Source organism: Aureimonas sp. Leaf324 (assembly GCF_001423245.1).
In the GTDB taxonomy this organism is placed as follows: domain Bacteria; phylum Pseudomonadota; class Alphaproteobacteria; order Rhizobiales; family Rhizobiaceae; genus Aureimonas.
The window spans coordinates 1-99,386 of sequence record NZ_LMOH01000005.1 but is presented as its reverse complement, the minus strand read 5'-3'; the positions used below and the strand labels follow the sequence as shown (position 1 = coordinate 99,386).

Here is a 99,386-nt window from a genome sequence, read left to right as displayed (position 1 = left end):
GATGGCGGACGCGGCACGCGAGCAGGCGGTGGCGCTTCGCGAGGTGTCGGTGGCGGCCGACCAGATGGACAAGGTCACGCAGCAGAACGCTGCGATGGTCGAGGAAACGACGGCGGCGGCGCAGGCGCTGTCGGGCGAGACGGAGGGGCTGGCGGGTCTGGTGTCGGGCTTTGCGACGGGGGCGGGGCACCGTGCGACGGCAGCGCCGACCGCCGCGCCCGCACGCATCGCGGCCGCCCATGCCGCAGCGCCCCGGCGCGCGGCAGCGGCCCCGATGCGGCCGATTCAGCCCGCCCCGTCCCGTCCGGTCGCGCAGATGCGCACGGCGGGCCACGGCGGTGCGGCGCCGAAAGCTGCCGCCGTCGAAGAGGGCTGGGAGGAGTTCTGAGCGATCCCGCCGGAGCGACGATCGGACTGACCCTTCTGCCGCCGCGTTTCCGAGAGGGGGCGCGGCGGTCTTGCGTTGGATGGGCGCGGCGCGTCGACCCCTTGGATCAGGGATGGCCTTTGCCGCCGTGCGCGCCGACCGCCGTGCCGGTCGAGAAGCTGGTGCCGTCCTCGGCCAGCGCCCCGTAGAGCGGCGCGAGTTCGGCCGGCTGTCCGGCGCGCCCGAGCGGCGTTTCAGGATCCGCCGCTCCTCTCGGCGACGAGGGGCGCCGCGACCGCGCCGAGGAGATCGCCGAGCATCGCGGGAGCCAACTCGATCTGGAGGCCCCGCCGGCCTCCGTTGACGAACACCCGGTCGTGCCGGAGCGACTGCTCCTCGATCACCACCGGGACCCGCCGCTTCTGGCCGAACGGGCTGATGCCCCCGACGACGTAGCCCGTCATCCGCTCGGCATCGCCCGGCGGCATCATCTGCGCCGCCTTGCCCGCCATCGCGGCCGCCAGACGCTTCATCGAGACTTCGCGGTCGGACGGCACCACGACGCAGACCGGCTTGCCGTCGACCGTCGCCATCAGCGTCTTCAGCAGGCGCTCGGGCGGCACGCCGAGCGCGTCCGCCGCCTGCAGGCCGATGTGCTGCGCCTTGGGGTCGTAGGCGTACTCGCGCGTGGTGAAGCTCGCCCCGGCCGCCTTCAGCGCCTGCGTCGCTCTCGTCGAACTCGACATGGACGGTCCTCCTGTTCGGTGCCGCAGGTCGCGGATGCCGCGGCCCGAAGCCGGGACGGTGCGCCAGATCCTCGACCCGGACCCAGTTCGAGGGTTGGCGCCCGGCTTCTCCCGCTAGCCATCGCCATGGCGGAGCGCAACCGCGGAACGCCCCACGGCCGGTCCGCCCGTCGGCCGCGGCCGGCCGCCGTCATGACGCTCGAAGGTTCGACAGGTCGAAAACCAGGGATCTGCCGAGACCATCGTGCGGCCTTGCGATCCGGCGCTCGAGCTCGTTCACGGCGCCGCTCGTTCGAGCCGGGGTGCCCAAGGACGGGGTCGGGGCAGGTCGCTCAGTGCGAACCTGCGCCCGACCGAGCCCGAGGCATCGTCGCGAACCGTCCGGACGTGCCGGCGACCGGCGGTCGGCCGATCCTGGACGTGCCGACCGTGCCTGTGTCAGACGACGGATCCCGAGGATCGCGGCGGTCGCCAGGCAGTCGGGCCAGTGAAGGATGCCCGGATGCGCATGATCGGTCTCATCGGCGGCATGAGCTGGGAAAGCTCGGCCGAATACTACCGGATCCTGAACCAGGGCGTCCGGGATCGCGTGGGGCCGACGGCGTCGGCCCGCTGCCTCCTCTGGTCGTTCGACTTCTCCGAGATCGAACGCCTGCAGCATGCGGGCGACTGGCCGGGGCTCGGCCAGCGAATGGTCGAGGCGGCGCAGAGGCTCGAGGCGGCAGGAGCTGACCTCCTTCTGATCTGCACCAATACGATGCACCGCCTGGCGCCAGCGGTCGAAGCCGCCGTCGGGATCCCGCTTCTCCAAATCGCCGACCCGACCGGCCGCAGCATCCGGGCCGCCGGCCTGTCGCGGGTGGGTCTGCTCGGCACCGCCTTCACGATGGAGCACGAGTTCTACAAGGGACGGCTGGCGGACCGGCACGGGCTCGACGTTCTCGTGCCCGACGACGGCGACCGCGCCGCCGTCCATCGCATCATCTACGAGGAGCTCGTGGCGGGGCGGGTGCTGCCGCCGTCACGCGAGGTCTATCGGGCCGTGATCGGCGATCTCGTGGCGCGCGGCGCCGAGGCGATCATCCTCGGATGCACCGAGATCATGCTGCTGATCGGTCCCGACGACAGTCCCGTGCCGGTCTTCGACACGACGACGCTTCACGCCGAGGCCGCCGTCGCCGCAGCCCTCGGCGACTGAGGTCTGCCCGGGCATCGTCCCGTCCCTCGGACCGCGGACCTTCGCATGTCGCCGGTCTCGCCGACGCCGTGCCGCAGCCGCAGGGGCCTCGGATGCGGCGCCGGTCGAGGACCGCGCGGACAGTTTTCCCGTCTCATGCGTCTCGTCGTGCCCGCAGGTCGGGCCGGACCTCGGGGGCACGAGCGAAGGGTTCACAACCCGTCCGGCAACCACTTGCGGCGGGTCCAGAAGGCGAGCGCGCCGACGAGAAGGAGCGCGCCCGCCGCGCCGACGAGAAGGCGATGGTTCGAGCGGAGCGTGCCGAAGACACTCTCGATGGCGTTGCCGAACCAGTAGCCGGCCGAGACGAAGACGAGGGCTTAGGTCGCGGCGGCCGCGGCGTTGATCAGGACGAACCGCGCGGTGGAAAGCTGCGTCGTGCCGATCGCGATCGGGCTCACCGTCCGGAAGCCGTAGACGAACCGGAAGCCGAACGTGAAGAGGACCGGCCGTCGCTCGAACGCCGTCAGCGCCTTGGCGAAGAACGGGCGGGCGCTGATGTGCCGCACGAGGCGGGAGCCACGGAAGTAACGCCCGCAGGCGAACCAGATCTGGTCGGCGACGAAGGAGCCGAGCGCCACGGCCAGGACGACGGGCCAGAAGCCGAGCGTTCCCGCATGCGCGATGACGCCGGCGAGGATCGCGACGGTCTCGCCCTCGAGGCCGGCTCCGAGAAAGATGGCAGGCAGGCCGTACTCGGCAATCAGGGTCTCGATCGGACTGGTCCTCGGCGCGGTGCGAACGTCATGGCCGGTTCCCCGCCGCTGAGGCCCCCGGCGCATCGATGCCGCCGTCTCGGCGCCCGCGCCCGGCGATCGATGCCCACGACCATATAGGCGAGGGACATCGAAAAGGAGGCCGGATGCGTGCCGGTCGGGACGGCGCGGTCATCGGGGGCGAAGGGCTGGAGCCGACGTGCCGGGGCCGATGGCGAGACGACCGTCAGGCCGACGGGGCACGATCCGGCCGGTGCCCGTTGTCGTGCCTGACCCCGCTCCGGGACCAGCGAATCCCGCCGCGTCGTGGCCATCCCTCCGCGAGCGGCGCCGCGCGGTCCCGCGCCTGCAGGGCGAGGCTCCCGATCGGCTCCGGGCCGGCTCGCCCGACAGCCTGCCCGGTCCCGTCCCGCCGCCGCGCACGGTGCATCATCGCGGCCAACATTGTGAACGGCGGTGGGCTGGCCAAACCCCGCCTGGAACCGTATGTCGCCCTTGCGATTCCCATCGAAGGTGTCACGCCGTCCGGCGGCCCGGCTTGTCGCCGCCCGTGAAGCGTTCGTTTCGATTTCCATGTCCGTTCCATCGTCCAGCATCGACTTCGCCGTTGCCGCGCCCGTCCGGCGCAACTTCCGCACCATCGCCCTCATCGTCGCCAGCGCCATGTTCATGGAGCAGCTCGACGCCACGATCCTCGCGACCGCCCTGCCGACGATGGCGCGCGATTTCGGCGTCGGCGCGCCGTCGATGAGCATCGCACTGACGTCATACCTGATCAGCCTCGCCGTCTTCATTCCTGTCAGCGGGGCGGTGGCCGATCGCTGGGGCTCGCGCACCGTGTTCCGGGCCGCCATCGGCGTCTTCGTCGTCGGCTCTATCCTCTGCGCGCTGGCGCCCTCGCTCGGCTTCCTCGTCGCCGCACGTCTTCTTCAGGGGCTCGGAGGCGCGATGATGATGCCGGTCGGGCGGCTCGTGCTCCTGCGCTCGGTGGAGCGGCGCGATCTCGTCTCGGCCATGTCGTGGCTGCTCGTGCCCGCCCTCATCGGTCCGATCCTCGGCCCGCCGGTCGGCGGCTTCATCGTCACCTATGCGGACTGGCGCTGGATCTTCTACATCAACGTGCCGGTCGGTCTCCTCGGGATGGTGCTCGTCAGCCTCTTCATCGACGAGACCAAGGGCGAGCGCGCCGGGCCGTTCGACGGCGTCGGCATGGTCCTTTCGGGCGTCTCGCTCGGCTCGCTCCTCTTTGGCTTCGAGACCGCGAGCCGCGAGGGCGAGGGGATGCTGGCGCTCACGCTCGTCGCGGTCGGCCTCGTGACGGGCGCGGTGTACCTCGGTCATGCCCGGCGTCATGCCGCGCCGATCCTCGATCCCGCGCTGATGCGCGTGCCGTCCTTCGGCACCTCGGTGATCGCGGGATCGCTGACCCGGATCACGCAAGGCGCGCAGCCCTTCCTCCTGCCGCTGATGATGCAGCTCGGCTTCGGGCTTTCGGCGGCGACGAGCGGCCTCGTCACGATCGCCACCGCGATCGGCTCCCTGATGATGAAGGCGCTGGCGCCCCGGCTGCTGCGTCGCTTCGGCTTTCGGCAGGCGCTGGTCGTCAACGGCATCCTCGCTGCGCTCCTCTACGGCCTCTGCGCCTTCTTCCGCCCGGACTGGCCGCTGCCCGTCATCTTCGGCGTCCTCGCCTGCTGCGGGTTCTCGATGTCGTTCCAGTTCACCGCCTACAATACGGTGGCCTACGACCGGATCTCGCCGGCGCAGATGAGTTCGGCGACGAGCTTCTACACGACGTTCCAGCAGCTGATGCTGTCGCTCGGCATCTGCGTGGCGGCCCTCTCGTTGCACGGCTCGATGAGCGTGCAGGGGCACGCCGCGCCGGAGCTCTCCGACTTCTCGCTCGCCTTCGCGGTGGTGGTCGCGGTCTCGCTTCTGGCGACGATCTGGAACCTGCGCTTTGCCGCCGACGCCGGCCGCGAGATCAGCGGCCACGGCCGTGTGGTCGATGGCGTCAAACGACCCGCTGCCGCGGCGAGCGAGGCGCTCGAGCACATCCGATAATCGCAGGCCACCCGGCCGGTCAGCCGCGACGGATCTCGGCCGCGACGTTGCGGAGTTCCTGGAGGAGGATCGCGGCGGCGGGGGAGGGCGTGTCGCCGGCGCGCATCGTGATGCCGACGGGGCCTTGCGTGCGCGACGTGTCCACGCTGAGCCGATCGAGGACGCCGCGCTGGAGGTCTTCGAGGACGACGCCCTCGGAAATCAGCCAGATCGCGTCGGTTGCGAGGATATAGGCGCGCGAGAAGGCGAGCGACACGGTCTCGACCACGCGGGGCGGCGCCGGAAGGTTCGCGGCGGCAAAGAGCCGGTCGACGGTCGGGCGGATCACCGAGCCCGGCGGCGGCAGGAGCACATCGAAGGGCAGCACCGTCTCGGGCCGCAGCGTGCGTCCGGCGAGCGGATGCCCGGCACGCACGGCGAAGACGATCAGTTCCGAATAGAGATGTTCGAAGACGAGGCCCGTCATCGTCTCCGGCTCGCCCATGCGCCCGATGACGATGTCGAGCGCACCCTCGCGCAGCTGCGCCGTGAGATAGGCCGTCGGGCCGGTGACGATGCGCGGTCTGGCGCCGAGATCGTGGGCGAGATAGCGGCGGATCGCCGCCGGCAGGAGCCGGGCGGAGACGGTGGGAAGCGCCCCGATGCGAACGGGCAGTGCGCTCGGCGAGGTCGCGTCGCCGACCTCCTCCAGCCCCCGGCGCAGGGCCGAGAGACTGGTTTCGGCATGGCGCAGGAATATCTCGCCATAGGGTGAGAGCAGGGGCTTGCCCCGCTCTCGCGCGAGCAACGGGGCGCCGAGGATCGCCTCCAGTTCCTTGATCGCCTTCGAGACAGCCGGCTGCGTGATCGCCAGCTCGTCCGCCGCACGCCCGACGCTGCCCTGCCGCGCCACGGCGACGAAGGTTCGAAGATGGCGCAGACGCAGGGCGGACGACAGCATCGGCATAACCTCGCAGTTATCATCGAGGCACCAATCCTCATTTCACATGACGGTTCAAGTGGCCTAAACCCGAGGACGGGAGGACGGGCGCATGGCATTCGTAACCGCGAACGGCATCGAGATGCATTACCGCGTCGAAGGACGGACGGGCGTGCCGCGCCTCGTCTTCCTCAATTCGCTGGGCTCGGACCTGCGGATCTGGGCCGAGGTCGTCGAACATCTGCACGACCGCTTCGAGATCCTTCTGGTCGACAAGCGCGGCCACGGTCTCAGCGAGGCGACGCCCGCGCCGTACTCCATCCCGATTCTCGCCGACGACCTGACGGCGCTTCTGGATGCGCTTGGCTGGGCGAGAGTTTCCGTCGTCGGCCTGTCGATCGGCGGCCTCATCGCCCAGCACGTCGCGATCCATGCGCCGGAGCGTGTCGAAAGCCTCGTCCTGATGGACACGGCCGCCCGGATCGGCGACGCGCCGGCGTGGAACGAGCGCATCGCCACGGTGACGGACGCCGGCGTCGCAGCCATTAGCGAGGCCGTCGCCGCCCGCTGGTTCTCCGACGGGTTCGCCGCCGCGCATCCCGCCCGCTTCGCCGCTTGGCGCGCCATGCTGGAGGGCACGCCATGCGAGGGCTATGCGGGTGCCTGCGCGGCCGTGCGCGACGCGGACTATCGCGGCGATGCGGCGCGCATCGGGGCGCCCGTCCTCGCGCTCGCCGGCGATGCCGACAAGGCGACCCCGCCCGATCTCGTGAAGGCGACGGCCGACCTCATTCCCGGTGCGCGCTTCGCGCTCGTTGTGGGCGCGGGTCACCTGCCGTGCCTCGAGAGGCCGGCGGAGGTCGCCGCGCTGATCGCGGGGCATGTCACGCAAAGCGGCGAAGCCGCGAGCCGGTTCGACGCCGGGATGGCGGTGCGCCGCGAGGTGCTCGGCGGCGCCCATGTCGAGCGCGCCACGCAAGCGATCACGCCCTTCGACGCGCCGTTCCAGCGCTTCATCACCGAAGGGGCCTGGGGTTCGGTCTGGTCGCGCCCGCATTTCACGCGGCGCGAACGCTCGATCGTCACCATCGCGCTTCTGGCCGCGCTCGGCCAGGACGAGGAATTCGGCCTCCACGTGCGCGCCACCGCCAACACCGGCGCGTCCGGCGAGGACATCACCGAGGCACTGATGCACGTCGCGGTCTACGCCGGCGTGCCGGCGGCCAACCACGCCATCAAGATCGCCAAGACGATCCTGGCCGAGCGGGAGGACACGGTTCGATGAGCGGTTCCTATTTCCAGCGCGACCGCGACTGGCACCCGCCGGCCCTGACGCCGTCCTACAAGACCTCGATCCTGCGCTCGCCCCGGCAGGCGCTCCTGTCGCTGCCGACCAGCCACTCGGAGGAGACCGGGCCGGTGTTCGGCCACGACATCCTCGGCCCGCTCGACAACGACCTGATCCGCAACTTCGCCAAGGACGGCGCCGAGGCGATCGGCCAGCGGATCGTGGTCTATGGCCGGGTGCTGGACGAGGCCGGGCGCCCCGTGCGCGGCGCCCTCCTCGAGGTCTGGCAGGCCAATGCCGGCGGGCGCTACCGCCACAAGAAGGAGAGCTATCTCGCCGCGCTCGACCCGAACTTCGGCGGATGCGGCCGGGCGATCACCGACGAGGAGGGCCGCTACTCGTTCCGAACGGTGAAGCCGGGCGCCTACCCCTGGCCGAACGGCGTCAACGACTGGCGTCCCGCCCACATCCACTTCTCGGTCTTCGGCCACGCCTTCGCGCAGCGCCTCATCACCCAGATGTATTTCGAGGGCGACCCGATGATCTGGCAGTGCCCGATCGTGCGGACCATTCCGGACGCGGCTGCCATCGAACAACTCGTCGCGGCTCTCGACCGCCACGCCACGATCCCGATGGACAGCCTCGCCTACAAGTTCGACATCGTGCTGCGCGGACGCCGCTCGACGATGTTCGAGAACCGCATGGAGGGCAACTGATGGTCCAGCGGCTCGACTACCTGAAAGAGAGCCCGTCGCAGACCGCCGGGCCCTATGTCCATATCGGCACCAATCCGAACTGGGTGGAGATCACGGGTGTCTGGCGGGACGACCTCGGGCTCGTGCTCGCCGGCCCCGAGACGAAGGGCGAGCGGGTGATCCTGGAAGGCCGCGTCCTCGACGGAGCGGGCAATCCCGTGCGCGATGCGCTGATCGAGATCTGGCAGGCGGACGCCGACGGGCTCCACAACGCGCCGGCCGAGACGCGCGGCGCCGCGGATCCCGCCTTTGCCGGCTGGGGCCGTCAGCCCGTGTCGGAGGCGGACGGCACGTTCCGCTTCGAGACGATCCGCCCGGGGCGGGTGCCCTGGCCGGACGGTCGGCTCCAGGCGCCGCACGTCACGGTCTGGATCGTCGCGCGCGGCATCAACCTCGGCCTGCACACGCGGCTCTACTTCGGAGACGAGCAGCAAGCCAACGCGGCCGACCCCCTCCTCAACCGCATTCCCGAGCCCGCGCGGCGCGCGACGCTGGTCGCGCCCCGCACGAGCCGCGACGGGCTTCCCGTCTTCACCTTCGACATCCGCCTCCAGGGCGAGGCCGAAACCGTCTTTCTGGATATGTGACGCACGATGGACAAGACCCTTCCCAATCTGGCCGAGGCCGTGTCCGGCATCGCGGACGGCGCGGTGGTGATGATCGGCGGTTTCGGTGGCTCCGGCGCGCCGATCGAGCTGATCCATGCGCTGATCGACCGGTTCCTCGCCACGGGCTCGCCGAAGAACCTGACGGTGGTCAACAACAATGCCGGCAACGGCCATGTCGGGCTGGCGGCGCTCATCGAGCAAGGCATGGTCGCCAAGCTCATCTGCTCCTTCCCGCGCTCGGCCGACCCCCGCGTCTTTACCGAGCGGTATCTCGCCGGCCAGATCGAGCTGGAGCTCGTGCCGCAGGGCACGCTCGCCGAGCGCATCCGGGCCGGGGGAGCGGGCATTCCGGCCTTCTACACGCCGACGAGCTACGGCACGGATCTGGCTTTGGGAAAGCCCGTCGAGGCGTTCGACGGCCGCCCTTACGTGCGCGAGCTGTGGCTGAAGGCGGATGTCGCCCTCATCAAGGCGCATCGCGGCGACCGTCTCGGCAACCTCGTGTTCAACAAGGCGGCGCGCAACTTCAATCCGCTGATGGCGATGGCCGCCGCGATGACGATCGCGCAGGTCAGCGAGATCGTCGAACCCGGCACGATCGATCCCGAGAGCGTCGTGACGCCCGGCATCTTCGTGCAGGGCGTGGTCGAGGTTGCCGACCCCGCGCAGGAAGAAGACCTCAACCGCTCGAACGCGGTCTACCCGGAGCGGGCCGCATGAGCGCCAAGCTTTCCTCCACCCAGATCGCCTGGCGCGCCGCGCAGGACATCGCCGACGGGGCCTACGTGAATCTCGGCATCGGCTTCCCGGAGATGGTGGCGAAGTTCCAGCCGCCCGGCCGCGAGGCGATCTTCCACACCGAAAACGGCATCCTCGGCTTCGGCGAGGCGCCGAAGGCCGGCAAGGAGGACTGGGATCTCATCAACGCCGGCAAGAAGGCCGTGACCCTTAAGCCTGGCACCGCCTTCTTCCACCATGCGGACTCCTTCGCCATGGTACGCGGCGGGCACTTGGACGTCGCGATCCTCGGCGCCTACGAGGTGGCCGAGACGGGGGACCTTGCCAACTGGTCGACGGGGCCGAAGGGCGTGCCGGCCGTCGGTGGGGCGATGGACCTCGTGCATGGTGCCAAACGCGTCGCGGTCATCACCGAGCACGTGACCAAGGACGGCAAGCCGAAGCTCGTGAAGCGCTGCTCGCTGCCGCTGACGGGCGTCGGGTGCGTCACCCGCGTCTACACGAGCCTTGCCGTCATCGACATCGAGGGCGGGCGCTTCGTGCTGCGCGAGAAGTTGCCGTCGCTCTCGGTCGACGAACTCCAGGCGATGACGGGCGCCGAGCTCGTGGTGCCGGACACCGTCGCCGATCTTTCCGTCCCGGAGCTTTGAGCATGAGCGACGCCTTCATCTGCGCCTATGTCCGCACCCCGATCGGCCGCTTCGGCGGGGCGTTGTCGTCCGTGCGGGCCGACGATCTCGGCGCCGTGCCCCTCAGAGCGCTGATGGAGCGCTATCCGTCCGTCGACTTTGCCGCCATCGACGAGGTGATCTTCGGCTGCGCCAATCAGGCGGGCGAGGACAACCGCAACGTCGCGCGCATGTCGCTGCTGCTCGCGGGCTTGCCGGAGACCGTGCCCGGCACGACGATGAACCGTCTTTGCGGCTCCGGCATGGACGCGGTGATCACGGCCGCGCGCGCCATCAAGGCGGGCGAGGCGGAGCTGATGATCGCGGGCGGCGTGGAATCCATGTCCCGCGCGCCCTTCGTCATGCCGAAGGCGGAAACGGCCTTCTCGCGCCACGCGGAAATCCACGACACCACGATCGGCTGGCGCTTCGTCAATCCGTTGATGAAGCAGCAATACGGCGTCGATTCCATGCCCGAGACCGGCGAGAACGTTGCCGAGGACTTTCACGTGTCGCGCGAGGACCAGGACGCCTTTGCGGTCCGCTCGCAGAACAAGGCGGCCGCGGCGCAAGGCAACGGGCGTCTGGCCCGCGAGATCGTCCCCGTCACGATCCCCCAGCGAAAGGGCGATCCGACGGTGGTGGACACCGACGAGCATCCGCGCGCGACGACGATCGAAGCGCTGGCGAAGCTCCCGACCCCGTTCCGCAAGGGCGGCACGGTGACGGCGGGCAACGCGTCGGGCGTCAACGACGGGGCGGCGGCGCTGATCGTGGCATCGGAGGCGGCGGCGAAGCGCCATGGCCTCACCCCCATCGCCCGTATTCTCGGTGGTGCGACGGCGGGCGTGGCGCCTCGCATCATGGGCTTCGGTCCCGCACCAGCCTCGAAGAAGCTGATGGCGCGGCTCGGCCTCTCCCAGACCGATTTCGACGTGATCGAACTGAACGAGGCCTTTGCCTCCCAGGGACTCGCGACGCTGCGCGATCTCGGGATCGCCGACGACGACGCGCGGGTGAATCCGAACGGCGGGGCGATCGCGCTCGGCCATCCGCTCGGCATGTCGGGCGCGCGCATTGCCGGCACCGCGGCGCTGGAGCTGCAGCTCACCGGCGGCCGGCGGGCGCTCGCCACCATGTGCATCGGCGTCGGTCAGGGCATCGCCGTGGCACTGGAACGGGTCTGACCGCTTGGCGCCCCTCCTCGATGCCCTGACCGGCGACCCCGAGATCGCCGCCTTGTTCTTGCCGGACGCCGAGATCGCGGCCCTCCTGCGGGTGGAGGCGGCGCTCGCGCGGGCGCAGGGTGCGCTCGGCGCGATCGAGCCGGCCGACGCGGCGCGCATCGAGGCGGCGGTGGCAGACTTCGAGCCGGACGAGCCGGCGCTGCGGCAGGGCCTCGCGCGCGACGGCGTCGTCGTCCCCGAGCTCGTGCGACAGCTGCGGGAAGCGGCCGGCGAGGCTGGCCCCCATGTCCACGTCGGGGCGACCAGCCAGGACATCATCGATACCGGCCTGATGCTGCGCCTCCGCACCGTCCTCGCGGTTCTCGCGACCCGATTGGACGCGGTGCTCGCCGAGATCGCGCGGCTCGACGCGGAGGAGGGCGGGCGGACCCTGATGGCGCAGACGCGGATGCAGGCCGCGCTCCCCTTCACCGCCGCCGACAAGCTGGCGACCTGGGCGCGCCCGCTGCAAGCGCACCGCGAGCGCCTGCGCGACCTCGCCCACGCCCTTCCGATCCAGCTTGGCGGCCCCGTCGGCAACGGCGCGAGCTTCGGCGCCTCGTATGAGCGCCTGCGCGCGGACATCGCGCGGCACCTCGATCTCCGCGACGCCGCCCCCTGGCACTCCGACCGCACGCCGATCCTCGACGTCGCCCAAGGGCTGGCGCTCGTGACGGGCACGCTCGGCAAGATCGGCCAGGATCTGGCGCTTCTCGCGCAGAACGAGGTCGGGGCGGTGAAGCTGTCCGGGGGCGGGGGCTCGTCGGCCATGGCGCACAAGCAGAACCCGGTCGGCGCCGAGGTGCTCGTCGCGCTCGCCCGGTTCAATGCGGGGCTTCTCGGCACGCTGTCCCAGTCCATGGTCCACGAGAACGAGCGCTCGGGCGCCGCCTGGACCTTGGAATGGCTGGTGCTGCCGCAGATGGCCGAGGCCACCGGCCGCGCCCTGACCGGGGCCGCCGACCTCCTGCGCGGCGCGCGCTTCGCGGACTGAACCCGCCGCGCTCGACCAGGGCCGCGCGTCAGATCGCCGGCAGGCCCGCCGGCTTCAACCGGGCCTGCGTCGCCAGCCGGATCGGAGCGTTCGCCGCCCCGAGCCCGCGATAGCCGCGGCGCTCGACGATCTCGATGAAGAAGCCGCCTTCCAGCGCGCCGAGATAGACCTGGAAATACTCGCCCGCCTCGTCGCGGTCGTAGAGAATGCCGTTCTCGCGCATGGCGTCGAGAACCTGCGGCTCCAGATCGAACTTGGCGTCGAGATCGTCGTGATAGTTCCGCGGGATGGGCAGGAGGGAGACGCGGTTCGCCCGCAGCGCCCCGACGGTGCGGAAGATGTCCGCGGTCCGGAAGGCGACGTGCTGGACGCCCGGCCCGACGAACTGCGACACGAAGCGCGACGACTGCGTGCGGTTCGACTGCGAACCGTTGAGGACGATCCGAAGGCTCGCGTCCTCGTTCTCCAGCACCTGGCTGAGGACGAGCCCGCCAGGGTCCGGCACCTCCAGCGGGGGCAGGGGGCGGAGGTCGAAGATCGACCGGTAGAAGAGGGTCCAGGACAGGATGTCCTCGTAGCGCGCGGTCTGGGCGATGTGGTCGACCGTCTCGAGCCCCGCGCCCGGATGGTCGTGCCAGCCGGGCCCGAGGTCGAAGTCCACCTCCCATTGCCGGCCGAGGGCGTCGTCCTGCGGAACGAGGTAGAGGAGGCTGCCGCCGAGACCCCGGAGCGCCGGCAGTTCCAACTCTCCCGGCCCGACGGGCTGGCGGAAGGTCGTCGCGATCAACCCTTCGGCGCGCCTCAGCGCGGCATCCGCATCCTCCATCCGAAGGCCGAGCGCGGCGACGTTGGTGCCGTGGACGATGTAGGAGGAGTGAGCGAAGCCTTCGGTATCGGTGTTGACGGCAACGCGCAGATCCCCTTGCACGAAGAGCTCGACGTCCTTGGAGCGATGCCGGCCGGCATGGCGGAAGCCGATCGACGTCAGGAGCTGCGACAGCGCGACGGCCGAGGCGTTGTCGGTCGCGAACTCGATGAAGGACACGCCGCGGGTGCGCGCGGGCGGCGGCAGCGGGTTCGGTTCGGACGGTCCCTTGACCGCGCGCCCTTCGGCCTTCAGCCGGTCCATCATGTAGATCAGCGAGCGGCGACCATCGACAGCCGTCTGGCGCGCCGAGCCGGCGCGGAACTGGTCGTTGAAGATCTCGAGCGAGTAGTAGCCGTCGTAGCCCGTCGCCTCGACGGCGGCCATGAAGTCGGCGACGGGCAGTTCCCCCTGGCCGGGCATGTTGCGGTAGTGCCGGCTCCACGAGAGGAGGTCGAGATCGAGCTTCGGCGCGTCGGCCATCTGGACGATGAAGATCTTGTCGCGCGGGATCGAGCGGATCGAGGCCGGATCGATGCCACGCGACAGGGTGTGGAAGCTGTCGAGGATCAGGCCGACCTCGTTGTGGTCCGCCCGGCGCACGATTTCCCACGCATCGCGATGGTCGTTGACGAAGCGGCCCCAGGCCAGCGCCTCGTAGCCGATGCGCACGCCGTGTTCGCTCGCGATGTCGCCGAGCGCACGAAGGTCCTCGGCCGCCCGGTCGATGCCGCCCTGCGCCAGCGGCGAGACGTTGGAGCAGATCAGGATGAGGTCGGCGCCGAGCTCGTTCATCGTCTCGAACTTGCGCCGCGCCCGCTCGAAGGCCCGTCCGCGTTGGGGCTCGGGCAGGCCCTCGAAGTCCCGGAAGGGCTGGAACAGCGAGATCTCGAGGCCGGCGTCGCGCACCATCTGCCCGACGTCGCGCGGTCCCTGGTCGAAGGCGAGGAAGTCGTTCTCGAAGATCTCGACCGCGCCGAAGCCCGCCTGCGAGATGGCGGCGAGCTTTTCCGACAGGTCGCCGGACAGGGAGACGGTGGCGATCGAGGTCTTCATCGGGATGGCCCTTGAACGGGGACGGGCGCGCCCGTCGCTGGCGCGTCGTGGCTGTGCCTAGTGGTGGAGAATCTCGCCGAGGAAGGCGCGGGCGCGCTCGTGGCGCGGGGCCTGGAAGAAGGCCTCCGGTGTGTTCTCTTCGATGATCTCGCCGTCCGCCATGAAGATCACGCGATCGGCGACCTGCCGGGCGAAACCCATCTCGTGTGTGACGCAGATCATGGTCATGCCGTCGCGCGCGAGGCCCACCATCGTGTCGAGGACTTCCTTGACCATCTCCGGATCGAGCGCCGAGGTCGGCTCGTCGAAGAGCATGGCGATCGGCTCCATGCAGAGCGCGCGGGCGATGGCCACGCGCTGCTGCTGGCCGCCGGACAGCTGGGCGGGATACTTGTCCGCCTGGTTGCCGATGCGGACCCGCTCGAGGAAGCGGCGGGCGGTGGCCTCCGCTTCCTCGCGCTTCACGCCGCGCACGCGCATCGGTGCCAGCATGCAGTTCTCCAGAACCGTCATGTGCGGGAAGAGGTTGAACTGCTGGAACACCATGCCGACCTCGCGGCGCACGATGTCGATCGACTTCTGCCCGTCGCTGAGCTCGGTGCCGTCCACCACGATCCGGCCCGACTTGATCGGCTCCAGGTGGTTGATGCAGCGGATCAGCGTCGACTTGCCGGAGCCCGAGGGCCCGCAGAGGACGATCTTCTCGCCGCGTTGCACCGTCAGGTTCACGTTCTTCAGGGCGTGGAAGGAGCCGTAGTACTTCTCCACGTTGTCCATGCGGATCAGGATGTCGGCGCTGGTGGCGGTCATCGTTGGCTCCCGGGCCCTGCGGGAGCCCGTCCGGGCGCCCGCGCGAGGGTTGCGTTACTGGCTGACGGTGAAGCTGACGCCGTCGATCGTCGCCGGCAGGTCGGTGGTGGGCACCTGAAGCCACTCGGCATGGGAGGCATTGTAGCCCTCGCTGCCGATGTAGCTCTTCAGGAAGCCGTTGAGCGCCGTGTTCCAGTCGCTTTCGCCGAGACGCGTGGCGACGCCCTGATAGAGCTGGCCGATCTTGAACTTGTTCTCGTAGGTGCCGGCCGAGGCCTTCTCCAGACGCTGGATATAGAACTGGTTGGACCCGACGGCCTGGACCTGGCCCGACAGGAGGGCCTGGATGTTGGCCGCGTCGTCGTCGAAGCGGCGGATGTCGGCCGACGGCGCCTCCTTGGTGAGGATCGTGTCCATCGGCGCCGAGCGCGGCACGCCGACGCTGACGCCCGAAAGCGCCGCCGCATCGGGCAGGTCGGCCGTCTTGGCGGCGGTCACGTAGAGCGTGTTGGCGGCATAAGGGGGGCTGAACTGCACGGATTTGGCGCGCTCGGCGGTGATGCCGACCGAGGCGATCAGCATGTCCACCCGGTTGGCGGTGAGCGCCGGGATGCGGTTGGCGACGGCGAGCGGCACGAACTCGGCTTCGAGCCCCAGGCTTTTGGCAAAGGCGCGGCCGACCGCGGCGTCGAAGCCCTGCGCCTCGCCCGTCGTCGAGAGGCAGCCCCAGGGGCAGTTGTCGGCCTGGATGCCGATGCGCACCTTGCCGGCCGCCTTCGCCTCGTCGAGCGTCATGGCGCCGGCGGGCAGGGCGGCCCCGATCAGGGCGATGGCGGCGACGGCAAGGCCGAGCGTGCGGGTGATCGGACGGTTCATCGGGTTCCTCCTCCTTTGTTGGTCTTGTGTCAGCGTGCGGCCTGCGCGAGCCGGCGTTCCATGCGGCTGCCCCAGAGCGACAGGGGCCAGCACAGCAGGAAGTAGAAGATGCCGACGATCCCGAAGACCAGAAGCGGCTGGAAGGTCTGGTTGGAGACGATCTGCCCGGCGCGCGACAGTTCGATGAAGCCGACGATCGCGGCGAGCGACGTGCCCTTGAGAAGCTGCACCAGAAAGCCGATCGTGGCGGGCAGCGACAGGCGGAAGGCCTGCGGCATGATGATGTCGCGCATCAGGCTCGGATATTTCAGGCCGAGCGCATGGGCCGCCTCGCTCTGGCCGAGCGGCACGGCCTCGATCGCGCCGCGCCAGATCTCGCCGAGAAACGCCGAGGCATGCGCCGTCAGCGCCACGGCGACCGCAAGCCAGGGGTCGACGTCGAGGCCGAAAAGCGGCAGGCCGAAGAACACGACGAAGAGCTGCATCAGGAGCGGGGTGCCCTGGAACACCACGATCCAGGCCTTGGCCGGCCAGCGGAGGAGGCGGCGCCGGGAGACGCGGGCGAGCGCCACGACGAGGCCGAAAAGGATGCCGCCGACGAAGCCGAAGCCGGTGAGGATCAGCGTCCAGCCGAGGCCGCGCATGAGGAAGTAGAGTTCCGGAAGGCCGACATTGCTCGTTCCCATGCCCCGGCCTCACTTCGTCGGATAGTTGAAGGACAGGCGCGCGATGGCCGCCAGCGCGGTCATCAGCAGCCAGGACAGGACGAGGTAGATGCCCGTGATCGTGAAGTAGACCTCGAAGGACCGGAACGTGTCGCCGTCGATGCGCTGGGCGACGCTGGTCAGCTCGAAAGCCGAGATCGAGGTCGCGATCGAGGTCATCAGGGTCAGGAGCACGAACTGGCTGGCGAGCGAGGGGAAGATCGCGCGAAGGGCCGGCTTCAGGATGATGAGCCGGAAGATGTCGGCGCGCGTCAGGCCGAGCGCGAAGCCCGCCTCGCTCTGGCCCTTGGGAATGCTCTCGACGCCGCCGCGGATGATCTCGATCGCGTAGGCGCCGCCGTTGAGGCCGAGCGCGAGGATCGCCGTCGTCGTCGGGTCGAGGCGCACGCCGGCGAGCGGCAGCGCGAAGAAGATGAAGAAGATCTGCACCAGGAACGGCGTGTTGCGCACCAGTTCCACGAAGGCGATCACCAGCGCGGCTCCGATCCGCGAGTCGGATCGCCGGACGGCGACGCCCGCGACCCCGATGATCATCGCGAGGATCATGCCGCAGAGCGCCAGCCACAGGGTGCCGAGCGTACCCCAGGCAAGCTCCGGCCAACGCGCCAGGATGGCGCCGAAGTCGAGTTCGACGTTCAAGCCAGTCCTCCCATCCAGCCGTTTCCCGACCTCTCCCGGACGGCCTTTTCTTTAGCCATCGCAAGCGGCGGTCGAGCCGTCAAATACCGATTTCGCGAGTGGCGGAACATGATGTTAATCTGCCCGCCGTTCGGGACGGGAGAACGTGCGTGACCAAGCCCCTCACGCTGCGCCAGATCGAGGTGATCCGCGCCGTCATGGTCGCGGGAACGATCCAGGGCGCCGCCAAGCTCATGGGCGTCTCGGCGCCCGGCGTCAGCCGGCTCCTGAAGTACACGGAGGACACGGTCGGCATCCGGCTGTTCGAGCGCAAGGGCGGCGTGTTCCTGCCGGCCTCCGAGGCGCGGATGATCTTCGCCGTGGTGGAGCAGGTCCACCGAGAGGTCGGCAACCTCAACGAGGCCGTGGCGATGCTGCGCCGGGGCGACGGCTCGGTCCTCAGCTTCGCCTCGGCCCCGTCGATCGCGCAGTTCATCGCCGCGCGCGTGATCCGCTCGCTGCGCCAGAGTTTTCCGCATCTCGGCATCGACCTCAACGTCCTGAAGATCGAGGAGACGGCCGACTACCTCTTGCTGGAGCGCGGCGAATTCGTCGTCATGAGTTCGCCGAGCACCAATCCCGCTCTCGTCTCGCGCCCATTGGCAAAAGGGCGCCTCGTGGTGATCGTGCCGGAGGGGCACCCCCTGGCCGGCCGGGAGGCCATCTCGATCCACGAACTCGCCCGCGAGGCGGTGATCGGCGTCGATCCGCAGGATCCCTACGGCGCGGTGCTGTCGCGCCCCTTCGTCGACGCCGGTTTGACCCCGCAATTCTCGATGCGCGGCCGCTTCGCCCAGACCGTCGTGTCGCTGGTGCGCCACGGTCTCGGGGTCGCTCTCATCGACGAGTTCTCCGTGGCCGAGGTCTACATGCCCGGCCTCGTGCAGCGCCCGCTCGTCGAGCCGAGCACCATCGTGCCCTATGTCCTGATGAAGCGCGGGCGGGTCCTGTCGAGCTTTGCCGAGGATGCGATCGAGCGCTTCCGGGCCGAACTGGTCGCGGCTTCGGGCGTGGCCGCCTCGTGAGGGGTGCGCAGTCACCGGACGACGGCCGATCTGCCGGCGCCCGCGAACCACGCCTCCAGCGCGGCCTCAGCGTGCGGCCTGCCGAGCGGGAGGGCCAGCGCCTGGGGAATGCGCAGGACGTCGTCGTCCATCAGGCGTACCTTCGGGTTGTCGCGCGCGAAAGCCTGCAGCGTCGAGCGGATGCCCGCCACGAAATGGCAGTCGCGGCCGAGCATGGCCGCGCGCGCCGCCTTCGGGCTGTCGAAGGCGACGAGTTCGCCATGCGTGAACGCCTGTTCGAGATGCGCCGTGTAGGCCGCGCCCCTGACCACCGCGATCCGAACGCCTTCGGCGTCTGCATCCCCGCAGCGCGCGATCGACGCGGGGCCGAGCGTCGCCAGCGTCGCATCCACGGTGGCGAAGGCCGGCAGGAAATGAATCCGGTCGAGACGCGAGGGCTCGACGGCGAGGATCGCGGCGTCCCAGGCCGCCATATCATTGAGGATCGCACCGCCCGACGCGAAGGGCACGATCTCGACCGCGATGCGCCAGTCGGCCTCGAGCCGGCGGGCGAGATCGATCGCCTTGCCCTCGAAGGCGCCGGGACTGCGCTCCGACGCCATCTCGGCATTGGCGACGTTCACGGCGAGCCGCAGCCGGCCCTCGCCCATGAGTTCGCGCCGCGCCGCTTCGGACAGGCCCGGCTCGCTCACGCCGCGAACTCGCGGGCGAGGGCCTCCGTCTGCCGGGCGAGGAGGCCGATATCGACGCCGACCGCCGTGAAGCTCGTGCCGAGCGCGATGCAGCGCTTGGCGAAGGTCTTGTCGGGCGTCAGGATGCCGGCCGGCTTGCCGACGGCGCGGATGCGGGCGATCGCGTCCTCCACGGCCGCGACGACGTCCGCGTGTCCGGCCTGGCCGACATGGCCGAGGCTGGCGGCGAGATCCGCGGGCCCGATGAAGACGCCGTCGACGCCCTCGACGGCGGCGATCTCCTCGAGCCGATCCAGCGCCTCGCGCGTCTCGACCTGCACGAGGAGGCAGAGCTCGCGCTCGGCGTCTCGCGCATAGTCGGGCACCCGTCCGAAGCGGGTGGCGCGCGTGAGGGCGGAGACGCCGCGGATGCCGCGCGGCGGATAGCGCATCGCCGCCACCGCCGCGCGGGCCTCGTCGGCCGACTGCACGTAGGGAATCAGCAGCGTCTGCGCCCCGATGTCGAGAAAGCGCTTGATGAGAACGGGATCGTTCACCGCAGGTCGCACGACGGGCGACACGTCGTAGGCGCCAAGCGCCTGAAGCTGCGGCAGGACGGTGAGGACGTCGCCCGGCGAATGCTCGGTGTCGAGGAGGATCCAGTCGAAGCCGGCGCCGGCGAGCGCCTCCGTCACGAAGGCGTCGGGGATCGCCGACCAGAGGCCGATCTGCGACCGGCCCTCCGCGAGCCCGGCCTTGAAGGCGTTGCGGGGCAGCGTGAACGGGGTCATGTGAAAGACACGCCGATCGCGCCGCACGGGCCGTAGTCGGCGTGGATCACGTCGCCGGGCGCGATGTCCACCGGCCGCGTGAACGATCCGCCGAGCACGATCTGGCCCTTCTTCAGGCCCGCGCCGACCGCGGCCAGCTTGTTGACGAGCCAGGCGATGCCGGCCGCCGGATGGCCCATGATCGCGGCCGAGACGCCCGATTCCTCGATGATGCCGTTCTTCGACAAGGTCGCGCCGATCCAGCGCACGTCGACGTCGAAGGGGCGGAACACCCGGCCGCCGACGACGATCGCCCCGAAGGCGGCGTTGTCGGCGATCGTGTCGGTGATCGCGCGCGGCACCTCGGTGCGATAGTCGATGATCTCGAGCGCCGGCACGACATATTCGGTCGCCCGCATCACGTCGTGGATGCGCGTGCCCGGCCCCTCGAGGTCCTCGCCCATGACGAAGGCGAGTTCGACCTCGAGACGCGGCTTGATGAAGCGGGTCGCTGGGATCTGCGCGCCGTCGTTGAAGAGCGCGTCGTCGAGGATGCGGCCGTAGTCGGGCTCGGTCATCTTCGAGGCCATCTGCATGGCGCGCGAGGTCAGGCCGATCTTGTGGCCGGCCAGCCGCGCGCCGCGTGCGATGCGCTCGTCGGCCCACAGGTCCTGGATGCGGTAGGCGTCCTCGATCTCCATCTCTGGATAGGTGCGGCTCAGCTGCACCACGGGGATGCGGGTCTCCTCGGCGCGCAGGATGGAGGCGGCGGCCTCGCGGCGTTGGTCGTCGGTCAGCATCGTCTGGTCCTCAACTGATGGGCGGGCGCGGCAGCACGGCCTCGCCGGGTTCCATGACGTAGGTGTAGTCGAGCTGCACCCAGGGGCCTGCGAGATCGGGGCGGTCGGGATGGGGCTCGGCGTGCTCCACGAAGTCGCCGGTCAGCGCCCTGGTGACGCCGAACTGCACGTCGCTGTCGATCCACGGGCAGGACGGGTCGAAGACCTGGCTGATCAGCGTCTTGTAGCCCGGCTTGAAGATCAGCGCGTGGAGATGCGCGGGGCGATAGGGGTGGCGGTCCTGCGCCTTGAGAAGCCGTCCCACCACGCCGTCGGTCGGGATGGGATAGCCGACCATGCGCACCGACCAGAACGAGAAGCCGCCGTCCCGGTCGGTGGTGAACTTGCCGCGCAGGTTCATTTCGGCCTGCTCGGGATCCTGGTTCTCGTAGAGGCCGACCGGCGAGGCGTGCCAGACGTCGACCTCGGCGCCGGCGATCGGGCGGCCCTCGGCGTCCTCGACGCGGGCGGTGACGAAGAGCGGCGTGCCCGGCGTGTCCGAGCGGATGATCGAGCCGCCGTTCGGCACGCGCGGCGAGTTGAGCCGCCAGAAGGGGCCGAGCAAGGACTGCGAGGTCTCGGTCTGGCCGCCGTCCCCGTTGTTGAGGAGGCAGACCAGCGTCGAGACGCCGAGCGAACCCGACATGAGGACGAACTCGTTGTGCGTGTCGCTGGCGAGCGCGCCGATCTCGTTGAGGATGGCGGTCGCCTCGCGGAACTCGGGCTCCGTCAGGCGGACGTCGCGAACGAACGCGTGGAGATGGGCGACGAGGGACGTCAGGATCTCCCGCAGCCGCGGGTCCTGCGTGCGCGCCATGACGCGAAGAACCGCGGGCGTGACGTCCTCTTCGGTGCGAATGAGCATGACCGGGCCTCCATCCCTTGCCTGCAGGACTGAAGGATCATCGATTATTCGTCAAGCCCCACAGGTTAGCGACGATACACTGGAAGATGATGATGGACGACGAGGCGTTGGGAACTCGACCTGCAATGCAAGGGTTCGGATTGCGTTCGGTTTCCTCTTACGCACGACCGACCGCTCGACCAAGGTTCCTGCCGTCATGCCGTTGACAAGAATAATCGTTTTTCGTAGCCATCGTCGATAGCGTTTAGGCCCAGGACGGGATGTTGGCGACTTTGTCGATCGATCGGGAAGACGGCGTGGGCCAGGCCGCCGGGGACGGGCGGACCCAGGCGGCCGTTCGCCCGCTCGAGGACGACGGCAAGAACACGATCGCCAGCCAGCTCGTGCACCGGCTGCGCGAGGCCATCGTCTCCGGCCAGCTCGAGGCGGGCGCCAAGATCAACCTCGACCGCGCGCGCCAGAACTTCAACGTCAGCCTCAGCCCGTTGCGCGAGGCACTGGCGCGTCTTATCGCCGACGGCCTCGTCGAGTTCGAGGACAATCGCGGCTACCGGGTGACCGCGCTGTCGCTCGCCAATCTCGAGGAGATCACCAGCCTTCGCGTCGAGATGGAGACCTTCGCGCTGCGCGAGGCGATGCGGGTCGGCGACGTGGAATGGGAGGGCAACGTCATGCGCTCGCTGCATCGCCTCAACCGGGCCGAGCGCGATCCCGCGCGACCCGAAACGCTCGAGAACTGGGAGGCCGCCCATCGCGACTTCCATCTCACCCTCATCTCGGGGTGCCGGATGCCGCTCCTTCTCAACTTCTGCGGCATTCTCTTGAATCTCAACGACCGCTACCGCCGGGCCTTCCTGACGCGCACTTCGGGCGACCGGAACGTGGCGGCCGAGCACAGCGAGATCGGACAGGGAGCGGTCGCGCGGGATGTCGACTACGCCTGCGCCAAGCTCGGCGACCATATCCGGCGCACGGGCGCCAATCTCGTGCGCCATCTGGCGGAAAAGGGGATCGCATGACCGGTCCGGCTGTCCCGCTCGGCGTCGCGCATTTCTCGGCGATCTCCCTGGCCCCGGTCGATTTCGTCCGGGCCGCCGCCGCCGCCGGTTTTCAGCGGGTGGGCCTGCGCCTCCATCCGGCCTTTCCCGGCGCGCCGTTCTACGAACTCCCCACGGGAAGCCCGGCCGCGCGCGACGTGCGCGCCGCCCTCGACGACCACGGCGTCGCGCTGCACGACATCGAGTTCGTGGTCCTCTCGCCCGACTTTCGGCCGGACACCCTGACCGCGATGCTCGAAGGCGCGGCGGCGCTGGGCGCCCGGCGCCTCAGCGTGTGCGGCGACGACCCGGAGGAGGGTCGTCTCATCCAGACGTTCGGGGCGTTGTGCGATCTGTGCGCTGGGGTCGGCATGAGCGTCGATCTGGAGAACATGGGCTGGCGGTCCGTCGCGACGTTCGACGCCGCCCTGCGCGTCGTCGAGGCGTCGGGCCGCGCGAATGCCGGCGTTCTCGTCGATGCTCTGCATCTCTTCCGCAACGGGGGCCGGGCGGAGGACGTGGCGAGGGCGCCCGTGGGCCGCATCGCCGCGCTGCAGCTCTGCGACGTGCAAGGGGCGGCGCCGACGCAGGCCGACGCCATGGTCGCCGAGGCGCGCGGCGGGCGCTTCGCGCCGGGCGAGGGCGAACTGCCGCTCGCCGATCTCGTCGCCGCCGCGCCTGCGGACGCCGCGATCTCCGTCGAGGTTCCGATTGCCGATGGTCGGGACGTTGCCGATCATCTCGCGAATCTGGCACGCTGCGCCAGACGGGTGGTGGACGGGAATCGCGAACCCTAGACATCGCACATCGCGCGCAAGCCGGCCGGGAGGGCGGGGCTTGCGGAACGTCATCGCCGCCGCTGCGCGGCGACCCCATCGACAACACAAGGGAGGATACACAATGATCGGAATTCTTGCAGGCGGACGCGCGCTCGCGCGCCGGGCCGCCGTGGCGACGCTGGCCCTGGCCGCCGTGTTCGGTGCCGTCGATGCCCATGCGGCGTCGCTGGAAGAGGCCAAGGCGCGCGGGCGCATCATCGTCGGCATCCAGGGCGACAACCAGCCTTGGGGCTTCGTCAACTCCAGCGGCCAGCAGGACGGCTTCGACGCCGACATCGCCCGGCTCTTCGCCAAGGAGCTCGGCGTCGAGGTGGAGTTCACCCCGCTCGCCGTCTCCAACCGCATCCCGGCGCTGACGACCGGCAAGGTCGACGTCCTCTTCGCCACGATGGCGATGACCGAGGAGCGGGCGAAGGCGATCCAGTATTCCAAGCCCTATGCCGGCAACGTCATCTCGCTCTACGGCCCGAAGGACAAGACCATCGCCAAGGCCGAGGACGCGACGGGCATCTCCATCGGCGTGCCGCGCTCCAGCGCGCAGGACAAGGCCGCCACCGACATGATGGGCACGGTCGCGACCATCCGGCGCTTCGACGACGACGCGGCCTCGATCCAGGCGCTCCTGTCGGGGCAGGTCGATGCGGTCGGCGGCAACCAGTTCTATCTGCAGCGTCTCGACGCCGCCGCCCCCGGCAAGTACGAGCGCAAGATCGACTTCCTGACCGTCTACAACGGCGCGGGCACCCGCCAGGGCGAGAAGGACTGGAACGAGGCGATCAACGCCTTCATCGACAAGATCAAGGCCAACGGCGAGCACGCCGCGGTCTACGCCAAGTGGATGAAGGTTCCGGTTCCGGAGTTCCCGGCTTCGATTCCGAACATCCCGTTCACGGTGCAGTAACCGGCGATCGAGCGAGGGCGGGCGTCGGCGACGCCCGCCCGTTCGCTTCCCTGAAAGCCCCGGGCGCTTTTCGCCCGGCGACACCCTTCCAAGCCACGAGGACGCCAGCATGATCACCGAGGGTGACACCCACGAGACCGTCCGGGTCGGCCTCATCGGCTCCGACATCCAGCTCTCGAAGTCGCCGGCTCTTCACGAGACCGAAGGGCGCGCGCTCGGGCTGGACTATCGCTACACCCTCTTCGACACGCGGCGCGCGCCCCACGACGCGATGAGCCTTCCCGACCTTCTCGCGCATGCCGAAGGGCAGGGCTTTGCCGGCGTCAACATCACCCATCCCTACAAGCAGGCCGTGCTGCCGCACCTGACGAGCCTGTCCGACGACGCGGCGATGCTCGGCGCGGTCAACACCGTGGTGTTCCGCGACGGGACCCGCACCGGCCACAACACCGACTGGTTCGGCTTCTTCCAGAGTTTTCGCGCGGGGCTTCCCGATGTCGCGCTCGGATCGGCGGTTCTTCTGGGGGCGGGCGGTGCGGGCGTCGCCGTCGCCCATGCGGCGCTGAAGCTCGGGATCGGCCGGCTCTTCGTTTTCGATCAGGACGAAACGCGCGCTCGCACCCTCGCCGAGGCCCTGAACGGGCGGTTCGGTGCCGGGCGTGCCGAGGCGATCCGCGACGTCGGCGCGGTGCTCGCCACGGCGGACGGCCTGATCCATGCCACCCCGACGGGCATGCCCGCCCATCCCGGCCTGCCGATCGAGCCGGAGTGGCTGGACGGCAGGCACTGGGTCGCCGACATCGTCTACATGCCGCTCGTCACCGAGCTCCTGGCGCTGGCCGAGCGACGGGGATGCCGGACGCTGCCCGGCGGCGGCATGACCGTGCATCAGGCGGCGGCCGCCTTCGAGCTCTTCTGCGGCCGGACGCCCGATGCCGCCCGCATGACCCGCCATTTCGCGGACCTGTGCCGCGCCGCCTGAGGGCCCGCCGCATCCCGCCCCATCGAGACATCCCGGAAAGTCGCGCGATGAGCCTGATCTTCGTCCTCAACGGACCCAATCTCAATCTTCTGGGCAAGCGGCAGCCCCACATCTACGGCACCGAGACGCTCGCCGACATCGAGCGCGACTGCCGCGCGCTGGCGGCCGAGCTCGGACACGAGATCCGCTTCCACCAGTCCAACCGCGAATACGAGATCATCGACTGGATCCACGAGGCGCGGGAAGCCGCGGCCGGCATCGTCATCAACCCGGCCGCCTTCACGCATACCTCGGTCGCGATCCTCGACGCGCTCAACACGTTCGAGCCGCCGGTGATCGAGGTCCACATCTCGAACGTGCACAAGCGCGAGGCCTTCCGCCACCATTCCTACGTGTCCTTGCGGGCGGACGGCGTGATCGCGGGGCTGGGAACGCAGGGCTATCAACTGGCGATCCGCCGCATCGCGGTGCTCCACGCGGCCGCTCCCCCAGCATGACCGGGTCGCAGGCCCGGCCGGTGCGTCTTGCCGTCATGGGGGCAGGGCTGATCGGCCGCCGCCACATCCAGCATGTCCGCGCCGAGCCCGGCACCGAGCTCGTGGCCGTCGTGGACCCGACGGAGGCCGGGCGCGTGGTGGCGGCGGAGAACGGCGTGCCGTGGCATGCGAGCTTCCGCGACATGCTGGCGACGGAGCGTGCCGACGGCGTGATCGTCGCGACGCCGAACCAGGTCCATGTCGAGAACGGCCTCGAAGCGGTGGCGGCCGGCATTCCCGTCCTGGTGGAAAAGCCGATCGCCGACGATCTCGCGGCGGGCGAGCGGCTCGTCGCCGCGGCGGAACAGGCCGGCGTTCCGCTCCTCGTCGGTCATCACCGCCGCCATAACCCGATCATGCGGGCGGCGCGCGAGATCGTCGCCTCCGGCCGCCTCGGCCGGATCGTGGCGGTCAATGCCCTGTTCTGGCTCTACAAGCCCGACGACTATTTCGACCTGTCCTGGCGGCGGGAGGAAGGGGCGGGGCCGGTCTTCCTCAACCTCATCCACGACGTCGACAACCTGCGATACCTCCTCGGCGAGGTCGTCGCGGTGCAGGCCGTCGAGTCCAACGCGGTGCGCGCGAACGCGGTCGAGGAAACGTCCGCGATCATCCTGGAGTTCGCCTGCGGGGCGCTCGCGACCGTGTCGGTCTGCGATACGGTGGTGGCGCCCTGGAGCTGGGAGATGACCACCGGCGAGAACCCCGCCTATCCCGTTGCCGACGAGGCCTGTTATCTCCTCGCCGGCACCGCGGGCTCCCTGTCGCTCCCCAAGCTCGAAGTCTGGTTCAACGACCAGAAGCCCGGCTGGTGGGAGCCTCTCCATCGAACCCGGACCGGTGTCGCGACACAGGACCCGCTGGCCCTGCAGATCCGCCATTTCGCCGCGGTGATCCGGGGGCTGGAACGGCCGCTGGTCGACGGTCGCGAAGGGCTGCGCACGCTCGAGGTCGTCACCGCCATCAAGCGGGCGGCCCGGAGCGGACAGCGCGTCAGCCTGCCGATCGCTTGAGGCGTATACGCTGCCAAGGTTCGGCGGCCTCAGCGGTTCTGGCGGGCGGGAGGACATCCGCCCGGCGTCGGGTCATTCGCGGGGTCGCGAACCGCCGCCCTGTCGCCCGCGGAAGCGGACATCGCGGTGTCGTGCAAGCGACGATCTCGGCGAGCCCCGTTCCGAACGTCCAGCCGTGCCGCTCGAGTGCAATCCGCGATCGGTCCTCGGCGCGGGCGATCGCAGCCACGACGTCGACTGGTTCTGCGATGCGGCGGTGACGAAAGGGATCGGGCCCCGCACTCCGGGATACGGGCCCCGTTAGGCCGCCCGTGCGCCGCGACAAGCGCCGCGCCATCCGACGCGATCGCATCGCGATCCCGTTCGGGCGCCTGAAGGGCCGGCGACGAGGCGACACGGCATGAGATCGGTGCCGGCCACCGGCCTCTCCGCCATCAGGCCGGCAGCCAACCTCCCGTTCTGGCTCCGAGCCGGCGATCTCCAGCCGAGGCGACCGGGTTGTCGCCCGGCGAGACTAACCGAGGCTCCCGGCTTCCCTCAGGCCTCCTGCAAGGCCGCGAAATCGGCGGCCCGGGCGTAGGATTTCTGCGTGCCGCGCCGGGTGACGGAATCGGCGGCATAGGCTGCGGCTTTCCGCAGCGCGTCGAACACCGGCTCGCCGGAAGCGTGGAAGTGGGCGAAGGCGCCGATGAAGGCGTCGCCGGCGCCCGTCGTGTCCACTGGCGTCACGCTCACCGGCTCGATGCGACGAGTTTGCGCGGCCTCGACGAGAAGGGCCCCGCGCGACCCCATCGTCACGATCACGGTTCCGACCCCCTTGGCGATCAGGCTTCTGGCGGCGGCCTCGGCCTGCGTCTCGTCCGTCACCGGCATGCCGGAGAGGATCGCAAGCTCCGTCTCGTTGGGGGCGAGGAAGCTGACGGCGGCGATCTTCGACACGTCGAGATCGGCGGCCGCGGGTGCGGGATTGAGAAGCGTCTTCACGCCGTTCGCCTGTCCCCACGCGACCGTGTGGTAGACGGTCTCGGGCGCAACCTCCATCTGCATCAGGATCAGGTCGCAGCCCTTCAGGGCCTCGGCGGCGGCATCCACGTCGCCCGGCGACAGGTGTGCGTTGGCCCCCTGTACGATCAGGATGGAGTTCTCGCCGGACGGCTCGACGAAGATCGGCGCGACGCCCGACGACACGCCCGGAACGCGCGTCACATGAGCGGTGTCGATGCCGTTCGCCTCGAAGTTGCGGATCGTGGCATCGGCGAAGGCGTCGTCGCCGACCTTCGTCACCATGACGACCTGCGATCCAAGCCGGGCCGCTGCCACGGCCTGGTTCGCCCCCTTGCCGCCGTGTCCCATCTCGAAGCTCGGCGCCTCCAGCGTCTCGCCGGGGGCCGGCATCCGCGTGACGTAGGTCACGAGGTCCATCATGTTGGAGCCGACGACGGCGATCTTGTGTGACATCGGGGTCTCCTCAGCGCCAGGGTGCGAAATGGACGAGTTCGGCCGACGCCTCGACGGCGTCGAGATGGCCGAGCCGCACGGTGAAGGATGCGGCCTCGCCACCGGCCAGCCGGCGGACGTTGCCCTTGGCCTGCTCGGCGATGTAGCCCTCGGGCTCGCAGGTCGAGGGAAGGGCGAAGCCCGCCACCGACTGGTCGCCGCCCTTCAGGATCCAGCGCACCGTCTTCGGCAGCTCGGAGGGCTTGTAGCGCATGAAGAAGGCATCGCCGTCCTGCCTGAGGAGCATGGCGCGTGTCCGGCCTTGCGCATCCGTCGCAAGGTTCTCGATGTAGAAGACCTGCTCGGGATCGTAGCGGTCGCCGGCATCGAGGACCCGCGAGCGCGAAGGATCGGCCGCCAGCTCGTCGATGAACGCGAGATAGTCGGCATTCGGCCGCACGTGGCGGGGCACGGCGCTGCGCACACGCGTCGCCTCCCGGTCGAAGGGGGCCTCCTGGAGGATCTCCGCTCCTTGCGCGTAGGCGAAGTTGGCGTGGCACATGTACATGAGGTCCATCGGCGACGCCGACAGGTTCTCGACATGCATGGCCATGTCGAAGAGGGCCTGGCCCGCGCGCAGCGTCACGCTCGGCCGGGCGACGTAGTGCGACCCGAAGCCCATGAGATACTCGTAGGCGCCGGTGACGCGCAGGAACGCCCCTTCCGCGTCCTCGCCGGCCTCGATCCCCGCCGCATCCATCGGCGCGCAGGGCATCTCGCCATGCGGCGCATGGTCGTCGTCCGGACCCGGCACCCCGTTGCGCAGGAGGCCCGAGTGGAAGGCGAAGCAGCCATAGGTCTCGACGATGGTCCTGGCCCGGCGCGGGGCGGCGAACATGCTCGACATTGCGAGATCCACGCCGTCGAAGCGAGCCGACCAGATCATCTGCCCGAGATAGGGGAGGACGACGAGGTCGCCCCGCGCATTCGACAGGCGGATCGCCTCGATGCCGGTCGGGTATCGGAAAAGGCTGGCGGTCAGCTCGCCGTGCTCGACGCAGGGGCGCTCGAGCTCGCCGAAGGCCTCGGGGCGAAGATGGAAGAGGGTCATCGCGTGCGGTTCCGATAGGCGTTCATCGCGATCACGAGGAGCAGGAACGCGCCCCAGATGAAATCGATGAGATGGTTGGAGAAGCGCATCATCTGGAAGCCGGAGGCGAGCAGCATCAGCGCGATGACCGCGATGGAGACGCCCGCCACCGTGCCGCGCCCCCCGGCCGGGTTGGTGCCGCCGAGCACCGCGATCAGGACCGCCTGCAGAAGGTAGGATGTGCCGTAGTCGGATTTCGCCGCGTTGGTGCGCCCCGACAGCATGATCCCGGCGATCGAGGCGAGAACGCCCGTCGTCATGTAGGAATAGAGGATCATCCGGTCGCGCTTGAGGCCGGCGAAGACGGCCGCGCGCGGGTTGGTGCCGATCAGCATGAGGTTGAGGCCGAAGGGCGTGCGCGTCAGGACGAGGGCGATCGTGACGGCCACCAGCAGGAACAGGACGAGGGGCGCGGCGAGGCCGAGGATCTTGCCGTTGCCGATGAGCCCCCAGTAGGCGGGAAAACCGGTGATGGCGGGACCGCCCGTCAGCACCACGCAGAACCCGGTGAAGATCTGCCCGGTGCCGAGCGTCGCCAGGATGGGCGTGATGCGGGCCTTGGCGATCAGAAGGCCGTTGAGGAAGCCCGCCACGAGCCCGACCACGAGCGCGAGGACGACGCCCGTCCCGACGCGCAGGATCTCCGAGAGGCCGCTCGCACCCGCTTCCGCCGGCATGTATCGCGAGAAATACACCCCCGCCAGGATCCCCGAGAGATTGGCGATGCCGATCACCGACAGGTCGATGCCACCCGTCAGCATCGCCAGCATCATGGCGATGGCGAGGATGCCGAGTTCGGGGAAGACGAAGCTGATCGATTCGAAGTTGTAGTAGCGCAGGAACTTGTTCGGCTCCAGGAACGACATCAGCGCGAAGATCAGCGCGGTGACGACGAGGAGCTGCAGGATGTTGTTGTCGCGCGAGACGAGGCGGCGGAAATCGAAGGACTGGTTCATCGGATCGCCCCTCAGTTGAGCTTCTTGCGGTCGCGCCAGGCCGTCAAGGCGGTCGCCGCCACGATCACGGCGCCCACCACGACGCCCTGCCATGTGTTGTCGACGCGCAGGATGATCAGGCTGTTCTTGATCAGCACCAGCATGAAGACGCCCAACAGGGTGCCGAGCACCGAACCGCGCCCGCCGAAGATGGACGCGCCGCCGAGAACGACCGCCGCGATGACGTCGAGCTCGAAGCCGACGAAGTCGCGCGGATTGGCGAGCCAGATCATCGACGCATGAAGGAGGCCGGCAAAGCCGGCGAGAGCCCCGGCAAGACCGTAGACGACGTAGACGATGCGGCGGTTGTCGAAGCCGACGCGCTTGGCCGATTCCGGGTCGCCGCCATAGGCGAAGAGGCCGCGCCCGAGCATCGTGCGGGTCAGGAACAGCCAGACCACCACGGCGAGGCCGAGATAGACGAAGATCATGGCCGTCAGCTGGCTTCCGCCGATCCCGACCGTGGTCCGGCCGAAGGCGATCAGCGACTGGGGCATCCGGTCGATGTTGATGATCGAGGTGCCCACGAGCCCGAGAAGCAGCCCGCGCACCACGGACGCGGTGCCGAGCGTCACGATCAGCGGGATCATGCGGAACGTGTGGATGAAGGCGGCGTTCACGAGGCCGCAGACGAGGCCGATCAGGGTCGCGCCGACGAACGGCAGCACCACGCCCTGATAGCCGAGATGGTTCATCGCGATCACGGTGAGATACATGCCGGCCGCGGCGAAGGCGGGGAACGACACGTCGATGCCGCCCGAGATCATCACCATGAGCACGCTGAGCGCCATGATGCCGATGACGACGTTGGCGCGCAGGAGATTGAACAGGTTGTCGAGCTGCCAGAAGGCCGGGTTGACCAGGCCGATCAGCACCATCGCGGCGATGAGGATGGCCGCGACCGCCGTCTCGGATCGCTTGAGGAGGGGGGTCAGCGACGTCATCAGCGGAGGCCCTTTAGGCGCGCGTGGATCTCATCCTCCTCGATCGCGGCAGCGTCGAGATCCTCGACGATCCGGCCGCGATGCATCATCAGGATGCGATTGCAGTTTCCGACGAGCTCGGGCACGTCGTCCGAGATCATCAGGATGGCGAGCCCCGTCGTCACGGCGAGTTCGCGCAGGCGGCGGTGGATCTCGGCCTTGGAGCCCACGTCGACGCCGACCGTCGGGCCGTTGAGGATCAGCACCTTCGGGTCGGTCAGAAGCCAGCGACCGATCACGACGCGCTGCTGGTTGCCGCCCGAGAGCTGGCCGACGGGCTTTTCGATGTCGGGCGTGGCGATGCGCATGGCCGCGACCGTGTCGCCCGCCATTCCCGCCACGCGCCGCCGGTCGACGAAGAACGAGCGTGTCGCCCGGTCGATGACGCTGGAGACGATGTTGCGGGCGATGGACTGGCTCATGAAGAGCCCTTCGGACAGCCGGTCCTCCGGCACGTAGGCGACACCGGCGGCAATGGCGTCCTGGACGCTCGCAAGGCGGCGCTCCGTCCCGTCGATCAGGATGGAGCCGCCGTGATTGGGCTTCATGCCGAAGAGCGCGAGCGCCAGTTCGGTGCGGCCGGAGCCCAGAAGGCCCGACAGGCCGACGATCTCGCCGGCGCGCAGGGACAGGTTGACATTCTCGACCAGCGACCCGACGCTCAAGGACCGGGTCTCCAGCCGCGGCGAAAGCGCCCGATCGCCCGTCCAGGCATAGCGCTGGACGCCGATGTCCTGGCCGGTCATCTCGCGGGTAATGCGCGGCTCGTCGAACTCGGCCGTCGGTCCCTCCGCCACCTTGCGCCCGTTGCGGAAGACCACGATCCGCTCGGAGATGCTGAGCATCTCGCTCATCTTGTGGCTGACGAAGAGGATCGCGATGCCGCGGGACTGGATGTCGCGGACCAGCTGAAACAGGCGATCGACCTCGCGGCCGGTCAGGGCCGTCGTCGGCTCGTCCATGATGAGCAGACGGACGTCGGACATGAGGGCACGAGCGATGGCGACGAGCTGGCGGTCGGCGGTCGAAAGACTGCCGACCTCGGCTTCCAGATCGATCTCGACGCCCAGCCGGGCGAGCGCTTCGGCTCCAAGGCGCCGCATCTCGCTCCGATCGGCGAGCGCGCGCCTTTCGCTCAGAAACTTGTTCAGCGACAGGTTCTCGGCCACCGTGAGGTTCGGGAAGAGCGAGAAGTCCTGGTAGATGACCTGCACGCCGCGGGCGATGGCCTCGCGCGGCGTCAGGGTGCGAACCGGCACGGCGTCGATGCGGATCTCGCCTTCGTCCGGCTGGTAGACACCCGAGATGATCTTGATCAGCGTCGACTTGCCGGAGCCGTTTTCGCCCGCGAGGCAGACGATCTCGGCCGGCTGGATCCGGAAGTCGATCGCGTCGAGCGCCTTCATGCCGGGAAAGCGCTTGGTCACGGATCGAAGGTCGATCAAAGGTTCGGCCATGGCTCTTCGTTCGAAACGGTCGGCCGCGATCCGCCGGTCAGAACCGGGCGATCCGTCGACGGGTCGGGGAGGGAGGGCGTGCTGCACGCCTCGGACGCCGCAGGGCGCCGGGAAGAAACGGCGACGGCCGGCACGGAGGGCGACACAGCGCGCCGCCCTCCGTGCCGCATCGGTCAGAAGTTGTAGTCGGCCATGTTGGCGGCCGTCACGCCGACCCAGCCCTGTCCGTAGAGCAGGTTCGCAGCGGCCCCGGCCGGCGTCGTCAGGTTGTCGTAGCCCGTCAGGCCGAGGTTGAGGCCGGCCTTGATCTCGTCCTTCTTGCCGGAAAGCGCCATGGCCGCGATCGTGTTCATGGCGTAGCCGGCAACGGCCGGGTCCCAGAACTGGATGTACTGGATGTCGCCATCCTTGAGGTACTGGCCCGCGACCGAGGGCAGGCCGGTGCCTGCGAAGAAGAGCTTGTCCTTCAAGCCGCGCTCGGCGATCAGGCGGCCGGCGCCCGCCGACGTCGGCATCGGACCACCCAGGATGCCCTTGAGGTCGGGGTAGGTGGTCAGGGTCTGGGAGAGCTTGGTGTAGTCGGTGTTGGCGTCGTCGTAGGTCTCGAGGCGTCCGGTGGCCTCGGACATCTTCGGGAAGTGTTCCTTCTGGTAGGCGACCGCCCCGTCGATCCACTCGTTCTGCGACTGCGAGGTGAGGCTGCCCACCGTGGTGATGTACTGGCCCTCGCCGTTCATGCTCTTGCCGAGCACTTCCATCAGCTTGGCGCCGTAGGCCTTGTTGTCGAACGCCTCGAGCACGTAGTCGGCGTTCTTGATGTTGGAGGCCTCGTGGGCCACCACGATGATGCCCCGCTCTCTCGCCTTCTGGAGCACGGGCTCGACAGCCTCGACTGAGAAGGGAACGATGCAGATGGCGTCGACGCCCTGCGCGATCAGGTTCTCGACGATCTGGACCTGCGCCGCGGCGTCGGCCTGGCTCGGCCCCACCTGGAAGGCGTCGTGACCGGTGTCCTTGGCGAACTGCTCGACGCCGGCGCGCATCCGGTCGAACCAGGCGATGCCGTCGACCTTGACGACCGTCGCGATGGTGAATTCCTTGCCCGCCTTTTCGGCCGAGATGTCGGTGCGCGCCTTCGACGTGTCGACGACGCCCTGTGCCAGCGCGGGCACGGCGGCCAGCGACAGGCCCATGGCCAGGGATGCGATCAGTGCCTTCATCGTTTCCTCCTCCAGTGGTGGCGCGGTGATGACCCGCGCGGATGGTCAGTAGCCGCCAGCGGCGGCCGTATCCTTTGCGGCGCCGACGATGGCGACGCTGGCGCTCGCGCCGATGCGGTTCGCGCCCGCCGCGACCATGGCGCGCGCCGCCTCGGCCGTGCGGATGCCGCCGGACGCCTTGACGCCGATGCCCAGCCCGACCGTCTGCCGCATGAGCGCCACGACGTCGGGGCTCGCGCCGCCGGTCGAGAAACCGGTCGAGGTCTTGACGAAATCCGCGCCGACCTCGGCCGCGATCCGGCAGGCCGCCACGATCTGCGCCTCGTCGAGAAGGCAGGTCTCGAGGATCACCTTCAGGACGCGGCCCGCCGACGCCTCGCGCACGACTGCCATGTCGGCCCGCACGCGGTCGAGGTCGCCCTCGCGCAGCGCGCCGATGTCGAGCACCATGTCGAGTTCGTCGGCGCCCTGGGCGACGAGCCATTGCGCCTCCGCCGCCTTCGCCCCGGCGCCGCTCGCGCCGAGCGGGAAGCCGAGCACGGCACAGGTCTTCACCGGCGTGCCCTTCAGGCGCGCGGCGACGAAGGCGACGTGGGCGCCGTTGACGCAGACCGACGCGAACCCGTTCGCCACCGCTTCGTCGCAGTGGCGCGCAACCTCGGCACGCGAGGCCTCGGGCTTCAGCACCGTATGATCGATCAGCCCGGCCAGGTCGCCGGTCGCCGCCGCGTCGTTCTGCATGAAACCTCCCAAAATTTGTGAGTATCGTCACAAAATTATGAGGTATGTCTTTCATGCGTGAGTTGACGCGTCAAGCGCGTCGATCATGTTCCCACGAGGTTCGGATCCTCGGCCCCCAAAAACGGGAAGGGCATGGCGTCAAAGCAGGAACTGCGTCTGGCAAGACTGGAAGAGAGGCTGCGTGCCGATGGCGTGCTGCATCTGCGGCAGGCCGCCGCGCTCCTCGACGTGTCGGAAATGACGGTCCGGCGTGATCTGGCCCGCGCGCCCGAGACGTTCCACTATCTCGGCGGCTACATCCTGCCCGCGCAGGGCGAGCGGATCGGCCCCTATCGGCTGGAGCTGGAAAGCGACGAGCATGCCGAGGCCAAGGACGCCGCCAGCCGCCGGGCGGCGGCGCTCGTTCAGGCGGGCGACACGATCTTCGTGGACTGCGGCACGACCACGGTGCACCTTGCCGACCATCTGCCGGCGGACTCACCGCTGACCGTCGTGTGTTACGCGCTCAATACCGCCCAGCGGCTGGCCGTGCGGCCCAATGTCCGGATGATCCTTCTCGGCGGCCTGTTCCACACCTCGGCCCAGACCTTCTCGGGGGAAGAGGCGCTGCGGACGATCGAGCACCTGCGCATCAACCACGCGTTCCTGTCGGCCGGCGGCGTTCATGCGACGCATGGGGTCACCTGTTCGAACTTCAGCGAGGTTCCCATCAAGCAGGCGGCGATGAAGCGGGCGCTGCGCCGCACCCTGGTGGTGGACGCGACCAAGATCGGTCAGGTCCGGCCCGCCTATTTCGCGTCGATCGACCAGTTCGATGAGGTGGTCACGCAGACGGGCGTCACGCTGGCGACGGGATAGGACGGCGAGGGCGCGGGGTGGCTCTCCGCAGGCGGTCCGACATGGCCTCGGCAACCTCGCGCCCACGACGGACTGCGTGAGGGGGGGGTGAACCCTGGTATCGGTCCCGACGGTTCGAAGCGGCAGCGCGGTACGCCTTCGTCTCGAAGCTCGCGCCCGAGGACCGTTGCCATCTCAACGGCATGGCGACCGACGAGACCGGCACGCCGCGCTTCGTGACCGCCGCCGTGAACGGTGCGACGCTGGTGCTGACCGACGGCGACGCGCTGGATACGGTCAACCTAGCCGCTCGCCTCGGCCTTCGCCGTGGACGCTGGCGGAGCGGCGGCGACGGTCGCAAGCGACGCGGTGTCCGGCATCATTGTCACGCTGACGCAGGCCGCGCCCGTCGCCAACGGCGCGAGCGTGACGGTCAGCGACCTCGACCCGAACCCCGCCCGCGACGATGCGTCCGGCGTCATCCCGGACGCCGCCGGCAACGATGCGGACCTCTTCTTCGGTCAGGCGGTCACCAACACCACGGGCGCCGAGACCCCGCCCTCTGGCAGCGGCGGTGGAACGCCGGCACCGGTGCCGGGGCCGACGCTTGGCACGGACGGCCCCGACACGCTGGTCGGCGGAGCCGGTCCGGATACGCTGCAAGGGGGGCCGGCAGCGACACGCTGTTGGGCCGGGAGGGTTCCGATCTCCTGATCGGCACCCAGGGGGCGGACAGCCTCTTCGGGAACCAGGGCAACGACACGCTCTACGGCGGCAAGGACGACGACGCCGTCTATGGCGGCAAGGACAACGAGACCGACGGTATCCGGTCCTTCGTGGCCGCGCGGGGTGGCCGGGCCAACATCTCGCCGCGTTCGACGCGCAAAGGGCGCCTTCGCCGCAAGCCGCTGGGTCCATCGTCAGCGCAACCTCGCGGGGTGCTCCTGCGACCGCTTCAAGCCGATGCGAGGGCTCGCCCCGCGCAACGATCGACGGCGCGGCAACGTCCGCACCGCCACCGGGCTCGCCGCCGTCCGTATCCGGCTCGACCGGCAGAGAGCCCGTCGCCAAGGCCAATCAGGCGCCGCAACGGTGACCTTTAACGATCCATCAATCCCACTTGCACGGACAAGTGTGCGTGATACCGTGACGTGTGCCCGGACCGACCCGACGCAGAGCGGGAGGCCGGCGGCGCAAGCGGGAGGGTTCACATCATGAACAGGCGTTCGTTCCTGTTGTCGTCGGCTGCCCTGGGCGTGGTCGCCCTTTCGGCCGGAAGAAGCTGGGCGCAAGCCGCGCCCCTGACCATTCTCGGCTCCGTGCCGAGCCTCAGCTTTCCGTTCTTCGTCCACATGCTGAACCAGATCAAGGCGCAGGCGCAGGAGATCGGCGGCATCACGCTGATCGAAAGCGACGGCCAGAACTCGGCGCCCAAGCAGACGGGCGACGTCGAGGCCGCGGTGGTCCAGAAGGTCGATGCCATCGTCATCTCGCCGCTCGACGTCAACTCGCTGGCGCCCGCCGTCGAGCAGGCCGTGCAGGCCGGCATCCCGGTGGTCACGATCGACCGGCGCGTCGACGGCGTGGATGGCATCCTCGCCCATGTCGGCGCCGACAACGCCAAGGGCGGCGAGGCGCAGGCCAACGCCATCATCGCTGCCAAGCCCGACGGCGCCAAGATCTTCCACCTGCAGGGACAGCCGGGCGCCGGCCCCGCGATCGACCGCAACAAGGGCGTCCATGCCATTCTCGACGGCAAGGACAAGTATCAGATCGTCTTCGAGCAGACCGCCAATTTCGCGAGGGCCGAGGCCCTGTCGGTGACGGAAGCCGGCCTCACCGCCCACGGCAAGCCGGACGTCATCGTCTGCGCCAACGACGACATGGCGCTCGGCGCGATGGAAGCCTGCGAGGCGGCGGGCCACACCGACGTCCTGATCTACGGCTTCGACGCGCTGCCCGAAGCGCTGGCGGCGGTGCGCGACGGTAAGCTGGCCGGCACGGTGGAGCAGTTTCCGGGCGAGCAGTCCCGCACCGCGGTTCGCATCGCGGTGGATTTCGCCCGCAACAAGACGAAGCCGGCGCAATCCCAGGTTCTCCTGACGCCGATCGTGATCGGCAAGGACAATCTCGACAAGTCCGAGCGTTTGAGCGAGGCCGGCTGAGGGAAGGCTTCAGCATCGGCCGGGCGCCCCCTTGGCGCCGGCCGGTGCTGGGCCGCATGCCGATGCTCGCGCCCTCCGTCACCATCCCGGCCGCGCCGGCGGCCATTCCGCTGCTCGAGATGCAGGGCATCTCGAAGGACTTCTCGGGCGTGCGCGCGCTCGACGACGTCTCGTTGCGCCTGCACGCCGGCGAGATCCTCGGCCTGATGGGCGAGAACGGCGCCGGCAAGTCGACGCTTCTGAAGATCCTGTCCGGCGTCCAGCCGCCCTCGCGCGGCGAAATCCGCCTCGATGGCCGCCCGGTCGCCTTCGCCAATCCGGACGAGGCGATGCGGGCCGGCATCGTGACGATCTACCAGGAACTGTCGCTGATCCCGACCCTGTCGGTGGCCGAGAACATCTTCGTCGGCCGGGCGCCGGTGAACCGCTGGAAGTTCGTCGACTGGCGCGCCATGCGCGAGGCCGCGTCGGAGGCGATCGCTCGGGTCGGCCTGCGTCTCGACGTGCGCACGCCCGTCTCGGCGCTGTCGGTAGCCGAGCAGCAGATGGTGGAGATCGCGCGCGCGCTTTCGCTTCGCTCGCGCGTCATCGTGATGGACGAGCCGACCTCCGCCCTTTCGGAAGCCGAAGTCAGCCGCCTCCTCGGCATCATGCGCCAGCTCCGCTCGGCCGGGGTGTCCATCATGTTCGTCACCCATCGTCTGGAGGAAGCCTCCGAGGTGTGCGACCGCATGACCGTTCTGCGCGACGGCCGGCTGGCCGGCGAGCTGGAGCGCGGGACGGGTCCCATCCCGGTCCCGGCGGTGATCGAACGGATGGTCGGGCGTGCCGCCTCCGAGCTCTATGCCCGGCCCGCGGAGCGGGCGAAGGCCGGCGAGGTGCGCCTGTCGGTGCGCGGATTGACCACGCACCGCAATCCCGAGGCTCCGCACGCGATCGTCCTGAAAGGCGTCGATCTCGATCTCCGGGCCGGCGAGATCCTGGGGATCGCGGGTCTCGTCGGGTCGGGGCGCACGGAACTGGCGCGGGCGATCTTCGGCGCCGACCGGCGTGCGGGCGGCGAGATCCGCCTCGACGGCCGGCCGATCGCCCCCGCCGCGCCGTCCGACGCCATCGCGCTCGGGATCGGCCTCGTGCCGGAGGATCGCAAGCACCAGGCGATCTTCCCGGCGCTCGGCATCCAGCCGAACTTCTCCGTCGCGTCGCTGAAGGCCTATGCCGGCGCGCTGGGCTTCATGGCCGAAGGGCGCGAGCGCCGCGATCTCGCCGACTACAGGAAGATGCTGAACATCCGCATGGCCGGCCCGGATCAGCTGATCGCCGGGCTTTCCGGCGGCAACCAGCAGAAGGTGATCCTCGCCCGCTGGCTGGCGCGCGATCCGAAGGTCCTGATCGTCGACGAGCCGACGCGCGGCGTCGACGTCGGAGCCAAGGCCGAGGTCCACCAGATCCTGGTGGGGCTGGCGGCGCGCGGCATCGCCGTTCTCGTGATTTCATCCGAACTGCCGGAAATCCTGGCGGTGAGCGATCGCATCGTGACCATGCGCGAGGGCCGCATCACCGGCGAGATGCCGGCGGCGCAGGCCAGCGAAGAATCCCTCATGGCGCTGATGGCGCTCGGAACCCGGACGGAGCCCCGCCCATGACCGCAGTCAACGAGGCGGCGACACGCCCGCGGGTCAACCTCTTCCGCGTGCTCAAGACCTTCGGACCGCTTCTCTTCCTCCTGGTGCTGATGGCAGTCTTCGCACTCGTCAACCCGAACTTCCTGAACCCCACCAATCTCTTCAACGTCCTGCGCCAGATCTCGATCACCGGCCTGATCGCGCTCGGCATGACCTTCGTCATCCTGACGGCCGGCATCGATCTGTCTGTGGGCTCGCTGGTGGCGCTGTCGGGCATGGTCGCGGCCATCGTCTTCAAGGGCGGAGCGGCCAACACCCTGTCGCTCGGGGGGGCGGCGGCGGGCGGCTACGGCTGGTTCGCCGCGCTCCTTGCGGCCTTGGCCGTCGGCACGCTCTGCGGCGCGATCCAGGGCCTCGCCATCACCCGGCTGAAGGTGCCGCCCTTCGTGGTGACGCTCGGGGGGCTGACGATCTTCCGCGGGCTGACGCTGACGCTTTCGAACGGCGGCCCGATCTCGGGCTTCGACGCGTCCATGCGCTGGTTCGGTGCCGGGCTGGTCGGTCCGGTGCCGGTGCCCGTCATCATCTTCGCGGTGGCCGCGATCCTGTGCCATGTCGTCCTGCGCTACACGCGCTACGGACGGGCGGTCTATGCGGTGGGCGGCAACGCGGAAGCCGCGCGCCTGTCCGGTCTGAAGGTCGATGCGATCCTCGTCTCGGTCTACCTCATCGTCGGCTTCTTCTGCGGGCTGGCGGCCTTCGTCCTCTCGGCGCGCCTCAACTCGGCGGAGGCCGTGGCGGGCATCGGCTATGAGCTGACGGTGATATCGGCCGTCGTCATCGGGGGCACCAGCCTCTTCGGCGGCGTCGGCACCGTCGGCGGCACGGTCATCGGCGCGGCTCTGATCGGCGTTCTCGTCAACGGCCTCGTGCTCAACAACGTCTCGTCCTACACGCAGCAGGTGGTGATCGGCCTGATCCTGATCCTGGCGGTCGCCTTCGACCGCTGGCTCAAGGCGCGGGCCCGATAGGGCGGCGGTTCGGCCGGCTGGACCTCTCCTCCGACGAGTTTTCCGCGTTCGGTCGCTTCGACCGCCGTCTCGAGCGCACTGCGCGGCAGGGGGAGGGAAGCAACGCTACCACGAAGAGCGCCGGAAACGTGTCGGGCCTCGTGCCGGCGGCGGCCACCGTGCCGACCGTGGTGCGCGCCTCGCAGACCTTCTCGCGACGCTGGCCGGCCGATCCCACGAGAGGGTCGCGTTCGTCGCGACGAGGCCGGTGAAGAACCGCAGTGCGATCGGGCTGCCGATCTTGAGCGTCCGCCCCGTCGCCCATTTTCGCGTCGATGCCGCTGTCGGTGGCTGCCCGTCGGACAGGAGGATGCAGACGCGGGCAGGAGCCCGCCACCCGATGGCGGCGAGCCCCGACGGGCTACTGAGCCTCGATCATGGTCATGACGAGCTTGTCGTCGACGCGGACGGGGCCGTCCTCCTTGGCGCCCAGCGTGTACTCGAACACACCCTTCTTGGTCCCGCCGTCCTCCGCGTGAACCATCAGCATCAACATGTCGCCGGATTTGACGTCTTCCGTCAGGATCGCCGCGACGTCGTTGGTGGTCCCGGCCCGGATCGGGGCATGCCCGACGACCGGGCCCGGCTTCATCGCGGCGTCGGTGCGATGGACGACGAGCCAGCCGTTCTTCGCGGCCATGACGGCGTCGGCGCTGACGATGCCGTTCGAAACATCCTGATCCGATGCCTTGACGCCTTGCATGGCCTGCTGGGCAAAGGCGGACGATGCCGCCATGCACAGGGCTCCCGCGACGAGGATCGTGCTCTTCTTCATGTCCCACTCCCGTGTTCGTTTTTCCAAACACGAAAGGTACGGTGGGACGCCGGCATCGGATGGGGCGATCACCGCCATGTGACCGACGGAGATGCGGCGTGAAGGTCACGTCCGTCCGCTTTCGCGGTCGATGATGGATGGCTTACGCTGACTGTCCGGAGGCGGATGTCGCCGGCTGGGCCTTCGCGGCGGCCGCGACCTTCGAGTGTTCTCTCATCGTCCGCGCGGCGCGGATCGGATGACGCAGCTGCCGCCAAAGGTCGATGGACCCTTGGCGGCAGCTCTCGCGCCGGGCAGATGGCCGGATGTCGACGGCTGGCGCGCTCGCTGGATTACCCGAACGTGGATCGGGTGCCCGGCGTGTCGTTGACCCCGTCGAGGTCGGGGGCGTGGCCGTAGCTCATGTTCTTCATCTGCTGGATGACGCGGGCCATCTCCTCGTCCGGCAGGACCGGTGGCTCGCCGAGGACGCGCGCCTGGACGTAGAGGCGCGACAGGGTCTCGACCTCGATCGCCAGCGCCAGCGCGCTCGCCATCGTGCGCCCGAGCGCGATCTGCCCGTGCTGGCCGAGAAGGCAGGCCAAGCGGTCCTCGAGCGCTTCCAGCGCGGCGTCCGACAGGGCCTGCGTGCCGAAGGTGGCATAGCGCGAGCAGCGGATCGTCGTGCCGCCGGCGACCGCCGTCATGTAGTGGAAGCTCGGGATCTCGTGGTGATGGACGGCGAGCGTCGTGGCGTAGACGGAATGGCAGTGAAGAACGCAGTCGACGTCGGGCCGGGCGGCGAGGATGTCGCGGTGGAAGCGCCACTCCGACGACGGGCGCCGGGGGCCCTCGTAGGTGCCGTCGAACGACATCTGCACGAGGTCTTCCGGCTGCATCCGGTCGTAGGGCAGGGAGGTCGGGGTGACGAGGAAGCCCCCCTCGTTGCGCACGGACAGGTTGCCCGCGGTTCCCTGGTTGATGCCGCTCTCGTTCATGCGGCGGCAGGTCGCGACCATCTCCTCGCGCAAGGCGTCGTCGGTTCGCAGGGTCATGAGGCTCGGGCTCCGGGATGGGTCAGGTCGCGCCAGTGCGACCAATAGGGGAGAAGGTCGGGAAGGCCGTACACGTCCGGTGCTTCCGCCGCCAGCGGGGCGAGGCCGCGACGGGCTTCATGTGTTGCCAGAAGCGCGGCGCCCGTTGCGGTGCCGTGCGGATCCCGGTCCACGAGCACGCGGACCGTCGGGTTCAGCGCCGCCATGATCGCGCCGAACAGGGGATCGCGCACCAGTCCGCCGTCGAGAACGACTGTTCGTGATGCCGGCAGGGCCTGAAGGCACTGGCTGGCGAGAAGGGCCGCATAAAGGAGGGCGAGGGTGAAGCGAACGGACGGATCGCCGGCGAGCGGCCCGTGGATGCGACCGCGGCGCGAGGTGCCCGGAAACAGGCCGTCGTCGGCTCCGAAGGAGGGCAGGACGACGGTCCGGCTGGCGACACAGCGCCTCAGCGCTTCGAGGGTCGCCGGTCCGTCCGCGCCGTCGGCGACGGCCGCGAACTCGCGCCCGCCCATCGTCAGGATGCCCGGAACCGGGCGGCCGAAGACGTCGGCGTTGCAGGACAGTCCGGGGGTTTCGGTGTCGAGGTCGACGCCGGTGCGGTCGGTGAGGGCCACGATCCACGTGCCGGTCGAGATCACGGTGAGGTCGGACAGGCCGGCGGCCTGGTAGCGATAGAAGTTGGCCGAGGAATCGTGGATGCCGCACACGACGCGGGTTCCGGGCGGCAGGCCGCAGCGTCGCGCGAGCTCGGGCTTCAGCGTGCCGAGCGTCTCGAAGGCGGGGCGCATCGGCGGCAGGAGGTGCTCCCAGCCGCGCCGGGCGACGAGCGGTGTCGGCCGCCCGTCGGCGCCCGACCAGAGGTGCGACTGCGCCGCAAGGCTCGTGACTTCGCTGGCCGCGACGCCACAGAGGCGGAAGGCCCAGTATTGCGGGAGGGCCAGGAAGGCCGTCGCCCGGGCGAAGGCGTCCGGCCAGCCGCGCTCCAGCCACAGCATCTGGCGCGCCAGATGCGCCGAGCCGAGCATCACCGCGCTGCCCCGGTCGCGGAACGAGCCTGCCATGCCGGCGTAGTCCGCCGTGATATCGGGCGGCGGGTCCTGCTCGTAGTCGATCATCGGCATTGCGGCCACGTCCGGTCCGACGAGGACGCCGCCCGAGCCGTGCGAACAGGCGACGATCGCCTCGATCGGGTGGCGCCGGCCGAGATCGGCGAGCCCGTCGAGCAGCCAGCCTTCCAGCGCATCGAGATCGTGATGGCGATAGGGCGGACCGTCCTGGACGCGGTTCGGCGCGGAAAGCTCCTCCAGGATGGTGCCGCTCCCGGTCGCGGCGAAGAGCTTGACGTTGGTCTTGCCGATGTCGAAGACGGCGACCACGCTCATGGGCGCTTCTCCCGGTGCGGTCGCAGCATCGAGACGAAGAGCGAGAGATGCGGGCGCAGCGTCTGCGCCACCACCACGACGATCAGGGTGCCGCCCCAGATCGCGAGCGTCAGGTAGTTCGACAGCCCGAACTGGTTGAAGCCCGACGAGATCACCTGAAGGATCGCCAGCGCCACCATCAGGCCGCCCACCGTGCCGAAGCCGCCGAACGGATCGACGCCGCCGAGCACGGCGGCGAGGATCGTCACCAGAAGATAGGACTGCGCGTAGTCGGCGCTCGCCGAATTGAAGATCACGAGCATCACCAGCGCGGCCATGAAGCAGACGAGGCTGGAGAGGGTGTAGACGCCGACGAGGACGCGCTTGGTGTCGATCGCCGAATAGCGCGCGGCCTCGAGGTTGGAGCCGATCATGTGGCAGGCGATGCCGAAGGCGGTCTTCTTCAGGACGAGCCCGACGAGGATCGCGACCAGCACCAGGAGGACGAAGACGAGCGGAATGCCTAAAAAGCTCGAATTGCCGAGGCGCGAGACGAGCTCGGGCACGCCGGACAGCGCCATGCCGCGCGTCAGGTAGATGCTGACGCCGTCGATCAGCGACTTGGTGCCGAGGGTGACGAGGATCGGGTGGACGCCGGTATAGGCGACGAGGAGGCCCGTCAGGAGGCCGATCACGAGGCAGAGGAGAAGCCCGGCGGCGAAGGCGAGCGCTGCCCCTGCCAGCACTGCCCCGGTCCCCGCATCGGGGGCGATCGCGTTCTGCATCACGAACACAATCAGGAGCGCGCACTGGTTGGTGGTCGCGATGATCGCCAGGTTCAGCCCGCCGGTGATGAGCGGCACGATCATCGCCAGCGACAGAAGCCCCAGAAGCGGCATCTGGAACATGAACGACTGCAGCGTCCCGACGCTCGCAAAGCCCGGAACCGCAAGCGAGAAGAGGACGAGAAGCGCGGCGAGGAGCCCGACGAGCCCGAGATGCGCATGGGGAACGGCCGTGCGCAGCCGTGCCATGAAGTCCGCCAGGGGGCCGGCCTCGCCGATCGGATGGGGCTTGTCGGTCTCAAGCATGGGCGGCCTCGCCGAGCGTGCGGTGGCGCCGGCCCCGCCGTGACGACAGGACGGTGAGCGAGGTCGAGGCGAGGATCGTCAAGCCGATCACGATCTGGAAGAAGTACGAGGAGACGCCGAGAAGGTTGAGACCGTTCTGCAGGATGGCGAGGAGCACGATGCCGAGAAGGACGCCCGGCACGGTGCCGATGCCGCCCGTCAGGCTGGCGCCGCCGAGGACGGCGGCCGAGAGAACCGCAAGCTCCGTGTTGACCATGGCGTTGGGCACGCTTTCGCCGACGCGATGCGCCTGCAGCATGCCGGCCAGGGCCGCGAGGAAGCCGAGGAAACCGTAGGCGACGAAGTGGAGGCGGCCGATCGAGATGCCGATGCGCCGCGCCGCTTCCGGGTTGCCGCCCATCGCGTAGAGCTGGCGGCCGACCGACATGCGCGTCATCAGCGCACAGGTCCCGAGGCTCACCACGATCATCGCCACGATCGGCAGCGTGACGCGCACGAGGTCGCCGCTGGCGAGTTCGGTCTCGTAGACGGTGATGCGCGTCGTCCACCATTCCGGCAGGTCGTAGATCGAGCGACCGCCCGAGAAGTACATGAGGAGCGAGAAGGTGACGCTCATCATCGCGATCGTCGCGATGATCGAGGGGATGCGCACGAAGTGGATCAGCGCCGCGTTCAGTCCGCCGAGCGCCGTGCCGACGGCAAGGCCGGCCGCGATCACCAGGGGAGCGGGAAGGCCGAGCCGAGCCGCCAGGAGCGCGGCGACATACTGCGACACGGACGCGGTGGCCGCGAACGAGATGTCGATGCCGCCCGAGACGAGCACCACGAAGAGGCCCATCGCCATGATCGCCTGCACCGAATAGGTCTCGAGCAGGTCGATGACGTTGGGCAGCGTCAGGAAGCCCGGCGCCGTCGAGCCGAAGAACAGGACGGCGATGACGATCACGCCGAAGAGCCAGGCTTCGGGGCGGCGGCGCAGCCGCGCCAGCGCGGAGGCGTGGGTCGGGGTCGGGTGCGCGGGATCAGGCATAGATGCGCTCCTCCAGTTCGCGCTCGGTGATGCGGCCGGGAACGGCTTCGCCGACGATGCGCCCGGCGCGCATGTGCAGGACGCGGTCGCAGGTGGCGAAGGCCTCGCCGACCTCGTCGGAGATCAGGATGACGCCGACGCCCTCGCGCGCGAGTTCGGCGACGATCTCGTAGATCCCCTGCTTGTTCTTGATGTCGACGCCGACCGTCGGCGAATCGAGGATCAGGACGCTCGGACGCGTCGCCAGCCATTTCGCCAGCACCACGCGCTGCTGGTTGCCGCCCGACAGCGTCTGGACGGGCCGGTCGATGTCGGGAACCTTGATGGCGAGGCGGCGGACCCACTCGCGCGCGAGGTCGCGCCGACGCCGCCGCGCGATCAGGCCGGCGGGGCCGGCCAGCCCCTTCATCACCGCCAGGCCGATATTGTCCTCGATCGACTGCGGCAGGATCACGCCGAGCGAGAGCCGGTCTTCCGAGACATAGGCGATGCCGGCGCGCACCGCGTCGCGGTTGGAGCGTAGCACGAGCGGCTCGCCGTTCAGGCGGATCGTGCCGCCTTCCGCGCGGCTCATGCCGAACAGCGTCAGCGCGAGTTCGGTGCGTCCGGCGCCGAGAAGCCCGACGAGACCCAGGACCTCGCCTCGCCGGAGCGTGAAGCTGACGTCGGCGAACTCGCCGCGGCGCGACAGGCGGTCGACGGTGAGGAGCGGGGGCGCCGCGCTCATGTCGCGCGCGGCGACGCCATGGTCGAGGTCGAGCCCGGTCATCAGATGGGCGATGCGGCGCTGGTCGACCTCGGCGACGGGCCAGGTGCCGACCTTGCGCCCGTCGCGGAACACGGTGACGCGCTCGGCGATCTCGACCACCTCCTCGAGGCGATGCGAGACGAACACGACGGCGATGCCGTCGGCCTTGAGGCGAGCGACGATCGCCAGCAGCCGGTCGACCTCGGCGCGCGTCAGCGAGGCGGTCGGCTCGTCCATGAAGATGAGGCGGGCCCGGGCCGCCAGCCCGCGCGCGATGGCCACGATCTGGCGCTCGGCGACCGGCAGGTCGGAGACGAGGGCGGACGGGTCGAGGTCGAAGTCGAGGCGCTTCAGGACCTCGTCGGCGATGCGGCGCATGTGCGCGCGTCGGACGGGCTTCAGCGCGCCGTCGAGATGGCTCTCCACCGCGATGTTCTCGGCGACGCTGAGGTTGGGAAACAGCGACAGGTCCTGGAAGATGACCTGGATGCCGAGCGCCTTGGCGCGCGCGGGCGTCAGCGGCAGGACGCTCTCGCCCTCGATCTCGATCGAGCCCTCGGTCGGCGGATGGACGCCGGCCACGGTCTTGATCAGCGTCGACTTCCCGCAGCCGTTCTCGCCGACGAGGCAATGGACCTCGCCCGCGCGCACATCCCAGTCGATGCCCTCCAGCGCGCGCACGCCGCCGAAGCGCTTGGACAGGCCGCGCAGCCTGAGAAATGGAACGTCCTGCGTCATCGGCCGCCTCCCGTCGCCCGAATGGAAAGGGCCGGCGGCCACCGAAGGCCGCCGGCTGAGGCTCACAGTCCGAGCGCGACGAGGCGGTCGATGTTGGCCTTGTCGAGGGATTCGAGCTTCTGGGCCTGGATCAGCTTCTTGTCGGAATAGACGCGCACGGGGCCGACCCCGACGAGCTCCATGTTGTCGGTCGGCTCCTTGCCGGCCGCCAGCATCGAGGACAGCTGCGCGAAGACCTCGCCCGCCGTCAGCGGGTTCCAGATGTAGCCGCCGCGGATCACGCCGGACTTCACGTATTTGGCGCCCTGTCCCGGCGAGAAGCCGCCGACGAGGGCGACCGTCTTGGCCTTGCCGCGGTCGTCGAGGACGCGCGCGGCGCCGATCGGTCCCTGGCTGCCGAAGGTCAGGATGCCCTTGAGGTCGGGATTGGCGCGCAGCTGGTCCTGCGTGGTCTTCAGGCTTTCGTCGAGGCTCTCGGCGACGCCGAAGCGGTCGCCGACCATCTGCATCTTCGGATACTTCTCCTTCTGATAGGCGATCGCGGCATCGGCCCAGGCGTTGTGCAGCGGCACGGTCAGGGAGCCGACATAGACGATGTACTTGCCCTCCTCGCCCATCTCCTTGGCGAGGAGATCCATGTGGGCCTGGCCGTAGGCCTCGGTCGTCGTCAGCTCGAAGTCCCAGTCCTTTTCCTTCTGGTCCGGACCCTCGTGCGCCAGCACCTTGATGCCCGCCGCGCGGGCGCGGCCGAGCACCGGCTCGAGCGCGGCGGAATCGTTGGGCACGATGCCGATGACATTCACCTTGCGGGCGATCAGGTCCTCGATGGCGCGGACCTGCTGGGCGGCATCGGCCTGGGTCGGGCCGACCATCCAAGCGTTGACCTTGTACTCCCCGGCGCCCTTCTTGATCCCTTCCTCCATCGCGTTGAACCAGGGGATGCCCCCGATCTTCACGACGATTCCCGCCTGCGGCTCGGCACTCTGGGCGAGGGCCGCCGGGGCGGTGAGCGAGAGGGCCAGAAGGCCTCCCAGAGCCGCGAGAGCGCGGCGACGCGACATCAGCATCGTTTCATCCTCCCTTTGTTATGCCTGGCCCGCCCGGGCGTTGCGCCGGTGCGGGACCCGCAGCGTCGAGCCGCGGATCGTGACGGCGCATTCGAGGCGCCTTGTTTCTTCCGGGGCCTCCCGACCCTCCATGCGAGCGTGAAGCAGCGTCCAGGCCGCGACGGCCATGTCCTCGACCGGCTGGCGCACGGCGGTGACGGCGGGCGAGACGAGCCGCATCCATTCCATCTCGTCGAACGAGGCGAACGCGACGTCGTCGGGAACGCGCAGGCCCATCTCGGCCAAGAGCTTGTAGGCGAGGAGCGAGGTCATGTGATCGAGCGCGAAGAGCGCGTCGGGACGGCTCGCCTCCAGCCGCGCCCGGAGGCGCGCGACCGCCTCGCCCGCGTCGAAGCCGACTTCCAGCATCTCGGCGCGCATCGGGCCGGCCTGCGCCGAGAACCCGTCCCAGCGCTCGCGCACGTTGCTGATGGCAAGGCTCGTGCCGGCGACGAGGCAGCTTCGTCGCCCGCCACCCGCCAGATGTGCCGCCATCGCGCCCGACGCCGGTCCGTTGTCGACCGCCACGAGGTCGAAACGCCGGTCGTCGGGGATGCGGTCGGCGACGACCGTCGGGACCGAAAAGCCCGTCGGCAGTCGCGTTGTCAGGGCGCCGTCGCAGGGGATGACGATCAGCCCGGCCGGCCGCCAGGCGCGGATATTGGCGAGGCGGTCGGCCTCCTCGCCGGGATCGTTGCGCGCCGAGACCACCACGAGGTCGTAGCCCCCTTCGCGCGCCTCGTGCTCCAGCGTCGAGACGAAGGCCGCGAACATCGGGTTGGTGAGGTCCGGCACGACGACCGCGGCGAGCGCGGCCTTGCCCGAGCGCAGCCGCGAGGCGGCGATGTCGGTGACGTAGCCGAGCTCCTCGATCGCGACGCGGACACGATCGGCGAAACCGGGCGAGACGCTGCTCTTGCCGTTGATGACGTTCGAGACCGTCGCGATCGACACGCCGGCGCGCTCGGCCACCATCCGAATGGACGGCGACTGCAGTCGTGACATGACGCCCTCCCTCTGTGTTGGGTCGAATATTATGTGAGACAAACAATAAAACGTTTCATCAGAGGCTAGACAGCGGATTTGTCTCTGTCAATCATGGGGAATGTCGAGCAGCACTGCGATCTTGCTGCAACGCAAAAGTATATTGCAGGCGCGCCAAAGCGGCGCGGCGGGGGAGAGTGGGATGAACAAGCTCGGTGTGCATGCGTTGGTCTGGGAAGCGGGATGGAGCCACGAGGAGTGCGCGCGGGCGATCGGCAAGACCGCCGAGGTCGGCTACGACTTCATCGAGGCGCCGGCGCTCGATCCCAGCCTGATCGACGCCGAGTTCACGCGTCGCGAGCTGGAGAAGGCCGGCATCGGCATCGCCTTTTCGCTCGGCCTCGACTTCGACAGCGACATTTCGTCGGGAGACCCGGAAAAGCGCGCGCGGGGCCAGCAGAAGCTCGAGGACGCCATTCGCGTGTGCCGCGACTGCGGCGGCACGAGTATCGGCGGCATCCTCTACTCCGCCTTCGGCAAATACTACGAGCCGCCGACGCGCGAGGGCATCCGCCAGTCGGCCGAGACGCTCGCCACCGTGGCCGAGATCGCCGCCCGCAGCGACATCACCCTCTCGCTCGAAGTGGTGAACCGCTACGAGACCAACATCTGCAACACGGCGGCGCAGGGCGTCGAGATGGCCAAGCTCGTCGGCGCGCCGAACGTGAAGGTCCATCTCGACGTCTACCACATGAACATCGAGGAATCCGACATCGCCCAGGCGATCGTCGATGCCGGGCCGCACATCGGCTACTTCCACACCGGGGACTCGCATCGCGGCTACATGGGCTCGGGTTCGGTCGACCTGACCTCCGTCTTCCGTGCCCTCGTCCGGGCGAAGTACCAGGGACCGATCACCTTCGAGAGCTTCTCGTCGCGCGTCGTCGGGCAACCGCTGGAGGGCATCCTCGGCGTGTGGCGGAACCTCTGGAACGACGGCCACGATCTCGCATCGCACGCGCTGATGTACACGCGCGCGATGCTGAAGGCCGCCGAGGAGGCCGAGCGGCAGGCGAGCGAGCGCAGCCGGCTTCCGTAAATCCGACAAGGCCGGATCGATGCCGGGCACGCAGTCGGGACGTGCCCGGGATCGTCCCGGTCTTCCCAGATCTTCTGCGCGAAATCGGAGAACAACGGGGCGAACGTGCAGAAGTCAGGACCAGCCCCTTGGGAGAAGAAGCGATGAGAATGTGCAACGGAGGGTGGCCGTCGCTCCTGGCGATCGGCACGACCTGCCTTCTCGCATCTGTCGGCGGGGCCGCGGCTCAGCAGACGACGCTGACGATCGGCACGGTCAACAACCTGGACATGATCCGGATGCAGGGTCTGACGCCGGAGTTCGAGAAGGCGAACCCGGACATCAAGATCACCTGGGTCACGCTGGAGGAGAACATCCTGCGCCAGCGCATCACCACCGATATCGCCACCAGGGGCGGCCAGTTCGACATCATGACGATCGGCAATTACGAGGTGCCGATCTGGTCGCAGAAGGAGTGGCTGGCGCCGCTCGAGAACCTCGGTGCCGACTACGATGTCGACGACCTCCTGCCGCCAATCCGCAATGCCCTGTCGACGAACGGCAAGCTCTACGCCGCACCCTTCTACGGCGAGAGCGTCTTCACCATCTACCGCCGCGACCTGATGGAGAAGGCCGGGCTGACGATGCCGGGGAGGCCGACCTTCGACTTCCTGATGGAGGTCGCCGCCAAGCTCTCCGACACGTCGACCGGCGTCTACGGTATCTGCCTGCGCGGCAAGCCAGGCTGGGGCGAGAACATGGCCTTCATCGGCAACCTCGCCCGCTCCTATGGCGGCAACTATTTCGACGCGAACTGGAAGCCGCAGTTCGATTCCGACCCCTGGAAGAAGGCGGTCGGAAACTACGTCAAGGTCATGCAGGAACACGGACCTCCGGGCGCCGCCGGAAACGGCTTCACCGAGAATCTCGCGCTGTTCGCGCAGGGCAAGTGCGGGCTCTGGGTGGACGCGACAGCCAACGCCTCCTTCGTCTCGAACCCCAAGGAAAGCACGGTCGCCGACAAGGTCGCCTTCACCCAGGCGCCCTGCGGCATCGAGAACTGTCCGAACGGCGGCGCCAACTGGCTCTGGTCGTGGTCGCTGGCCATTCCCGCCTCCTCGCAGAAGAAGGAAGCGGCGGAGAAGTTCATCTCCTGGGCGACCGACAGAAAGTATCAGGAACTCGTCGCCGGCCGCGATGGCTGGAGCAACGTTCCGCCGGGCTCGCGGACGTCGCTCTACGAAAACCCGAAGTACATGGAGGCGGCCCCGTTTGCGGCCGAGACCCTCCGGGCCATGAATGCAGCCGATCCGAGCTCGGGACCGGACAAGCCCTATGTCGGCCTCCAGTTCGCCGCCATTCCCGAGTTTGCGGGCATCGGCACAGCCGTCGGTCAGCAAATCGCGTCGGCTCTCGCCGGGACGCAGACCGTCGAGCAGGCGCTGGCCGCATCGCAGGCGCAGGCCACCCGCGACATGACGCGCGCCGGCTACATCAAGTAGCGGCTGCGGCTCTCCGGCTCCTCGCCGGGGAGCCTTCCCGTCGGACTTCGACGCAGTTCGATCAAGGCCGGGTGATGGCCGGTGTCGGGCGAGGGGAACCGCGGGACCGTCCGCGCGACGTCCGGGAGATGGTCGCAGGAGCACCGAGCGGTAAGGGGGATCTTCCGGCGGAATGGCAGATGTCCGGCCGGGCCTGCCCGCAACCCGACCGTGCGCGTCCGGGCCGACGGCAAGGTCTGTTCGACGCCCTTTCCGGGCGGTTTCCGGCGGTCCGCCGACGGGAGGCGCAGCGATATGGCCGTCGTCCGGCCGACGGCGACGTTCAGCAGGCAAGAGCGGAAGCGCGGCAGGACGTCAGGCGATGCTCTTGACGCGCGCGGCACGCTTCTTCTTCTCGGGGGCCACGATGATCGTGGCGGCCTGGGCCAGACGAAGTGCTCTCAGGCGGGCGGTCTTGTCCTGGGTTGCGGCCTGCTGGGCGGCAATGGTGCGCATCGCCGATCCTTTTTCGGGCCGGGTATCGTGCGGCTGGAAGTGGCGCTCCGCTGCTGCGCGGGATTTGGTCGAGCTGTCCATCAGACGCTCCTGTGCGTGGCCGACGCCTCTGGCATCGGCTGGATATGGAAGAGGCCCCGCTTCCTCGTCGGAATGGGGCCTCGTTCGGTGGGGACGTCGTTCTCGTTCCCGGCAGCCGCCAGTCCATCCGTGGTCGGCAGGCGGAGGAGAGCTTGATCCCGCTCGGATCGAGATGATCCGGAGAACAGGCGATCAGTCGATCGACTGAAGGTTCTCGGCGGCCATCTTGCCGGTCCGACGGTCGGCGACCAGCTCGAAGCTGACCTTGTCGCCTTCCTGAAGGCCACTCATGCCCGAGCGCTCGACGGCGCTGATGTGGACGAAGGCGTCCTTGCTGCCGTCGTCCGGCGCGATGAAGCCAAAACCCTTGTCGTGATTGAAGAATTTCACGGTTCCCGTCGTCATGGGATACCTTTCAGCATAAAGTTCTCGTCGGCCGGCATGCGTTGCCGTCCGTTGCAGATCGAGTGTTCAGAAAGAGCTTGGAAGCAAGGCGCCGCAATCGGCGACGCAGGGCCAAAAGTTCCGGCCGTCTATCGACGTATTAACAGTGGGCTCTTCCGATCGATTGTGCAAGCCCCACCCAGTCGAATCGCCTGTTTCTTGCGAACAGGCCCGCAACCGCTGTTGCGATCATCCGGTCCGACGCTGCGATGGACACGACGACTGCGGGGTCGATGCCGGCTCGGCGGCGAGCATCAGGGCATCATCGCCAGTTGGACCCAATCGTAGTCTCGTCCATTCCAGCGCCGCCACATCTGCCCGCCATCGTCTCGGCTCATCCGACCGTTGGTCAGATGCCGCGGCCGATCGAAGGGGATCGTCTCCCAACGCCATCCTCGACGCATCGCGAGAAACGAGCGCCGGGCGGGGTGAAGGAGGCGCGATAGAAGGAAGGCGATCATGGACAGGCCCCTGGTTGATCCGGCATCGGACGGTCGTCGCACGACCTTGGAATCACCCGGAGCGCTCGATCCCGATCCTGGAGCGGTCCGGTTCGGGCAGCGGGCCATGTCGGGCGCTTCGAAGACGGTCTTCGGGTCGATGCCGGATGCCCGACGCCGGATGTCTGGCATCGAGGGATCCGGCCCTACAAGCGCACCCTGTTCCCGGGAGTCCCGGTCGGCAGAACGTCCCGATGAAGGAGATCTGCGATCAAGGCCGGGATCCGTGTCGTGACGTTCGATCGGACCGGACATGACCGGAGGCGAGGATGCGCCGGGGGCCGCCTCCCATGGCGAGCGGATCGTCGGCATGGCGGAGCCTCGGTCTCTGGTCTGTGATTGGACGGCCTGCCGATCAGGATCGCTCGCGCAGGATCCGTCTATCGCGGCGAAGATGGGCGACAGCACACGGCATTCGCCTCAGTGAGGCGAACGGAACTTGCGCTGCGCACAAACCCGACGGCGACGCCGAGATTGCCGCTTGCGCAGAGCGCCCAGCTCGTGCCCGTCGGGCGACTGCCGTCCATGGGAGACGCTGGAGGTTGGAGGGCGGTCAATGCGCGAGATCCAGTGGGATGGATGCGGGCCGGTTCGCGTCTTCGCGACTGAGGGCAAGGGCCGCCATCGTCCTCCAGCTTTCTTCGGCATCGGCATACTTGCGCCGAACCTCCGCCAGAGACGTGGCCTCGGCCGCCAGGCGACACTCGGCGGCGCGCTCGAGATAGAACTGACTGTTTGACGATTTCATAGGAGTGTCCTTAGGACGGCATGGGGGAACGGATGGCGTCGGCCTTGTCTTCGAGATCCCCGCGACGGCGTCGCAGACGCCCCTCAGTCAGACTTGCGATGGCATCCCGCCTCTGCAGGCTCTAAAATCCCGGAAACCGTTCGACGACGATCCCGAGACGGAGAGCGCGGATGGGCGTGAATCGGACGGGCATGAAGCATTCTGGGGCAGGAGGACAAGGCGAGTCGGCGGTCGGTGCGGTGTAGTGTGATGCGGCCAGGCTGACCCGACGAATGCCGGGCTTGCTTGCAGCACCGGCCTGGAGCGTCTTGCGCTCTACTCGGCGATAGACCTCGGCGTCCGCCTGATCCTTCGGACGCTCCCGTCGATCACGCGCCTTCGTGACGGGTTGCGTCCGGTCATGGATCGTCGTGACATCGAACCGTGTGAGGGAACCGCCAGCGCTGACGATCCTTCATCGCATGACCATGCTTGCGGGCGACGATCTGGGCGCTTTCGCGATCTTGATCACCCGACATGGGAGAGCTTCGCGAGAAGGCACCCCTGGAGGCGAAAGCCCGGTCGAACGTCCCGGCGACTGGTAGTCTTCGACGCTCTACGAATAAGGATAGAGCTATCTCGCCCGATAGCAAACATTATCTTCGTTGGAAGACGATCTAAGGCTTGTCTCCCGCCAGAAGAAGCGCGTTCAACTCGGCGCCCTCCAAGCTGCGCTCGCCCGTGTCGATCGTATACATGAGAGATGTCTTCGACCCCGCCGTCTTCAGGCGGACGAAATCGACCGCTTCATCCAGGCTCGGGAACGATTTGAACTGCATCCTTCCTTTGTGAATCCCGCCGCGGCTGCCCGAGGACCAGAACACGTCGGTGCGTTCGGAAGGGTCCGGGTGGTGCTGCGTTGCGGACGCGCGATCGGTCGGAGGCATGTCGAGATCCTCGCCCCGTGATCGAGGCTCTATCAGGTAAGCTTTCGTGTCGGCGAACGTTCCACGACGTCGGCCACCCCTTGTCTCGACCCCGTCGGGTTTGCCGGAGGCTCCAACTTCTCAAGAGGATGGAGCCAGGGCGAGCCGAACGACGAACAAGTCTTCGCCTGAGGTCCGCGAGGGGGCGGTGCGGCTGGTTCTGGGCCACAAGCCGACCAGCCTTGCCATCGATTTTCATCGGAGCAACCGGTTCCATCGCCGGAACCTCGTCCGCGCGATGCCTTCGAGCCGCCGTCCCGCGCGAAAGCACAAGCCTTCGGATTGTCCATTTCTCGGCGGACAGTTAGAGGTCGGCTCATTCGAAAGCTCAGAACCGCACCTTCCATCATGGCCAAGCCATTCGTCACTGCCTCCGACGTCGCCCGCCGGGCGGGTGTGTCTCGGTCGGCGGTGTCCCGGACGTTCACCGAGGGCGCAAGCGTCTCGAACGAGGTGCGCGAGAAGGTTCTGGCGGCGGCGCAGGCGCTCGGCTACCGGGTCAACCGGCTGGCACAGACGCTCAACAACTCGAGCTCCAACCTCGTGGGGGTCGTGGGCGCCAACCTGTCCTCGCCCTTCATCGCCAAGCAGCTCGACATGCTGAGCCTCGCGCTCCTGCGCCGCGGCCAGCAATGTCTTCTGCTCAACGCCGCCGATGCGCGCAGCGACATCGCCCCGCTCATCGACCTGATCTTCGAATTTCGGGCCCGCGCCATCGTCGTCCTGTCCGGGGAGCCGCCGTCCTCCATCGTCGAGGAGTGCCTCGCCAACGGGGTGAAGCTCATCGTCATCAACCGGCTTCTCGATCGCTCGGACACCGACATGATCCTCAGCGACGATGTCCACGGCAGCACGCTGGTCGCCGAGCGTCTTCTCGCGGGCGGGTGCCGCAAGGCGGCCGTGGTGCGCAGCGGCAGCCGCACGCCGACCCAGACGCGCCGTGCCGAGACCTTCATACGCGTGATGGCCGAGCGGGGCGTCGAGACCGCGGTCTGGGAGGGTTCGGTGACGAGCTACGAGACGGGCGCCGCTGCCGCTCATTCAGTCCTGGCCGACCCTTCGATCGACGGCGTCTTCTGCGTCACCGATCTTCTGGCCCTCGGCTTCCTCGACGCCGCGCGCCACGATCTCGGCCGCCGCGTGCCGGAAGACGTGTCGGTGATCGGCTTCGACGACATTCCGCAGGCATCCTGGGCGAGTTACCGGCTGACGACGGTCGCCCAACCGTTCGAGGCCCTGACGGATGCGGTGCTTGCCGCGCTCGACCACACCGCGGAGCAGGCGACCATCCGCACCATCCCGGTGACCTTGATCGAGCGCGCCACGGCGCGGGTGATGGCCGAAGCCGTTCCAGCCTGAACGGTCACCGCGGCCGCCTTCCTCTCATGCTCAAGGCATCAAGAATAACCCAGCGTTGAAAAGGCTGTTGCCGTCAATGAACACGTGTGCAATTGTGCACACGTGTGCAAGACCGGGGGATGTCATGAAATCCAAAGCGCCGTACTCCGACGATCTCGGCGGCCGCGTCCGGCTCTGCCACGACGTCATCCGCTCGGCCGGCGCGCTGGTGCTCGCCGCCTTCCGCTCCGATGTCGCCGCCTTCTCGATGAAGGGGCCGCAGGACTTCCTGACCGAGACCGATGCCGCATCGGAAGCCCACATCCGCTCCGTGATCGCAGGCGCCTTTCCCGGCGACGGCTTCTTTGGGGAGGAGGGCGGCGGCGAGATCCTCGATCGGGTCTGGGTGGTCGATCCGATCGACGGCACGGCGAACTTCGCCCGGCGCATTCCCCATTTCTGCATCTCGATCGGCTATCTCGAAGGCGGCGTGCCGCGGTTCGGCGCGATCTACAATCCGGCGCTCGACGAGTTGCACTTCGCGCAGGCAGGCGGGGGCGCCACGCGCAACGGCCGGCCGATCGCCTGCGCGTCGACGCGCAGCTTCGAGGCGGCCTCGGTCGAGCTCGGCTGGTCCACGCGCGTTCCCAACGAAGCCTATCTCGCTGTGACGGCGAAGCTTCTGGAGAAGGGGGCGAACGTGCGGCGCGGCGCGTCCGGCGCGCTGGGGCTCGCCTATGTCGCCGACGGACGGTCGGACGGCTATGCCGAGCTGCACATGAACGCCTGGGACTGCGTGCCCGGCCTCCTGATCGTCGCCGAAGCCGGCGGTCGGGTCTGCCCCTATCTCGAACTCGGCTCGCTGCAGGATGGCGGGCCGGTCCTGGCGGCCGCCCCCGGTGTCGCCGAGGCGGTTTCCGCCGCCGCCGGCATTCCGCTGGCTCCGAACCTGCGCATCGGCATGGAGACGGAAGCCGCCTGAGGGCGGCGGCCGGGGCAACGACGCCCCGGCTCGGGAGGAACACGGCTCGTCCACGCCGTCTGGGAGGAAAAGCATGGTCACGGTCGAACATGTCGAGGGGAGGGGGCGTCGCGGCCCCGACGGACGGCACGCACGCCGCGTGGCCCGTTTCTTCACGGCGCCCGAACGCCTGATCGCGCTGGTGCTGGCGGTCGTCCTCGGCCTACTCGTCATCGTGCCGCTGTTCCAGCTGGTGCGCGAGACGGTGACCGTCCAGCCGTACGACGCGGCCTATCTGCCGGGCCGGCAGCCCGGCGAGCTGACTTGGTTTCACTACGAGCGCGTCTTTTCCGGGCGCATGTCCTGGGCGCTCTTCTAAAAGCCCTTCTTCAACTCGCTGATCACCGCCTTCGGCGCCACCGCGATCTGCCTGACGCTCGGCGGGGTCCTCGCATGGGTCGTGGTGCGCACCAACGTGCCGTTCCGCGAGTTCGTCAACACGGCGGTCGTCCTGCCCTACATGCTGCCGTCCTGGGTTATGGCGCTCGCCTGGGTGACCTTCTTCAAGAACGACCGCATCGGCGGCGCGTCCGGCGTCTTCGTCTATCTCTTCGGCGTCCAGCCGCCCGACTGGCTCGCCTTCGGCGCCGTGCCGATCATCATCTGCCTGTCGCTGCACTACTACGTCTACGGCTTCCTCATCATCTCCGGCTCGCTCTCCACCGTGGACAGCCAACTGGAGGAAGCGGGGGCGATCGCCGGCATGTCGCGCTTCCGGCAGTTCGTCTCGATCACCATGCCGCTCGTGCTGCCCGCCGTCGGGTCGGCCGTGGTGATGACCTTCATCCGCGTCATCGGCTCCTTCGGAACGCCCGCGGTGCTCGGCATGCCGATCCGCTACTTCGTGCTGCCGACCCAGATCTACGCCGCCATCGGCTCGCGCAATGTCGGCGACGGCTATCTCCTGGCGCTCGTCCTCGTCGTCATGGCGGTGCTCTTCATCTGGATCAACCAGCGCATGATCGGCGTGCGCAAGAGCTTCGTGACCATGTCCGGCAAGGGCTTCCGTCGGCGCGAGATCGATCTCGGGCGCGCCCGCTGGCTGGTCTTCGGCCTCGTCGTCCTCCTGATGTGCGCGACGGTGGTCCTGCCGCTCGGGCTCCTCGTGCTCCAGTCGCTGTCGCGCACGGCGGGCAACTACGACCTCACCAACCTGACGCTGCACTACTGGATCGGCGAGCGGGGCGGGGTGAACGCGCTTTATGCCGGCGTCTTCCAGAACCCGCAGATCCTGAATGCCGCCTGGAACAGCCTGCGCCTCGCCTTCTTCACCGCGCTCGCCACGGGCGTCCTCGGCTTCCTGATCGGCTATGTCGTAGTGCGCACGCGCGGCACCCTGTCCTCGCGCGCCCTCGAGATGGCGGCCTTCCTGCCGTACATCTTCCCGGCCGTGGCCTTCGGGGCGATCTATATCGGCATGTTCTCCAAGCCCGTCGGCCCGATCCCGGCGCTCTACGGAACCTTCGCGCTGCTGGTCCTGATCGCGGCGGTCAAGAACCTGCCCTACACCTCGCGCACCGGCATCGCCGCCATGCTGCAGATCGACAAGTCTCTGGAGGAGTCGGCGCGCGTCCAGGGCATCGGCTGGTTCGGCCGGATCCGGCGCATCATCGCCCCGCTCGCCGCCTCCGGCCTCGTGTCCGGCATGCTGCTCTCCTTCATCGGTACGATGCGCGAGTTGTCCCTCATCATCCTTCTCGTCACGCCGTCGACGGCCGTGCTCGCCAGCGTGATCTACACCTACCAGACGGACGACGTGCCCCAGCTGATCGGCGCCGCGACGCTCCTGCTCGTCGGCCTCGTGGTCGGCTGCAACCTGTTGTTCCGGCTGGTCTTCAAGAACACGAAGATGGGATTCGCTTGAGGAGGCGGTCTCGAAACAAGGGAGGAAACGACGATGACGCGCCTTCGCATATCACTGGCGACGCTTGCCCTTGCGGTCCTGACCGCATCGCCGGCCCTGGCCCAAGGGGCAGAGTTCGAGGCCTGGCTGAAGAGCGCCGAACTCGGCGCCGACCAGCCGGCGGAGGAGAACTGGGACGAGATCATCCGCAAGGCCAAGGAGGAGGGCGAGGTCACGATCTACTCGTCGTCCTCCGGCGTGAACGCGCTCGCCGAGGATTTCCGCAAATTCTATCCGGAGATCAAGGTCAACGCCTATGACCTCGGCTCGGAGAAGACGATTGAGAAGGTGGTGCGCGAGCACCAGGCCGGCGTCTACGCGGTGGACGTCGTGAACACCGCCGGCACCGCCCAGATGTTCTTCGACATGGTGCCGAACGGTCGGGTGGTGAACTACGTGCCGCGCTACCTCGTGGACAAGATCCCGCAGGAGTTGCGCGAGCCGCTGCTCACCCACGTCGTCGAGGCGACGACCCTCATGTACAATGCCGACACCTACAAGGACGCACCGCCCATCACCAACGTCTGGCAGCTCACCGAGCCGGACTGGAACAAGCGGTTCGCGATGAAGAGCCCGCTCGGCTCGCTGACCTCGCTCGCGCTCCTCACCTCAATCGTCGAGCATGCGGACGACTTCGCCGCGGCCTACGAGAAGCATGCCGGCAAGCCGATCGAGCTGTCGGACGGCAGCGAGAACGCAGGCTACGAGTTCCTGCACCGCCTGCTGCAGAACGACCTCGTGATCTACGATTCCGGCTCGAAGCTGGCGACGGCCTCCGGTCTGAAGGGTCAGTCCAGCCCGCCCATCACCTTCTCCTCGATGCACTACATCGGCAAGAACGCCAGCGACGACTATGCCAACGAGATCCTCACCGACGTCGATCCGGCGGGGGTCTACGCCTATTCCACCTATGTCGGGATCGCCGGCCGCGCGCCGCACCCCAACGCCGCCAAGCTCTTCATCGCCTTCCAGATGGGGCCGAAGGACCTGACGCGCGAGACGAGGCTCGACAAGCCCTATCGCGAGGGCGAGAGCCTCCAGAAGCTCCAGGGACTGGCGAGCTATTTCAAGGTCGGCACCTTCTCGCCGCGCACCGACGTTCCGCTGCCCCCGGGCGGCGAGAACTGGCCGGAGGTGCGCAAGATCTTCGGCTCGGCCGAGTTCCAGCGCGACAACGTCGCCGCCGTCAACGACTTCTGGATCTACGAGACGAGCAACTGACCGACGCGCTGGGACCGGGCCGCGCCGCCCGGTCCCAGCGGCGTCCGCGCCAGACGACCCCCTCTAGCCGATCCTGGGAGAAGACCATGAGCGAAGTCACCCTGAAGGGCATCACCAAATCCTACGGCGGCCATCTCGCCATTCCCCCGCTCGACCTGGAGATCCCGAAGGGCAAGTTCGTCACGCTGCTCGGGCCCTCCGGCTGCGGCAAGACGACGACGCTGCGCATCATCGCCGGGCTCGAACAGCCCTCGTCGGGCGAACTCTCGCTCGGCGGGCGAACCGTCTATTCCGGCGAGACCGGCCATTTCGTGCCGCCGGAAAAGCGCGGCCTCGGCTTCATCTTCCAGAGCTACGCGCTCTGGCCCAACATGAAGGTGGACCGCAACATCACGCTCGCGCTGTCGCAGGCGGGGCGGCCCAAGGCCGAGATTTCCGAGCGGCTGGCCGAGGCGCTGCAGAAGGTCCAGCTCCAGGGCTGCGGCGAGCGCTTCCCGTCCGAATTGTCGGGCGGCCAGCAGCAGCGCGTCGCCGTCGCCCGGCTGATCGCCGCGCGCAACGCGATCCTTCTCATGGACGAGCCGCTGTCGAATCTCGACGCGGTGCTGCGCACCGAGATGCGCACCGAGCTGAAGCGCCTGTCGCGAGATCTCGGCGCCACCACGATCTACGTCACGCATGACCAGGTCGAGGCGCTGACCATGTCCGACATCATCGTGGTGATGAAGGACGGGGTGATCCAGCAGATCGGCAGCCCCTACGAGATCTACCACCAGCCCGCCAATCTCTTCGTCGCCGAGTTCATCGGCGATCCCCGCGTCAATCTCCTGGACGGCGAACTCTTCGAGCGCGACGGGCGCAGCGTCCTGCGCCTGCGCGAAACCGAGATCGTGCTACCCTACATGCTGGCCCAAACGGCGGGTCCCGTGCGCGTCGCGATCCGCCCCGAGCGGCTGACGCTGCACGACCGGCCGACCGCCAACACGCTGCCGGCCGAGGTCGACGTCGTGCAGCCGACGGGCTCGCAGACCATCCTCTCGCTCTCGGCGCGCGGGACGGCGATGACCGCCCTCATCCCACGTTTCGTGGAGGCGTGGCCGAGCCGCAAGGTCTGGCTGGAACTCGATCCGGCCGGCGTCATGGTGTTCGACCCCGCGACGGGCGGCATCGCCCGGCCCGTGACGACGCTCACGCGCCACGTCGACGCCGCCTGACCGCACGACGGGGCGAGGGGCATCCCTTCGCCCGAAAGGAACCGACATGGACGCACCCGTCTACGCCCGCCCGGCGATCAGCCTCATCACCGAAGGGCTCGGCCCCTTCGATAGCAAGCTCTACATCGGCGGCCTCGAAGGCGCGCGGGATCTGTCGCTGCTGCGCGCCCACGGCATCGGCATCGTCGTCAACTGCGCGGTCAATCTCGACGTCAACTTCGTGCGCCGTCCCGCCAACCCGGAAGAGGGCGATCTCTGCGCCACCGGCTTTTCCGACATCCGCTACTACAAGCTCGGCATGATCGACGGCGGCGGCAGCCCGGACACGATGATGCTCGGCGCCTACTACATCCTGCACGGGGCACTGCATCAGAGACTGCCGAGGCGCGAGACCTATCCCTATCCCGACGGCGGCAACGTCCTCGTCAATTGCCGCAGCGGGCGCAGCCGCTCGGTCTCGCTCGTCGCCCTCTATCTCCACCGCCAGCAGCCGGACCGCTTCCCAACGCTGGACGCCGCCGTCGCCCATATCCGCGACAAGCGCGAGCTGAGGCCCGACGAATGGTTCGAGACGCCCAAGCCCATGCTCTACGACGCGGCCCGCAAGGCTTCCGACTGGATCGACCTGATCGAGGGCGCCAAGGCATGAAGCCGGCCGCCCTACCGCCCGTCGCCGTGGTCGCGGATGCCCACTATCACGACGTAGAAGGCGACTACGGCTTTGACGGCGCCGAGGTCGACGGGCGGCGGCTGACGGTGCGCAGTTGGGCGGACACGCGCGCCTCGACACGCGTCTTCAACGAGAGCGCGCTCGCCTTGACGCATGCGCTCGACGAGGTGGTCGCGCGCGGCATCCGGCTCGTGGTGCTGCTGGGCGACTACAGCGACGACGGACAGCGCCGGACGGTCGCTTCCGTCACGACCCTTCTGGCGGGCTACCGCGAGCGGCACGGCCTGCGCTTCTTCGCGCTTCCCGGAAACCACGACGCCTATGCCCTCCATGGTCGCCACCAGTCGAAACGGTTCTTACGCGCCGATGGGGAGGCGGTTCTCGTCACCAGCGACCCCGCCGCCGAGCCGGGTGCGGTCGTCTCGCCGGCCATGTATTGCGAGGGCTACCCGGAGGCGCTGCGACCGATGGCGAGCCACGGCTTCTTCCGCCAGTCCGCTGATCTCCACTGGGAAACGCCGTTCGGCTCATCCGACGATCCGCAGGGCCGCCGCTACGAGGTCGCATCCGCCGATGGGGCAACGCGGGTCTCGCTGATGGACGCCTCCTATCTCGTCGAGCCGGAAGACGGGCTCTGGCTCCTGATGATCGACGCCAACGTCTTCGAGCCGCGAAGCGGCGCGAGCGACCTCACGCGGGAGGACGGCTTCATCGACAGCACCAATGCCGGCTGGAACGCGGTCCTGCGCCTGAAGCCCTTCCTGATCGACTGGATCGCCGACGTACATCGGCGGGCGAACAGTCTCGGCAAGTCGCTTCTCTGCTTCTCGCATTATCCCGTCGTGGACCCGTTCGGCGACAATCTCGACGCCGAGCGCGCGCTCTTCGGCGAGACCAACGTGGCCCGACGCACGCCGGGCATGGCGGTCGCGCGCCGGCTGGTCGAGGCGGGGATGACGCGCCATTACAGCGGCCACATGCACGTCGCCGGCGAGACCTCGCGGGGCGTCGGGGGGCGGCGGCTCGTCAACGTCGCCGTGCCTTCGCCGGTCGCCTTTCCGCCGGCCTTCGGGGTGCTCGATCCCTCGGGCGGCGCGATGGAGACGGTCGACCTGTCCGGCTGCCCGCTGGACCCGCGGCTCGCCGCGCTTTACCGCCGCGAGGCAGCGCTGACGGGCGAGGCGCCCCATGCCGCCTTCGACGCCCCCGACCTCGGCGCATTTCTCTACGAGCATGCGCGGGCACTCGTGACGCACCGCTACTTCCCGAAGGAATGGCCGCCGGAGATCGCAACGACGTTCGCGGGTGCCGGCGTCGAGGATGTTTTCCGGGCCGCCGGTTGGCCCGTTCCCCCAAGCCCGGCTTCCGCCCGGTGCACGGCTGAGGATTTCGTGGCGGACTGGTACGTCCTGCGCCATGCGCAGGATCGGGCGCTGCCTTACATTGCCCCCGAACGCCTGGCACTCTACCGAGCCTTGACGGTCCTTGGGCCTCCGGACGAGCGCCAGACGCCGATCGGCGCCTTTCTCGAATTTTTTCTTCAGGTGCTGGGTCAGTCGATCGCGCGGGCGGACGGGACGTCGGCCGATCGGACACCTGGCCTCGCGCGAGCGAGCTGAGGCGGGGAACGGATCTCGAACAGGACGGGGCGCATGCAGTCCACCATCGTCATGATCAATCTGGCCGGCGCCGTCGCGTTGCTCCTGTTCGGCCTGGCGCAGGTGAAGCAGGGCGTCTCGCGTGCCTTCGGCGCCCAGTTGCGCACGGGGCTGGCGGCCGGCACCAACGGGTCCTGGCGGTCCTTCCTGTCGGGCCTCACGGCCACGATCGCGCTGCAGAGCTCCACCGCGACGGCCCTGATGGTCTCCTCCTTCGTCGAGCGCGGGCTGGTGCGCCCGCGCATGGCGCAGATCGTGCTCCTCGGCGCCAATGTCGGCACGGCCGTCACCGCCTGGATCGTGGCCGCCGGCATCGTCTGGCTTTCGCCGCTCCTGGTCCTGTCCGGCGTCGTCCTCCAGCGCGGCCGGGGCACGGCGCGCCAGGGGGCGGGCGCTGCGCTGACGGGCATCGGCCTGATGCTCCTGTCGCTGCATCTCATGGGGGCCGCGACGGAGCCGCTGCGCGCCTCGCCCGCGCTCGCCGCCTTCATCGGCCTTCTCGACGATGCCTGGCCGGTGGCCCTCATCATCGCGGCGACGCTCGCCTTCGTCGCCTCGTCGAGTCTGGCGATCGTGGTGCTCGTCCTGTCGATCGCGGGAACCGGCGTCCTGTCGCCCGGCCTCGTCGTCGCGCTGGTGCTCGGCGCCAATCTCGGCGGCGCGATCCCGCCCGTCGTCGCCTCGCTCGGTGCGGGCGCGGCCGCGCGCCGGGTCGTCCTCGGCAATCTCGCCGTGCGGGCGGCCGGCTGTCTCCTGGCGCTGCCGATCGCCGATCAGGCGGGTGCGCTTCTCGCCCTCCTTCCGCTTCCGCAGGACAAGCTGCCGGTGGACGCGCATCTCGCCTTCAACCTCGCGCTCGCCGCCCTCGCATGGCCTTTCGCCGGGCTCGTGTCCGATGCGATGCGGCGCCTCGTGCCGGACGGGCCGAAGACCGGGACGGTGCCGAAATTCCTCGACCCGACGGAGCTTTCCACGCCGCTCGTCGCCCTCACCAGCGCCACGCGCGAGGTGCTGGGCGTCGGCGACCTCATCGAGCGCATGCTCGTGCAGGTTCTCGACGCGTTCCGGCGCCGAGACCTGTCGCCGCTGCAGGACATCCCGACGCTGGAGCGGGGGGTCGACAGCTTGCAGCAGGAGGTCAAGCTCTACCTGTCGAAGCTCGGCCAGGAGGGGGGAAGCGCCGAGGACGGCGCCAAGGCGATGGTGATCGTCGACTACGCCATCAATCTCGAGCACATCGGCGACATCATCGAAAAGGGGCTATTGGAGCAGGTCAGCAAGATCGTGACGAACGGCCTGCGCTTCTCGGACGCCGGATACCGCGAGCTCGACAAGCTGTTCGAGCTGACGATCGAGAACCTGCGCATCGCCCAGACGATCTTCGTGACCCGCGACATGACGCTGGCGCGCCGTCTGATGAGCATCAAAGTCGAGGTGCGGGTGCTCGAGCGCCAGTCCGCCGAGCGTCATCTCCAGCGCCTGCGTGAGGGCCATGCGGCAAGCCTCCAGACGAGCTCGCTCCATCTCGACATCCTGCGCGACCTGAAACGCATCAACGCTCATATCGTCTCGGTCGCGCATCCGATCATGGACGAGAAGGGCCTTCTCGCCGAAAGCCGCGTGCTCGACTTCGCGACCGAGTGACGAGAGGCCGGGCGAGAAACGACGTGCCGCTCGCCTTTGCTTCGTGGCCGCATCCGACCCGCGCCAAGCGCGGCGACGCTGCCACGCTCGCTGGGGTCTCGATCGACGGATCGGCCGGACGATGAAGGGAACAAGGGGGCGCGAGGCTCTGCGAGCCGGCCCCTCCTGTTCAGACGGCGTGTGCCTCGACGATGCGCAGGAGGTCCGCCTTCACGCCGGGGCAACCTGCGACGACGGCGCCGCCGTCGATCATGCGAACCCAGCTCGACGGATCGGAGAACCAGCCGCCGGCCTCCTCGACCAGCAAAAACCCGGCATAGCAGTCCCAGGCGTTCATGTGCGGCTCCCAGTAGCCCACCAAACGTCCCGCCGCGACATAGGCCAGCATCAGCGCGCCGGACCCGTTGCGCACGAACATGCCGCCCTCGTCGAGAAGCTGCTCGATGACGCCCGAGACGACCTTGCTGGGAACGCGGTGGTTGGCGCCGAGGCCGAGGATGCCGGTCTGGAGCGTTGCGGCCTCGGCGACCTGGACGCGATGGCCGTTCAGCGTCGTGCCGGCGCCGCGCCGGGCGGAGTAGAGCTCGTCGGTGGTGGGCGCGTAGATGACGCCGGCCACGATCGCCTCGCCCCGCATGATCGCGATCGATACGCACCAGGCGGGGATGCCGAACACGAAGGGGCTGGTTCCGTCGATCGGGTCCATCACCCAGCGAAAACCGGACGTCCCCTCCTGAAGACCGTATTCCTCGCCGAGCAGGCCGTCGTCGGGGAAGCGTGCCGCGATGCGCTCGCGCAGCAGCGTCTCCACCTCCTTGTCGGCGATCGAGACGACGTCCTGACCGCTCGTCTTCTGGTCGATCGTCAGGCGCGAGCGGTCGCGGAAATAGCCGAGCGCGATGCGCCCGCCCTCGCGGGCGATGGCTTCGGCGAGCCTCTGGCGATCTGCGACCGCGGTATCGGCGTGTTCGATCGTGTCAGACATAAGCTCTCTCAGGCAGGGATCAGTGCGACGCCGCGCTCATGCAGGCCGATGCCGATATCGCTGGCAACGGGGCGCACGTTCTCGATCGCGGTGTCGACGACGAAGAGGCGGCCGTGCGCCGTCTCGACCTCGTATTCGATGTGGTCGCCGAGATAGGCGGCGCTGGCGACACGCCCGTCCAGGCGATCGGGACGAGGCTCGCCGATGATCATCGCATTCGGGCGGATCGCGAGCTTCGCTGCGCCTTCGCGCGCGGCCGGCATCCGGATCGGATGGCGCAGGCCGCCGAGCCTGGCCTCCAGTCCACCGTCCAAGCGCCTTGCGACCTCGCAAGGGACGACATTCGCCTCGCCGATGAAATCCGCGATGAAGGAGGAGGCCGGCGTCTCGTAAAGCTCTCGCGGCGTACCCGCCTGCGCGATCTCTCCGGCCTGCATCACGACGATCCGGTCGGAGACAGCCAGCGCCTCTTCCTGGTCGTGCGTCACGTAGACGGCGGTGAAGCCGAGGCGCTGCTGCAGCTCGCGGATCTCGGTGCGCACATGGCGGCGCAGACGCGCGTCGAGATTGGACAGCGGCTCGTCGAGAAGCAGCACCTGCGGCTCCAGCACCAGAGCGCGCGCCACGGCCACGCGCTGTTGCTGGCCACCGGACAGTTCGCTCGGCAGACGGTCGGCAAAGCCCGCCAGACCGACGAGCGCGAGACCCTCCTTTCCTCGCTCCAGCGCTTCGCGTTTGGAGCTGCCGCCCGACCGTAGGCCGTAGGCGACGTTCTCGCCGACGCTCATGTGCGGGAAGAGGGCGTAGGACTGAAACACCATCGAGACGTCGCGCTCGTTGGCGGGAAGGTTGGTGACGTCCCGGCCGCCGATTAGGATGCGCCCGGCGGTCGGCTGTTCGAGGCCTGCCAGCATGCGCAGCGTCGTGGTCTTGCCGCAGCCGGAGGGGCCGAGCAGCGTCACCAGCGTTCCCGGCTCGATGTCGAAGGAGAGCGAACGGATGGCGACGACCGACCCGAAACGCTTCTCGACGGCTTCGAAGCGGACGGATCCCTTGCGTGCGGCGGGCTGGCTCATGCGGGCGACTCCTTCGAGAGCGTGACGGCGGTCGCCGAGGCTGCGGCGGCCGGCGCGACGTTGCGGGTCTCGCGCCGCAGCGTGCGCTTGCCCACCGCGAGTTGGAACAGCGCGATCACGCAGATCATGACGACGATCAGCATGGTGGAGTAGGCGATGGCGACGCCGTATTCGCCGTTTTCGGTGAGGCCGACGATGTAGGAGGTCGCCATGTTGTACTGGGCGCTGACGAGGAAGATGACGGCGCTGATCGAGGTGATCGAGCGCACGAACGAATAGACCAGCGCTGCAACGATGGCGGGCTTGAGCAGCGGCAGCACGACGCGGCGAAGCGTCGTGAAGGAGTTGGCGCCCAGCGTCAGCGAGGCCTCGTCGAGGCTCCGGTCGAGCTGACTCATCGCCGCGATGCCACCCCGCACGCCGACCGGCATGTTGCGGAACACGAAGCAGATCACGAGGATCAGCGCCGTCCCGGTCATCTCGATCGGCGGCAGGTTGAAGGCGAGGACGTAGGACACGCCGATCACCGTGCCGGGGATGGCGAAGGACAGCATCAGCATGAATTCCAGCGCCTCCCGGCCGGCAAAGCGCTGGCGCACCAGGAGATAGGCCGACAGGAGGCCGACGAGGGCGGTGAGCGGCGCGGCGATCAGCGCGATCTCCATCGTCGTCCAGAACGAATCCCACGCAACGCCCGTCCAGCGAAGGCCGGTGTCTTCGGCCGAGACCGAAAAGGCCTTGGCGTAGTGTTCGAGCGTCAGCGTGTTGTCGAGGCCGAGCGTGCGCACGAAGCTGCCGGCGACGATCATCGCGTAGACGGTGAGCGTGAAGAACACCCAGATCGAGACCGCCCCCACCACGACGGCCCGCAGCTTCGGATCGAGGGGCACATGGCGGCCGGAATCGCCCTTGCCGGTGACCGTCGTATAGCTGCGCCCACGCAGCCAGACGCGCTGAAGGAAGAAGGCGGAGAGGGTGAAGCCGAGGAGGACGAGCGCGAGGACGGCGGCGCGGGCCGGATCGTTCTGCGCGCCGACGACGGCAAAGAAGATTTCGGTCGACAGGACGCCGTGGCTGCCGCCGAGCACCAGCGGGTTGCCGAAGTCGGCCATGCTCTCGATGAAGCCGACGAGAAAGGCGTTGGCGAGGCCCGGACGCATCAGGGGGAACGTGACGGTCCAGAACGTGCGCCAGCGGTTGGCCCGCATGGTTTGCGCCGCTTCCTCCATCGCCGGGCTGATGCCCTCCATCACGCCGATCAGCACCATGAAGGCGATCGGCGTGAAGCTCAGCATCTGCGCGATCCAGATGCCGGGAAGGCCGTAGAGCCAGCGTCCGCCATCGAGGCCGGTCAGGGTGAGAAGCCCCTGCGTGACGACGCCGGAGCGGCCGAACAGGAGGATCAGGGCGAGGCCGATCACGAAGGGCGGCGTGATGATGGGGAGGATGGTGAGAAGGCGCAGCAGGCGCTTGAAGGGAAAGGCCGTGCGCGTGGCGACGAGCGCGAAGGCAAGGCCGAGGATCGTCGTGCCGAGGCCCGTGCAGATCGCGAGCGTCACCGTGCGCCAGGCGAGGCCGCAACTGCCCGTGCCCGCCAGACAGGCGAGCGACCAGATCGAGGGATCCTGGATGTTGGCGAGGAAGCTCGAGGCGTCGAAGGATCCGTCGAGGGCCTGGAAGGCGCCCACAAACAGGCTGGCGAGCGGGTACAGCACGAAGGCGGTGACAAGCGCGACCACCAGCGCGATGGCCGACAGCACGAACGCGTCGCCGCGCAGGCGTCCACGCTCAGCCAGACCGAAGGTCAGAAACAGAAGGAACGCCAGAGCCAGAGCGAAGGCGCCGAGGCCGAACGGCGGCTGGCCGTCTTCCAGAGGGCCGAACAGGGACTCCCAGCCGCTCCAGTTCCAGCCACCGTATCCGACAGCCAGACCTTCGGTGATCAGGAGGGCGAGACCGGTGCCGCCGACGGCAGCCAGCCATCGGCCCCGCCGCTCGCCGGGCGGGACGAAGCGCAGCGCCACGGCCGCGGCGATCGCGAGGCCGAGCGGCACGAGCCAAAAAACGGAGCGAAGGCCGATCTGAAGAAGGCCCGGCGCCGCGTCCGGCGAAAGCGGCCAGTCCTGCGCCCAGCCGAGCGACCAGAGGCCACCCTCGAGCCCGTACCAGGGCAGGACGGCGAAAGCGACGAGGGCGAGAGCCAAGGCCCCATCGAGACGGCGAACGCGCGAATCCATCGACGGATCCTCCCGGATGCTGGGGATGGCGGGCACCGATGCGGCGCCCGCCGAGGCTGGATCAGTTGGCGGCGGCGCCGATCTCGCGGTCCCAGCGTTCGAGCAGCGCCTTGCGGGTCTCGGCATTGCCGTACTTGGCGAAGTCGTAGTCGATCAGCTTGATGTCATCGAGCTTGGGCGCTTCGGGCGGCACGGTCGCGCTCTTGTTGGACGGCAGCTGGAAGCTGTCGGCCTCGGCAGCCTTCGACTGCACCTCGGGCGACAGCGCCCAGTCGTAGAAGACCTTGGCGTTCTCGAGGTTCTTGGCGCCCTTGACGATCGACATCGATCCGACCTCGAAGCCGGTGCCTTCGCAAGGGGCGACGGTCTCAACCGGGAAGCCCTGCTTGGTCATGGCGACGGCATCGTGCATGAAGACGATGCCGATGCCGGTCTCGCCGCGCGCCGCCGCCTTCACCGGTGCGGAGCCGGACTTGGTGTACTGCGTGATATTGGCGTTCAACGCCTTCTGGTAGGCGAAGGCCTCGTCCTCGCCCATGAGCTGGACGAGTGTGGCGAGCGCCGTGTAGGCGGTGCCGGACGAGTTCGGGTTGGCGATCTGGATCTCGCCCTTGTACTTGGCGTCGGTGAGGTCCTTCCAGCAGGCGGGTGCAGCGAGGCCCTTCTTCTCCAGGATCTGCGTGTTGTAGCCCCAGCCGAGCGCGCCGGAGTAGACGCCGACCGTCTTGTAGCCGGAAACCTCCGCCTGTTTCTGTGCCCAGGGCTGGAGCTGGTCCAGCATCGGCGACTTGTATTCCAGCGTCAGGTTGTCGTCGGCCGCCTGCAGATGCGGGTCTCCCGTGCCCGCCCACCAGATGTCGGTCTTCGGATTGCGGGCCTCGGCACGCAGGCGCGCGTAAGCCTCGCCCGAACTCATGCGGACCATGTTGACGTCGATGTCGTGGCTCGCCTCGAACTCCCGCTCCATCAGCTCGCACCACTTCACGTCGGCGGCGCAGACGAGATTCAGCGTTCCGGCGGCGCGGGCGGGTAGGGCGGCTGCCAGCGCGCCGAAGAGAATGGTCGTGACGAGAAGTTTGGTGCGCATGGTCGAGCCTCCCAGCATCGTGAGCATCTTTGCACTGCTGTGCAAGCTCAACTGGACGTACCGAATTGTCAACCGCGGAGTGGAGTGCCATGGTTGCATGGAAAGCCGGTGCACGGGGATGCAAAGGGAGATCGAGGCTCTGAGCAGGACGACGCATGGCCGAGGGGGCGGACCCGCCTTTGCAAGCGCGCAGGAGGTGGCACGGCTGGCCGGTGTGTCTCGTTCCGCCGTGTCTCGCGCCTTCACGCCGGGTGCGAGCATCTCGCCGGACACGCGCGCCAAGGTCGAGGCGGCCGCGGCCGAACTCGGCTATCACGTGAACCATCTGGCGCGAGGGCTGATGCGCCAGCAGACGGGGATCGTCTGCCTCGTCGTCGCCGACATCCAGACGCCTTACCTGTCGCGACTGCTCGAAAGCCTGTCCCGATCGCTTCAGGAGGCCGGCAAGGTCGTGATGGTGCTGAACGCCGGCAGGGCCTCCGGCAATGTCGAGGGGGCGCTGCGCCAGACGCTCAACTATCGCGCCGATGCGACCGTCGTTCTCTCCGGCACACCCTACCGCTCGATCGCACAAAGCTGCCTCGACAGCGGCCAGCGCCTCGTGCTTCTCAACCGGAACGATCACCTGCCCGGCACGGTCAACCTTTCGGTCGACAACGCCCGCGCTGCCCGAACGGCCGCGACGCTCTTCGTTCGGGCCGGCTACAAGCGTTTTGCCCTTGTCACTTCGGGGATCGGAACTCCGAGCCTCTTGGCCCGGCGAGAGTGCTTTATCGCCACCGCCGCCGAGGCCGGGGCCGACGTCACGGTGTGGGAAGGCGGCGCGACGGCGTACGAGAGCGGACTTCAGGGAGGGACGGCGCTGTTCTCATCCGATGATCCGCCCGATGCCGTCTTCGCCGTAACCGACCTTCTAGCCTGCGGGGTCATGGACGCCGTTCGCCATCGCTTCCGTCGCCGCGTACCCGACGAGGTCGGGGTGATCGGCTTCGACGACATCGAACAGGCAGGCTGGGCGTCGTATGATCTGACGACCTTCGCGCAACCCGTCGAGGACATCACCGACTGGACGGTGCGGATCGTCGCGGACGGGATCGTCGAGGGGACGGCGGATCGCGTGTTCGAGGCATCGCTCGTATGGCGGTCGTCGGTCGCGCGAGCTTTGTAGTCGATCCTCCCACACCATCGGCGGCATGTGCGTCGAGAGCGACGCAGAGGCACATGCGAACCGCGGACCTGCGTCGAAACCGGTTCGCCAGGTCCACGCGGTCTCGGTGGATCGGCGAACGGTCAGATGCGGGGGGCAATCGGCATCCATCCCTCGACCGGTTCGAGCGAGGGAAGGGATGCGATCCAGAAATGCCCCTGGAAGGGTTGGTCGACGGAGCGCGCAATCGGCGTGTCCGATAAGGCGCAGAACAGCAGCGTGCCGACGGCGCCGTGCGCGACGATGGCCAGATCGCCTTCCTCGTGATCGTTTGCGATCCGGGCGACGGCTCGTCGGACGCGGGCCTGCGCGTCGACGGCCCGCTCCCATCCGCGAACGCTGTCGGCGGGGGATGCGAAGAACGCATCGGCGACGCTCTCGAACTCGTCAGGGGGAAGGAAGCCGGTCGCGCTGCGGTCGTTTTCGCCAAGGTCCTGCGACAGGCCAACCCCGAGCCCGAGAGCCCCGGCGAGAATGTCGGCGGCTTCGATCGCCTTCGTTTCCGTGCTGCACCAGATCGATCGGACACCCGACACAACCGGGGACTGCGAGAAGGCGCGCATGCGCTCGACGCCCGCTGGACTGAGGGACCATCGTTCGACCGGCGTGGCGGGATCGACGACGACCTCGGGGTGGCTGATGAAGAGAAGCGTTGGCATGACCCCCGATCCGGCGGATTGGCTGCCAACGCAGCCTAGGCGATGTCCGCTTTCGGGAGGACGGCAATCTTTCTGGAGCAGCTCGGAAGGGGCATTTTCGGATGGCCTCGGTCGATGCGGACGAAGCGCTTCTCGACCTCCCGGACGACGGCTTTGCCGCCGCCGCCCACATGCGGAGGGGAACATTCAGGCTTCCCAGGCCTTGCGACCTCGACGCGGCTCGACCGCGACGAAACACGGGAAGGCATCATGTTCGGAAGCAGGAAGAAGGTTCGCTAAGCTGTCGTCGGCGGGGGACAGATCTCGCAGCAGGCGTTCATGCCCGGCATCGGGCGCACCGGGAATTCGGAACTGGCCGCTCTCGTGACGGGAGACCCCGTGAAGGCCGAGAAACTGGCGGGGCATTACGGCATCAAGGCCTGGAGCTACGAGCAATACGGCGAACTGCTGGCGTCCGGCGAGATCGACGCCGTCTACGTCGCGACGCCGAACTTCCTCCACCGCGACCATGCCGTTCCTGCGCTCGAGGCGGGCATCCATGTCCTGCTCGAGAAGCCGATGGCTTCGAGCGTCGAGAAGGCCACGGCGATCCTCGCCGCGCAGCGCAAGGGAGGTGCCAAGCTGATGATCGCGTACCGCCTCCACCATGAGCCGGGCACGGTCGAGATGATCACCCGAGTCCGGAAGGGGGAGTTCGGCGAGTTGCGATACTTCACCTCGACCTTCGCCCAGAACGTGCGCGAGGAGAACTCGCGCGGTCACAACGGCTACTGGGGCGGTCCCGTGCCGGACATGGGCACCTATCCCTTGAACGCGGTGCGCAACCTGTTCGGCGAGGAGCCGGTCGCCGTCCATGCTGTCGGCACCAAGACGCCGAGCCGCGGCTTCAACTTCCACGACACGGTGGCGGTGACGCTGCGCTTCCCGGGAGAGCGGCTGGCGCAGTTCACCGTCAGTTACGCAACCGCCCCGTCCGAGTCCTTTACCCTGGTGGGCCGGAACGCCAGCATCCACGCCTCGCCGTGCTTCATGTTCGGGCCGAAGGTCGGCATCGCTTACGTCGAGAAGACCGAGGATGGGGAGACCGAGCACCGCTTCGACCCGGTCGAGCAGTTCGGCAACGAGACGGAATACTTCTCCGATTGCATCCTCAACGACAGTCATCCGGAAGCGGACGGCGAGGAGGGGCTTCTCGACATGCGGGTTCTCGAGGCGGTGGCGCGGTCGCTGGACACGGGCGAGACGGTGTCGTTGGAGCCGCGCACGCGCACGCGATCCGTCGAGCCGGATCAGGCGCTGACGCTGAAGTCCGCGACGCAGCCCACGGAGGACGACATGATCAACATCATCCCCCAGTCGGCATAGCTGCCCGAGGGTAATCCCCATCTTCGGCGACACGCCGGCTCCGACGTGTCGCCGCCGCTCCACGGGCTCGCCCGTCCGCACAGGTCCGCCAAACGTGCCGCCGCGCGCCGGGAAGGCTCTTGGGCCTTTGCGCGACGCGACATGGGCCGGCAAATAAACCGTCCCAACGAGGCACGCTGGGTTTTGAGCCACCCAAGCGTTTTGGTTCGGAAAAGAACAACTTACCATCCCGACTAGCGTTTACTGGCGTGAATTCAATTCATAGGCGGCCTGGAACTTGGTCCGCCCGAACCCGACGAGGGAGAGCGCCATGTCGAACGAGCATACATCCCGCGGTCGCGCCCAGGACCGCGCCCGGGTCGCCGCCGGCCAGGACCACGAGGTCCGCTACGAGGCTGGCAAGGAAGGCGTCTCGAAGGCTGAGGTAAAAGAGGCCGTCAAGGACGTCGGCAACAGCCGTCGCAAGGTCGAGAAGCGGCTGGAAGACGGATCCTAGCGCCGGGACCAGCGCTGGCTTCTCGTTTCCCGTGACCGGTTTCCGGTCGGCGCACGGGCGGAACGTCCGCGTCGAGCCAGGCGTTCGTCCGCCATTGTTCGGTCCGGAGTTTCTCGCATGGCGCGGCGTCCCATCTGGAAGGGCCAAATCCGCCTGTCCCTCGTTTCCATTCCGGTCGAGATCTTTCCGGCGACGTCGTCGTCCGGAACGGTAAGCTTCCACCAGATCGACCGGAAGAGCGGAAAGCGCATCCACTACGACAAGGTTGTCGAGGGGCATAAGCCGGTCTCGCCGGACGACATCGTGCGCGGCTTCGAGGTGAAGAAGGACCAGTACGTCATCCTCACCGACGAGGAGCTCGACGCGGTCAAGCTCGAGACCAAGAAGACGCTGGAACTCGTCCAGTTCGTCGACACCGCTGAAATCCCGCCGCTCTACTTCGACAAGCCGCACTATGTCGTGCCGCAGGACGAACTCGCCGAGGACGCGTTTCGTGTGCTGCGGGACGCGCTGAAGCAGGGCGGCAAGACCGGGCTCGGCCAGATGACGATGCGCGGCAAGGAGTATCTCGTCGCCGTGCGGCCCTACGGCACCGGCCTTCTGCTCGAGACGCTCCATTACGCCGACGAGATCCGCAAGGCCGACGAGTTGTTCGCCGACATCGCCAAGGGTGAGACCGATGACGATCTCCTCGCGGTCGCGCAGGAGCTGATCGAACGCAAGACCCATCCGTTCACGGCGGGGGCTTTCAAGAACCACTACCTCGCGGCGGTCCGGGCGCTGGTCGAGGAGAAGCGCCGCAAGCACGGCGAAGTCGAGATCGAGGACGAGCCGGACGAGGCGCCGAAGGGCCATGCCAAGTCCAACGTCGTCGATCTGATGGCCAGCCTGAAGAAGAGCCTGGAACGCAGCAGGGGCGAGGGCGACAAGACACCCGCGCGCAAGCCGGCGGGTAAGGCGAAGGCCGCACCCAAGCGCAAGCGGGCCTGAGGTCGAGACGGCCGATGGCGTCCCGCGCCGACACGCTGCTGAAGCGCTACCGCGAGAAGCGGGACTTTACGCGCACGGCTGAGCCGGAAGGCGGTGGAAAGCATGTCGGGCAGGCGGGGACGCGGCTGGCGTTCACCGTGCAAAAGCACGATGCACGCCGCCTGCACTATGACTTCCGCATCGAATGGGAGGGCGTCCTCAAGAGCTGGGCGGTGACGAAGGGTCCGAGCCTCGACCCGGCCGACAAGCGGCTGGCCGTCCGGGTCGAGGACCATCCACTCGACTACGGCACATTCGAGGGCACGATCCCGGCCGGCGAATACGGCGGAGGCACGGTCATGCTCTGGGACCGAGGCTGGTGGGAGCCCGAGGGCGATGCCACGGAGGGGCTTGAATGCGGCAATCTCAAGATGTGCCTTCACGGCGAGAAGATGGACGGCCGCTGGGCGCTGGTGCGGATGAAGGGCAGGGATCGCGGTGCCCGCGAGAACTGGCTCCTCATCAAGGAACGCGACGGGGATGCGGCGCCTGACACGGACCTTCTCGCCCTCAACCGGAGCGTCAAGACGGGACGCAGCCTCGACGAGATCGCGAAGGGAAGCCCTTCGAGGACGATGGTACGCTCGGCCGCGGACGCGGCGGGGCCGGCGGCGCGCCCCAAGTCGAGCCGGCGCGAGGCGAAAGGCAGACAGGCCAAGCTCCCCGCTTTCCGCCCGGTTCAACTCGCTCTCCTGACGGACGCGGCGCCCGAGGGCGACGACTGGTTGCACGAGGTGAAGTACGACGGCTACCGCGTCGAGATCGCGTTCAGCGGCGGCGCGGTGCGCTTCTCCACCCGCAACGAGCAGGACTGGACGACGCGCTTTGCAAGCCTGATGGACTCGGCGCTGGCGCTGCCTTGCAAGAGTGCGCTGATCGACGGCGAGGTCGTCGCCTTCGACGCGGACGGGCGCGCCGACTTCTCGACACTCCAGAAGGCGCTCGGTGCCGGGGCGCCTCTGTCCTGCTTCTGCTTCGACCTTCTCGAACTCGACGGCAACGACCTGACCGGCGCGCCGCTCCTCGAGCGCAAGGCGCTCCTGAAGGCGCTGATCGAGGCGGGCGGGGAGGGCGCGCTTCTCTACAGCGAGCATGTGCGCGGCAACGGCCCTTCCGTCTTCCAAGGCATCTGCGAGGGCGGCCAGGAGGGCATCGTGTCCAAGCACGCCGATGCGCCATACACTGGAACCCGAAACGGCGACTGGCTGAAGGTGAAGTGCACGCGGCGGCAGGAATTCGTGATCGGCGGCTGGTCGCGGTCGGCCAAGCCCGGTCGGCCCTTCTCCTCGATCCTCGTCGGCGTCATGGAGGACGGGAGGCTCGTCTATCGCGGCCGTGTCGGGTCGGGCTTCGACGCCAAGGCGCTGGAAGATCTTGCCGCGCGCTTCGAAGCGCTGGAGACGAAGCCCTCGCCTTTTGCCGACCTGCCGCGACCGGTCGCCCGGAACGCGTGTTTCGTGCGGCCGGACCTCGTCGCCGAGGTGGATTTCGCCGAACTGACGGCCGACGGGCAGATCCGTCACGGCGTGTTCAAGGGCCTGCGCGCCGACAAGCCGGCGGGCGCCGTGGTGGACGAACGTGTCGAAAAGCCTGCGCTATCGCCGAGCGGATCGAAGGGTGGAAATCTCACCGTCTCAGGCGTGCGCATCTCGCATCCCGATCGTGTTGTCTATAGCGAGGGCGGGGTCACGAAGGGCGACCTCGCGCGCTACTACGAGCGTGTTGCCGCGCACATGCTCGCTCACGCCGGCGACCGCCCGCTGACCTTGAAGCGCTGCCCTTCCGGCATGGCGCGCCCCTGCTTCTTCCAAAAGCATCTCGGCGAGGGCTTCCCCGATGAGATGGGAACGGTCGACCTTCTGGAGCACGATGGCGAACCGGCGCGGTACATGACGCTCCTCAACGCGGCGAGCCTTGTGGCGGCCGTGCAGATGGGGGCGCTCGAATTCCACATCTGGGGCTCGCATAACGACGCCATAGAGCGGCCCGACCGCCTGGTCTTCGACCTCGACCCCGATCCGTCCGTTGGCTTCGAGGCGGTGCGCGAGGCCGCCGTCCTCGTGCGCGGCGCGCTGGAGGCGCTCGGCCTGAGCGCGTTCCCGATGGTGACCGGCGGCAAGGGCGTTCACGTCGTCGTCCCGCTTTTACCCAAGGCGAGCTTCGATGACGTCGCGCGCTTCGCCAAGGGGCTGGCCAATCGGATTGCGGCGAGCGATCCGGTCCATTTCGTCGCCACCATGTCGAAGGCCAGGCGGCGTGGGCGCATCTTCATCGACTGGCTGCGCAACGAGCAGGGCCAGACGGCCGTCGCGCCGTATTCGACGCGGGCGAGGGCAGGGGCGCCGGTCGCGACGCCCGTGTCGTGGAACGAACTCGCCGGTTTGGAGGCCGCCAACACGTTAACACCGGACGACGTGCTCGACCGCCTATCCGGCCCCGACCCCTGGACAGGCTACGAGCGCGCCCGCGCGCCGATCACGCGCGCCCTCGTCGAGGCGGTCGAAGATACGGGGTGATCGGCCAGTCGCCGAAGGAGGACTCCCAACCTCGAACAGAGGGAATGGCACAAGGTCACGACGTTCCGGGCCGTGCGCGTCTGACCATCTCACGCGGGGAAGACCAGACGTGCACGGCGGCTTCGGACGCTGCTCCCGCCGCCGAAAGCCCTACCCGGCCTGCCCTGCAGGCGCCCAGTCCTTGAACAGCAGCAGCAGATTCTGTCGCGACTCGCTCATGATCGACAGGGCGCGCTTCAGGAGTTCGCGCCTCGCCTCCAGAGCCTTGAGCCTTGCCTGTTCGGCGCTGATGTCGACTTCGGCGATCGTCCTGAACGCGTCCTGGTAGATGCCTTCCAGACGGGCGCTGAATCTGGATTGGCTCCGGAGCTGGGTGCCGACAAATCCCACGTACGCCTCGGCCTCGGACACGTGCGCGACGAGCATGGCGATGTTCGAGGCGATGGCGTCGAGGTGCTGCAGGAAGCGCCCTTCGTCCAGCGGGGCCAAGGCCTCGACGGTCCGATCGAGCGTCAGGAGCGTGGTGCCCGCGGGAAGCGCCGAGCCGGAGCGGAGGGTGACGTCGGCGAGCGCCAGGCTGCCGCCGCCCGCGGCGGCCTTCGTGAACCGGAGCCGGTTCGCGGCGGCGGCGACAGTTACCCCAGCCACCCCAGCTTCCATCAGGGCCTGCTGCACCACCCGGGCCACTTGGTCCGCGTTCTCGATCCGTCCTTCGGAAAATCCGGTGTCCATGCCGAGTGCCGCCTCGATCGAGCTGCGGTCCAAGGTGATCGAGGTTCCGGGTTGTCCGTCCACCGAGAGCTGGAACGAGATCGACTGGCTCGCGTCCAGAACCAGGGGCACGGAAAAGACGCTGCCGGTCGTGAGTGCGGCCTGCGTCGCGGCGACCGCCGGTGACTGGACGTTTGCGAGTTCGAGCGTGTCGCCATCGGCGGATGGCCCGGTCAAGGCGAGCTGCAATCTCCCACCCGACGCGGCGACGGACACGTCGCCGATCCCGGCGCGCCGGATGGCCTGCGTGACGACGCGCGCGAGCGCGCCCGCGTCTGCGATCGTCCCGCTCGACGGATCGTAGCCGGCATCCGAGGCCAGCGCATCGTCCACGTCCGCCTTCGTGATGGTAACCGTGGTGGATTGGCCGTTGCGCACGAGATCGAAGAGCAACGATCCGCCGTCTGCGATCGTGACCGGCCCCTGGAAATCGGACCCGGTGGTGATGGTCGCGCTGGTCCCGCTCACCGCCGCGGTTCCCCCCGCCGAGCCGGCGCGAAGGCCGCTGTCGCCGACGGTTGTGCCGTTCCCGTCGATGCCGGTGATGGAGGAGGCCCTGATGTTGCCGCTGATCTTCAGGTAGACGGCGACCTCGCCGTTGACGACGGTAGCGCCGACATACGCGCCATAGGTCGGATCGCGGCTGATGGCCGCGTTGATGGCCGCTGCCATCGAGGTGGTGTCGGTCACCCCCGCGAGTTGGACGTCGATGGTTCCGGAACCGGTCTGTCCGCCGGCGAGGGCGTCGATCCGCAGGCGCAGTCGGTCGGTGCTGTCGACGCCGGACACGCTGAAGCTGCCCAGAGCGTCGTAGGTTCGAGATTGCCCGCCGATGGTCGCCTGCGTCGAACTGTAGGCCGATTGGGGACTGAGACCGCCGATGCCCGTCACAGTTCCATTCCCGTCCGAGAGGGCGATGTTCGCGACCTCGAGACGGGCGTTCGATCCCGTACTGACCGTGGCGAAGGTGATCGCGCCGTCCGTGCCCGTGGTGACCCGCACCTTGCCAGGGCCCATCGCCGTGTCGATCGCGGTCTGCAGCGCGGCCCCGAACGAAGCCGCGTTCGCCGCCGCGGGGAGGGCCGCCGTCACGGTTCGGCGCACGCCGTCGACCGTCAGATCGAACTGCAGCCGGTCGCCGCTTCCGACCGCTGCAGCGTCGAGGGAGCCGAGGCGGAGCGTCGCGGCGGTCGCATCCCGCGCGCCAGCCCCAACGGTGATGTCGGTATTTGCCCCGGCGAGACCGCTCGTCGGCACGGAAAAGGCGTCCGCCCCCGGTTGAGCCGTGGTGGTCCCCGAAAGGCCGAGCAAGGCCGGGCCGGTGCTGGCGACCGCCGACAGGCCCGAAAGATCGAACGGGGTCTCGAGGATGCCGTCACCCGATCCCATGCCGAAGAGGACGGTTCGGCTCTTGTCGAGAGCGATCGCATAACGCGCGGCGTCGGTGTCGAGCGAAGCCGGGAATGTGAGGACGTCGGCCGATCCTGTGAGGATGCCGGTTCCCGCTACCGACGCCCCTTCGGCGATCGTCCGCAAGGCCCCGATCGCGGACCTCAATTCGGCGTGAAGGGCGGGGCGCTCCGTCGGATCGCCCTTCGCTCGGGCCAGGAGCAGCTGAAGGGCCTGCAGGGCCTGTCGCGTGTCGCCGAGCCCGTCGGCGCCACGGGCCGTCAGAACATGAGCCCGGTCGAGATCGGCGCGGAGCACCGAGAGAGCGGACGTTCGGGATCGGAATTCGGTGGATACCCGCCACAACGGGGGATCGCTCGAAGGGCCGGTGATCCGCAAACCCGTTGCCAGACGTGTCCTGGACAGGGCGATCTGCTGATTGATGGTCCTCAGCGATCGAAACGCCGGCAGCTCGCTGCCGGACAAGGCCGTGATCATCATTTCCGCATCCGCCACGGGGGTGAGTCGAGACTCGATGGCGTGGGAGTGCCGGAATTTCATCGCCCTCGGCTAAACCGGCGAGGGCTGATTTTAACCCAATTTTATGACACGTTAACGGATCGCTTCGGCCGTCACGCTGGTGTCGCCGTGGGGGAAGTCGCCCGATCGCAGGCGCGCGTCGCCTCGGATGGAGCCGGCGGCGCCTCCAGCCGGGGCCCTCACCGGGGACGTTCCCGCATGCGGCAAACCGGACCGGGAACCTTCGGTTCGCTGCGGGCTTCGCTCTGGAAGACGGAGAGATGCCCCATGACCGATACGAACCGCCGCACGTTCCTGGCCGGAGCGGCGCTGACCGCCGGCGCTGCCGTGACGCTCGCCTCCAACACGAGGGCGTCCGCGCAAGCCGAGGCCGACACCGCTGCTGCCCCGACCGCCCCGGGTGCCGCGGCCTATCCGACGCCCCCCTATCCCACCGAGATGCAGCCCTGGCCCGGCCTCGCCTCGAAGATGAACCCGCGGCCCGACCATGGCGAGACGAGCTACAAGGGATCGGGCCGGCTGGCCGGCAAGAAGGCGCTCATCACCGGCGGCGACAGCGGCATCGGCCGAGCCGCGGCCATCGCGTACGCCCGCGAAGGCGCCGATGTCGCCATCAACTACTTGCCGGCGGAAGAGCCGGACGCGAAGGAGGTCGTCGCCCTGATCGAGGCGGAGGGTCGCAAGGCCGTCGCCATTCCCGGCGACCTGCGGACCGAGGCGTTCTGCCGGAGCCTCGTCGCACAGGCGGCGGGCCAGCTGGGCGGCCTCGACATTCTCGTCAACAACGCCGCCCTGCAGCAGACGCGGCCCTCGATCGCCGACATCTCGTCGGACCTCTTCGACGATACGATGAAGACCAACGTCTATGCGCCGTTCTGGCTGACGAAGGCCGCGCTGGAGCGCATGGGCGCCGGTGCGGTCATCGTGAACACCTCGTCGGAGCAGGCCGGCAATCCGTCGCCGGAGATCATGCACTATGCGATGACCCGTGCCGCGGTGCTCAACTTCACGAAGGGGCTGGCGAAGGAGCTGGCCCCGCGCGGCATCCGGGTCAACGCGGTCGCGCCGGGCCCGTTCTGGACGCCGCTTCAGGTGTCGGGCGGCGCGACGCAGGAGAAGCTGCGTATGTTCGGCGGCGACTCGCCGATGGGTCGCGCGGGGCAGCCGGCCGAGATCGCGGGCCTCTACGTCGCGGCCGCCGACCCGCTCCTCAGCTACTCCACGGGGCAGATTTTCGGTTCGACCGGCGGCAACGGTCAGCCGGCCTGAACGCAGCGGTCGACCCCCGAGCGTCTCGGCGGTTCGCCTCCCAATTGCGGGAAGCCGGAACCGCTCTGAGGCGAGCCGGCGACCGGACGCCGCTTCTCTCGATCCTGCGGCCAAACATCCATTCGGCAACTCTTGTCGTCGCAAACCGCGGTGCCGATCCCAGGTTTCCCATCAAGCCGGGGCGACACCGATCCGCTGACGGATACGGGAGCCTCGTTTCAGACGGCAGTTTGGCTGATGAGTTTGGCGGGCCTGCCTACGCTGCCCGATGCCGCGCGAGCCTATCGGGACACGCTGCGGCCGGGGCGCTTCGTCGGATTCCCGCTGCACGATCTCGACCGGACCGGCGCGCGGGCGTGGAAGGTCGCGCTGTTTCTCGACGATGGGGCGGCGCTGCCCGGGAACCTGCCGTCGGACTACGGCTACGGGTTCGACGACGACACGGCGCTGATCGGAGCGTTCGCCGAGATCGCCGAAGCGATCCTGCCGACGCTGCGCCTGATCAAGGAGCCGCGCTGGATCGATAGCTACCGAAGCCTGAAGGCCGAGCGCGGCGCGGCCGGCACCGTCGATCCCCTGACCCTGTGCCTGCCGGCCGGCAGTCCGGTCACCCACGACACGCCGCTCGAAAAGGCCATCGTGTAGATGTGGAGCGCCGCGACATGCGTGGAGTTGACGGGGCCGCCGCCGGTCAGAACCAGCATAAGCGCGAAGTAGCCGACGCCCTTCATCATGTTGGTCATCGCGACGAGGAGGATCGTCGGCTTCAGGAGCGGCAGGGTCACATACCAGAACACCCGCAGCGGGCCGGCCCCGTCCATTTCGGCCGCCTCCTCGCTCCCGTCGAGGCCGGAGGCCAAGAGCATCATGTCCTGCCCGACGTGGAACCAGACGAAGACGACCACGAGGGCCACCACCGCGAAGGCGGAATCGGCAAGCCAGGCGGGACCTGCGATGCCGAAGAGCGCGAGCAGCCGGTTCACCAAGCCGTAGGGATCGGCCAGGAGGAACTGCCAGATGTAGGCGACCGCCACGACGGTGGTGACGGTGGGCAGCCAGAACGCGCTGCGCCACAGGCGCTTCAGCCGGCTTCGGCGGAAGGCGAGGGCCAGCGCCAGCGGCACGCCGACGGCAATCGTCGCGCCCACGAACACGGCCGTATTGCGCACCGAGGCGTAGAACAGGGGATCGCGCGTCAGGAGGTAGCGATAGTTGGCGAGCCCCGCAAAGTGCGGCGGGGCCAGCGAGTTCCAGGTCGCGAAGCTCAGGCCCAGCGATAGCACGAGCGGCAGGACGAAGAACACCGTCCCGAGGACCAGCGTCGGCGCCAGGAACACATACGGCGCGAGCCGCTTGCCGAGCGTCATGCGCGGCGAGCGTCCCGGGTCTGGCTGCCAGCCGTGCCGCTCACTGCGGCAGGGCCAGGAGGTCGGTGATTTCGGCGTCCGCCTTCGCGAGCGCGTCGGCTGGGCTCATGCGGCCGAGCCAGGCTTCCTCGATCTGCTTGCGCAGGACACGGTCCACCTCGGCGGTCTGGGCGACGTTGGGATCGCTCACCGCACGCCTCGAACGCAGCGCCTCGACGAATGGAGCGGTGAAAGTGTCGCCGAAATCCGCCTGCGATGCCGCAAGGTCCGCCTTGTTGGCCGTCAGGCTGCCCGGCGAGACCAGCATGTCGCCGACGTAGGAGCGTTGCCCTTCGCCCTGCGGGCTATGTAGCCAGCGCAGGAGCGCCCAGGCTTCCGCCGGATGCGCGCTCCTGGCGTCCACGCTCTGCTAAAAGGACTACTGATAGGTCTTCCAGTCCGGACCGCCGGGAATCGGGGCGACGCCGACCGTTTCGTCGAGCTTGTTGCCGAGCCGCTCGCGCATCAGTTGCTTCATCCAGTTGGCGCCGGTGATCATGCCGATGCGGCCCGCCGGAAAGTCGCGGATCTGGTGCGAGGCGCTGGTCAAGCCGTCGCGAAACAGCTCAGCCAGGCCCTCCAGGCCCTCCAGGCCCTCCAGGCCCTCCAGGTCCTCCACCGCAGCCGGCTCGGTTAGGTGCGTGCCCATGAGATCATCGGTCAGGATGCTCGTGCCCTTCGAGAACAGGAGCGTGCGGAACGGATGCGCCGCGTTGGCGACGCTCGGCCCGAACGCATAGCCCGCGACCTTGACGCGGCCGAGACTGTCGCGCTTGGCGATATTGGCGGCCGCGTTCATCAGACTCGGCCAGTCCGTCGGCGGCTCGGCGATGCCGGCCTCGGCGAACAGCTTCTTGTTGTAGATCAGCATGTAGAGGGCGACTTCGGCAGGGATGCCCCAGAGCTTGTCGTCGATCACCGCGGCCTGCGCCGTGCTCGCCTCGAAGTTCTCGGCGATGAAGTCGAGGATCTCCTGCAGCGGTTCGGCGAGGATCGGGTTGTCGACCAGGCGTTCCCCCTAGATCGAATAGACGTTGTAGATGTCGGGGCTGGCGCCCGCGACCTGCGAGGTCATGACGCTCTGCATGACGTCTGCGATCGGCGTCTGCCGGTAGGCAATGCGGATCCCTGGGTTCCCGGCCTCGTAGCGATGGAAGCAGGCGGTGAGCGGCGCCATGTCGGTGTCGGTGTCGTGAGCCGCGAAAGTCAGGATGACCGGTTCCTGCGCCCGGGCTCCCGGCGCGATGGCCAGCATCGACAGGAGCGTGATCGCATACGCCGTCAGTTTCGTCATCGGTCTCACACCCCGTCCTGAATCGGGCTGACCATGCCGTATCGCGATCCCCTGCAATACAGCAGGCCATACTGCTCCATGCGTTCAGGACGTTTTGTCGCGAATTGATTGGCCGGCTTCGGAGCGGCGAGCTTGCAGAATTGGTGGAACCTTCGACACCGAGTGGTGGCCTACATCGCTGTCGAGTACCAACCGGAGTGTCCAGTAGGGGTGGATTGCGGTCGCTCTGGTTTCGAGGTGTGGCGACCGATACGCTGCCGTTTGCGCAAACAAGACAACGGTCTGGTCATGAGGGTCTGCGTCCTCCTCACCTTCGCAACCCTATATGCAGCGGTAACCGCGCTCGCTGCGGAGGAAACCAGCGCACATCCGAAGCTGGATGAGCTCGTATCGCAAGGTTACAAGCTGGAGGCGTCTGGGGATTTGGTGATGAGACGCAAGCTGATCCCGCCTGTGGACATCGGCATCTTCGGAAAGGGCCGAACGCCCTCTTGCATCGGTGCACCGATCGCAACCATGCGGGATCGGATTGATACGTGCCAGGTTGAGCGCAGCTGGACGGACAAGGCAGAGTTTCAACGGATGGTGAAGGGCAACGTCGAGTTTGTCTGCGTCCTTTACGGCAAAAGCGAGTGCTATCCTGTCCATTGAAGGTAGCAAGCGCCCGATCTCGCAATCCAGCGGTCGTCATTGACGTAACGGAACTACTCGCCAGTTATCGATGGGCGGCTTCGATCCATGGGGAATGGACATGCAAAGACGTCAATTCGCCCTGTTCGTTGGCTTGGCACTGCTCAGTGGCTGCACCTCGGCGCAACAAGGGTCAGGACGGAACCTTACGGCCGTCCAGTACGCGGCTTCTACCGAAGCCTTGAAGGGAAGTCCGGCGCTGCGTCGCGCCGCGCTTCAGGAGTGTGCGACCATTGCCCGTCGGTCTGGAGCAAGGAACATTTCGGCTATGGGCGTTCTCATGAACTTGCCGCCGAACCGAGACCCCATCCCCCTGTACTGTCAGAGAATGGTTGCAGCTCTCACATCCGGTCGCATCACCTACGCGGACTTCCAAGCGATACGAACGATGCAGGCCACGCCTAAGCTCGTTCGTGTCATTCAGGGCCGGTAGTTTCTCATGGCATGCCATTCCGCGGTTCAGTGTCCAGCTCTTTGGCTGGTGACACTGTGTGCGGAGTGTCCCTGACGGGTCGGAAGCGGACAGTCCCCCGGAGCAGAGTCCTCTGCCGATCCGGTGAGGAAGGCCGCCGATGGCGCGCCGCGTCGGGCGATCGAAGGGCGTTCTGGGAAGCGGGCTTCTGCCTTGCTCGATGTGGCAAGCCACGTCGGGATCATCGCAGACCCCTCCAGCAGACCAGGCCGGGAAAGCCTGCCCGGCGCGGAACTGATCGATGGAATAAGCTCGACAATCCTTCTGTTGTTCGGCTCCGGCACGCTGGATATCGGGAGGTTCCAGACCTTCGGTGTCAGGAACGGCTCATGCACCGTCGAAAAGGATGAAGGCCTAGCGCGGCATCGGGTCGAGCTGTTGGTTCCTTGCCTGTGGCCAACGCTCGATAGCGACCGCGGTGCCCTGATCCTGCCTGCCTTCGTGTCCGGACCACGAGCGGTCGGTCGCTCCTTACCACCCATCCCCGATCGGCCGGCGGATGCGCGAGATCGAGATCGGGTTTCAGATCCGGATTTTAATCGCGAGGGTTGGAACGTCTGGTGGGCTCCTCACGTTTTCGAGAGGTCGTTAAGGTGGGAAGTGGAAGACCTTTCATGTTGTGGACGATCGCCGTCATCTTGTTCGTTCTCTGGATACTTGGGGGATTCGTGTTTCATGTCGCTGGAGGGCTCATCCACCTTCTGCTCGTGATCGCGATTATCGTTGTGGTGTTTCAGCTGATTTCCGGGCGTCGGCGAATCTAAAGAAGGGCAGCTCCGCGGCCGGGATTCGGCGTGTGATCATGCGAAGTTCTCGCGCATCACCATCGTAAGGGTGGTGGCTGTCGAACTTGGCTGGGCCAGCTAGGAGAAGGATCGCGGGCGGGGCGCCGGCGGTCCTCAAGCGGTCGCGACCGACAGCTTAAGCCCATCGCTCGACCCATCGACTTCGATCCGATCGCGGCCATTACGCTTCGCCGTATAGACGAGGCGATCGGCGCGACGAAGAGCGTGTTCCAGGGCTTCGGAATGCCGCCGCGTCGACACGCCGAAGGAGGCCGTCTGCGGGCCTGTGATGCCCGTCGACGACCAGTCGAAGCGATGCATGGCCATCTGAAGGACCTTGGCTGTCGACGCTGCCAGATGGACAGGCGCCCCCGGGAGGTAGAGCACGAACTCTTCGCTGCCCGTCCGCGCGGCGACGCCGGCTGAGCCGACGACCTTGCGCACGAGCTCGGCAAACGCCTGCAGGACGTTGTCTCCGGCTTCATGGCCCCATGTGTCGTTCACCTGTTTGAAGCGGTCGAGATCGCAGACGATCACGCCATCGCCCTGACGCGGGCGCGGTTCCGAGGCGGCCTGATCGAGGCCGCGCCGGTTGAGGAGGCCGGTCAGCGGGTCGACGAGCGCGTCGTTTCGATGGCCGTTGACGAGTTCGGACATCACCGCCGACAAGGCGAGCAGAGCAAAACCGAGGTAGGTCAGCAGCGCCCAGCTGAACATGAGATCGCTGTACGTCGTGCCGAAGAACTCCGTCGGGTCGGCGCCTGCGATCGTCAGGGGGATGCTGGCCGTCAGCAGCAGGTTCTGGGCGACGATGGCCCAGGAGATCGCCACGATCCCTCGGTCGATCCAGGTTGCCGGCCAGCGTCGGATCGTGACGAGGGCAAACGCGAGCTGCGCCATGCAGGTGAGATCGGACGCGAGGACTTCCGCCGGCAGGCTGTCGACGACGAAGATGCCGTAGATCGGCGCGACGACGCCGACGACGAGGAGCGCGACGCGTGCCCGCAAGAGGCGGTGGCCCTCGTAGCGGATGACGAGAGCCCAGGCGTAGCAGAGATAGGCGGTGGCGAAGGCCGTATCCGAGACGAACGCGATGAGCTTCGTCGGGATGACGGCATCGGTCAGCGGGAACGCAAATGCCGCCGCCGAAAGCGCAAATCCCGAGCCCCAGAACTGTGCCTCCGCTGCGGCCCCCGCACGCCGAGCCGCGAAGAACAGCGCCCCGAGCGTGGCCAGCACCACCGGGACTGCCCAGGCGAGGCCTTCGTCCATTGCCATTCGTCTCCGCGATCAGCACGCGGTTCGTGCCGTTCGAAACGTAGCGGACCAGCGGTTACGGAACGGTTGCGGTCATCGGAACAAGACGCCCGCTCCCCGTCGCCTGCGAAAGCACGGAATGCCGATCACCGATCTGACTGCGCTGTCCGTAACGGCGCGTGAGGCGCTCCTTCGGCCCTTGTCGCGCGTCGAATGAGACACTTCGCGGCAAAGCGCGACGAGCTATGACAGGCACGGGACGGCTCTGGCGACGACGATCACGGATCTCCTCCATCCATCCGGGCGCCGGAACGGCGGTCTGGATTTCGGGTGCTGGCGTTCCGGCCGAACAGATGGTGTCGATGGCGAGGGGCAGACCTCGGGTCTTCGGGCCAGCGTCATTGCATCCTCGACATCGTCACCGAGGTCGTGCACCGCGTTCTGAACGTTGGTATGGCCATGCAGGATCTGAACGGCGCGACGGTTGCCGATCGTGCGATCGATGATCGAAGCTTTCCTCCGCCGCAGCGAATGCGGGCCATCGTCCTTCCGAAGGCCGATCGCGGTCCTCCACCCGTCGACGAGGCGGGCCGACTGCCACGTGCCGAGTTGGGGGAAGTGAGCGATGCGGCTCGGAACGGCAGAGCCATCGACCGTTCCGCTGCGTCGCTCCCGCCGTGCCCGGTGGCTCGTGCGCGCCGCGTCAAATAGCTCGAACCGCACCGGACGCTTCGTCTTTCGCTGAACCACCATGGCGCGAGCTCGAACGTGTCCTTCCGGCACGAGGGCGCCGATCGTCTCCTCGACGACGTCGCATCTGCTCAGCCTGCTGTCGATCGCAAGATCAGGCAGCGCCCGGTCGCGAAGACGCCCGTGGTGGTCGAGCCGAAAGCCGATCGCCCAAGCCTTTGGCTTCAGGGCTCGCTTGGCGCCCACCGCCGGTCCTGCGTTCCAAGCCTTTCCCGACGTTCGTCACCGGATCGAATGTCGAATGGTCCCTTGTGGTTCTCCCGTGGCCGTCATGGCCGATGACCTTGTGCGGCGGATCGAACGACACGGGGGAAGGGCGTGCCGGGCCCGATGGCGGAACGTCGACGTCCGGGCCGCTTCGGCAAAAAAAGCGGCCAGTCAACTGTTCGCATCGCGCATCCACGTCTATGCAGGGGAATGGTGCGAGAAGCCGTTGGAACCAGAGAGCCTTGAGCGACGAGGAGCGAGACATCATGGCGACGGGCGTCGACCACGCGGCTGAGATTTCGAAATCGCTCGCCGTCCCGTATCGAGCCGGGCGTTGAACGCGCCGACACGAGAGGCCGAGCATGAGGCCCTCGGCGCGCTGGGTTGGAATTCGTTCTTCGCGGCCCAGATCACGCCGGACGACGCGGGTTTCGAGCCAGCGCGCATCTCCCGGGTCCACCGCTCACGCCTGACCGCACTGTCGGCGCGCGGGAACGTCGAGCCGGTGCTCGGGCCCAAGGTCGAGACCAGCCAGTTCGCCGTCGGCGACTTCGTTCTTCTCGATCCCGTGACGGCGCATCTCCATCGGCGCCTCGAACGCCGGTCGGTGATCGAGCGTCGCGTGTCGGGCGGCAGCGTCCCGCAGCTCGGCGGGGCCAATATCGATACGCTCTTCATCGTGACATCGTGCAATCTGGACTTCAATCCGGCCCGGCTGGAGCGGTATCTGGCATGGGCCAATCAGGCCGGGATCGAGCCGGTGGTCGTCCTGACCAAGGCCGATCTGGCCGATGACCTCTCGTTCTACGAGGACGGGGCCCGTGCGCTGCAACGCGGGCTCGATGTCGTGGTGGTCCACTCCAAGGCGGCGCAGACCGTCGCCACGCTCGCGCGCTGGTGCGGACACGGGCAGACGATCGCGCTGGTCGGCTCATCAGGTGTCGGCAAATCGACGCTGGTGAACACGCTGGTCGGCGCGACCGAGGAGCCGCCACAGGAAACGGGGACCATCCGGGAGCAGGACGCCAAGGGGCGTCACACGACGACAGCCCGCTCGCTCCACCCCATTCTGGGTGGCGGCTGGGTGATCGATACGCCCGGCATCCGCAGCCTGCAGGTCAGCGACCTCGCCGACGGGTTGGACGTTCTGTTCGCCGAGATCACGGAACTCGCGGCCCGTTGCCGCTTTCGCGACTGTACCCACGCGCATGAGCCCGGCTGCGCGGTGCGGGCGGCCGTGACGGAGGGCAGCATCGATCCTCAGCGCCTGGAGCGCTGGCGTCTCCTCCAGAACGAGACTGTGCAGAACGACCGGACGAAGCCTCGAGGTGCGGGCGGTCAGGCCGGCAGAGGCCGCGGCAAGCAACGCTGACAGCCCTCCCAGGACAGATGGTCCCGGAGGTCCCCAAACGGAGAAGGCGTATGCCGGTGTGCGCCTGGCGCCGGCCCGAGCGGCCTGACTTCCTCAGAACGAGACGAGTTTACGCTGGGCGGGGTTCCACAATGCCAGTCCGATGCACTGGAGGCTCTCGCGGATCGTCAAGCGCGACAGCGTTCCCAGCGCTGGTTCGTCGTCGAGGCACGACTGGAGGCGGTAGTTGGGGATCCGAGGGTTCAGATGGTGGATGTGATGGAGACCGATATTGCCGGTGAACCACTGCAGCACCTTCGGCATCACGTAGTAGGAACTGCCGCTGAGCGCCGCGCGCTGCAGGCTCCACTCATCCGACGTTTCCCAATGCGTGTCCTCGAACTGGTGCTGCACGAAGAAGAGCCAGCCGCCGACCCAGGATGCGACGAGGGCCGTCGGCAGCACCACCAGAGCGACTGCGGCCACGCCGAACGCAGCGACCAGACCACCGTAGACGAGCAAGAGGGCAAGGTTCAGCCCCATGATGCTGCGCCAGGCATCCTGAACGGGGAGCGCCTGCCCGAAGGGCGAGCGCTGCAACAGGATGAAATAGAGCGGCGGCCCGAGCACATGGAGAAACAAGGGGTGGCGATAGATGCGGTAGCGCAGCTTCGCACCGCGCGGCAGCGCCACGTATTCGTCGACCGTCAAGGTGTCGACGTCGCCGATCCCGCGCCGTCCGAGATCGCCCGCCGTCGTATGATGCACGGCGTGCGAGCGGCTCCAGTAGCCGAAGGGCGTCAGAGTGAAGACGCTGAGGAGGCGCCCGACGAAGCGGTTGGTGTTTCGGGATGCGAAGAACGAGTTGTGGCCGCAGTCGTGCTGAACGCCGAACAAGCGTACGAGAAGTCCACCGGCGGGAAGAAACAGCGCGAGAAGCGCGTACGCGCCCGATGCCGCTCCGTACAGCATCAGTCCCACTGTTAAAAGGAACAGACCGAGCGTCGTACTGAGCTGGATCCAGGCCGTACGGTCGTCGGCATCGCGGTAGCGAAGGCAGTGACGCGACAAGCGGCGGATCTCGGCCTCGTCGAGGCTCAAGGGCGAGCGCTGGAAGCTGCGTCCAGGCGCGACATGCGGAAATGACAATCGATCGATCCAATGGTGAGACCCTGAAGGCGACCGGGTCGGCGTCCTCGTCGCATGGCGACGGGACGCAGGCAATCAACGAGATCGCGAGCCATGTTGCGATGCCGAGCCCAAACAGGAGGGAACGGCCGTGACCGAAGGGGCGAGGCCCTTTGAAGTTGCACCCTGGGATGGCGGTCTGTAGAGCGACACGCATGCGTACAGTCACATATGCGATCGGGGACATTCACGGCCGCCTCGATCTCCTGGACGATCTCCTCGGCAAGGTCGAGGGCGACGCCGAGACCCGTGGCGCACAGGCCAGGATCGTCTTCACCGGCGACTACGTCGACCGCGGAGCGGATTCTCGCGGGGTCATCGAGCGCCTGATGGCAGGTCCGAAGCGTTCGCAGGACGAATTCGTCTGCTTGCGCGGCAATCACGACGATCTGTTCGTCCGAGCCGTCACGTCGGGCCAGGGGCTGCCGGACTGGGCATGGCTTCTCTACGGGCACACGGTCGTCAGCTATGGGCTCGATCGCGAGTCCGCCAGCAGTTCGGATCCGATGCTCAGTCGTCATGCGCAATTCCTAGCAGCCCTTCGCCTGACGCACGATGACGGCACGTATCTTTTCGTGCATGCGGGGATCAGGCCGGGGGTGGCGCTCGAACTCCAGGCCGAGCAGGATCTGCTCTGGATCCGCCACGAGTTCCTCGATCACGACGGACTGCTGCCGCGCCGGGTGGTGCATGGTCACACGATCGTCGGCGATGTGCCGGTCGTGACCGCGAACCGTATCTCCATCGACACCGGTGCCTTCCAATCGGGTATTCTGACGGCCGCGGTCATCGATGGCCCGGAGGTCGGCTTCCTGCAAGCGGTCGGCGCGCCGGACCGCGGTGCCGTCGTGAGGGAGTTCGAGCTGCGGGCCATCGTGCACGGTCGCGAGGTGTCGTCGACCGCACGGCAGGCCCGGTCCGATTACCTCGAAGGCCGGATCGATCTTTTAGAACTCCAGCAACTCAGCGGCGAGTGAATCGAGAGCGCCGCTCAGCGAATGAAGAACGCGTGCCAGCGCGTGGGCTCGGCTCCCAGCGTCCTTCGATGGCGAGTTCTCTCTCCGAACGCGAGCCCGTTCAACAAGTTGGCATGTCGATACATCGGCATCATAGGGCTGAGAGCGGAGCGTCGGGTTGTAAGGCGCAGCAGGATCTTCGCGACGAAGGCCATGCAGCTGGGTTGAGCGCCTGGGAAAGCTGGGGGCGCGAGGCGAACGGACAATCGACCGCCCCGCGCATTTGATCTACTGCAACATCTCAGCCGGCAGGGCGGAGCCGTGGAAGCGCTGGTAGATCTCGTTGAGCTTGCCGTTCTTGAGGTTGGCGGCGACCCACTCGTCGAGCTTGGCCTTCAGTTCGGGCTCGTTCTTGCGCAGGCCGATCGCGAGATCGAAGGTGCGGATCACGAACTTCGGCTCGTAGGCGAGGTCCGGGTTGCGCTGCCCGATCTGGTTCACCAGCGTCGCGGAGGTTGCCACCATCTTGGCCTGTCCGCTGACGGCCGCCGTCACCATCGTGGCGTCGTCGTCGTAGCGGGTGACGGTGAAGCCCTTTTCGGAGGCAAGGCCCGTCAGCTCGGTGTCCTGCGTGGTGCCTCGGGTCACGGTGATCGCCTGGCCGCGCACGTCGTCCCAGCCAGCGATCGTCGAGGCCTTCGGAGCGCCGACCACCGATTGGAGCGCGGCATAGGGTTTGGAGAAGTCGATGACCTCGGCGCGCTGCGGTGTGACCGACAGCGTCGAGATCACGATGTCGGCCTTGTTGGTCTGAAGGTTCGGAATGCGCGTCGCGCCCGTGGTCTGGACGAACTCGAGTTCCAGACCCCAGTCGGCGGCGAGGAGCTTGGCCGTCTCGACATCGGAACCCGTCGGCTGGAGGTTGGCGTCGAGCATGCCCGATGGCGGGATCGCCATGTCGGTGGCGATGCGGATCTTCTTGGCGGCCATGATGTCGGCCAGCGCATCGGCCGCGGCGGGGGCGATACCGGCGGCGAGCGTCGCTAGGATCGCGGCAGCGGCGGTGAGCGTCTTCAGCGTCATGGGGTTCCTCCCTTGATGCGGCGGGTTCTGGGTCGCCCCGCCGTCACAGTTCTTCGGCGACGAAGTCGCGCAGCTCCGGCGTTGCCGGCCGGTCGAGAATCCCGGCCGTCCCGTGTTCGTGGATGCGGCCCTGGTGCATGAACACGACCTGGTCGGCGATGCGCCGGGCGAAGTTCATCTCGTGCGTCACCATGATCATCGTCATGCCGCCAGCGGCCAAGCTCTCGATGACGCGCAGCACTTCGCCGGTGAGCTTGGGATCGAGCGCCGAGGTCACCTCGTCGAAGAGCATGACCTTGGGCTCCATCGCCAGCGAACGGGCGATCGCAGCGCGCTGCTGCTGACCGCCCGACAGTTGCTCGGGATACTGGTCCGCCTTCTCGGCGAGGCCCACCTTGGCGAGAACGCCCTCGGCCACCGCCCGCGCCTCTGCCTTCGCCATCTTCTTCACCGAGCGCGGCGCCAGCATGATGTTCTCGGCGATCGTCAGGTGCGGGAAAAGGTTGTAGCTCTGGAAGACGATGCCGACGTCCTGGCGCAGCCGCCTGAGGTCGAGCTTCGGGTCGTCGACCCGGTGGCCGCAGACCTCGATCTCGCCGCCGTCGATGACTTCCAACCGGTCGATGCAGCGCAGCGCCGTGGACTTGCCCGAGCCGCTCGCCCCGATGAGCGCGACGACCTCGCCCTTCTCGACGCAGAACGAGACGCCGTGCAGCACCTGGACGGACCCGAAGCTCTTCCTGACGTCCTTGAGGGCGACGATGGGCATGGCTGTATCCTGAGTGGGAGCCGCGGTCATGCCGACAGCGCCTTGAGGGTGCGAAGACGCGCTGCGCCGCGCTGCTCCAGACGGCGGCTGAGAAGCGATACCGGATAGCAGAGGCAGAAGTAGAGGGCGGCAACGATCACGTAGATCAGGAAGGGCTCGAAGATCGAGTTGTTGATGAGCTGCCCGGCGCGGGCAAGCTCCACGAAGCCGACGACGGAGGCGAGCGAGGTGTTCTTGATGATCTGGACGCAGAAGCCGACGGTCGGCGGCGTCGCGATGCGGATCGCCTGCGGCAGGATCACCTGGAACATCCGGGCGGTCTTCGACAGCGCCAGGCACTCGGCCGCTTCCCACTGGGCTTTCGGCACCGACTGGAGGCAACCGCGCCAGATCTCGCCGAGATAGGCGCCCACGTAGATCGTCAGCGACAGGCCGGCCGCCAGCAGCGGCGAGATGGAATAACCGAGCGTCGGCAGGCCGAAATAGGTGATGAAGAGGATGATCAGGAGCGGCGTGCCCTGCACCACCGTGACGTAGACTCCGGCGACGATCCGCAGGGCCCGCCAGGGCGCAGTGCGCCCGAGCGCGACCAGGAAGCCGACGAGCCCTCCGCCGATGAAGGCCATCAGCGACAGGACGAGCGTCCACAGGGCGCCGGTGAGAAGGAACTGGAGGTGGCCGAGATTGACGGCGGTGTTCATGGCCGCGTCCTCACAAGGCGGTTCCGAGGCGTCGCAGCCGCGGGAAGATGAGGAGGCCGAAGAGCCAGAAGACGAGGCGCATCAGGAGCGAAAGCCCGAGATAGAGGACCGCCGCCACAAGAAAGGTCTCGAAGGGCCGGTAGGTCTCGGACTGGATGAAGTTGGCGGCGGCCGTCAGCTCCTCGACGGAGATCTGCGAGGTGACAGAGGACGCCAGCATCAGGAGGATGAACTGGCTGGTGAGCGAGGGGTAGACGCGCTCCATCGCCGGGCGCAGCGCGACGTGCCAGTAGGCCTTGGGCTTCGACAGGCCGAGGCACTCGGCCGCCTCCCACTGTCCCCGATGCACGGAGTCGAACCCGGCCCGCATGATTTCGGCCGTGTAGGCGCCGACATTGATGGTCAGCGCGATGATCGCGACGGTGACGGCGGAGAACGAGAAGCCGAGGCTCGACAGCCCGAAATAGACGACGAAGATCTGCACGAGGAACGGCGTGTTGCGGATGCTCTCGATGTAGATGCCCGCTGCCCTGGATGCCCAACTCAGGCTCGACCGGCGGGCGATCGCGCAGGCCGTGCCGATCAGGAATCCGGTCAGCGTCGTCACGGCCGCAAGCTGGATGGTGAGGAGAAGGCCGTCCTGCAGCATCTGCCAGCGGGCGAAGATGGCGGTGAAGTCGAGGCTCATGGCCGCCCGTCCGGCGCGCCGGCGGCACGCTGCCCCGTCATCCGGTCGTAGACGCGGAACAGGGCCTGGTTGCCGTTGGCCCCCTCGCCATGCGCCTTGGCCTCGAGATACTGCGTGGTCACGAGCGAGGTCGCAGGCAGCGGCACCGAGCGCGCCTGCGCCATCTCGAGCGTCAGGCGCAGGTCCTTCAGCATCAGGTCGATGCGAAAGCCCGCCCCGGCGTCTCCCGCGATCATCGCCGGCCCGAGCTTGTCGAGCATCCAGGACGACGCCGAGCCGCCGAGCAGCACCTCGCGCATCTGGTCGAGATCGACCCCGCAGGCACGGCCGAGCGCCAGCGCCTCGCAGATGGCCTGGAGGTTCACGCCGCAGACGAGCTGGTTGCAGAGCTTCACCGTCTGGCCGGCGCCGCTGGCGCCCACGTGCGAGATCGTGGTCCCCATGGCCGAAAGGACGGGCCGAACGCGCTCGAAGGCCTGCGCGTCGCCTCCCACCATGATCGAGAGCGCCGCATTCTTTGCGCCGATCGGGCCGCCCGACACGGGCGCGTCGAGCATGGCGATGCCGGAGGCGGCGAGACGCTCCGCCATGGCCCGCGTCGCCACCGGCGAGATCGTGCTCATGTCCACGAGGGCGGTGCCCGGACGCATCGTCTCGACGAGACCGCCCACGCCGAGCGCCACCTCCTCGACATGCGGGGTATCGGGCAGCATGGTGACGACGACGTCCGCGCTGGCGCCGACATCCGCGACGCTTAGCGCGGGCCGGGCCCCGATCGTCGCCAGGACCTCGACGGCCGCCGGATCGATGTCGTGGGCGGTGACGGCATACCCCGCCTCGACCAGGTTGCGGGCCATTTCGCGGCCCATCGTGCCGAGGCCGACGAAGCCGATCCGCATCGCGTCTGTGTCGTTCATCCCTGACCTCCTCCCGAAGCCATCGTCCGATGGGTCAGTCTGCGGTTTCGAGCTGGGCGAGCTTGTCGACGCGGCGCACGAAGTCCTCGTTGCGATCGAACGCGGCGGCGAAGAAGGCGTCGACGAGGTCGTTGGCGAGCCAGGGGCCGACGATCTGGGCGCCGATGCACATGACGTTGACGTCGTCGTGCTCCACCGACTGGTGGGCCGAATGGACATCGTGGCAGACGGCGGCGCGGATGCCGCGGATCTTGTTGGCCGCGATCGCGGCGCCGACGCCCGTGCCGCAGACGAGAAGGCCGCGCTCGGCCTCCTTGCCGCGCACCTTGTCGCAGACGAGCCGGGCGATGTCGGGGAAGTCGACTGGGTTCGGATCGAAGCTGCCGACGTCCTCGATCTCGTGGCCCCCGGCCTTCAGATGCTCGATCACCTCAGCCTTCAGCGGAAAGCCGGCGTGGTCGCTGCCGATGACGATCTTCATGGATGGGTCCTTGCGTTCGGGTCGTTCGATGGGACGGCAGGCGAGGCTGCGCCTCGGCGCTCCCCCATCCGGTGCGCGGTCTCGAGCATGGTGGCCCGGCGTCGGAACTCGGCGCCGATCTCGAAATGGCGGGTGAGGAGGTCGTCGGCCTTCGGTGCGTCGCGGTCGACGATGGCGGAGAAGATCAGACGATGGTGGTCGATCAGGAACTCGTCGATCCCCTCGATCCGGATGATCTGCTCGCGGCGGTCGAGATGCGAGCGCATCATCAGGGCCGAGAGCGAGCCGTAGATGCTGACGAGCGTCGGCGAATGGGCGGCGCGCACGATCGCCTCGTGGAAGCGGAAATCGGCCGCGCCGCCCGCTTCGACGTCGCGGATGGTTTCGGCGATCAGCTTCAAGGCGTCGGCGATCCGGTCGAGATCGGGCTGCGTCGCCCGGCGGCAGGCGAGACGCACGGCATGGTGCTCGATCGCGATGCGCGCCTCCATGATGTCGTCGATGACATCGGCCTGCTGCGCGAGGACGAAGGAGAAGAACTCCCCCAGCGTCGAGACGTCCGGCCGCTTCACGATCGTTCCGACGCCGTGCCGGATCTCGACGGCTCCGATCATCGCCAGGGCGCGAAGCGCCTCGCGCAGCATGGGGCGGCTGACGTTCAGCCGGGCCGACAGTTCACGCTCGGGCAGGAGGCAGTCGCCGGTCTTCAACTGCCCGGACAGGAGCTGCTCGCGCAGAAACGAGACGACCCGTTCGTAGCCGCTTCGGGTGTCGGCGTCGCCGCGCGTGATGGAAACGTCACTGCTCATCATGTGATCCGTCCGTGGTAAGACCATTTAGGGATGAGTTCTGGTCAATGTCAATGCATGACAAACATTGACTTGGGCTGGCACGCATACGGTGACTTCGCGGGAGGGCTTCACGCCAGATGCGCCCACTCCTGCAATCTATCAGTGGAACCAGGTCTTACGCCTTGGTCCATCATGCCAGAGCTGGGTCGCAAGTATTCGGCTGAGCACAAAAATAATTTTCGTCTGACGCGCGAAAGACATGCTATTGTTTAGGCCAGGACTCATAGCTTAGAGCCAGAGCAGGACGGTAGCTGCGAGCGCGATGGTGGAGAAGAAGACGGTCGGACAGCGGTCGTAGCGGGTTGCGACGCGGCGCCAGTCCTTCAGCCGCCCGAACATGATCTCGATGCGGTTGCGTCGCTGGTAGCGGCGCTTGTCGTGTTTGACAGGCACATTGCGAGACCGTCGGCCCGGAATGCAGGGTTTGATGCCCTTCGCTGCTAGAGCGTCCCGGAACCAGTCAGCATCGTAGCCGTGATCGCCGAGCAGCCACTGCGCCTTGGGCAGATCGTCAAGCAAGGCTGCCGCGCCGGTGTAGTCGCTGACGGGCCGGGCGGTCAGGAAGAAGCTCAACGGGCGGCCATTGGCATTGGCCACGGCGTGAAGCTTTGTGTTCATGCCGCCCTTGGTGCGGCCGATCAGACGTCCAAGCCCCCCTTTTTGACCGCAAGGCTCGATACCGTGCGGTGTGCCTCCAGATAGGTCGCGTCGATCATAAGAGTCTTGGGATCGGCATTGGCAGCGGCCAGACCTTTCATCATTCGGACGAAGACACCCGCTTCACCCCAACGCTTCCAACGGTTGTGCAGCGTCTTCACCGGACCATAGTCCTTGGGCGCATCGCGCCATCGCAGGCCGTTGCGATTGACGAAGATGATGCCGCTCAAAACCCGCTGATCGTCGACCCGTGGTCTGCCGTGGCTCTTGGGAAAGAACGGCCGCAACCGCTCCATCTGCTCATCCGTCAGCCAGTATAGCGCGACAATCTGAGTGAGACGCTGGCGACGATCTAAATGAGACAGATCATGTCGCGGCGATTGGGATCGTATCATCCTGATTGTCGCTGGC

At 68.0% G+C, this 99,386-nt stretch carries 95 protein-coding genes and 2 pseudogenes; 45 read left to right on the top strand and 52 right to left on the bottom strand.

Going from position 1 to position 99,386, the window contains the following annotated elements:
• Window positions 1–388: pseudogene (locus ASF65_RS05535) on the top strand (methyl-accepting chemotaxis protein); the annotation flags it as partial.
• Window positions 389–621: 233 nt separating this feature from the next.
• Here ASF65_RS05535 and ybaK read toward each other — a convergent pair.
• Window positions 622–1,113: a Cys-tRNA(Pro) deacylase gene (gene ybaK / locus ASF65_RS05530; protein ID WP_055886346.1), complete on the bottom strand. Its 492-nt coding sequence runs from the start codon at window positions 1,111–1,113 to the stop codon at window positions 622–624.
• A gap of 502 nt (window positions 1,114–1,615) precedes the next feature.
• On the opposite strand from ybaK, the gene ASF65_RS05525 reads away from it, so the two are divergent.
• A complete protein-coding gene (locus tag ASF65_RS05525; RefSeq protein WP_055886343.1) occupies window positions 1,616–2,311 on the top strand; it encodes an aspartate/glutamate racemase family protein in 696 nt (231 codons plus the stop codon).
• A 359-nt stretch (window positions 2,312–2,670) separates the two neighbouring features.
• Here ASF65_RS05525 and ASF65_RS05520 read toward each other — a convergent pair whose 3' ends face one another.
• The gene (locus ASF65_RS05520) at window positions 2,671–3,132 is read right to left on the bottom strand and encodes a DedA family protein (RefSeq protein WP_200940002.1); all 462 of its coding nucleotides are present in this window, start codon (window positions 3,130–3,132) and stop codon (window positions 2,671–2,673) included.
• A 507-nt stretch (window positions 3,133–3,639) separates the two neighbouring features.
• Here ASF65_RS05520 and ASF65_RS05515 point away from each other — a divergent pair.
• Window positions 3,640–5,130: an MDR family MFS transporter gene (locus tag ASF65_RS05515; protein WP_055886340.1), complete on the top strand. Its 1,491-nt coding sequence runs from the start codon at window positions 3,640–3,642 to the stop codon at window positions 5,128–5,130.
• 19 nt (window positions 5,131–5,149) lie between these two features.
• Here ASF65_RS05515 and pcaQ read toward each other — a convergent pair whose 3' ends face one another.
• On the bottom strand, window positions 5,150–6,070 hold the full coding sequence (gene pcaQ / locus ASF65_RS05510) for a pca operon transcription factor PcaQ (protein ID WP_055886366.1): 921 nt from the start codon (window positions 6,068–6,070) through the stop codon (window positions 5,150–5,152).
• Window positions 6,071–6,161: 91 nt separating this feature from the next.
• Here pcaQ and pcaD point away from each other — a divergent pair, with 91 nt between their 5' ends.
• From pcaD to ASF65_RS05475, 7 genes are read left to right on the top strand one after another with little or no spacing between them, the layout of a single operon-like run.
• Window positions 6,162–7,334, top strand: a complete 1,173-nt coding sequence (pcaD, locus tag ASF65_RS05505) for a 3-oxoadipate enol-lactonase (protein WP_055886339.1) — start codon at window positions 6,162–6,164, stop codon at window positions 7,332–7,334.
• Entirely contained in the window at window positions 7,331–8,053 is a 723-nt protein-coding gene (pcaH, locus tag ASF65_RS05500) for a protocatechuate 3,4-dioxygenase subunit beta (RefSeq protein ID WP_055886336.1), read from the top strand. Before pcaD ends, pcaH begins: the two co-directional genes overlap by 4 nt.
• Entirely contained in the window at window positions 8,053–8,679 is a 627-nt protein-coding gene (gene pcaG, locus ASF65_RS05495; protein ID WP_055886333.1) for a protocatechuate 3,4-dioxygenase subunit alpha, read from the top strand. Before pcaH ends, pcaG begins: the two co-directional genes overlap by 1 nt.
• 6 nt (window positions 8,680–8,685) lie before the next feature.
• Window positions 8,686–9,420, top strand: coding sequence for a 3-oxoacid CoA-transferase subunit A (locus ASF65_RS05490; protein ID WP_055886331.1), 735 nt, complete (start codon window positions 8,686–8,688; stop codon window positions 9,418–9,420).
• The gene (locus ASF65_RS05485) at window positions 9,417–10,088 is read left to right on the top strand and encodes a 3-oxoacid CoA-transferase subunit B (RefSeq protein WP_055886327.1); all 672 of its coding nucleotides are present in this window, start codon (window positions 9,417–9,419) and stop codon (window positions 10,086–10,088) included. The genes ASF65_RS05490 and ASF65_RS05485 overlap by 4 nt, the downstream gene beginning before the upstream one ends.
• Before the next feature lie 2 nt (window positions 10,089–10,090).
• Window positions 10,091–11,293 (top strand): 3-oxoadipyl-CoA thiolase, encoded by a 1,203-nt coding sequence (gene pcaF, locus ASF65_RS05480; RefSeq protein WP_055886324.1) that lies wholly within the window; start codon window positions 10,091–10,093, stop codon window positions 11,291–11,293.
• Between the two features lie 4 nt (window positions 11,294–11,297).
• Window positions 11,298–12,326 carry a 3-carboxy-cis,cis-muconate cycloisomerase gene (locus ASF65_RS05475; protein WP_055886321.1) on the top strand — a complete coding sequence of 343 codons (1,029 nt, stop codon included), beginning with the start codon at window positions 11,298–11,300 and terminating at the stop codon, window positions 12,324–12,326.
• A 28-nt stretch (window positions 12,327–12,354) separates the two neighbouring features.
• Here ASF65_RS05475 and ASF65_RS05470 read toward each other — a convergent pair whose 3' ends face one another.
• From ASF65_RS05470 to ASF65_RS05450, 5 genes are read right to left on the bottom strand one after another with little or no spacing between them, the layout of a single operon-like run.
• Window positions 12,355–14,247: a sugar phosphate isomerase/epimerase and 4-hydroxyphenylpyruvate domain-containing protein gene (locus tag ASF65_RS05470; protein ID WP_055886318.1), complete on the bottom strand. Its 1,893-nt coding sequence runs from the start codon at window positions 14,245–14,247 to the stop codon at window positions 12,355–12,357.
• A gap of 57 nt (window positions 14,248–14,304) precedes the next feature.
• Entirely contained in the window at window positions 14,305–15,057 is a 753-nt protein-coding gene (locus ASF65_RS05465; RefSeq protein WP_090964765.1) for an amino acid ABC transporter ATP-binding protein, read from the bottom strand.
• A gap of 54 nt (window positions 15,058–15,111) precedes the next feature.
• Window positions 15,112–15,933 (bottom strand): transporter substrate-binding domain-containing protein, encoded by an 822-nt coding sequence (locus ASF65_RS05460; RefSeq protein ID WP_055886315.1) that lies wholly within the window; start codon window positions 15,931–15,933, stop codon window positions 15,112–15,114.
• A gap of 29 nt (window positions 15,934–15,962) precedes the next feature.
• The gene (locus ASF65_RS05455; protein WP_055886313.1) at window positions 15,963–16,619 is read right to left on the bottom strand and encodes an amino acid ABC transporter permease; all 657 of its coding nucleotides are present in this window, start codon (window positions 16,617–16,619) and stop codon (window positions 15,963–15,965) included.
• 9 nt (window positions 16,620–16,628) lie between these two features.
• On the bottom strand, window positions 16,629–17,297 hold the full coding sequence (locus ASF65_RS05450) for an amino acid ABC transporter permease (protein ID WP_055886310.1): 669 nt from the start codon (window positions 17,295–17,297) through the stop codon (window positions 16,629–16,631).
• 149 nt (window positions 17,298–17,446) lie between these two features.
• On the opposite strand from ASF65_RS05450, the gene ASF65_RS05445 reads away from it, so the two are divergent.
• Window positions 17,447–18,361, top strand: coding sequence for a LysR family transcriptional regulator (locus ASF65_RS05445; protein WP_082505196.1), 915 nt, complete (start codon window positions 17,447–17,449; stop codon window positions 18,359–18,361).
• An 11-nt stretch (window positions 18,362–18,372) separates the two neighbouring features.
• Here ASF65_RS05445 and ASF65_RS05440 read toward each other — a convergent pair whose 3' ends face one another.
• From ASF65_RS05440 to ASF65_RS05425, 4 genes are read right to left on the bottom strand one after another with little or no spacing between them, the layout of a single operon-like run.
• Window positions 18,373–19,053, bottom strand: coding sequence for a transporter substrate-binding domain-containing protein (locus tag ASF65_RS05440; RefSeq protein ID WP_055886307.1), 681 nt, complete (start codon window positions 19,051–19,053; stop codon window positions 18,373–18,375).
• Complete coding sequence (gene hpaI, locus ASF65_RS05435) at window positions 19,050–19,823, bottom strand: 4-hydroxy-2-oxoheptanedioate aldolase (protein ID WP_055886304.1); 774 nt, start codon at window positions 19,821–19,823, stop codon at window positions 19,050–19,052. Before hpaI ends, ASF65_RS05440 begins: the two co-directional genes overlap by 4 nt.
• A complete protein-coding gene (gene hpaH, locus ASF65_RS05430; protein WP_055886302.1) occupies window positions 19,820–20,602 on the bottom strand; it encodes a 2-oxo-hept-4-ene-1,7-dioate hydratase in 783 nt (260 codons plus the stop codon). The genes hpaI and hpaH overlap by 4 nt, the downstream gene beginning before the upstream one ends.
• A 10-nt stretch (window positions 20,603–20,612) precedes the next feature.
• The gene (locus ASF65_RS05425) at window positions 20,613–21,506 is read right to left on the bottom strand and encodes a dioxygenase (protein WP_055886299.1); all 894 of its coding nucleotides are present in this window, start codon (window positions 21,504–21,506) and stop codon (window positions 20,613–20,615) included.
• A 263-nt stretch (window positions 21,507–21,769) separates the two neighbouring features.
• Here ASF65_RS05425 and ASF65_RS05420 point away from each other — a divergent pair, with 263 nt between their 5' ends.
• From ASF65_RS05420 to ASF65_RS05395, 6 genes are all read left to right on the top strand, one after another.
• Window positions 21,770–22,525, top strand: a complete 756-nt coding sequence (locus ASF65_RS05420; RefSeq protein WP_156369180.1) for a GntR family transcriptional regulator — start codon at window positions 21,770–21,772, stop codon at window positions 22,523–22,525.
• The gene (locus ASF65_RS05415; RefSeq protein WP_055886297.1) at window positions 22,522–23,340 is read left to right on the top strand and encodes a TIM barrel protein; all 819 of its coding nucleotides are present in this window, start codon (window positions 22,522–22,524) and stop codon (window positions 23,338–23,340) included. The genes ASF65_RS05420 and ASF65_RS05415 overlap by 4 nt, the downstream gene beginning before the upstream one ends.
• 103 nt (window positions 23,341–23,443) lie before the next feature.
• Window positions 23,444–24,283: a transporter substrate-binding domain-containing protein gene (locus ASF65_RS05410; protein WP_055886296.1), complete on the top strand. Its 840-nt coding sequence runs from the start codon at window positions 23,444–23,446 to the stop codon at window positions 24,281–24,283.
• Window positions 24,284–24,392: 109 nt separating this feature from the next.
• Window positions 24,393–25,265: a shikimate dehydrogenase gene (locus ASF65_RS05405; RefSeq protein ID WP_055886293.1), complete on the top strand. Its 873-nt coding sequence runs from the start codon at window positions 24,393–24,395 to the stop codon at window positions 25,263–25,265.
• 47 nt (window positions 25,266–25,312) lie between these two features.
• Complete coding sequence (gene aroQ, locus ASF65_RS05400) at window positions 25,313–25,762, top strand: type II 3-dehydroquinate dehydratase (protein ID WP_055886290.1); 450 nt, start codon at window positions 25,313–25,315, stop codon at window positions 25,760–25,762.
• Window positions 25,759–26,814, top strand: a complete 1,056-nt coding sequence (locus tag ASF65_RS05395) for a Gfo/Idh/MocA family oxidoreductase (RefSeq protein WP_055886288.1) — start codon at window positions 25,759–25,761, stop codon at window positions 26,812–26,814. The genes aroQ and ASF65_RS05395 overlap by 4 nt, the downstream gene beginning before the upstream one ends.
• 537 nt (window positions 26,815–27,351) lie before the next feature.
• Here the strand turns inward: ASF65_RS05395 and rbsK are convergent.
• From rbsK to deoC, 7 genes are all read right to left on the bottom strand, one after another.
• On the bottom strand, window positions 27,352–28,272 hold the full coding sequence (rbsK, locus tag ASF65_RS05390) for a ribokinase (protein ID WP_055886285.1): 921 nt from the start codon (window positions 28,270–28,272) through the stop codon (window positions 27,352–27,354).
• Between the two features lie 10 nt (window positions 28,273–28,282).
• Window positions 28,283–29,362: an aldose 1-epimerase family protein gene (locus ASF65_RS05385; protein ID WP_055886282.1), complete on the bottom strand. Its 1,080-nt coding sequence runs from the start codon at window positions 29,360–29,362 to the stop codon at window positions 28,283–28,285.
• On the bottom strand, window positions 29,359–30,357 hold the full coding sequence (locus ASF65_RS05380; protein WP_055886278.1) for an ABC transporter permease: 999 nt from the start codon (window positions 30,355–30,357) through the stop codon (window positions 29,359–29,361). Before ASF65_RS05380 ends, ASF65_RS05385 begins: the two co-directional genes overlap by 4 nt.
• Before the next feature lie 11 nt (window positions 30,358–30,368).
• Window positions 30,369–31,340, bottom strand: coding sequence for an ABC transporter permease (locus ASF65_RS05375; protein WP_055886275.1), 972 nt, complete (start codon window positions 31,338–31,340; stop codon window positions 30,369–30,371).
• Window positions 31,340–32,836: a sugar ABC transporter ATP-binding protein gene (locus ASF65_RS05370; RefSeq protein WP_055886272.1), complete on the bottom strand. Its 1,497-nt coding sequence runs from the start codon at window positions 32,834–32,836 to the stop codon at window positions 31,340–31,342. Before ASF65_RS05370 ends, ASF65_RS05375 begins: the two co-directional genes overlap by 1 nt.
• Before the next feature lie 173 nt (window positions 32,837–33,009).
• Window positions 33,010–34,056, bottom strand: a complete 1,047-nt coding sequence (locus tag ASF65_RS05365) for an autoinducer 2 ABC transporter substrate-binding protein (RefSeq protein WP_055886269.1) — start codon at window positions 34,054–34,056, stop codon at window positions 33,010–33,012.
• A gap of 45 nt (window positions 34,057–34,101) precedes the next feature.
• Window positions 34,102–34,797, bottom strand: a complete 696-nt coding sequence (gene deoC, locus ASF65_RS05360) for a deoxyribose-phosphate aldolase (RefSeq protein WP_055886266.1) — start codon at window positions 34,795–34,797, stop codon at window positions 34,102–34,104.
• Window positions 34,798–34,929: 132 nt separating this feature from the next.
• On the opposite strand from deoC, the gene ASF65_RS05355 reads away from it, so the two are divergent.
• The 5 genes from ASF65_RS05355 to ASF65_RS05335 all read left to right on the top strand — a co-directional run bounded on the left by ASF65_RS05355 (window position 34,930) and on the right by ASF65_RS05335 (window position 40,455).
• Window positions 34,930–35,655 carry a DeoR/GlpR family DNA-binding transcription regulator gene (locus ASF65_RS05355; RefSeq protein WP_055886264.1) on the top strand — a complete coding sequence of 242 codons (726 nt, stop codon included), beginning with the start codon at window positions 34,930–34,932 and terminating at the stop codon, window positions 35,653–35,655.
• A 348-nt stretch (window positions 35,656–36,003) separates the two neighbouring features.
• Window positions 36,004–36,348, top strand: a complete 345-nt coding sequence (locus ASF65_RS22325) for a hypothetical protein (protein ID WP_156369178.1) — start codon at window positions 36,004–36,006, stop codon at window positions 36,346–36,348.
• A 500-nt stretch (window positions 36,349–36,848) separates the two neighbouring features.
• The gene (locus ASF65_RS05345) at window positions 36,849–37,799 is read left to right on the top strand and encodes a substrate-binding domain-containing protein (protein WP_055886257.1); all 951 of its coding nucleotides are present in this window, start codon (window positions 36,849–36,851) and stop codon (window positions 37,797–37,799) included.
• A gap of 56 nt (window positions 37,800–37,855) precedes the next feature.
• Entirely contained in the window at window positions 37,856–39,445 is a 1,590-nt protein-coding gene (locus ASF65_RS05340) for a sugar ABC transporter ATP-binding protein (protein WP_244486566.1), read from the top strand.
• The gene (locus tag ASF65_RS05335) at window positions 39,442–40,455 is read left to right on the top strand and encodes an ABC transporter permease (protein WP_055886256.1); all 1,014 of its coding nucleotides are present in this window, start codon (window positions 39,442–39,444) and stop codon (window positions 40,453–40,455) included. Before ASF65_RS05340 ends, ASF65_RS05335 begins: the two co-directional genes overlap by 4 nt.
• A gap of 400 nt (window positions 40,456–40,855) precedes the next feature.
• Here the strand turns inward: ASF65_RS05335 and ASF65_RS05330 are convergent, their stop codons facing one another.
• The 8 genes from ASF65_RS05330 to ASF65_RS05295 form a co-directional block, all read right to left on the bottom strand.
• Window positions 40,856–41,269, bottom strand: coding sequence for a hypothetical protein (locus tag ASF65_RS05330; RefSeq protein WP_055886253.1), 414 nt, complete (start codon window positions 41,267–41,269; stop codon window positions 40,856–40,858).
• A gap of 332 nt (window positions 41,270–41,601) precedes the next feature.
• Window positions 41,602–42,303 (bottom strand): class II aldolase/adducin family protein, encoded by a 702-nt coding sequence (locus ASF65_RS05325; RefSeq protein ID WP_055886251.1) that lies wholly within the window; start codon window positions 42,301–42,303, stop codon window positions 41,602–41,604.
• Window positions 42,300–43,688, bottom strand: coding sequence for an FGGY family carbohydrate kinase (locus ASF65_RS05320; protein WP_055886248.1), 1,389 nt, complete (start codon window positions 43,686–43,688; stop codon window positions 42,300–42,302). The genes ASF65_RS05325 and ASF65_RS05320 overlap by 4 nt, the downstream gene beginning before the upstream one ends.
• On the bottom strand, window positions 43,685–44,758 hold the full coding sequence (locus tag ASF65_RS05315) for an ABC transporter permease (RefSeq protein WP_082505194.1): 1,074 nt from the start codon (window positions 44,756–44,758) through the stop codon (window positions 43,685–43,687). Before ASF65_RS05315 ends, ASF65_RS05320 begins: the two co-directional genes overlap by 4 nt.
• Entirely contained in the window at window positions 44,751–45,788 is a 1,038-nt protein-coding gene (locus tag ASF65_RS05310) for an ABC transporter permease (protein ID WP_055886246.1), read from the bottom strand. Before ASF65_RS05310 ends, ASF65_RS05315 begins: the two co-directional genes overlap by 8 nt.
• Entirely contained in the window at window positions 45,781–47,274 is a 1,494-nt protein-coding gene (locus ASF65_RS05305; protein ID WP_055886243.1) for a sugar ABC transporter ATP-binding protein, read from the bottom strand. Before ASF65_RS05305 ends, ASF65_RS05310 begins: the two co-directional genes overlap by 8 nt.
• Window positions 47,275–47,336: 62 nt before the next feature.
• Window positions 47,337–48,341: a substrate-binding domain-containing protein gene (locus tag ASF65_RS05300; protein WP_055886242.1), complete on the bottom strand. Its 1,005-nt coding sequence runs from the start codon at window positions 48,339–48,341 to the stop codon at window positions 47,337–47,339.
• Between the two features lie 18 nt (window positions 48,342–48,359).
• The gene (locus ASF65_RS05295) at window positions 48,360–49,385 is read right to left on the bottom strand and encodes a LacI family DNA-binding transcriptional regulator (protein WP_055886238.1); all 1,026 of its coding nucleotides are present in this window, start codon (window positions 49,383–49,385) and stop codon (window positions 48,360–48,362) included.
• Between the two features lie 181 nt (window positions 49,386–49,566).
• Between ASF65_RS05295 and ASF65_RS05290 the strand changes: the two genes are divergently transcribed.
• Together ASF65_RS05290 and ASF65_RS05285 are read left to right on the top strand one after the other, a co-directional pair.
• Complete coding sequence (locus ASF65_RS05290; protein ID WP_055886236.1) at window positions 49,567–50,463, top strand: sugar phosphate isomerase/epimerase; 897 nt, start codon at window positions 49,567–49,569, stop codon at window positions 50,461–50,463.
• A gap of 269 nt (window positions 50,464–50,732) precedes the next feature.
• Window positions 50,733–51,944 (top strand): sugar ABC transporter substrate-binding protein, encoded by a 1,212-nt coding sequence (locus ASF65_RS05285; RefSeq protein ID WP_244486568.1) that lies wholly within the window; start codon window positions 50,733–50,735, stop codon window positions 51,942–51,944.
• A 354-nt stretch (window positions 51,945–52,298) separates the two neighbouring features.
• On the opposite strand, the gene ASF65_RS05280 is transcribed toward ASF65_RS05285, so the two are convergent.
• The 4 genes from ASF65_RS05280 to ASF65_RS05260 form a co-directional block, all read right to left on the bottom strand.
• On the bottom strand, window positions 52,299–52,520 hold the full coding sequence (locus ASF65_RS05280; protein ID WP_055886231.1) for a hypothetical protein: 222 nt from the start codon (window positions 52,518–52,520) through the stop codon (window positions 52,299–52,301).
• A 192-nt stretch (window positions 52,521–52,712) separates the two neighbouring features.
• Complete coding sequence (locus ASF65_RS05275; RefSeq protein WP_055886229.1) at window positions 52,713–52,925, bottom strand: cold-shock protein; 213 nt, start codon at window positions 52,923–52,925, stop codon at window positions 52,713–52,715.
• A 1,092-nt stretch (window positions 52,926–54,017) separates the two neighbouring features.
• On the bottom strand, window positions 54,018–54,212 hold the full coding sequence (locus tag ASF65_RS05265; RefSeq protein WP_055886225.1) for a hypothetical protein: 195 nt from the start codon (window positions 54,210–54,212) through the stop codon (window positions 54,018–54,020).
• Window positions 54,213–54,868: 656 nt separating this feature from the next.
• Window positions 54,869–55,138, bottom strand: a complete 270-nt coding sequence (locus tag ASF65_RS05260; protein ID WP_055886221.1) for a hypothetical protein — start codon at window positions 55,136–55,138, stop codon at window positions 54,869–54,871.
• Between the two features lie 387 nt (window positions 55,139–55,525).
• On the opposite strand from ASF65_RS05260, the gene ASF65_RS05255 reads away from it, so the two are divergent.
• The 9 genes from ASF65_RS05255 (at window position 55,526) to ASF65_RS05220 (ending at window position 65,846) form a co-directional block, all read left to right on the top strand.
• Window positions 55,526–56,536 carry a LacI family DNA-binding transcriptional regulator gene (locus tag ASF65_RS05255; RefSeq protein ID WP_055886217.1) on the top strand — a complete coding sequence of 337 codons (1,011 nt, stop codon included), beginning with the start codon at window positions 55,526–55,528 and terminating at the stop codon, window positions 56,534–56,536.
• A gap of 124 nt (window positions 56,537–56,660) precedes the next feature.
• A complete protein-coding gene (locus ASF65_RS05250) occupies window positions 56,661–57,497 on the top strand; it encodes an inositol monophosphatase (RefSeq protein ID WP_055886215.1) in 837 nt (278 codons plus the stop codon).
• 73 nt (window positions 57,498–57,570) lie between these two features.
• A complete protein-coding gene (locus ASF65_RS21970) occupies window positions 57,571–57,855 on the top strand; it encodes a hypothetical protein (RefSeq protein ID WP_244486565.1) in 285 nt (94 codons plus the stop codon).
• Window positions 57,856–57,873: 18 nt separating this feature from the next.
• Window positions 57,874–59,400, top strand: a complete 1,527-nt coding sequence (locus ASF65_RS05245; RefSeq protein WP_348271166.1) for an iron ABC transporter permease — start codon at window positions 57,874–57,876, stop codon at window positions 59,398–59,400.
• Window positions 59,401–59,433: 33 nt separating this feature from the next.
• Window positions 59,434–60,660, top strand: a complete 1,227-nt coding sequence (locus ASF65_RS05240) for a substrate-binding domain-containing protein (RefSeq protein ID WP_055886212.1) — start codon at window positions 59,434–59,436, stop codon at window positions 60,658–60,660.
• An 86-nt stretch (window positions 60,661–60,746) separates the two neighbouring features.
• Window positions 60,747–61,874 (top strand): ABC transporter ATP-binding protein, encoded by a 1,128-nt coding sequence (locus ASF65_RS05235; protein ID WP_055886209.1) that lies wholly within the window; start codon window positions 60,747–60,749, stop codon window positions 61,872–61,874.
• A gap of 46 nt (window positions 61,875–61,920) precedes the next feature.
• On the top strand, window positions 61,921–62,523 hold the full coding sequence (locus tag ASF65_RS05230) for a dual specificity protein phosphatase (protein WP_055886207.1): 603 nt from the start codon (window positions 61,921–61,923) through the stop codon (window positions 62,521–62,523).
• Window positions 62,520–64,163, top strand: a complete 1,644-nt coding sequence (locus ASF65_RS05225; protein ID WP_055886204.1) for a metallophosphoesterase — start codon at window positions 62,520–62,522, stop codon at window positions 64,161–64,163. Before ASF65_RS05230 ends, ASF65_RS05225 begins: the two co-directional genes overlap by 4 nt.
• A gap of 33 nt (window positions 64,164–64,196) precedes the next feature.
• Complete coding sequence (locus tag ASF65_RS05220) at window positions 64,197–65,846, top strand: Na/Pi cotransporter family protein (protein WP_055886202.1); 1,650 nt, start codon at window positions 64,197–64,199, stop codon at window positions 65,844–65,846.
• Between the two features lie 169 nt (window positions 65,847–66,015).
• On the opposite strand, the gene ASF65_RS05215 is transcribed toward ASF65_RS05220, so the two are convergent.
• The 4 genes from ASF65_RS05215 to ASF65_RS05200 all read right to left on the bottom strand — a co-directional run bounded on the left by ASF65_RS05215 (window position 66,016) and on the right by ASF65_RS05200 (window position 71,231).
• A complete protein-coding gene (locus tag ASF65_RS05215; protein WP_055886199.1) occupies window positions 66,016–66,831 on the bottom strand; it encodes an inositol monophosphatase in 816 nt (271 codons plus the stop codon).
• Window positions 66,832–66,839: 8 nt separating this feature from the next.
• On the bottom strand, window positions 66,840–67,907 hold the full coding sequence (locus ASF65_RS05210) for an ABC transporter ATP-binding protein (protein WP_055886197.1): 1,068 nt from the start codon (window positions 67,905–67,907) through the stop codon (window positions 66,840–66,842).
• The gene (locus ASF65_RS05205) at window positions 67,904–70,144 is read right to left on the bottom strand and encodes an iron ABC transporter permease (protein WP_055886194.1); all 2,241 of its coding nucleotides are present in this window, start codon (window positions 70,142–70,144) and stop codon (window positions 67,904–67,906) included. Before ASF65_RS05205 ends, ASF65_RS05210 begins: the two co-directional genes overlap by 4 nt.
• A 61-nt stretch (window positions 70,145–70,205) precedes the next feature.
• On the bottom strand, window positions 70,206–71,231 hold the full coding sequence (locus ASF65_RS05200) for an ABC transporter substrate-binding protein (RefSeq protein WP_055886352.1): 1,026 nt from the start codon (window positions 71,229–71,231) through the stop codon (window positions 70,206–70,208).
• Here ASF65_RS05200 and ASF65_RS05195 point away from each other — a divergent pair.
• On the top strand, window positions 71,230–72,399 hold the full coding sequence (locus ASF65_RS05195) for a LacI family DNA-binding transcriptional regulator (RefSeq protein WP_244486567.1): 1,170 nt from the start codon (window positions 71,230–71,232) through the stop codon (window positions 72,397–72,399). The two genes, ASF65_RS05200 and ASF65_RS05195, sit on opposite strands and share 2 nt — an antisense overlap.
• A gap of 122 nt (window positions 72,400–72,521) precedes the next feature.
• Here ASF65_RS05195 and ASF65_RS05190 read toward each other — a convergent pair whose 3' ends face one another.
• The gene (locus ASF65_RS05190; RefSeq protein WP_244486563.1) at window positions 72,522–73,283 is read right to left on the bottom strand and encodes a histidine phosphatase family protein; all 762 of its coding nucleotides are present in this window, start codon (window positions 73,281–73,283) and stop codon (window positions 72,522–72,524) included.
• A 105-nt stretch (window positions 73,284–73,388) separates the two neighbouring features.
• Here ASF65_RS05190 and ASF65_RS22235 point away from each other — a divergent pair.
• From ASF65_RS22235 to ligD, 5 genes and pseudogenes are all read left to right on the top strand, one after another.
• Window positions 73,389–73,721, top strand: a pseudogene (locus ASF65_RS22235) (Gfo/Idh/MocA family oxidoreductase); the annotation flags it as partial.
• Complete coding sequence (locus ASF65_RS05185; RefSeq protein ID WP_348271165.1) at window positions 73,722–74,462, top strand: Gfo/Idh/MocA family oxidoreductase; 741 nt, start codon at window positions 73,722–73,724, stop codon at window positions 74,460–74,462.
• Between the two features lie 310 nt (window positions 74,463–74,772).
• Entirely contained in the window at window positions 74,773–74,958 is a 186-nt protein-coding gene (locus ASF65_RS05180; protein WP_055886189.1) for a DUF3606 domain-containing protein, read from the top strand.
• A gap of 117 nt (window positions 74,959–75,075) precedes the next feature.
• On the top strand, window positions 75,076–75,948 hold the full coding sequence (locus ASF65_RS05175; protein ID WP_055886188.1) for a Ku protein: 873 nt from the start codon (window positions 75,076–75,078) through the stop codon (window positions 75,946–75,948).
• Window positions 75,949–75,962: 14 nt separating this feature from the next.
• Window positions 75,963–78,503, top strand: coding sequence for a DNA ligase D (ligD, locus tag ASF65_RS05170; protein ID WP_055886186.1), 2,541 nt, complete (start codon window positions 75,963–75,965; stop codon window positions 78,501–78,503).
• Window positions 78,504–78,653: 150 nt separating this feature from the next.
• On the opposite strand, the gene ASF65_RS05165 is transcribed toward ligD, so the two are convergent.
• A complete protein-coding gene (locus ASF65_RS05165; RefSeq protein WP_244486562.1) occupies window positions 78,654–80,663 on the bottom strand; it encodes a hypothetical protein in 2,010 nt (669 codons plus the stop codon).
• An 807-nt stretch (window positions 80,664–81,470) separates the two neighbouring features.
• On the opposite strand from ASF65_RS05165, the gene ASF65_RS05160 reads away from it, so the two are divergent.
• Window positions 81,471–82,472, top strand: a complete 1,002-nt coding sequence (locus tag ASF65_RS05160; protein WP_055886182.1) for an SDR family oxidoreductase — start codon at window positions 81,471–81,473, stop codon at window positions 82,470–82,472.
• Between the two features lie 237 nt (window positions 82,473–82,709).
• Window positions 82,710–83,117 carry a hypothetical protein gene (locus ASF65_RS21230; protein WP_156369176.1) on the top strand — a complete coding sequence of 136 codons (408 nt, stop codon included), beginning with the start codon at window positions 82,710–82,712 and terminating at the stop codon, window positions 83,115–83,117.
• Here the strand turns inward: ASF65_RS21230 and ASF65_RS05155 are convergent.
• Genes ASF65_RS05155 through ASF65_RS05140 form a run of 4 tightly spaced genes read right to left on the bottom strand, consistent with a single transcriptional unit; the run spans window position 83,000 to window position 85,172 of the window.
• Complete coding sequence (locus tag ASF65_RS05155) at window positions 83,000–83,839, bottom strand: sugar ABC transporter permease (protein ID WP_055886180.1); 840 nt, start codon at window positions 83,837–83,839, stop codon at window positions 83,000–83,002. The genes ASF65_RS21230 and ASF65_RS05155 overlap by 118 nt on opposite strands.
• Before the next feature lie 40 nt (window positions 83,840–83,879).
• On the bottom strand, window positions 83,880–84,242 hold the full coding sequence (locus tag ASF65_RS05150) for a hypothetical protein (protein WP_055886177.1): 363 nt from the start codon (window positions 84,240–84,242) through the stop codon (window positions 83,880–83,882).
• A gap of 15 nt (window positions 84,243–84,257) precedes the next feature.
• Window positions 84,258–84,848, bottom strand: a complete 591-nt coding sequence (locus tag ASF65_RS05145; protein ID WP_348271164.1) for an extracellular solute-binding protein — start codon at window positions 84,846–84,848, stop codon at window positions 84,258–84,260.
• A gap of 48 nt (window positions 84,849–84,896) precedes the next feature.
• Entirely contained in the window at window positions 84,897–85,172 is a 276-nt protein-coding gene (locus tag ASF65_RS05140) for a hypothetical protein (RefSeq protein ID WP_055886170.1), read from the bottom strand.
• Window positions 85,173–85,334: 162 nt separating this feature from the next.
• On the opposite strand from ASF65_RS05140, the gene ASF65_RS05135 reads away from it, so the two are divergent.
• Window positions 85,335–85,823, top strand: coding sequence for a hypothetical protein (locus ASF65_RS05135; RefSeq protein WP_156369175.1), 489 nt, complete (start codon window positions 85,335–85,337; stop codon window positions 85,821–85,823).
• Between the two features lie 1,125 nt (window positions 85,824–86,948).
• Window positions 86,949–87,098 carry a lmo0937 family membrane protein gene (locus tag ASF65_RS21225; protein ID WP_156369174.1) on the top strand — a complete coding sequence of 50 codons (150 nt, stop codon included), beginning with the start codon at window positions 86,949–86,951 and terminating at the stop codon, window positions 87,096–87,098.
• Between the two features lie 135 nt (window positions 87,099–87,233).
• Here ASF65_RS21225 and ASF65_RS05130 read toward each other — a convergent pair whose 3' ends face one another.
• Both ASF65_RS05130 and ASF65_RS20730 read right to left on the bottom strand, forming a co-directional pair.
• Entirely contained in the window at window positions 87,234–88,397 is a 1,164-nt protein-coding gene (locus tag ASF65_RS05130) for a GGDEF domain-containing protein (RefSeq protein WP_082505190.1), read from the bottom strand.
• Window positions 88,398–88,619: 222 nt separating this feature from the next.
• Window positions 88,620–89,312 (bottom strand): integrase, encoded by a 693-nt coding sequence (locus ASF65_RS20730; RefSeq protein ID WP_244486561.1) that lies wholly within the window; start codon window positions 89,310–89,312, stop codon window positions 88,620–88,622.
• A 355-nt stretch (window positions 89,313–89,667) separates the two neighbouring features.
• Between ASF65_RS20730 and rsgA the strand changes: the two genes are divergently transcribed.
• Window positions 89,668–90,705: a ribosome small subunit-dependent GTPase A gene (gene rsgA, locus ASF65_RS05125; RefSeq protein ID WP_055886161.1), complete on the top strand. Its 1,038-nt coding sequence runs from the start codon at window positions 89,668–89,670 to the stop codon at window positions 90,703–90,705.
• 93 nt (window positions 90,706–90,798) lie between these two features.
• Here rsgA and ASF65_RS05120 read toward each other — a convergent pair whose 3' ends face one another.
• Window positions 90,799–91,833, bottom strand: coding sequence for a fatty acid desaturase (locus ASF65_RS05120; protein ID WP_055886158.1), 1,035 nt, complete (start codon window positions 91,831–91,833; stop codon window positions 90,799–90,801).
• 194 nt (window positions 91,834–92,027) lie between these two features.
• On the opposite strand from ASF65_RS05120, the gene ASF65_RS05115 reads away from it, so the two are divergent.
• On the top strand, window positions 92,028–92,849 hold the full coding sequence (locus ASF65_RS05115) for a metallophosphoesterase (RefSeq protein ID WP_055886156.1): 822 nt from the start codon (window positions 92,028–92,030) through the stop codon (window positions 92,847–92,849).
• A gap of 267 nt (window positions 92,850–93,116) precedes the next feature.
• On the opposite strand, the gene ASF65_RS05110 is transcribed toward ASF65_RS05115, so the two are convergent.
• The 8 genes from ASF65_RS05110 to ASF65_RS20725 all read right to left on the bottom strand — a co-directional run bounded on the left by ASF65_RS05110 (window position 93,117) and on the right by ASF65_RS20725 (window position 99,304).
• Window positions 93,117–93,911, bottom strand: coding sequence for a transporter substrate-binding domain-containing protein (locus ASF65_RS05110; protein WP_055886153.1), 795 nt, complete (start codon window positions 93,909–93,911; stop codon window positions 93,117–93,119).
• Between the two features lie 43 nt (window positions 93,912–93,954).
• Window positions 93,955–94,680, bottom strand: a complete 726-nt coding sequence (locus ASF65_RS05105) for an amino acid ABC transporter ATP-binding protein (RefSeq protein ID WP_156369173.1) — start codon at window positions 94,678–94,680, stop codon at window positions 93,955–93,957.
• Window positions 94,681–94,706: 26 nt separating this feature from the next.
• Window positions 94,707–95,381: an amino acid ABC transporter permease gene (locus tag ASF65_RS05100; protein ID WP_055886145.1), complete on the bottom strand. Its 675-nt coding sequence runs from the start codon at window positions 95,379–95,381 to the stop codon at window positions 94,707–94,709.
• Window positions 95,382–95,391: 10 nt separating this feature from the next.
• A complete protein-coding gene (locus tag ASF65_RS05095) occupies window positions 95,392–96,069 on the bottom strand; it encodes an amino acid ABC transporter permease (RefSeq protein WP_055886143.1) in 678 nt (225 codons plus the stop codon).
• Complete coding sequence (locus ASF65_RS05090; RefSeq protein WP_055886140.1) at window positions 96,066–96,986, bottom strand: NAD(P)-dependent oxidoreductase; 921 nt, start codon at window positions 96,984–96,986, stop codon at window positions 96,066–96,068. Before ASF65_RS05090 ends, ASF65_RS05095 begins: the two co-directional genes overlap by 4 nt.
• Window positions 96,987–97,020: 34 nt before the next feature.
• Window positions 97,021–97,467 (bottom strand): ribose 5-phosphate isomerase B, encoded by a 447-nt coding sequence (gene rpiB, locus ASF65_RS05085; protein ID WP_055886134.1) that lies wholly within the window; start codon window positions 97,465–97,467, stop codon window positions 97,021–97,023.
• Window positions 97,464–98,276 (bottom strand): FadR/GntR family transcriptional regulator, encoded by an 813-nt coding sequence (locus tag ASF65_RS05080; protein ID WP_082505198.1) that lies wholly within the window; start codon window positions 98,274–98,276, stop codon window positions 97,464–97,466. The genes rpiB and ASF65_RS05080 overlap by 4 nt, the downstream gene beginning before the upstream one ends.
• Before the next feature lie 270 nt (window positions 98,277–98,546).
• Window positions 98,547–99,304, bottom strand: a protein-coding gene (locus ASF65_RS20725) for an IS5 family transposase (RefSeq protein WP_156369179.1) whose coding sequence is annotated in 2 segments (ribosomal slippage) — window positions 98,547–98,968 and window positions 98,968–99,304 — 759 coding nt in all. Because the reading frame shifts where the segments join, the coding sequence is not laid out codon by codon here.
• Window positions 99,305–99,386: the final 82 nt, after the last annotated feature.

Coding starts and splice junctions, on each gene's coding strand:
- rpiB (WP_055886134.1), bottom strand. CDS start 97,467: ATGAAGATCGTCATCGGCAGCGACCACGCCGGCTTTCCGCTGAAGGCT.
- ASF65_RS05195 (WP_244486567.1), top strand. CDS start 71,230: ATGGTCGAGCCTCCCAGCATCGTGAGCATCTTTGCACTGCTGTGCAAG.
- ASF65_RS05355 (WP_055886264.1), top strand. CDS start 34,930: ATGGCGTCAAAGCAGGAACTGCGTCTGGCAAGACTGGAAGAGAGGCTG.
- ASF65_RS05410 (WP_055886296.1), top strand. CDS start 23,444: ATGATCGGAATTCTTGCAGGCGGACGCGCGCTCGCGCGCCGGGCCGCC.
- ASF65_RS05160 (WP_055886182.1), top strand. CDS start 81,471: ATGACCGATACGAACCGCCGCACGTTCCTGGCCGGAGCGGCGCTGACC.
- ASF65_RS05405 (WP_055886293.1), top strand. CDS start 24,393: ATGATCACCGAGGGTGACACCCACGAGACCGTCCGGGTCGGCCTCATC.
- pcaQ (WP_055886366.1), bottom strand. CDS start 6,070: ATGCTGTCGTCCGCCCTGCGTCTGCGCCATCTTCGAACCTTCGTCGCC.
- rbsK (WP_055886285.1), bottom strand. CDS start 28,272: ATGTCACACAAGATCGCCGTCGTCGGCTCCAACATGATGGACCTCGTG.
- ASF65_RS05485 (WP_055886327.1), top strand. CDS start 9,417: ATGAGCGCCAAGCTTTCCTCCACCCAGATCGCCTGGCGCGCCGCGCAG.
- ASF65_RS05305 (WP_055886243.1), bottom strand. CDS start 47,274: ATGACGCAGGACGTTCCATTTCTCAGGCTGCGCGGCCTGTCCAAGCGC.
- ASF65_RS05295 (WP_055886238.1), bottom strand. CDS start 49,385: ATGTCACGACTGCAGTCGCCGTCCATTCGGATGGTGGCCGAGCGCGCC.
- ASF65_RS05365 (WP_055886269.1), bottom strand. CDS start 34,056: ATGAAGGCACTGATCGCATCCCTGGCCATGGGCCTGTCGCTGGCCGCC.
- ASF65_RS05520 (WP_200940002.1), bottom strand. CDS start 3,132: ATGCGCCGGGGGCCTCAGCGGCGGGGAACCGGCCATGACGTTCGCACC.
- ASF65_RS05110 (WP_055886153.1), bottom strand. CDS start 93,911: ATGACGCTGAAGACGCTCACCGCCGCTGCCGCGATCCTAGCGACGCTC.
- ASF65_RS05205 (WP_055886194.1), bottom strand. CDS start 70,144: ATGGATTCGCGCGTTCGCCGTCTCGATGGGGCCTTGGCTCTCGCCCTC.
- ASF65_RS05325 (WP_055886251.1), bottom strand. CDS start 42,303: ATGACCCTGCGAACCGACGACGCCTTGCGCGAGGAGATGGTCGCGACC.
- ASF65_RS05330 (WP_055886253.1), bottom strand. CDS start 41,269: ATGAAGAAGAGCACGATCCTCGTCGCGGGAGCCCTGTGCATGGCGGCA.
- ASF65_RS05455 (WP_055886313.1), bottom strand. CDS start 16,619: ATGGGAACGAGCAATGTCGGCCTTCCGGAACTCTACTTCCTCATGCGC.
- deoC (WP_055886266.1), bottom strand. CDS start 34,797: ATGCAGAACGACGCGGCGGCGACCGGCGACCTGGCCGGGCTGATCGAT.
- ASF65_RS05225 (WP_055886204.1), top strand. CDS start 62,520: ATGAAGCCGGCCGCCCTACCGCCCGTCGCCGTGGTCGCGGATGCCCAC.
- ASF65_RS05280 (WP_055886231.1), bottom strand. CDS start 52,520: ATGGACAGCTCGACCAAATCCCGCGCAGCAGCGGAGCGCCACTTCCAG.
- ASF65_RS05375 (WP_055886275.1), bottom strand. CDS start 31,340: ATGACGTCGCTGACCCCCCTCCTCAAGCGATCCGAGACGGCGGTCGCG.
- aroQ (WP_055886290.1), top strand. CDS start 25,313: ATGAGCCTGATCTTCGTCCTCAACGGACCCAATCTCAATCTTCTGGGC.
- hpaI (WP_055886304.1), bottom strand. CDS start 19,823: ATGACCCCGTTCACGCTGCCCCGCAACGCCTTCAAGGCCGGGCTCGCG.
- ASF65_RS05425 (WP_055886299.1), bottom strand. CDS start 21,506: ATGCTCATTCGCACCGAAGAGGACGTCACGCCCGCGGTTCTTCGCGTC.
- ASF65_RS05285 (WP_244486568.1), top strand. CDS start 50,733: ATGATCCGGATGCAGGGTCTGACGCCGGAGTTCGAGAAGGCGAACCCG.
- ASF65_RS05260 (WP_055886221.1), bottom strand. CDS start 55,138: ATGCCTCCGACCGATCGCGCGTCCGCAACGCAGCACCACCCGGACCCT.
- ASF65_RS05335 (WP_055886256.1), top strand. CDS start 39,442: ATGACCGCAGTCAACGAGGCGGCGACACGCCCGCGGGTCAACCTCTTC.
- pcaD (WP_055886339.1), top strand. CDS start 6,162: ATGGCATTCGTAACCGCGAACGGCATCGAGATGCATTACCGCGTCGAA.
- pcaG (WP_055886333.1), top strand. CDS start 8,053: ATGGTCCAGCGGCTCGACTACCTGAAAGAGAGCCCGTCGCAGACCGCC.
- ASF65_RS05465 (WP_090964765.1), bottom strand. CDS start 15,057: ATGACCGCCACCAGCGCCGACATCCTGATCCGCATGGACAACGTGGAG.
- ASF65_RS05215 (WP_055886199.1), bottom strand. CDS start 66,831: ATGTCTGACACGATCGAACACGCCGATACCGCGGTCGCAGATCGCCAG.
- pcaF (WP_055886324.1), top strand. CDS start 10,091: ATGAGCGACGCCTTCATCTGCGCCTATGTCCGCACCCCGATCGGCCGC.
- ASF65_RS05140 (WP_055886170.1), bottom strand. CDS start 85,172: ATGACGAAACTGACGGCGTATGCGATCACGCTCCTGTCGATGCTGGCC.
- ASF65_RS05275 (WP_055886229.1), bottom strand. CDS start 52,925: ATGACGACGGGAACCGTGAAATTCTTCAATCACGACAAGGGTTTTGGC.
- ASF65_RS05265 (WP_055886225.1), bottom strand. CDS start 54,212: ATGAAATCGTCAAACAGTCAGTTCTATCTCGAGCGCGCCGCCGAGTGT.
- ASF65_RS05395 (WP_055886288.1), top strand. CDS start 25,759: ATGACCGGGTCGCAGGCCCGGCCGGTGCGTCTTGCCGTCATGGGGGCA.
- ybaK (WP_055886346.1), bottom strand. CDS start 1,113: ATGTCGAGTTCGACGAGAGCGACGCAGGCGCTGAAGGCGGCCGGGGCG.
- ligD (WP_055886186.1), top strand. CDS start 75,963: ATGGCGTCCCGCGCCGACACGCTGCTGAAGCGCTACCGCGAGAAGCGG.
- ASF65_RS21225 (WP_156369174.1), top strand. CDS start 86,949: ATGTTGTGGACGATCGCCGTCATCTTGTTCGTTCTCTGGATACTTGGG.
- ASF65_RS05180 (WP_055886189.1), top strand. CDS start 74,773: ATGTCGAACGAGCATACATCCCGCGGTCGCGCCCAGGACCGCGCCCGG.
- ASF65_RS05155 (WP_055886180.1), bottom strand. CDS start 83,839: ATGACGCTCGGCAAGCGGCTCGCGCCGTATGTGTTCCTGGCGCCGACG.
- ASF65_RS05460 (WP_055886315.1), bottom strand. CDS start 15,933: ATGAACCGTCCGATCACCCGCACGCTCGGCCTTGCCGTCGCCGCCATC.
- ASF65_RS05090 (WP_055886140.1), bottom strand. CDS start 96,986: ATGAACGACACAGACGCGATGCGGATCGGCTTCGTCGGCCTCGGCACG.
- ASF65_RS05255 (WP_055886217.1), top strand. CDS start 55,526: ATGGCCAAGCCATTCGTCACTGCCTCCGACGTCGCCCGCCGGGCGGGT.
- ASF65_RS05380 (WP_055886278.1), bottom strand. CDS start 30,357: ATGAACCAGTCCTTCGATTTCCGCCGCCTCGTCTCGCGCGACAACAAC.
- ASF65_RS05105 (WP_156369173.1), bottom strand. CDS start 94,680: ATGCCCATCGTCGCCCTCAAGGACGTCAGGAAGAGCTTCGGGTCCGTC.
- ASF65_RS05130 (WP_082505190.1), bottom strand. CDS start 88,397: ATGGCAATGGACGAAGGCCTCGCCTGGGCAGTCCCGGTGGTGCTGGCC.
- pcaH (WP_055886336.1), top strand. CDS start 7,331: ATGAGCGGTTCCTATTTCCAGCGCGACCGCGACTGGCACCCGCCGGCC.
- ASF65_RS05165 (WP_244486562.1), bottom strand. CDS start 80,663: ATGGGATCGGGTGACGGCATCCTCGAGACCCCGTTCGATCTTTCGGGC.
- ASF65_RS05525 (WP_055886343.1), top strand. CDS start 1,616: ATGCGCATGATCGGTCTCATCGGCGGCATGAGCTGGGAAAGCTCGGCC.
- ASF65_RS05115 (WP_055886156.1), top strand. CDS start 92,028: ATGCGTACAGTCACATATGCGATCGGGGACATTCACGGCCGCCTCGAT.
- ASF65_RS05320 (WP_055886248.1), bottom strand. CDS start 43,688: ATGAGCGTGGTCGCCGTCTTCGACATCGGCAAGACCAACGTCAAGCTC.
- ASF65_RS05100 (WP_055886145.1), bottom strand. CDS start 95,381: ATGAACACCGCCGTCAATCTCGGCCACCTCCAGTTCCTTCTCACCGGC.
- ASF65_RS05240 (WP_055886212.1), top strand. CDS start 59,434: ATGACGCGCCTTCGCATATCACTGGCGACGCTTGCCCTTGCGGTCCTG.
- ASF65_RS05200 (WP_055886352.1), bottom strand. CDS start 71,231: ATGCGCACCAAACTTCTCGTCACGACCATTCTCTTCGGCGCGCTGGCA.
- ASF65_RS05080 (WP_082505198.1), bottom strand. CDS start 98,276: ATGAGCAGTGACGTTTCCATCACGCGCGGCGACGCCGACACCCGAAGC.
- ASF65_RS05190 (WP_244486563.1), bottom strand. CDS start 73,283: ATGTTCCCCTCCGCATGTGGGCGGCGGCGGCAAAGCCGTCGTCCGGGA.
- ASF65_RS05175 (WP_055886188.1), top strand. CDS start 75,076: ATGGCGCGGCGTCCCATCTGGAAGGGCCAAATCCGCCTGTCCCTCGTT.
- ASF65_RS05470 (WP_055886318.1), bottom strand. CDS start 14,247: ATGAAGACCTCGATCGCCACCGTCTCCCTGTCCGGCGACCTGTCGGAA.
- ASF65_RS05300 (WP_055886242.1), bottom strand. CDS start 48,341: ATGCTGATGTCGCGTCGCCGCGCTCTCGCGGCTCTGGGAGGCCTTCTG.
- ASF65_RS05230 (WP_055886207.1), top strand. CDS start 61,921: ATGGACGCACCCGTCTACGCCCGCCCGGCGATCAGCCTCATCACCGAA.
- hpaH (WP_055886302.1), bottom strand. CDS start 20,602: ATGCTGACCGACGACCAACGCCGCGAGGCCGCCGCCTCCATCCTGCGC.
- ASF65_RS05095 (WP_055886143.1), bottom strand. CDS start 96,069: ATGAGCCTCGACTTCACCGCCATCTTCGCCCGCTGGCAGATGCTGCAG.
- ASF65_RS05515 (WP_055886340.1), top strand. CDS start 3,640: ATGTCCGTTCCATCGTCCAGCATCGACTTCGCCGTTGCCGCGCCCGTC.
- ASF65_RS05220 (WP_055886202.1), top strand. CDS start 64,197: ATGCAGTCCACCATCGTCATGATCAATCTGGCCGGCGCCGTCGCGTTG.
- ASF65_RS05345 (WP_055886257.1), top strand. CDS start 36,849: ATGAACAGGCGTTCGTTCCTGTTGTCGTCGGCTGCCCTGGGCGTGGTC.
- ASF65_RS05235 (WP_055886209.1), top strand. CDS start 60,747: ATGAGCGAAGTCACCCTGAAGGGCATCACCAAATCCTACGGCGGCCAT.
- ASF65_RS05315 (WP_082505194.1), bottom strand. CDS start 44,758: ATGCTTGAGACCGACAAGCCCCATCCGATCGGCGAGGCCGGCCCCCTG.
- ASF65_RS05340 (WP_244486566.1), top strand. CDS start 37,856: ATGCCGATGCTCGCGCCCTCCGTCACCATCCCGGCCGCGCCGGCGGCC.
- ASF65_RS05415 (WP_055886297.1), top strand. CDS start 22,522: ATGACCGGTCCGGCTGTCCCGCTCGGCGTCGCGCATTTCTCGGCGATC.
- ASF65_RS05490 (WP_055886331.1), top strand. CDS start 8,686: ATGGACAAGACCCTTCCCAATCTGGCCGAGGCCGTGTCCGGCATCGCG.
- ASF65_RS05250 (WP_055886215.1), top strand. CDS start 56,661: ATGAAATCCAAAGCGCCGTACTCCGACGATCTCGGCGGCCGCGTCCGG.
- ASF65_RS05290 (WP_055886236.1), top strand. CDS start 49,567: ATGAACAAGCTCGGTGTGCATGCGTTGGTCTGGGAAGCGGGATGGAGC.
- ASF65_RS05210 (WP_055886197.1), bottom strand. CDS start 67,907: ATGAGCCAGCCCGCCGCACGCAAGGGATCCGTCCGCTTCGAAGCCGTC.
- ASF65_RS21230 (WP_156369176.1), top strand. CDS start 82,710: ATGAGTTTGGCGGGCCTGCCTACGCTGCCCGATGCCGCGCGAGCCTAT.
- ASF65_RS21970 (WP_244486565.1), top strand. CDS start 57,571: ATGGTCACGGTCGAACATGTCGAGGGGAGGGGGCGTCGCGGCCCCGAC.
- ASF65_RS05385 (WP_055886282.1), bottom strand. CDS start 29,362: ATGACCCTCTTCCATCTTCGCCCCGAGGCCTTCGGCGAGCTCGAGCGC.
- ASF65_RS05185 (WP_348271165.1), top strand. CDS start 73,722: ATGATCGCGTACCGCCTCCACCATGAGCCGGGCACGGTCGAGATGATC.
- ASF65_RS05310 (WP_055886246.1), bottom strand. CDS start 45,788: ATGCCTGATCCCGCGCACCCGACCCCGACCCACGCCTCCGCGCTGGCG.
- ASF65_RS05370 (WP_055886272.1), bottom strand. CDS start 32,836: ATGGCCGAACCTTTGATCGACCTTCGATCCGTGACCAAGCGCTTTCCC.